Annotated in this window: 99 protein-coding genes and 6 pseudogenes (2 of these 105 only partly in view); 52 read left to right on the top strand and 53 right to left on the bottom strand. The window is 71.3% G+C overall.

The features are described 5' to 3' along the window. The 6 genes from ACFZDK_RS12750 to ACFZDK_RS12725 form a co-directional block, all read right to left on the bottom strand. Positions 1 to 766, bottom strand: the 5' portion of a protein-coding gene (locus ACFZDK_RS12750) for an ATP-grasp domain-containing protein (protein ID WP_390972020.1). The gene continues 491 nt to the left of window position 1, outside the view; 766 of the gene's 1257 nt are visible here — the first part of the coding sequence; the start codon lies at positions 764 to 766; the stop codon falls past the left edge of the window. Between the two features lie 35 nt (positions 767 to 801). Further along, a complete protein-coding gene (locus tag ACFZDK_RS12745; RefSeq protein ID WP_390972019.1) occupies positions 802 to 1923 on the bottom strand; it encodes an FAD-dependent oxidoreductase in 1122 nt (373 codons plus the stop codon). 53 nt (positions 1924 to 1976) lie between these two features. Next, entirely contained in the window at positions 1977 to 3608 is a 1632-nt protein-coding gene (locus ACFZDK_RS12740) for a class I tRNA ligase family protein (protein ID WP_390972018.1), read from the bottom strand. Between the two features lie 3 nt (positions 3609 to 3611). Further along, positions 3612 to 3977, bottom strand: coding sequence for a cupin domain-containing protein (locus ACFZDK_RS12735; RefSeq protein WP_355725321.1), 366 nt, complete (start codon positions 3975 to 3977; stop codon positions 3612 to 3614). Positions 3978 to 4037: 60 nt separating this feature from the next. Then, a complete protein-coding gene (locus ACFZDK_RS12730; RefSeq protein WP_390972017.1) occupies positions 4038 to 5339 on the bottom strand; it encodes a SidA/IucD/PvdA family monooxygenase in 1302 nt (433 codons plus the stop codon). A 189-nt stretch (positions 5340 to 5528) separates the two neighbouring features. Further along, the gene (locus ACFZDK_RS12725) at positions 5529 to 6788 is read right to left on the bottom strand and encodes an ATP-grasp domain-containing protein (protein WP_390972016.1); all 1260 of its coding nucleotides are present in this window, start codon (positions 6786 to 6788) and stop codon (positions 5529 to 5531) included. A gap of 176 nt (positions 6789 to 6964) precedes the next feature. Between ACFZDK_RS12725 and ACFZDK_RS12720 the strand changes: the two genes are divergently transcribed. The 6 genes from ACFZDK_RS12720 to ACFZDK_RS12695 all read left to right on the top strand — a co-directional run bounded on the left by ACFZDK_RS12720 (position 6965) and on the right by ACFZDK_RS12695 (position 14409). After that, a complete protein-coding gene (locus tag ACFZDK_RS12720) occupies positions 6965 to 7297 on the top strand; it encodes a hypothetical protein (protein WP_355710403.1) in 333 nt (110 codons plus the stop codon). A gap of 1 nt (position 7298) precedes the next feature. Beyond that, positions 7299 to 8684, top strand: a complete 1386-nt coding sequence (locus ACFZDK_RS12715) for an FAD-binding protein (RefSeq protein WP_390972015.1) — start codon at positions 7299 to 7301, stop codon at positions 8682 to 8684. Positions 8685 to 8710: 26 nt separating this feature from the next. After that, positions 8711 to 10039, top strand: coding sequence for an MFS transporter (locus tag ACFZDK_RS12710; RefSeq protein ID WP_390972014.1), 1329 nt, complete (start codon positions 8711 to 8713; stop codon positions 10037 to 10039). A gap of 144 nt (positions 10040 to 10183) precedes the next feature. Continuing rightward, a complete protein-coding gene (gene ddaH, locus ACFZDK_RS12705) occupies positions 10184 to 11050 on the top strand; it encodes a dimethylargininase (protein WP_390972013.1) in 867 nt (288 codons plus the stop codon). A gap of 62 nt (positions 11051 to 11112) precedes the next feature. Then, the gene (locus tag ACFZDK_RS12700; RefSeq protein WP_390972012.1) at positions 11113 to 11619 is read left to right on the top strand and encodes a YbaK/EbsC family protein; all 507 of its coding nucleotides are present in this window, start codon (positions 11113 to 11115) and stop codon (positions 11617 to 11619) included. A 114-nt stretch (positions 11620 to 11733) separates the two neighbouring features. Continuing rightward, positions 11734 to 14409, top strand: a complete 2676-nt coding sequence (locus tag ACFZDK_RS12695; RefSeq protein ID WP_390972011.1) for a glycosyl hydrolase — start codon at positions 11734 to 11736, stop codon at positions 14407 to 14409. Positions 14410 to 14437: 28 nt separating this feature from the next. Here ACFZDK_RS12695 and ACFZDK_RS12690 read toward each other — a convergent pair whose 3' ends face one another. Beyond that, entirely contained in the window at positions 14438 to 14989 is a 552-nt protein-coding gene (locus ACFZDK_RS12690) for a hypothetical protein (RefSeq protein WP_390972010.1), read from the bottom strand. A gap of 210 nt (positions 14990 to 15199) precedes the next feature. On the opposite strand from ACFZDK_RS12690, the gene ACFZDK_RS12685 reads away from it, so the two are divergent. The 9 genes and pseudogenes from ACFZDK_RS12685 to ACFZDK_RS12645 all read left to right on the top strand — a co-directional run bounded on the left by ACFZDK_RS12685 (position 15200) and on the right by ACFZDK_RS12645 (position 23476). After that, positions 15200 to 15931 carry a helix-turn-helix domain-containing protein gene (locus ACFZDK_RS12685; protein ID WP_390972009.1) on the top strand — a complete coding sequence of 244 codons (732 nt, stop codon included), beginning with the start codon at positions 15200 to 15202 and terminating at the stop codon, positions 15929 to 15931. A 51-nt stretch (positions 15932 to 15982) separates the two neighbouring features. Beyond that, a complete protein-coding gene (gene map / locus ACFZDK_RS12680) occupies positions 15983 to 16750 on the top strand; it encodes a type I methionyl aminopeptidase (RefSeq protein ID WP_390972008.1) in 768 nt (255 codons plus the stop codon). Between the two features lie 181 nt (positions 16751 to 16931). After that, positions 16932 to 17555 carry a DUF6230 family protein gene (locus ACFZDK_RS12675; protein ID WP_390972007.1) on the top strand — a complete coding sequence of 208 codons (624 nt, stop codon included), beginning with the start codon at positions 16932 to 16934 and terminating at the stop codon, positions 17553 to 17555. Between the two features lie 29 nt (positions 17556 to 17584). After that, entirely contained in the window at positions 17585 to 18112 is a 528-nt protein-coding gene (locus ACFZDK_RS12670; RefSeq protein ID WP_390972006.1) for a DUF6114 domain-containing protein, read from the top strand. Then, the gene (locus tag ACFZDK_RS12665) at positions 18102 to 18725 is read left to right on the top strand and encodes a hypothetical protein (RefSeq protein ID WP_390972005.1); all 624 of its coding nucleotides are present in this window, start codon (positions 18102 to 18104) and stop codon (positions 18723 to 18725) included. The genes ACFZDK_RS12670 and ACFZDK_RS12665 overlap by 11 nt, the downstream gene beginning before the upstream one ends. A 194-nt stretch (positions 18726 to 18919) precedes the next feature. Then, positions 18920 to 20095, top strand: coding sequence for an MFS transporter (locus tag ACFZDK_RS12660; protein WP_390972004.1), 1176 nt, complete (start codon positions 18920 to 18922; stop codon positions 20093 to 20095). A gap of 35 nt (positions 20096 to 20130) precedes the next feature. Next, entirely contained in the window at positions 20131 to 20820 is a 690-nt protein-coding gene (locus tag ACFZDK_RS12655) for a VTT domain-containing protein (protein WP_390972003.1), read from the top strand. 78 nt (positions 20821 to 20898) lie between these two features. Next, entirely contained in the window at positions 20899 to 21915 is a 1017-nt protein-coding gene (locus ACFZDK_RS12650; protein ID WP_390972002.1) for an FUSC family protein, read from the top strand. Between the two features lie 310 nt (positions 21916 to 22225). Beyond that, positions 22226 to 23476, top strand: a pseudogene (locus ACFZDK_RS12645) (RNA-guided endonuclease InsQ/TnpB family protein). A 91-nt stretch (positions 23477 to 23567) separates the two neighbouring features. On the opposite strand, the gene ACFZDK_RS12640 reads toward ACFZDK_RS12645, so the two are convergent. After that, complete coding sequence (locus ACFZDK_RS12640) at positions 23568 to 24350, bottom strand: DUF427 domain-containing protein (RefSeq protein WP_390972001.1); 783 nt, start codon at positions 24348 to 24350, stop codon at positions 23568 to 23570. A 106-nt stretch (positions 24351 to 24456) separates the two neighbouring features. Here ACFZDK_RS12640 and ACFZDK_RS12635 point away from each other — a divergent pair, with 106 nt between their 5' ends. Continuing rightward, positions 24457 to 25134, top strand: a complete 678-nt coding sequence (locus ACFZDK_RS12635; protein WP_390972000.1) for a GAP family protein — start codon at positions 24457 to 24459, stop codon at positions 25132 to 25134. Positions 25135 to 25144: 10 nt separating this feature from the next. Here the strand turns inward: ACFZDK_RS12635 and ACFZDK_RS12630 are convergent, their stop codons facing one another. From ACFZDK_RS12630 to ACFZDK_RS12620, 3 genes are read right to left on the bottom strand one after another with little or no spacing between them, the layout of a single operon-like run. Continuing rightward, positions 25145 to 26365, bottom strand: a complete 1221-nt coding sequence (locus ACFZDK_RS12630; RefSeq protein ID WP_390971999.1) for a cytochrome P450 — start codon at positions 26363 to 26365, stop codon at positions 25145 to 25147. A 13-nt stretch (positions 26366 to 26378) separates the two neighbouring features. Further along, positions 26379 to 27773 (bottom strand): FAD-dependent oxidoreductase, encoded by a 1395-nt coding sequence (locus ACFZDK_RS12625; RefSeq protein WP_390971998.1) that lies wholly within the window; start codon positions 27771 to 27773, stop codon positions 26379 to 26381. After that, positions 27770 to 28009, bottom strand: a complete 240-nt coding sequence (locus ACFZDK_RS12620; RefSeq protein WP_390971997.1) for a 4Fe-4S domain-containing protein — start codon at positions 28007 to 28009, stop codon at positions 27770 to 27772. Before ACFZDK_RS12620 ends, ACFZDK_RS12625 begins: the two co-directional genes overlap by 4 nt. A 263-nt stretch (positions 28010 to 28272) precedes the next feature. Between ACFZDK_RS12620 and ACFZDK_RS12615 the strand changes: the two genes are divergently transcribed. The 5 genes from ACFZDK_RS12615 (at position 28273) to ACFZDK_RS12595 (ending at position 34372) form a co-directional block, all read left to right on the top strand. Then, positions 28273 to 29187: a cyclase family protein gene (locus ACFZDK_RS12615; protein WP_390971996.1), complete on the top strand. Its 915-nt coding sequence runs from the start codon at positions 28273 to 28275 to the stop codon at positions 29185 to 29187. An 88-nt stretch (positions 29188 to 29275) separates the two neighbouring features. Beyond that, positions 29276 to 30856, top strand: a complete 1581-nt coding sequence (locus tag ACFZDK_RS12610) for a GMC oxidoreductase (RefSeq protein WP_390971995.1) — start codon at positions 29276 to 29278, stop codon at positions 30854 to 30856. 211 nt (positions 30857 to 31067) lie between these two features. Continuing rightward, the gene (locus ACFZDK_RS12605) at positions 31068 to 31862 is read left to right on the top strand and encodes a glucose 1-dehydrogenase (protein ID WP_390972513.1); all 795 of its coding nucleotides are present in this window, start codon (positions 31068 to 31070) and stop codon (positions 31860 to 31862) included. Between the two features lie 84 nt (positions 31863 to 31946). Then, positions 31947 to 33341 (top strand): cytochrome ubiquinol oxidase subunit I, encoded by a 1395-nt coding sequence (locus tag ACFZDK_RS12600; protein WP_390972512.1) that lies wholly within the window; start codon positions 31947 to 31949, stop codon positions 33339 to 33341. Continuing rightward, positions 33338 to 34372, top strand: coding sequence for a cytochrome d ubiquinol oxidase subunit II (locus ACFZDK_RS12595; RefSeq protein ID WP_390971994.1), 1035 nt, complete (start codon positions 33338 to 33340; stop codon positions 34370 to 34372). The genes ACFZDK_RS12600 and ACFZDK_RS12595 overlap by 4 nt, the downstream gene beginning before the upstream one ends. Positions 34373 to 34403: 31 nt before the next feature. Here the strand turns inward: ACFZDK_RS12595 and ACFZDK_RS12590 are convergent, their stop codons facing one another. From ACFZDK_RS12590 to ACFZDK_RS12570, 5 genes are all read right to left on the bottom strand, one after another. Beyond that, a complete protein-coding gene (locus ACFZDK_RS12590; protein ID WP_390971993.1) occupies positions 34404 to 36242 on the bottom strand; it encodes a glycoside hydrolase family 15 protein in 1839 nt (612 codons plus the stop codon). Between the two features lie 92 nt (positions 36243 to 36334). After that, positions 36335 to 36883: a gluconokinase, GntK/IdnK-type gene (locus tag ACFZDK_RS12585; RefSeq protein ID WP_390971992.1), complete on the bottom strand. Its 549-nt coding sequence runs from the start codon at positions 36881 to 36883 to the stop codon at positions 36335 to 36337. 33 nt (positions 36884 to 36916) lie between these two features. Beyond that, on the bottom strand, positions 36917 to 37708 hold the full coding sequence (locus tag ACFZDK_RS12580) for a DUF4239 domain-containing protein (protein WP_390972511.1): 792 nt from the start codon (positions 37706 to 37708) through the stop codon (positions 36917 to 36919). A 129-nt stretch (positions 37709 to 37837) separates the two neighbouring features. Then, positions 37838 to 39469: a hypothetical protein gene (locus ACFZDK_RS12575; RefSeq protein WP_390971991.1), complete on the bottom strand. Its 1632-nt coding sequence runs from the start codon at positions 39467 to 39469 to the stop codon at positions 37838 to 37840. Between the two features lie 101 nt (positions 39470 to 39570). Further along, a complete protein-coding gene (locus tag ACFZDK_RS12570) occupies positions 39571 to 40311 on the bottom strand; it encodes a TIM barrel protein (protein WP_390971990.1) in 741 nt (246 codons plus the stop codon). Positions 40312 to 40522: 211 nt separating this feature from the next. On the opposite strand from ACFZDK_RS12570, the gene ACFZDK_RS12565 reads away from it, so the two are divergent. Beyond that, a complete protein-coding gene (locus ACFZDK_RS12565) occupies positions 40523 to 41581 on the top strand; it encodes a zinc-binding dehydrogenase (protein WP_390971989.1) in 1059 nt (352 codons plus the stop codon). Between the two features lie 67 nt (positions 41582 to 41648). Here ACFZDK_RS12565 and ACFZDK_RS12560 read toward each other — a convergent pair whose 3' ends face one another. Together ACFZDK_RS12560 and ACFZDK_RS12555 are read right to left on the bottom strand one after the other, a co-directional pair. Beyond that, positions 41649 to 42011, bottom strand: coding sequence for a carboxymuconolactone decarboxylase (locus ACFZDK_RS12560; RefSeq protein WP_365679357.1), 363 nt, complete (start codon positions 42009 to 42011; stop codon positions 41649 to 41651). Positions 42012 to 42190: 179 nt separating this feature from the next. Continuing rightward, positions 42191 to 44860 (bottom strand): SpoIIE family protein phosphatase, encoded by a 2670-nt coding sequence (locus ACFZDK_RS12555; RefSeq protein WP_390971988.1) that lies wholly within the window; start codon positions 44858 to 44860, stop codon positions 42191 to 42193. Between the two features lie 220 nt (positions 44861 to 45080). Here ACFZDK_RS12555 and ACFZDK_RS12550 point away from each other — a divergent pair, with 220 nt between their 5' ends. Then, entirely contained in the window at positions 45081 to 45743 is a 663-nt protein-coding gene (locus ACFZDK_RS12550; protein WP_390971987.1) for a hypothetical protein, read from the top strand. 32 nt (positions 45744 to 45775) lie between these two features. Here ACFZDK_RS12550 and ACFZDK_RS12545 read toward each other — a convergent pair whose 3' ends face one another. Then, a complete protein-coding gene (locus ACFZDK_RS12545; protein WP_390971986.1) occupies positions 45776 to 47935 on the bottom strand; it encodes a PQQ-binding-like beta-propeller repeat protein in 2160 nt (719 codons plus the stop codon). 321 nt (positions 47936 to 48256) lie between these two features. On the opposite strand from ACFZDK_RS12545, the gene ACFZDK_RS12540 reads away from it, so the two are divergent. After that, on the top strand, positions 48257 to 48805 hold the full coding sequence (locus ACFZDK_RS12540) for a DUF4232 domain-containing protein (RefSeq protein ID WP_390971985.1): 549 nt from the start codon (positions 48257 to 48259) through the stop codon (positions 48803 to 48805). A gap of 40 nt (positions 48806 to 48845) precedes the next feature. Here ACFZDK_RS12540 and ACFZDK_RS12535 read toward each other — a convergent pair whose 3' ends face one another. Beyond that, positions 48846 to 49442, bottom strand: coding sequence for a hypothetical protein (locus tag ACFZDK_RS12535; RefSeq protein ID WP_390971984.1), 597 nt, complete (start codon positions 49440 to 49442; stop codon positions 48846 to 48848). 320 nt (positions 49443 to 49762) lie between these two features. On the opposite strand from ACFZDK_RS12535, the gene ACFZDK_RS12530 reads away from it, so the two are divergent. Beyond that, positions 49763 to 50389 carry an FCD domain-containing protein gene (locus ACFZDK_RS12530; RefSeq protein ID WP_390971983.1) on the top strand — a complete coding sequence of 209 codons (627 nt, stop codon included), beginning with the start codon at positions 49763 to 49765 and terminating at the stop codon, positions 50387 to 50389. Here the strand turns inward: ACFZDK_RS12530 and ACFZDK_RS12525 are convergent. Further along, positions 50386 to 50733, bottom strand: coding sequence for a cupin domain-containing protein (locus tag ACFZDK_RS12525; RefSeq protein ID WP_390971982.1), 348 nt, complete (start codon positions 50731 to 50733; stop codon positions 50386 to 50388). The two genes, ACFZDK_RS12530 and ACFZDK_RS12525, sit on opposite strands and share 4 nt — an antisense overlap. A gap of 188 nt (positions 50734 to 50921) precedes the next feature. Here ACFZDK_RS12525 and ACFZDK_RS12520 point away from each other — a divergent pair, with 188 nt between their 5' ends. Together ACFZDK_RS12520 and ACFZDK_RS12515 are read left to right on the top strand one after the other, a co-directional pair. Next, on the top strand, positions 50922 to 51608 hold the full coding sequence (locus tag ACFZDK_RS12520; protein WP_390972509.1) for a DUF2848 family protein: 687 nt from the start codon (positions 50922 to 50924) through the stop codon (positions 51606 to 51608). 208 nt (positions 51609 to 51816) lie between these two features. Further along, the gene (locus ACFZDK_RS12515; RefSeq protein ID WP_390971981.1) at positions 51817 to 54495 is read left to right on the top strand and encodes an Ig-like domain-containing protein; all 2679 of its coding nucleotides are present in this window, start codon (positions 51817 to 51819) and stop codon (positions 54493 to 54495) included. Positions 54496 to 54596: 101 nt separating this feature from the next. Here the strand turns inward: ACFZDK_RS12515 and ACFZDK_RS12510 are convergent, their stop codons facing one another. Next, positions 54597 to 55124: an FG-GAP-like repeat-containing protein gene (locus ACFZDK_RS12510; protein ID WP_390971980.1), complete on the bottom strand. Its 528-nt coding sequence runs from the start codon at positions 55122 to 55124 to the stop codon at positions 54597 to 54599. Between ACFZDK_RS12510 and ACFZDK_RS12505 the strand changes: the two genes are divergently transcribed. The 3 genes and pseudogenes from ACFZDK_RS12505 (at position 55093) to ACFZDK_RS12495 (ending at position 57378) form a co-directional block, all read left to right on the top strand. Next, complete coding sequence (locus ACFZDK_RS12505; protein ID WP_390971979.1) at positions 55093 to 55281, top strand: helix-turn-helix domain-containing protein; 189 nt, start codon at positions 55093 to 55095, stop codon at positions 55279 to 55281. The two genes, ACFZDK_RS12510 and ACFZDK_RS12505, sit on opposite strands and share 32 nt — an antisense overlap. A gap of 420 nt (positions 55282 to 55701) precedes the next feature. Beyond that, a pseudogene (snpA, locus tag ACFZDK_RS12500) lies at positions 55702 to 56370 on the top strand (snapalysin); the annotation flags it as partial. 261 nt (positions 56371 to 56631) lie between these two features. Further along, positions 56632 to 57378: a ferritin-like domain-containing protein gene (locus tag ACFZDK_RS12495; protein ID WP_390971978.1), complete on the top strand. Its 747-nt coding sequence runs from the start codon at positions 56632 to 56634 to the stop codon at positions 57376 to 57378. A gap of 104 nt (positions 57379 to 57482) precedes the next feature. Here the strand turns inward: ACFZDK_RS12495 and ACFZDK_RS12490 are convergent. The 3 genes and pseudogenes from ACFZDK_RS12490 to ACFZDK_RS12480 form a co-directional block, all read right to left on the bottom strand. Continuing rightward, positions 57483 to 57934: pseudogene (locus ACFZDK_RS12490) on the bottom strand (substrate-binding domain-containing protein). A gap of 261 nt (positions 57935 to 58195) precedes the next feature. Continuing rightward, a complete protein-coding gene (locus tag ACFZDK_RS12485) occupies positions 58196 to 58963 on the bottom strand; it encodes an SDR family oxidoreductase (protein WP_390971977.1) in 768 nt (255 codons plus the stop codon). A 90-nt stretch (positions 58964 to 59053) separates the two neighbouring features. Further along, positions 59054 to 60418, bottom strand: a complete 1365-nt coding sequence (locus ACFZDK_RS12480; RefSeq protein ID WP_390971976.1) for an RNA polymerase subunit sigma-70 — start codon at positions 60416 to 60418, stop codon at positions 59054 to 59056. Between the two features lie 119 nt (positions 60419 to 60537). Between ACFZDK_RS12480 and ACFZDK_RS12475 the strand changes: the two are divergent. The 4 genes and pseudogenes from ACFZDK_RS12475 to ACFZDK_RS12460 form a co-directional block, all read left to right on the top strand. Next, a pseudogene (locus ACFZDK_RS12475) lies at positions 60538 to 60855 on the top strand (RNA polymerase sigma factor); the annotation flags it as partial. Positions 60856 to 60883: 28 nt separating this feature from the next. Further along, positions 60884 to 61168 carry a hypothetical protein gene (locus ACFZDK_RS12470; protein WP_390971975.1) on the top strand — a complete coding sequence of 95 codons (285 nt, stop codon included), beginning with the start codon at positions 60884 to 60886 and terminating at the stop codon, positions 61166 to 61168. A 391-nt stretch (positions 61169 to 61559) separates the two neighbouring features. Beyond that, on the top strand, positions 61560 to 62828 hold the full coding sequence (locus ACFZDK_RS12465) for a glycosyltransferase (protein WP_390971974.1): 1269 nt from the start codon (positions 61560 to 61562) through the stop codon (positions 62826 to 62828). Further along, positions 62825 to 63631 carry a hypothetical protein gene (locus tag ACFZDK_RS12460; RefSeq protein ID WP_390971973.1) on the top strand — a complete coding sequence of 269 codons (807 nt, stop codon included), beginning with the start codon at positions 62825 to 62827 and terminating at the stop codon, positions 63629 to 63631. The genes ACFZDK_RS12465 and ACFZDK_RS12460 overlap by 4 nt, the downstream gene beginning before the upstream one ends. A gap of 183 nt (positions 63632 to 63814) precedes the next feature. Here ACFZDK_RS12460 and ACFZDK_RS12455 read toward each other — a convergent pair whose 3' ends face one another. From ACFZDK_RS12455 to arsM, 5 genes are all read right to left on the bottom strand, one after another. Continuing rightward, positions 63815 to 64072 carry a hypothetical protein gene (locus ACFZDK_RS12455; protein ID WP_390971972.1) on the bottom strand — a complete coding sequence of 86 codons (258 nt, stop codon included), beginning with the start codon at positions 64070 to 64072 and terminating at the stop codon, positions 63815 to 63817. Positions 64073 to 64251: 179 nt separating this feature from the next. Next, positions 64252 to 64920, bottom strand: coding sequence for a response regulator (locus tag ACFZDK_RS12450; protein ID WP_390971971.1), 669 nt, complete (start codon positions 64918 to 64920; stop codon positions 64252 to 64254). Next, a complete protein-coding gene (locus ACFZDK_RS12445) occupies positions 64917 to 66116 on the bottom strand; it encodes a histidine kinase (protein WP_390971970.1) in 1200 nt (399 codons plus the stop codon). The genes ACFZDK_RS12450 and ACFZDK_RS12445 overlap by 4 nt, the downstream gene beginning before the upstream one ends. A gap of 5 nt (positions 66117 to 66121) precedes the next feature. Continuing rightward, positions 66122 to 68326, bottom strand: a complete 2205-nt coding sequence (locus tag ACFZDK_RS12440; RefSeq protein ID WP_390971969.1) for an MMPL family transporter — start codon at positions 68324 to 68326, stop codon at positions 66122 to 66124. 210 nt (positions 68327 to 68536) lie between these two features. Continuing rightward, positions 68537 to 69316, bottom strand: coding sequence for an arsenite methyltransferase (arsM, locus tag ACFZDK_RS12435; protein ID WP_390971968.1), 780 nt, complete (start codon positions 69314 to 69316; stop codon positions 68537 to 68539). A 108-nt stretch (positions 69317 to 69424) separates the two neighbouring features. Here arsM and ACFZDK_RS12430 point away from each other — a divergent pair, with 108 nt between their 5' ends. Genes ACFZDK_RS12430 through ACFZDK_RS12420 form a run of 3 tightly spaced genes read left to right on the top strand, consistent with a single transcriptional unit; the run spans position 69425 to position 70999 of the window. After that, on the top strand, positions 69425 to 69799 hold the full coding sequence (locus ACFZDK_RS12430) for a metalloregulator ArsR/SmtB family transcription factor (protein WP_390971967.1): 375 nt from the start codon (positions 69425 to 69427) through the stop codon (positions 69797 to 69799). Then, entirely contained in the window at positions 69796 to 70530 is a 735-nt protein-coding gene (locus tag ACFZDK_RS12425; protein WP_390971966.1) for an aquaporin, read from the top strand. The genes ACFZDK_RS12430 and ACFZDK_RS12425 overlap by 4 nt, the downstream gene beginning before the upstream one ends. A gap of 31 nt (positions 70531 to 70561) precedes the next feature. After that, entirely contained in the window at positions 70562 to 70999 is a 438-nt protein-coding gene (locus tag ACFZDK_RS12420) for an arsenate reductase ArsC (RefSeq protein ID WP_390971965.1), read from the top strand. Positions 71000 to 71577: 578 nt separating this feature from the next. Here the strand turns inward: ACFZDK_RS12420 and ACFZDK_RS12415 are convergent. From ACFZDK_RS12415 to ACFZDK_RS12395, 5 genes and pseudogenes are all read right to left on the bottom strand, one after another. Then, entirely contained in the window at positions 71578 to 71865 is a 288-nt protein-coding gene (locus ACFZDK_RS12415; RefSeq protein ID WP_390971964.1) for an SCO5918 family protein, read from the bottom strand. Positions 71866 to 71925: 60 nt separating this feature from the next. Continuing rightward, positions 71926 to 72264 carry a hypothetical protein gene (locus tag ACFZDK_RS12410; protein ID WP_390971963.1) on the bottom strand — a complete coding sequence of 113 codons (339 nt, stop codon included), beginning with the start codon at positions 72262 to 72264 and terminating at the stop codon, positions 71926 to 71928. A gap of 175 nt (positions 72265 to 72439) precedes the next feature. Then, positions 72440 to 73023 (bottom strand): annotated as a pseudogene (locus tag ACFZDK_RS12405) (DEAD/DEAH box helicase); the annotation flags it as partial. Positions 73024 to 73344: 321 nt separating this feature from the next. Further along, on the bottom strand, positions 73345 to 73551 hold the full coding sequence (locus ACFZDK_RS12400) for a cold-shock protein (RefSeq protein WP_181807290.1): 207 nt from the start codon (positions 73549 to 73551) through the stop codon (positions 73345 to 73347). 230 nt (positions 73552 to 73781) lie between these two features. Continuing rightward, a complete protein-coding gene (locus ACFZDK_RS12395; protein ID WP_390971962.1) occupies positions 73782 to 74120 on the bottom strand; it encodes a MerR family transcriptional regulator in 339 nt (112 codons plus the stop codon). A gap of 532 nt (positions 74121 to 74652) precedes the next feature. Between ACFZDK_RS12395 and ACFZDK_RS12390 the strand changes: the two genes are divergently transcribed. Next, positions 74653 to 74814 (top strand): hypothetical protein, encoded by a 162-nt coding sequence (locus ACFZDK_RS12390; RefSeq protein WP_390971961.1) that lies wholly within the window; start codon positions 74653 to 74655, stop codon positions 74812 to 74814. A 333-nt stretch (positions 74815 to 75147) separates the two neighbouring features. Here the strand turns inward: ACFZDK_RS12390 and ACFZDK_RS12385 are convergent, their stop codons facing one another. Next, positions 75148 to 75465, bottom strand: a complete 318-nt coding sequence (locus ACFZDK_RS12385) for a hypothetical protein (RefSeq protein WP_390971960.1) — start codon at positions 75463 to 75465, stop codon at positions 75148 to 75150. A gap of 350 nt (positions 75466 to 75815) precedes the next feature. Between ACFZDK_RS12385 and ACFZDK_RS12380 the strand changes: the two genes are divergently transcribed. Continuing rightward, a complete protein-coding gene (locus ACFZDK_RS12380; RefSeq protein WP_390971959.1) occupies positions 75816 to 76064 on the top strand; it encodes a hypothetical protein in 249 nt (82 codons plus the stop codon). Between the two features lie 8 nt (positions 76065 to 76072). Here the strand turns inward: ACFZDK_RS12380 and ACFZDK_RS12375 are convergent, their stop codons facing one another. Beyond that, positions 76073 to 76672 carry a TetR family transcriptional regulator gene (locus ACFZDK_RS12375; RefSeq protein ID WP_390971958.1) on the bottom strand — a complete coding sequence of 200 codons (600 nt, stop codon included), beginning with the start codon at positions 76670 to 76672 and terminating at the stop codon, positions 76073 to 76075. A 184-nt stretch (positions 76673 to 76856) separates the two neighbouring features. Between ACFZDK_RS12375 and ACFZDK_RS12370 the strand changes: the two genes are divergently transcribed. Next, positions 76857 to 77411 (top strand): ATP-binding protein, encoded by a 555-nt coding sequence (locus tag ACFZDK_RS12370; RefSeq protein ID WP_390971957.1) that lies wholly within the window; start codon positions 76857 to 76859, stop codon positions 77409 to 77411. A gap of 252 nt (positions 77412 to 77663) precedes the next feature. Here ACFZDK_RS12370 and ACFZDK_RS12365 read toward each other — a convergent pair whose 3' ends face one another. The 5 genes from ACFZDK_RS12365 to ACFZDK_RS12345 form a co-directional block, all read right to left on the bottom strand. Further along, on the bottom strand, positions 77664 to 79235 hold the full coding sequence (locus ACFZDK_RS12365) for a hypothetical protein (RefSeq protein ID WP_390971956.1): 1572 nt from the start codon (positions 79233 to 79235) through the stop codon (positions 77664 to 77666). Positions 79236 to 80010: 775 nt separating this feature from the next. Further along, positions 80011 to 80136: a hypothetical protein gene (locus ACFZDK_RS12360; protein WP_390971955.1), complete on the bottom strand. Its 126-nt coding sequence runs from the start codon at positions 80134 to 80136 to the stop codon at positions 80011 to 80013. Continuing rightward, positions 80133 to 80561 (bottom strand): DUF5994 family protein, encoded by a 429-nt coding sequence (locus ACFZDK_RS12355; protein ID WP_390971954.1) that lies wholly within the window; start codon positions 80559 to 80561, stop codon positions 80133 to 80135. Before ACFZDK_RS12355 ends, ACFZDK_RS12360 begins: the two co-directional genes overlap by 4 nt. A 171-nt stretch (positions 80562 to 80732) precedes the next feature. Beyond that, the gene (locus ACFZDK_RS12350) at positions 80733 to 81059 is read right to left on the bottom strand and encodes a hypothetical protein (RefSeq protein ID WP_390971953.1); all 327 of its coding nucleotides are present in this window, start codon (positions 81057 to 81059) and stop codon (positions 80733 to 80735) included. Positions 81060 to 81146: 87 nt separating this feature from the next. Then, entirely contained in the window at positions 81147 to 81407 is a 261-nt protein-coding gene (locus ACFZDK_RS12345; RefSeq protein WP_390971952.1) for a hypothetical protein, read from the bottom strand. Positions 81408 to 81763: 356 nt separating this feature from the next. On the opposite strand from ACFZDK_RS12345, the gene ACFZDK_RS12340 reads away from it, so the two are divergent. Further along, positions 81764 to 82444 (top strand): hypothetical protein, encoded by a 681-nt coding sequence (locus ACFZDK_RS12340; RefSeq protein ID WP_390971951.1) that lies wholly within the window; start codon positions 81764 to 81766, stop codon positions 82442 to 82444. Positions 82445 to 82480: 36 nt separating this feature from the next. Here ACFZDK_RS12340 and ACFZDK_RS12335 read toward each other — a convergent pair whose 3' ends face one another. Next, a complete protein-coding gene (locus ACFZDK_RS12335; protein WP_390971950.1) occupies positions 82481 to 84208 on the bottom strand; it encodes a SpoIIE family protein phosphatase in 1728 nt (575 codons plus the stop codon). Positions 84209 to 85495: 1287 nt separating this feature from the next. Here ACFZDK_RS12335 and ACFZDK_RS12330 point away from each other — a divergent pair. After that, complete coding sequence (locus ACFZDK_RS12330) at positions 85496 to 87460, top strand: protein kinase (RefSeq protein WP_390971949.1); 1965 nt, start codon at positions 85496 to 85498, stop codon at positions 87458 to 87460. Positions 87461 to 87638: 178 nt separating this feature from the next. Here ACFZDK_RS12330 and ACFZDK_RS12325 read toward each other — a convergent pair whose 3' ends face one another. Beyond that, entirely contained in the window at positions 87639 to 88442 is an 804-nt protein-coding gene (locus ACFZDK_RS12325) for an SDR family NAD(P)-dependent oxidoreductase (RefSeq protein WP_390972507.1), read from the bottom strand. Positions 88443 to 88567: 125 nt separating this feature from the next. Here ACFZDK_RS12325 and ACFZDK_RS12320 point away from each other — a divergent pair, with 125 nt between their 5' ends. Then, positions 88568 to 89488, top strand: a complete 921-nt coding sequence (locus tag ACFZDK_RS12320; RefSeq protein ID WP_390971948.1) for a LysR substrate-binding domain-containing protein — start codon at positions 88568 to 88570, stop codon at positions 89486 to 89488. Between the two features lie 105 nt (positions 89489 to 89593). On the opposite strand, the gene ACFZDK_RS12315 is transcribed toward ACFZDK_RS12320, so the two are convergent. Further along, a complete protein-coding gene (locus tag ACFZDK_RS12315) occupies positions 89594 to 90193 on the bottom strand; it encodes a TetR family transcriptional regulator (RefSeq protein WP_390971947.1) in 600 nt (199 codons plus the stop codon). A 139-nt stretch (positions 90194 to 90332) separates the two neighbouring features. Between ACFZDK_RS12315 and ACFZDK_RS12310 the strand changes: the two genes are divergently transcribed. From ACFZDK_RS12310 to ACFZDK_RS12295, 4 genes are all read left to right on the top strand, one after another. Further along, on the top strand, positions 90333 to 91475 hold the full coding sequence (locus ACFZDK_RS12310; RefSeq protein ID WP_390971946.1) for an FAD-dependent monooxygenase: 1143 nt from the start codon (positions 90333 to 90335) through the stop codon (positions 91473 to 91475). A 207-nt stretch (positions 91476 to 91682) separates the two neighbouring features. Then, positions 91683 to 92255, top strand: coding sequence for a SigE family RNA polymerase sigma factor (locus ACFZDK_RS12305; RefSeq protein WP_390971945.1), 573 nt, complete (start codon positions 91683 to 91685; stop codon positions 92253 to 92255). Positions 92256 to 92323: 68 nt separating this feature from the next. Then, the gene (locus ACFZDK_RS12300) at positions 92324 to 92761 is read left to right on the top strand and encodes a hypothetical protein (protein WP_390971944.1); all 438 of its coding nucleotides are present in this window, start codon (positions 92324 to 92326) and stop codon (positions 92759 to 92761) included. Positions 92762 to 93392: 631 nt separating this feature from the next. Then, positions 93393 to 95396, top strand: a complete 2004-nt coding sequence (locus ACFZDK_RS12295; RefSeq protein ID WP_390971943.1) for a YncE family protein — start codon at positions 93393 to 93395, stop codon at positions 95394 to 95396. 180 nt (positions 95397 to 95576) lie between these two features. On the opposite strand, the gene ACFZDK_RS12290 is transcribed toward ACFZDK_RS12295, so the two are convergent. Together ACFZDK_RS12290 and ACFZDK_RS12285 are read right to left on the bottom strand one after the other, a co-directional pair. Beyond that, positions 95577 to 97364, bottom strand: a complete 1788-nt coding sequence (locus ACFZDK_RS12290; protein WP_390971942.1) for a sigma-70 family RNA polymerase sigma factor — start codon at positions 97362 to 97364, stop codon at positions 95577 to 95579. 190 nt (positions 97365 to 97554) lie between these two features. Continuing rightward, entirely contained in the window at positions 97555 to 99492 is a 1938-nt protein-coding gene (locus ACFZDK_RS12285) for an autotransporter (RefSeq protein ID WP_390971941.1), read from the bottom strand. Positions 99493 to 99903: 411 nt separating this feature from the next. Between ACFZDK_RS12285 and ACFZDK_RS12280 the strand changes: the two genes are divergently transcribed. From ACFZDK_RS12280 to ACFZDK_RS12270, 3 genes are all read left to right on the top strand, one after another. After that, positions 99904 to 100434, top strand: a complete 531-nt coding sequence (locus tag ACFZDK_RS12280) for a SigE family RNA polymerase sigma factor (RefSeq protein WP_390971940.1) — start codon at positions 99904 to 99906, stop codon at positions 100432 to 100434. Beyond that, positions 100431 to 101216, top strand: coding sequence for a hypothetical protein (locus ACFZDK_RS12275; protein WP_390971939.1), 786 nt, complete (start codon positions 100431 to 100433; stop codon positions 101214 to 101216). The genes ACFZDK_RS12280 and ACFZDK_RS12275 overlap by 4 nt, the downstream gene beginning before the upstream one ends. Before the next feature lie 311 nt (positions 101217 to 101527). Beyond that, the gene (locus tag ACFZDK_RS12270; RefSeq protein WP_390972506.1) at positions 101528 to 103948 is read left to right on the top strand and encodes a non-reducing end alpha-L-arabinofuranosidase family hydrolase; all 2421 of its coding nucleotides are present in this window, start codon (positions 101528 to 101530) and stop codon (positions 103946 to 103948) included. A 334-nt stretch (positions 103949 to 104282) separates the two neighbouring features. On the opposite strand, the gene ACFZDK_RS12265 is transcribed toward ACFZDK_RS12270, so the two are convergent. After that, a complete protein-coding gene (locus ACFZDK_RS12265; RefSeq protein ID WP_390971938.1) occupies positions 104283 to 106028 on the bottom strand; it encodes an RICIN domain-containing protein in 1746 nt (581 codons plus the stop codon). 239 nt (positions 106029 to 106267) lie between these two features. Further along, on the bottom strand, positions 106268 to 106438 hold the full coding sequence (locus tag ACFZDK_RS12260) for a hypothetical protein (protein ID WP_390971937.1): 171 nt from the start codon (positions 106436 to 106438) through the stop codon (positions 106268 to 106270). Between the two features lie 240 nt (positions 106439 to 106678). Here ACFZDK_RS12260 and ACFZDK_RS12255 point away from each other — a divergent pair, with 240 nt between their 5' ends. Beyond that, on the top strand, positions 106679 to 107434 hold the full coding sequence (locus ACFZDK_RS12255; protein WP_390971936.1) for a PrpF domain-containing protein: 756 nt from the start codon (positions 106679 to 106681) through the stop codon (positions 107432 to 107434). Between the two features lie 153 nt (positions 107435 to 107587). Here ACFZDK_RS12255 and ACFZDK_RS12250 read toward each other — a convergent pair whose 3' ends face one another. Next, positions 107588 to 110239, bottom strand: a complete 2652-nt coding sequence (locus ACFZDK_RS12250) for an RICIN domain-containing protein (RefSeq protein WP_390971935.1) — start codon at positions 110237 to 110239, stop codon at positions 107588 to 107590. 308 nt (positions 110240 to 110547) lie between these two features. On the opposite strand from ACFZDK_RS12250, the pseudogene ACFZDK_RS12245 reads away from it, so the two are divergent. After that, positions 110548 to 110888, top strand: a pseudogene (locus ACFZDK_RS12245) (site-specific integrase); the annotation flags it as partial. A gap of 802 nt (positions 110889 to 111690) precedes the next feature. On the opposite strand, the gene ACFZDK_RS12240 reads toward ACFZDK_RS12245, so the two are convergent. The 3 genes from ACFZDK_RS12240 to ACFZDK_RS12230 all read right to left on the bottom strand — a co-directional run. Then, positions 111691 to 112521, bottom strand: coding sequence for an oxidoreductase (locus ACFZDK_RS12240; protein WP_390971934.1), 831 nt, complete (start codon positions 112519 to 112521; stop codon positions 111691 to 111693). A gap of 15 nt (positions 112522 to 112536) precedes the next feature. Next, positions 112537 to 113415, bottom strand: a complete 879-nt coding sequence (locus ACFZDK_RS12235) for an NmrA family NAD(P)-binding protein (protein ID WP_390971933.1) — start codon at positions 113413 to 113415, stop codon at positions 112537 to 112539. Between the two features lie 137 nt (positions 113416 to 113552). Then, a protein-coding gene (locus ACFZDK_RS12230; protein ID WP_390971932.1) for an MFS transporter crosses the window boundary here: on the bottom strand, positions 113553 to 113672 show its 3' end. Its footprint extends 1305 nt past the window's final position; only the last 120 of its 1425 coding nucleotides appear in the window; its start codon lies beyond the right edge, outside the window; its stop codon occupies positions 113553 to 113555.

Below are 113672 nucleotides of genomic sequence, written 5' to 3'. Positions count from 1 at the left end.
CGTGGACGGCCTCGACCTGGGCGGGGGTGAGGGCGGTCGGGGCGTGGTGGACGTCGTCGTCGAAGGTGTCGCCCTCGGCGGTGACCCGGTCCACGATCGAACCGAGGTAGACCTCGTCGTCCCAGGCCAGGGCCTCGACCAGGAACTCGTCGCCGTCCAGGAAGGACTCCACGAGCAGCCCGTGCGGGCCCAGGTCCAGGCCGTCGGCCTCCATCGCGTACCAGGACAGCTCGGTCAGGCCCTGGGCGGCCTGGGCGTAGCGCTCGCGCAGTTCGGCGGCGTCGTCGGCGCGGAAGACGTAGTTGGAGGCGGCCCCCAGGGTCGGCTTGACGATCACCGGGTAGCCGAAGTCCGCGGCGGCGCCGAGCGCCTCGGCCTCGCTGGTGACGAAGCGGAAGGACGGGTGGGCGGCGCCCTCGCGCTCGTGGGCCTGGCGCATCAGCAGCTTGTTCCGGCTGGCCCGGGCGGCCTCCACGCCGATGCCGGGCAGGCCGAGGGCCTCGGCGACCGCCGCGACCGCCAGCACCCCGGACTCGGAGAAGGTGAACACGCCCTCGAACTGCTCCTCCGCGTGCCACTCCTTGGCCGCGGCGATCAGCGCGTCGACGGACCGCGAGCCGGCGATTCGGTAGCGGTCGGCGCGCCAGAAGTCCTCGGTGCCCTCGCCGTTGAGGACGTACACGTCCGCGCCCAGGGCGACGACCTGCTCGTAGCGGGAGATGTAGTAGGTGGCGTTCTGCCGGGCTTCGAGAGCCAGGAGTTTCATGGCGGTTCCTCTCGGGTGGAACGCGGGTGGAAGGGTCAGGGCGTGGCGTCGAGGGGTGCGGCGTCCAGCGCCGCCAGACCCGTGGGGTCGGGGACCCGGCCGAGGACCCGGTCGGCGAGGGTGCGGGCGATCAGCGGCGCGAACTTGAACGACGAACCGCCGCAGGCCGCGTACGCGTGGGCCGGGCCGCCGAGGGAGACCACGAGGGGGCCGCCGGTCTCGGCGTACGACAGGTAGTAGCAGTCCTTGCTGCCGAGCACCCAGGCCGGTCCGAAACCCGGCAGCAGGTCGCCGAACTCGGCCGCCAGCTCCCGCTGCCGGTGCTCGGGCGTGACGTGGTCGGTGAGGTCGTCGGTCCGGTGGCAGACGGCGGCCGAGGTGAGCTTGAGCGCCGTACCGGCCACCGGCGGGATCAGCCAGGCGCCGCGCCGGGTGCCGAGGGCGGGGACGGCCGGGGTGGCGGCCCACGCCTCGGCCGCCGCCGCGGGCACCCGGCAGTACAGCAGCGACTGCCGGTGCAGGACCAGCGACTTGGCGATCCGCTCGGGCAGCAGCCGCCGGGACCAGGGTCCTACGGCGACCACCACGCCGTCGCCGTCCAGCACCTGCCCGTCGGCGAGGCTGACCCGGCCGCGCTCCCCGTCCACCGCGACCACCGGCCGGTGCTCGATCAGGCTGACGCCGGGCTGCCACCGCAGCCAGCCGGCACAGGCGGCGAGCACCCGCTCGGCGAGCAGCACTCCGGCGTCGTCCTCCAGGACCGCGCCGAATCCGCTGTCCAGGGCGAGATGCGGGTAGCGGTCGGCGAGTTCGGCCGCCGTGAGCGTCCGGGCCCGGCCGCCGGCGCCGGTCAGGAGCAGGACGCCCGCCTCGGCCGCCACGGGCGGCAGCACGGTGAGCGCGCCGACCCGCTCGTAGAAGCGGGTGGCGAACAGGTCCTCCAGTTCGAGCCAGCGGCGGTGGGCGCGCAGCGCGGCCGCGGTGGCGGGCGGATCGTCCGGGTGCAGGGCCCGGATGATCCGGTGCTGGTCGAAAGAGGTGGCCCGGCTGTACGGAATGGGCCCCTGGTCGACGACCGTGACCCGGTGTCCGTCCAGGGTGAATTCCACAGCGGTCAGCAGGGCGATCACCCCGCCGCCCACCACGGTGACACGCATCGGGCACCTCCCTTCCTCCTCTTGGGACTTCTCTTGGGACGCAGGTCGTCGGTTCAGCTCGGGCAGGCGGTGCCGCCGAGCGCCGGGACGGTGAACGCCGTGGTCGTCCGCTCTGCGGGCGCGAGGGCGAAGGTGCCGTCGAAACCGCCCTCGGCCCGGGCCAGTTCGGCGAGGTCGATGAGGATCGGGGAGGCTGCGGCGATCAGGGTGCGCAACTCCGCGAAGAGGTCGCCCAGTTCGGCGGCGCCCGCGGCCCGGTCGGGGGCGGCCGCCCCGTCGAGCAGGGCCTCGGCCCGGCGGAGGAGCCGCTCGGTGTGCAGCGGGATCAGGTCGGCGGTGCGGCTGAGGCTGTAGCCGGTGAGCCGGTAGCCGGACGCGAACCGTTCGGCCGTCGCCGCCCGGCGGGCGTTCGCCGCCGCCGACACCGGCAGTTCCTGCCCCTCCAGGCCGAGTTCGGCGACCGCCTTGCCGAGCAGGGCGCCCAGCCGGTTCCACGGCTCGACCAGCCGCTCGCCGGTGATCTTCTCCAGGGCGGCCCGGGAGAAGTTGGTGCGGGCGTGCTCGGGGGCGGTGAGGGCGAGATGGAAGCGGACCAGGTCGCGGGGGACCTCGCGCACCAGGTCGCGCGTCCACACCACATGGCCCTTGCTGGTGGAGAACTTCTCGTTCTCCAGCTCGTAGAACTCGTTGCTGACGATCGCGTCCGGGACGACGTAGCGGCCCTCGTGGGCGAGCAGCAGCGACAGGTGGGTCAGGCCCCAGAAGTAGGCGTTGTCGAAGCCGAGGAAGTAGACCAGCCGGATGTCGTGCTCGGCGCGCCACAACTCGTCGTCGGCCGCGGGCTGTTCGCCGTGCGCGCGCTGGGCGACGGCCGTGCAGTACATCGAGGCCGGCATGCCCTCGGCCCAGGCGTTGAGGACCTGGCCCGGGGTCTCCGGGAACGGCGCGGGGATCCCCCAGCCGGTGGGGTAGGTGATCGGGAAGTCCGGCAGCGGGCGGGCCAGCAGTTCGCGCATCAGCTGCACGATGTGCGGGCGCCAGGTGGACTCCTTCTCCCGGTGGTAGGCGGTCAGCTGCTCCCGGTACTCCTCCAGCGGCAGCACCAGGATCTGCGCCTCGCGGTGGGTCACCTCGGCCGTGGGGTCGACGGTGGAGCGCGGGTCGGTCAGCTCGGCGAAGTTGTTGGGGTGGCCGCAGCTCTCGCACAGCCCGCCCCGGCTGACCGCCAGGCAGACCGGGCAGCCGCCGCTGACCAGGCCCTCCATCAGGAACTCGCCGGTCGCCTCGACGTACGGCAGCCGCACGGTGCGCAGCCGGAACTTGCCGGCCTCGTGCAGCCGGGTGAGGAAGTCCAGCGTCATCGCCCGGTAGCCGTCGTCGAAGGGCGCGAACCCGTCGACGGCGATGCCCATCAGCTCCAGCGTCTCCCGGATCTCCCGCCAGCTCTTCTGGGCCAGCGCCTCGGGGGTGGTGCCCAGCTTGGCGGCGCTGGAGACGACGTAGGTCTGGCTGTCGTCGGTGCCGGTGGTGTAGAGCACCGGCTGCCCGGTGGCCCGCAGATAGCGGGCGTGCACGTCGGCCGCCATGTAGGGGCCCGCGATGTGGCCCACGTGCAGGTCGCCGTTGGGGGTGGGCGGCGGGCCGATGATGACGGTGCGCCGCTGCCCCGTCTGCTGCTGGTCCATGGCTCAGGCCTCCTCGGTGTGCCGGGCGGCGAAGCGGCCGGCCATCTCGGCGTCCCACCAGACGCTGTACATCTCGAAGTCGGCGTCGGAGTCGTTGACGACCCGGTGCTCGTGGTGCGGCGGGAAGTGGACGATGTCGCCGGCGGTGAACGGGACCCGCTCGCCGTCGGACTCCAGGAACGCCTCGCCGCGCAGGGCGACGAAGATCTCGTACTCGTGGTGGGCGTGCGCGGTGGACGCGGTGCCGGGCCGGATGACGCACCAGGAGCCCTCGAAGGGGGCGTTCAACTGGGGCCAGGGGAGCAGACGCTGGGCGTCGAGGCCGTTCTCGTGGGTGAGGCCTGCGCGGTCGAGGTGCTTGATCAGCATGTCGTCTCTCTGCGGGGTTCGGCTGGGACCGGGGTGGGTGGTCGGCGGGAACGGCGGTGGTCAGGCCGCGGCGAGGGCGGGCTCGCGGTCTCCGGCCCTCCGGCGGCCGGCGCGGTGCGCGAGGATGTCCTCGGTGATCTCCGCGGAGCGTGCGGCGAGGACGCTGAGCAGCGAGTCGGCGATGCCGTGGGTGGCCTCGTTGACGCCTTGCAGGTAGCAGGCGGCGCTGTCCCGGCGGCCGGTGTCCAGGCGGTAGTTGCGGGTGACGTCGATCCGGCCGAGGCCCAGCGCGTCGCCGAGCGAACGCACCATGCGGGGCATCTCGCGGACGAACCCGGTGCCGAGCAGCAGCAGGTCGCAGCGGAGCTCGCGGACCTCGGCGGTACGGCGGTCGGTGAGCGTCAGGACGAGGTCGTCGCCGTCGGCCGTGGCGCCGGTGATGTCGGTCATGGTGACCATGCCCAGGCGGTCCGTGCCGGTGCGCCGGTCCTGGTAGAACTGCCGGTACAGCGAGTCGAGGGTGGCCGGGGCCAGACCGCCGTAGTTGGAGCGGTGCATCTCGGACAGCAGCTGGCGGCGGGCCTCGGGGTCGGCGGCGTGGAACTCGTCGACGAACGAGGAGTAGAAGAGCTCGTTGGTGAACTTGCTGCTCTCGTAGCCGTTCAGACCGATCGAGCGCATGATCATCGTCGGCCGGCAGTCGGGCAGGTCCCGCAGGGCCGCGCCGAACAGCTCGGCCGCGCTCTGCGCGCCGCCGACCACGGCGACCCGCAGCGGCCGGTCCGCCGGCACCTCGGCGATCCGCTGGCTGTACTGGGTGGAGTGGATGACCCGCTCGGCCGGCAGCCCCTCGAACACGGCGGGCACATGGGCGTCGCGTCCGGCGCCGATCACCAGGTAGCGGCAGCCGATGGTGTCGCCGTCCGACATCGCCACGGTCCAGCCGGTGACCTCGCCGTCCGTGCCGTGCACGGGGGTGACCGAGGTGACGCCCCGGCCGTACTCCACCCGCACCTGCTCCAGCGAGTCCGCCACCCACTGGAGGTACTCGGATATCTCGCTGCGGTACGGCACGAAGCTGCCGAGGTTGACGAACGCGTCGAGCCGGCCGCGGTCGTGCAGGAAGCTGAGGAACGAGAACTCACTGCGCGGATTGCGCATCGTGACCAGGTCCTTGAGGAAGGAGACCTGGCTCAGGGCGTCCGGGAGCAGCATGCCCCGCTGCCATACGACGTTCTCCTCGCGTTCGACGACGAGGGCGCGGTCCGCGAGATCGGGGGCCAGTTCCTCGAGCGCGACCGCGAGCGCGAGGTTCGCCGGGCCGGCGCCGACGGCGAGCAGTTCGACTGTGCGGTGTGCCATGTGGATCTCCTCAGAAGGGGTCGGCGGTCTGGTTCCGGGGACGGGTGGGCCGGTCGGACCTCGACGAGCCGGGCGGTCGGCCCGGGTGGGTACCGCGCGGCTCTCTGCGGGTGGGCCCGCCGGCGTCCGGGCGGCGCTGGGGCCGGTGGGTCCGACCGCGCCCGGCGGTCGTCGGCCGCTGGGCCCGGGTCACGCCGGGACGGGCACGTGCAGCGGCTCGTGGTCGAGGGTGACCAGGGCCGCCGCCGTGTCCAGGCGGGCGGTGGTCCGGGCGGGGTCCGCGCCGGTGACGATGACGTAGGAGTGGCGGGCGATGTAGCCGTTCGGGGGCAGCCGGAGTTCGGTGCCGGGGTCGGCCATCGCCTCGGCGGCCAGCAGGCCCTCGGCCGCGGCGGGCAGGGTGACGGAGCGGACCACGCAGTCCTCGGGCGGGTAGCCGAAGCGGATGCCGACCGTGCGGTGCTCGGTGTCGGTGAGGTCGGGGCGCTGTCCCAGCGCCGCGCGCACGGCGGCGCGGGCCGGGTCGATGCCGGTGGCGAGCTGCCCGAGACGCGGGATGAGGTCGCCGCCGAGCCGCCCGTTGATCTCGACGATGACCGGGCCGCGGGCGGTCAGCTTGACCTCGGTGTGGGTGATGCCGAAGCCGTAGCCGATGGCGCGGTGCGCGGCCCGCAGCATCGCCAGCAGCGCGGGGTCGGTGCGCAGCGGGTCGTCGGCGGCGACGTGGTGGCCGATCTCCTCGAAGTAGGGGAAGAGGCCGACCTGTTTGCGGGCCACGAACATCGGGTGGTAGTCGCCGTCGACGACGGCCGCGTCGATGCTGATCTCGGGTCCTTCGAGGTACTCCTCGACCAGCGCGCCGCCGCGGTAGGAGACCGCGCCGATCCGGCTCGCCTCGTCGGCGGTCCGGAAGGCGTCGACGACCTCGCCGGCGTCCGCGGCGAGCACCACCCCGATGCTGGCGCCCATCCCGCGCGGCTTGACGACGACCGGGTAGCCGATCCGCTCCGCCGCCGCGAGCGCCTCCTCGGCGGTGTCCACCCAGGCGTACCCGGGCTGGTCGAGGCCGGCCGCGGTGAGCAGCCGCCGGCTGCGGTACTTGTCCCGGCAGCCCTCCACGCCGTCCACGCCCGCACCGGGCAGGCCCAGTTCGTCGGCCACCCGCGCGGTCGTCACGATCAGGGTCTCGTCCCAGCTGAGCACACCGCGCACCGGGATCCGCGCCGCCAGCTCCCGGGCCGCCGCGAGCACGGCGTCCCGGTCGGTGACGTCCACGACCGTGTGGCCGGTGAGGTAGGGGGTCTGCCAGTCGGGCTCCTCTCCTGTGAACAGCCAGACCGGGTGCGTCGCCGCCGCTCCGGCCAGCAGGTACTCGCGGTACTTGCGCATCCCGCACCCGATGAGCAGGATCACGCCCTCCACGCCCTTGTCGGCACCGTTGTCGTCCACGCGCTGATCGCCTCCTGAATCCGAGTGACAGAGCGATTCCACGGGGTGCGCCGGTTGCCCGGAAGCCATGTCCGGAAGGGACAATCAACCCGGACGGGGACCGGGTTCATGTCCGGTTGATTGGCCGTCGGGCGGGGCCCTTCCGGGCAATCGCGCCCGCCGGTTCCATGGCTGACGTGATCAATTACGACGGCAAGCGATTCCGGAAGGTCCTGGCCGACCCGGCCGACGACGCGCCCATCGCGCTGTACCGGCAACGGGGCGATCTGGTCTGGGCCGAGTTCACCGGCGGTGACGTACGGCGCGGTTCCCTGGCGGGGACCCGCGACACCGACGGTGTGATCAGCTTCTCGTACAGCATGGTCCTCGACGACGGCCGGGTGATCTCCGGCCACAGCGTCAACACCCCCGAGTTGCTGGCCGACGGCCGGATACGGCTGCACGAGCGGTGGGAGCGCTACGGCGCCCACGCGGCGAGCGGCCTGTCGGCCATCGAGGAGGTGCGCTGACATGGCCGGCGTCGACTACTCCCGGCTGGCCGGCGAGGTGGCGGGGCGGGTCTTCCTGCCGGGCAGCGCGGGCTTCCGCGTCGGCTCCCACCTCTTCAACACCCGCTACAGGCACCGCGCCCCCGCGGCCGTGCTCACCGCGGCCCACGCGTCGGACGTGCAGCGGGCCCTGGTCTGGGCCCGCGAGCAGGGCGTCCCGGTCGTCGCCCGCAGCGGCGGCCACAGCTTCGCCGGTTACTCCGTCAACGACGGCCTGGTCATCGACCTCAGCCGGCTCACCGAGACCCGCGCGGACGGCTCCACCGGCCTGGTCGTCGCGGGCGGCGGGGCCAGGATCAGCCATGTCTACGACGCGATGCAGCCGTACGAGATGGTCTTCTCCACCGGCACCAGCCCGACCGTCGGCGTGGCCGGCCTGGCGCTCGGCGGCGGCGCCGCGTTCGCCGCCCGCCGCTACGGCCTGACCGCCGACGCCCTGGTGGAGACCACCGTGGTCCTCGCCGACGGCTCCCTGGCGGTGGCCAACGAGCGGGAGAACCCCGACCTGTTCTGGGCCTGCAAGGGCGGGGGCGGCGGCAACTTCGGCATCAACGTCTCCCTCACCTTCCAGGCCCGGCCGGTCCCCGACGTCACCACCTTCTTCCTCACCTTCAAGTGGGCGGACGCCGCCGCCGTCCTGGAGGCCGGCCAGCGCATGGTGCAGCAGGCACCGGACGACTTCGCGGCCCGGCTCGGGGTGTGGACGTACGGCAGCGGGCCCGGCGCGGTCCGGGACAACGCCGAAGTCACCCTGCAGGGCCAGTACTTCGGTCCGGCCGCCACGTGCCTGGAGATCCTGGACCCGGTCCTGGCGGTGGCCGCCCCGGTGTCCCGGGAGGTCACCGAGCGGACCTTCTGGGAGGCCAACAAGTACATGGTGCACGCCACTTCGGGGGACCAGTTCGCGCTCCGCTCCAACTACATCCGCGAGCCGCTGGCCGCCGACGGCGTCGAGACCATGCTGTCCTGGGTCGAGCGCTGGCCCGGCAGCCACAACGCCGACGGCGGCGGGGTCGGCCTGTTCTCCTGGGGCGGCGCCATCAACCGGGTGGCCCCGGACGCCACCGCCTTCGTCCACCGGGACACCCTGTTCCTGGTCTCCATGGACACCTCCTGGTCGGACGACGACGAGCCCGGCCGGGTCGCCGCCGGCCTCGACTGGCTGGGCGGCCTGCACGCCGCCATGGCCCCGCACGTCACCGGGTCCGCCTACCAGAACTTCGTCGACCCGGAACTGACCGACTGGCGCGAGGCCTACTACGGCGCCAACTACGCGCGCCTGGTCCAGGTGAAACAGAAGTACGACCCCGAGGGGGTCTTCTCCTTCGACCAGGCCGTCGGTTCCTGACACCCCCTCTCTACGAAGGTGAAGCGATGAGTGTGTCCAAGTCCAAGGAGAACGCCGCACCCGGCGTCCTCGACGCCCTGCGGGCCACGCCCCGCTCGGTCCGCTACCTCCTCGGCGGTGTGCTGCTCAACCAGCTCGGCGCCTTCGTACAGACCTTCCTGGTGCTGTATCTGACCCACCGCGGCTACGGCGTCGACAAGGCGAGCTTCCTGCTCGGCGCCTACGGCGTGGGCGCCGTCGCGGGCACCCTCCTGGGCGGCGAACTGACCTCGCGGCTCGGCAGCCGCAACACCATCGCCACGGCGATGAGCTGCTCGGCGGTGCTGGTCTTCGTCATCCCCTGGCTGGCCGGCCCCGGCCACTACCCGGTCCTGCTCGGCATCGTCGTCGTCCTCGGCATGATGACCCAGTCGTACCGTCCGGCCGCCTCCGCGCTGCTGAGCGACCTGATGCCGGACGAGTTCCGGGTCATGGGCTTCTCCATGCTGCGCATCGCCATGAACGTCGGCGCCGCCGCCGGCCCGCTGCTCGCCGCGGGCCTCATCGAGATCGACTGGAACCTGCTGTTCTGGGTGGACGGTTCGAGCGCGCTGGCCTACGCCCTGCTCGCCGCGTTCCTGCTGCCCCGCCCGGCACCGGCCGCCGACGAGCCGGAGCCCGGCACCGCCGCCGCGGCCCAGCGTTCGGCGTACGGGGCCATGGCCCGCGACGGCCGCTTCCTGCTCTACCTGACCTCGATGCTGCTCAGCGCCCTGGTGTACGCCCAGTTCTTCGCGGTGCTGCCGGTCGACCTGGACGAGGCGGGCCACTCCACCGCCCTGTACAGCGGGGTGCTGACCCTGTCCTCGGCGCTGCTGATCAGCTTCGAACTGGCGGTGACGGCCCGCATCCGCCGCTGGCGGGCCAGCACGGCCGCCACGGTGGGCACCTTCGTCTACTGCCTCGGCATCGCCGGGTTCGGCCTGCCCGGCAGCGTGCCCGCCCTGGTCCTGCTCACCACCGCCGTCAGCGTGGGCGGCCTCATGGTCAGCGGGCCGACCCTGTGGGCGCACCCCGCGAAGGCCGGCGAGAAGGTCCGCGGCCGCTACATCGCCGCCTCCCAGACCGTGTTCGGTCTCGGCTCGGCGGTCGGCCCGGCCCTCGGCATGCTCATGTGGACCCACTACGGCGACGGCGTCTGGGCCACCTGCGCGGTCCTCGGCACCCTGGCGGCGGCCCTGGCCTTCTTCGGCCTGCGCCCCTCGGACGAACAGCCGGACGCCAAGGCCGAGCGGACGGAGCAGGCCGAGGAGACGACCGCCGCGGCCGAGGAGACCACCGCCGCGGCCGGGAACGCCGTCCCCAGCGGAGCCTGAGAGCAACTCCCCCTCCCCTCCCCTCCCCTCCCCTCCCCGGCCCGCCCACCACCACCGCGCGCGGGCCGGGCACCCCTCACCACCCCTGAGTCCTGTCTCTTCCTCATCACCTCATCACCCATGAGCCCAGCAGAAGGAGCACCCGTGCCGGTCACCGACACCATCGCGCCCAGCGTCTCGACGCACCCGGCGGACCAGCCCACCCGGACCGCCACCCGTCGGCGGCTGCTGATGTGCCGGCCCCGGCACTACGACGTCACGTACTCGATCAACCCGTGGATGAACCCCGACCGGGGCACCGACAACCTCCTCGCGGTGCGCCAGTGGGAGCAGTTGCGCGACCTCTACCGCGAACTCGGCCACAGCGTCGAGGAGATCAAGCCGGTCGAGGGGCTGCCCGACATGGTGTTCGCGGCCAACGGCGCCACCGTCGTGGACGGCAAGGTCTTCGGCGCCCGCTTCCGGCACGCCGAACGCACCGCCGAGGGGCCCGCCTACCTGCGCTGGTTCGAGGAGCAGGGCTACCGGGACGTGCTGTGGCCCGAGCACATCAACGAGGGCGAGGGCGACCTCCTCACCGTCGGCCGGCGGATCCTGGCCGGGACCGGCTTCCGTACCGACATCCGCGCGCACACCGAGGCACAGGAGTTCTTCGGGCTGCCGGTCACCTCGCTGACGCTGGTCAACCCGCGCCACTACCACCTGGACACCGCCCTCGCGGTGCTCTCCGACGACGAGATCATGTACTACCCCGAGGCGTTCACCCCGGGCAGCCGGGCCGTGCTGCGGGCACTGTTCCCGCACGCCGTGATCGCCACCGCCGAGGACGCCGCCGTCTTCGGGCTCAACGCCTTCTCCGACGGCCGCCATGTGCTGCTGCCGACCGCGGCCCGGGGACTGCAGGCCCAGTTGCGGGCCCGCGGCTTCGAGCCGATCGGGGTCGAGCTCAGCGAACTGCTCAAGGCGGGCGGCAGCGTCAAGTGCTGCACGTTGGAGCTGCGCGACCGCTGAGCCACCCGAGTCCTCCTCAGGGAAGCCCCCTCAAGGAACTCCTCCTCAGGGAAAGGATCACCATGTCCTCCGCGCTCACGACTGCGGACAGCCGTAACCGCCTGCTCGACCTGCTCGCCAGGGGCGGCGCCCGCTACCGCCTCCTGCACCACGCGCCGCAGGGCCGCACCGACCTCGCCAGCACCCTGCGCGGCCACAGCCTGGACCAGGCCGCGAAGAGCCTGGTCATCAGGGTGGCGCTGAGCAGCAAGCGGCGCCGGTACGTGATCGCGGTGGTCCCCGGGGACCGCAGGGTCGACCTGCCCGCGGTCAACGCGCTGTACGCCGGCCGGGAGGCGTCCTTCGCGGCCCGGGACGTCGCCGAGCGGCTGACGGGCTGCGTCAGCGGTTCCATCATGCCGCTCAGCTTCGACCCGGACCTGGACGTGATCGCCGACCCTGACCTCCTCGCCCACGAGGAGATCTTCTTCAACACGGGCCGCCTCGACGAGTCGGTGGCCCTGCGCACGGAGTGCTACCGCACGCTGGTGGCCCCGCGCGTGGAGGCCATCGCGGGCCGGGGCGCCTGACCGGTTTACATATGACAGGTTCTGGTCAAGGGCGTCCCAAACGTCGGACATCCTCGCGGGCGCGTGGTCGGGTCTCCTCCGACGGCTGAATCAAGGCCCGTTCGGGAGGATCCGGTGCCAGCATCACCCCGCAAGAGATCGACCCTCAGAAACACCCTTCGAAACAGAAGACGATGGCTCACGATCTGCGCCATCACCGCAGCGGCCGGGCTCGTCGCGGTACCCGCGGGTGCCGCGTCGGGCTCGAGTCCGTTCGGAGCCCGCGCCCTCGCCCGGCTCGCCGCCGAACGCACGCAGTCGGTGGGTACCGTCTCCCCCAAGGTGACCGCCGAGGACGATGACGACGGCAACGAGGCGGACGAGATCGCCGAGGGCGCGGACCAGTACGCCGAGGCCCGCACCTCGCCCGGCATCGTCGCCCCGGGCGCGTACGGCGCCGCCTGGGACGACCTGAGCAACCTTCCCTCCACCGGCGGCAGTTGGCGCAACATCACCGACCTGCCGTACAACTCCGACGACTCCCGCTACCGCGACATCGACTCCAACTCCAGCGGCGGCTCGGGCAACGTCACCGGCCGGATGGCGGCGATGGCCGCCGACGACGACGGATACGTGTACGCGGGCAGCGCGGGCGGCGGAGTGTGGCGCTCGCGGAGCGGCGGCGGGCACTGGCAGCCGATCAGCGACGGGCTCTCCTCCCAGTCCACCGGCGCGCTCGCGCTCGACGGAACCGGCCGGCTGTGGCTGGGCACCGGCGAGGCCACCACCAACGCGGACGCCTACCTCGGCAGCGGCGTCTACGTCCTGTCCGACCCGCACCACGGCACCTTCTCCGCCCGGGGCCGGGTCGGCGGCGACGAACTGGAGTCCACCACCATCCACGAGCTGCGCTTCGGCGGCGGCAAGGTGTGGGCGGCCACCAGCGAGGGCGTGTGGAGCCACTCCACGAAGACCCTCAAGGGCGCCTGGAAGCTGGAGTTCGCGCCCAACCCCGCCTACCTGCCCGGCGGTTCCCTCGCGAGCGACCCGTCCGCCGCGTACAAGAACATCGCCAACGACATCGCGATCGACCCCAAGGACCCGAGCAGGATGATCCTGGCGGTCGGCTGGCGCAGCGGCGACGACTACAACGGCTTCTACGCCAAGGACTCCGGCGGCACCTGGACCCGCGTCAGCAGCGGCTTCGGCGACCTGCCGACCGACCCGGACGACGTCGGCAACGTCACCTTCGCCCGCTCCGCCGACGGCTCCCGCTACTACGCCATCGACCAGTCGCCGGAGCAGCTGAACACCAACCCGGACAGCGGTCTGGAGGGCATCTACCGCGCCGCCTCCCCGTTCGGCCCCTGGACGAAGATCGCCGACTACACGCAACTGGCCGCCGACGGCTCGGCGTTGACCTCCAGCGGCTACATGCCGGGCGTCCAGGCCTGGTACAACCAGTTCCTCACCGTCGACCCGAGCGACCCGAACCACGTGTACGCGGGCCTGGAGGAGGTCTACGAGTCCAAGGACGGCGGCGGCACCTGGTCGACCGTCGGCCCGTACTGGAACTTCAGCTTCCCCTGCTGGAGCATCGACCCGGCGAAGCAGACCGGCGACTGCAGCCAGACCACCCACTCCGACCAGCACGGCGTCGCCATCGGCCGCTACCACGGCAAGAGCTTCGTGTACGTCGGCAACGACGGTGGCGTCTACAAGCGCCCGGTCCACGGCTCCCAGGACGCCTCCGGGCACGCCACGGACTGGACCTCCCTCAACGACGGCACGATCGACACGCTCCAGTACTACTCGGTGGGCGTCGGCAAGGACCTCGACCACGGCGGCGTCTCCGTCACCGGTGGGCTGCAGGACAACGGCCAGTCCGTGCTGCGCAGCAATGACACCGTGATGGGCTCCAACTTCGGCGGCGACGGCGGCGACACGCTCACCGATCCGGCCAACGGCTGCAACATCGCCGAGGAGTACGTCTACCTCTCCGTCCAGGTGACCCAGAACTGTGCGGTAAACGACGGCAGTTGGGTCACGGACGCGAGCAAGGCCACCTCGTACAACGTCGCCCCGGCCGACAACGCCACCAGCGAGGCCCGCTTCATCGCCCCGCTCGCCACCGACGCCAAGGACAGCAACACCTGGGTCGCCGGCGGACGCCACATCTGGGTGCAGACCCACGGCTACGCCATCCGCAGCGGCTCGGAGTGGAAGAGCGTCTACGACCTCGGCGCCGGCCGCGCCGCGACCGCCGTCGCGGCCTCCGGCGGCAAGGTCTACGCGGCCTGGTGCGGCCCCTGCAACAACCAGGGCTTCGCCCGCGGCATCTCCGTCGGCAACGCGGACGGCACCGGCTGGCACGACATCACCCTGCCCACGACGGGCGCGGACGGCACCGTACCGAACCGCTACCTGAGCGGCTTCGCCGTCGACCCGAAGAACGCCGACCACGTCTTCCTCGCCGTCAACGGCTTCTCCCGGCACTGGACCGAGGGCCCCGGCGCGGGCGTCGGCCATGTCTTCGAGTCGACGGACGGCGGCACCACCTGGAAGGACATCTCCGCCAACCTTCCCGACGTGCCCACCAACTCCGCGGTCGTCACCCCGAACGGCGGCCTCGCCGTCGCCACCGACCTCGGCGTCGTCTACCGCGCCCCGGGCCACACCCGGTGGGAGCGCGTCGGCTCGCTCCCGGCGGTCGCCGTGCTCCAGCTGAAGCTGGGCCCCGACGGCAGCACGCTGTACGCGGCGACCCACGGCCGCGGCATCTACGCGATCAAGGTGCGCGACTGCCGCTGACGCAAACGCGAGGGGTGACCCCCCGGGGTCACCCCTCCCGTCCGTACGGCACCACACTCACGTCCAGCGTGAAGGCCACACCCGCCGCACCCGCCACGTCCGGCGCCTTCGCCGACACGGTGACCCGAGCGGCACCGCCCCGGGCCCCCGCGCACCGCAGCGTGGCGTGCCCGGTGCCGTCCCCGCCCACCCTCCACCCGGACACCACGACAAAAACCGGGGCTGAACTCCGTACCGCCGTCCACCGCCTGTCGTCACTCCGGGCCGCGAGGACCAGCGACACCACGGCCCCGGGCCGCACACACAACCGCCGCCCGGCCCCGTCCCCGGGCCGCACCACGACCTCCACCCGCCCGGCGAGACAGCCGCCGGAGGCGGACGGCCCGGGCCCGGCCGAGGAGGGAGCCGCCGACGGCTGCGGGGACGTACCGCTGGTTCGCGAAGGGGTACCGGCGGTTCGGGGTGCCGTACCGCCCGACGGCGTCGCCGACCGGCCGGCGGCCGGTGCGCCCGCCGAACCACCGCACGCCGCCAGCACGAACACGCCCGCGACGATCCATCCTCCGGCCGCCCACCGCATACCGGCACCTCCCGCGTCGTTTCCTGCCCGCATGCTCCACCGCCCCCGCCGCGGCCGCCAGTACCCATCGCCGTCGACCGCGGTGAGGCGGCCGGCGGGGATGTCCGGGACGGCGGAGATCGGGGCGGGGAGGAAACGCTACGTTGCTTTCCATATTCCGAAACAACTGGCCGGGACGGCCGGCCACGAAGGAACCCCGAGGAGATCGCGATGCCGGGAGGCAGGCTCACCCAGCAGGAGCGCCAGCAGATCGCACTGGGGCTGGCCGACAGCCTCCCGTACGCCGAGATCGCCCGCCGCCTGGACCGGCCGACCTCGACGGTCACACGCGAGGTGATGCGCAACGGCGGCCCCACCGCCTACCGCGCCGACCTGGCCCACCGCGCCACCGAACGCCGCGCCCACCGGCGCAGACCCGCCGCCCCCAGGGGAACGCGGTCGGCCCCTCAGCCGCACGGGCGGGACGCCGAGGCCCTGGCCGAGTACGAGGAGTCGCTCACCACGGTCCTCATGGCCTCCGGCCTCCCCAGGATGGGGGCCCGGGTGCTGACCTGCCTGTTCACCACCGACGCGGGCAGCCTCACCGCGTCTCAGCTCGCCCAGCGCCTCCAGGTCAGCCCGGCGTCGGTCTCCAAGGCGATCGCGTTCCTGGAGAGCCAGAGCCTGGTCCGCCGGGAACGCGACGAGCGCCGCCGGGACCGCTACATCGTCGACGACGACCTCTTCTACCAGGCGACGATCGCCAGCGCCCGGGCCAACGACCGGCTCGTCGAGACCGCACGCCAGGGCGTCGCCGCCCTCGGCGCCCACACCCCCGCCGCCGCCCGCCTGGAAAACGTCGCCCGCTTCCTCGACTTCATCAGCGAAAGCATCGTCCGCGCCGCCGAGCAGGCTCGCGAGGTCCTGCGCACCGCACCCGGAACACCCTCGAACGAACCGTGATACTAATACCGGTATAAGAATTGGGTCGATGTGCCGCGGGGAGTCACACGCATGGTGGAGATCAAGACCGATGCCGCATTGGACGCGATGCGGGAGGCCGGGCGCGTGGTGGCCCGCGCCCTGGCCGCGGTCCGGGCGGCGGCCGGGGTGGGGGTGTCCCTGCGGGAGCTGGACGAGGCGGCCCGGGCGGTGCTGGCCGAGGCCGGTGCCGGCTCCCCGTTCCTCGGGTACCGGCCGTCCTTCGCCCCGGTCCCGTTCCCGGCCGTGATCTGCACGTCCGTCAACGACGCCGTGTCGCACGGCATCCCCACCGGCTACCGGCTGCGCGACGGCGACCTGGTGAGCATCGACTGCGGCGCCGAACTCGACGGCTGGACCGGCGACGCGGCCGTCACCTTCCCCGTCGGGACGCCGCGCCCCGGCGACCTCGACCTGATCGACGCCACCCGTCGGGCCCTCGACGCCGGCATCGCCGCCGCCCGGGTGGGCAGCCGCGTCGGCGACATCGCCCACGCCGTCGACACCGTCGCCCGCGCGGCGCGCTGCGGCATGCCCGCCGACTTCGGCGGCCACGGCATCGGCCGCCGTATGCACGAGGACCCCCACGTCCCCAACCGGGGCCGCCCCGGCCGCGGCTTCCCGCTCCGCCACGGCCTGGTCCTCGCCATCGAGCCCATGTTCATGGCCGGCGGCCACAACACCTACCGCACCGACCTGGACGGCTGGACCCTCCGCACCACCGACGGCAGCCGCGCCGCCCACATCGAACACACCGTCGCCATCACCGACCAGGGCCCCCGCATCCTGACCCTGCCCTGACGCCCCTTCGGGCGCGGCCGGGTCACCCGAAGGGGCCAGTGGAGTGCGTGTCACCCGAACGGTGGGCCTGGGGTGCAGCCGGTGGGTGGGGGCGGAAGCCTAGGATCCATCACCGAACAAATGGGGCATATTTCACTCTGTCTGGCACGGGCGGGTTCACCTCGCCACCGAAGGAGACGGGATGTCGCACCGCGCCGGGAGAACGCGCTGGAGGCGTTTCGCGGTGGTCCTGGTGCCCGGCGTCGCGGCTTGCGCGAGCGTCGGCATCGCCATGGCGCAGGGCGCGCTCGCCGCGTCCTTCTTCATCTCCGGCCAGAAGTTCCAGGTCACCGCCGACTCGTTGACCGCCCGCGGGTTCAGCCTGTACGGCACCATCGACGTGACCAGGAAGCACGAGCTCGTCCCCGTCGTGGTCAGCGGCTTCCGGCATGCGACGGTCCGCGGGCTCTGCCAGTCCGTGGTCGTCGACATCCCGGTGGTGGGCACCCGGACCCTGCGGCTCACCGGCGGTGACGGCCGGCCGGCCGAGGCGTCGAACCTGTTCATCGACGCGACGACCGAGACGGTCGCCGACGCGACCTTCGGCAACCTGGACATCGGTGTCGCCCAGGGCGCCCTCACCAAGGGCCCGGTCAGGTCCACGGACCGGAACTCGCGGTTCTTCGATCCCGACGCCGTCGCACAGCAGGCCACGTCCGCCACGCTGACCGACGTACGGGTGAACGCGGTCGCGGTGTCCGCCGGCACGTTCAACATTCCGGGCCTGGCCCTGCGGCTCGTGCGCGGCGACCAGGCATGCCCCTGACCCGGGCACCGAGGATCAGGACAGGACGCGTGATCACCAACCCCTTCGGCAGACGACGTCGGCCGATCGCCACGGCAGCGGAGTTCCGGCGCGGGTTCCGGTCCTGGCGCGGTGAACGCCCCTTCTGGGCCGGGCTGTTCACCTTCGCGGCCGGTCTGCCCATCCTCTACTGGCCCTACGCGAACCTGGACCTGGGCGGGGTTCCGCTCGCCCTGTCGACCACCTCCGGGGCGGGGTCCCTGCTGATCGGAACCCTGCTCCTGACCCTGGGCGTCACACTCTGCCACCGCCCCCACCTCCGGGTGTTCGCCGGGATCGCCGCCCTCCTCCTCACTCTGATCTCCCTGCCCGTCGCGAACTTCGGCGGTCTCTTCCTCGGCGCGTTCTGCGGCCTGGTCGGCGGCTCCCTGGCCTTGGCCTGGATGCCGCCGACGGCTCCCGAACCGCCGGCGGCCACGGAAGCTCCGACGGCCACGGAAGCTCCGACGGCTCCGACGGCCACAACGGCTCCGGCGGCCTCGGCAACTCCCCAAGGAGAGAGGCCCAGTGGCGTCTGACCGCCGTGCCGGGCGTGTCCCCCGTCCTGTCGTCTGCGCGCTGGCCGTGGCCTGCGGCCCCTGGGCAGCCCTGCACCCCGTGCCATCGTGGGGGGCCGGTGCGGCGGCGCCCGGCGCCGCCGCACGGCTCGACCCGCTCCCGGCCCGCGCGGCGAAGGGCTCCTGGGTGCTGCGCGCCGACCGGCTCCGGCTGCGCGGCGCGCGGTTCCGCGGGGTGGTCACCGTGCGGACCGCGGGCGGAAAGGTCCGGGCGATGAAGCTCACCGTGCGGTCGCTGGAGGCCGTCGACCTGGATCTGACCGCGGGCCGGGGCCGGGCGGCGATCCGCCTGCGGACCGGGTCGACGACGTCCACCTTCAAGGGCGCGGGCACCAAGGGCGTGGTGACCCTCTACGTGCGCAGGCTGTCCGGCACGGTCACGGGCCTCGGCGGCCGCGCGCTCCCGGCGGACCGTACCGTCACCGTCACCCCCGACGCGGTACCCGACTGGCTCTCGCGGCCGGCCGCCGCCGTCCGCACGATCACGCTCACCACGGCGACCGCCACCCAGGTCGCCCAGTTCGGCGCCCGCCTCTCCGTCAGAGGCTCACGGCTGCGGGCCGCGACCGGGTGACCGCCCCGGCGAGGGAGTCGGCGTCGTGCGGGGTACCGGCAGGGCGCCTGCCCCCTCACCGCGGCTGCCTACCCTGTCCCCATGGACGCCCCGGACCCAGTCAGCGCCTCCCTCCGTTCCCGACGCGACCGGACCGCCCCCGGGCAGGCGGACGGCTTGCCGGCGTACGGTCGGCGCGGCGGCCGGGAAGCCCCATGACCGCGGCCCCGAACCGGCCGGCGCAGGCCCGGCAGATGTGGCCCCTGTACGCGGCGGGGTTCACCACCGCCTTCGGCGCGCACGGCATCGCCGCGAACCTCGGCGGGCACGCCCGGGGCGCGGTCACCTCGCTGCTGGTGCTGGGCGGGCTGCTCGCCCTGTACGACGGCGCCGAGGTGCTGCTGAAGCCGGTGTTCGGCACCCTCGCCGACCGGATCGGCGCCCGTCCGGTCCTGCTCGGCGGGCTGGTGGCCTTCGCCGCCGCGTCCGGGCTGTACGTGCTCGCCGACAGCCCCGGCTGGCTCTGGGCCGCCCGCCTCGGCCAGGGCGCCGCCGCCTCCGCGTTCTCGCCGTCGGCCTCCGCGCTGGTCGCCCGCCTCAACCCGGCCGCCAAGCACGGCCGCGCGTTCGGCAGTTACGGCTTCTACAAGTCGGTCGGCTACACCCTCGGCCCGCTGCTCGGCGGGGTCCTGGTGTGGGCCGGCGGACTGCGGCTGCTGTTCACGGTGCTGGCGGTGCTCGGCGTCGCGGTCGCGGTGTGGGCGGCGGTCGCCGTGCCCGTCGTACCGCCGCTGCCCAAGGCCCGGCAGACGGTCCTCGGTCTCGCCCGCCGGCTGGCCGACCCAGCCTTCCTCACCCCGACGGCCGCTCTGGCCGCCGCCACCGCCGCGCTCTCCGTCGGGGTCGGCTTCCTGCCCGTCTCCGGCCGGGTGGCGGGACTCGGCACGGTCGCCACGGGTGCCGCCGTGTCGGTGCTCGCCGCCTGTGCCGCCGTCGTCCAGCCGAGGGCCGGACGCGCCCTGGACGAGGGACGCCTGGCCACCCGTACCGGCCTCACCGCCGGCCTGCTGCTCACCGCGGCGGGCCTGGCCTGCGCCATGCTGCCCGGCCTCGCCGGCGTCCTGTCCGCGGCCGTCCTCATCGGCGTCGGGACGGGGCTGATCACCCCGCTCGGCTTCGCCGCCCTCGCCGCGAACACCCCCGCCGAACGCCTGGGCCAGACCATGGGCGCCGCCGAACTCGGCCGTGAACTCGGCGACGCGGGCGGGCCGCTGCTGGTCGCCGCCGTCGCCTCCGTCACGACCCTCACCCACGGCTACGGCGCCCTCGGCACGCTGCTGCTCCTGGGCCTGCTGCTCACCGGCGTACGGCGCCGCGCCACCGGCGGGTGAGCGCCGGGTAACCTCGGTCCCAGAGGTGATCCGCGATGACCGCGCCTCCGTTGCCCGGAGTCTTCGCCGACCTGGCCCCGCTCCTGAACCACTGGGGCTACGCGGCGGTCGGCGGGCTGCTCTTCCTGGAGGACTTCGGCGTGCCGCTCCCCGGGGAGACGATGCTGATCGCCGCCGCCGTGTACGCGGGCGCGGGGCAGCTGAACGTCGTCGCCGTCGCGGTGATCGCGGTGCTCGCCGCCGTCTGCGGCGACAACATCGGTTACGCCATCGGCCGCTACGGCGGCCACCGCCTCGTGACCCGCTACGGCCACTACGTGCTGCTCACCCCGGTGCGCGTGGCCCGGGCCGAGGCGTTCTTCACCCGTCACGGCGGCAAGGTCGTCACCGTCGCCCGCTTCGTCGAGGGCCTGCGCCAGGCCAACGGCATCGTCGCCGGGCTCAGCGAGATGCGCTGGCGCCGGTTCCTCGCCTTCAACGCCCTGGGAGCGGTGTTGTGGGTGGGCGTCTGGGTGACCCTGGGCACCCTCGCCGGCAGCCACATCGGCACGCTGTATCCGGCCATCCAGCGCTACGAGTCGTACGTGCTCGGCGCGGCGGCCGTCGCCCTCGCCGCCGTCGTCGTACGCCACCTGCTGCACCGCCGCGCCGACCACGCACCCCACCCCAGCCCCGAGTCCTCCGCCGCCCCCGCCCCGGACGACCAGGACACCCCGGCCCCCTGACACTCGGCCCCCTGACACCCCGCTCCGTACGCACCGCTCCGTGAGCGGTGGGACACGGTGTGTGCCTATGGTGAGCGGGTGACGGGCGTTTCCCCGTGGCCGCAGGTGCGTCGCAGGCTCCGGGTGCAGGGGCCGGCGGCGGCCCGGATCCTGGTGGTCGCGGTGTCCTGCTGGCAGGTGGCGCTGTGGGCCGGTGCCGATCAGCCGCCGGTGTTCGCCGCCATCGTTCCGCTGCTGTGCCTGCGCGGCGACTCCGCCTCCTCCCTGGCCGCGCTGCTGCTGAGGATCCTCGGGGTGATGGCCGGGGTGGCCCTGGGCGTCACCGTGGTCAGCCTCTTCCGGCCGAGCACGGTCGTCCTCGCCGTCGTGCTGGGGCTGGCGCTGCTGTGCGGGGCCGTGGTCAGTTCCGGGACGACGCTGAACGTGCAGGTCGCGGTGACCTCGCTGCTGGTCTTCGCCAACCCGTCCCCGGAGTCGTACGGTTTCGCCCGGTTGTGGGAGAACGCGCTGGGCGGCGCGGTCACCGCCGTCCTCGCCCCGCTGCTGTGGCCGCGCGACCCCCGCCGGGAGACGGCCGCGCTGGCGCGGGAGTGCGCGGTCGGTCTCGCGGACGGCCTGGTGCGCAGCGCGCGGGCGATCGGGTCGGCGGACGCGGCGTCCGCGAACCGGGCGTCGGTGCAGGCGGAGGCGGACCGGCTGCGGGGTTACGGGGCCGAGGCGCGGGAGGCGGAGAAGGCCCTGCGGTTCAATCCGCTGCGGCGGCGCCACCGGGCCGAGGTGGCCGCACTGGGCGACCGGATCGACCACGCCGTCCGGGCGGCACCGCATCTGCTGACCCTGGCCGCCGAGGTCGAGTTCGCCACCGCGCGGCACGGGCCCACCCCGGCGCTCGCCCGCGCCCGGACCTGCCTGCTCCCGGTCGCCGAGGCCACCGGGCGCGCCCTGGAGGCGCTGCTCGCGGGGCGGGATCCGCGGACCGACACGGATACCGCCCGCGCCGCGCTGGCCCGGTACGCCGAGGACGACACGGCGCCGGTGGCCGTGATGCTCCGCAGGCCGTTCACCAGGATCCTCGACCTCTGCGACGGTGCGTAGAGCCGAGGTACGCGGAACTGAGGCCGAGCGGGCCGCAGGGGCACCCCCGTGCCGCTGGTACGCCGGTGACGCCACGCACACCGCGCCGACCGCCTCGGGCACCGTCACCGTCTCGCCCGCCCCGCCCGCCAGCTACCGGGATTCATTCGCAGTTCTCTCGCCATCAGGCCGGGGGTGAAGCGGATCTCGTGGTGGCGGCGCGGAGCGTTGTGGTGTTGTTCCGGCGAAGCCGGGCAGTGCGCGAGTCGGTGACACCTCGTGCACATGTTCCCGACGACAGCCGGTGTTCGAGCTTTCTAGAGTGATCGTCATGCAGCTCCGGTACGCCTTCAGGTTTTACCCGGACACCGGCCAGCAGACCGCGTTGGCGAAGGCGTTCGGGTGCGCCCGCTTGGTGTTCAACGACGCAATCCGCGCCCGCGAGGACGCCCGCACGGCGGGGCAGCCATTACCGACGGCCGGTCAGCTGTCCACCCGTCTGATCACGGAGGCGAAACGGACGCCGGAGCGGTCCTGGCTGGGCGAGGTCTCCGCGGTGGTGCTCCAGCAGTCCCTGCGCGACGTCGAGAGGGCATACCGCAACTTCTTCGCGTCCCTCAAGGGCACCCGAAAGGGCCCCAGGACAGGTCCGCCCCGCTTCAAGTCCCGCAAGGAAGCCCGGCAGTCGGTCCGGTTCACCGCCAACGCCCGCTGGAGCATCACCGACAGCGGCCGTCTGAACCTGCCGAAGATCGGCGCAATGAGGGTGAAGTGGTCCCGCAGGCTGCCCGCCACCCCCACTTCCGTCACCGTCGTCAAGGACGCGGCCGGCAGGTATTTCGCCTCCTTCGTCATCGACACCGACCCCGCCGCCGACGCGGCCCGGATGCCCGAGACCGACCAGACCGTCGGTATCGATCTCGGCCTCACCCTCCCCCAGACTCCGTCCGGGGGGACCCCCATCGCGGTCCTCTCCGACGGCACGAAGATCGACTCCCCGCGCTTCCTGCGGCGCGCGGAGAAGAAACTGAAGAAGGCCCAGAAGGAGCTGTCCCGCAAGCAGAAGGGATCAAAAAACCGGGCCAAGGCCCGCCTCAAGGTCGCCCGCGCCCACGCCAAAGTCGCCGACGCGCGCCGTGAGTTCCACCACCAGCTCTCCACGAAGCTGATCTCCTAGAACCAAGGGATCGCCGTGGAGGACCTGTCGGTGGCGGGACTGGCCCGCACGAAGCTGGCCAAATCCGTGCACGACGCGGGCTGGGCATCGTTCATCGGCATGCTGGAATACAAAGCGGAACGGTACGGCCGTGTCCTGGTCAAGATCGGCCGGTTCGAGCCGACCTCCCAGACCTGCTCCACCTGCGGCGCCAAGGACGGACCCAAACCCCTGAAAGTGAGGGAATGGACCTGCAGCGCCTGCGGCACCGTCCACGACCGGGACCACAACGCCGCGATCAACGTCAAGACGGCCGCCGGACTGGCGGTATCGGCCTGCGGAGCGCCGGTAAGACCAGGAGAAATCCCGGCACAGCGCGAAGAAACAGGAAGCCACGGACTCCCGACCGAACCCCGCGCCGCGTAGCGGCACAGCAACACGTCGAGAAGGCCAGAATCCTCGGGCTTCAGCCCGAGGAGCAAGTCAACGCTTCCGGGTCCGCAACTAACTACGACAACTACTCCCTGGACAGGGCGGTGGGCCGCGGCAGCGGCACGCCGTCCACGGAAAGGTCGACGCGCTCGTTGTAGAAGGCGACCATCCCGGCGACGGCGGCGCACGCCGCCGTCGGGAAGTCGTACGCCCAGGCGAGGTCGTCGTGGACGGCCGTCCCGTGCGCGAACGACCAGTACCCGCTGGTCCGGCCCTTGTACGGGCACTGCGTCACGGTGTCCGAGGGGCGCAGCAGGGTCCAGTCGACGTAGGCGCGCTCCAGGTAGTAGCGGGTGGGCAGGCCGGTCTCGAAGAGCTTCACCGAGGACGGCGCGTCCGCCAGGACCACGCCGTCCACCTCGACGCGGACGCTGCTGGACGAGCGCAGCGCGTCCACGCGGGTGTACGGGCTCCGCGGGTGCACGAAGACCTGTTCCTCCTCCTCGTACCACGCGTCGAGCGCGTCCCACCGGAACCGGGCGGTGCCGACGAGCTGCTCCGGGGCCCCCTCGGCCCAGACCCAGGCCGCACCGGCACGGACCTCGGAGCCGACCCGCAGCGAGTGCCGCCGGGCGGGGCCGGGGGCCGGCCGTCCGGTGCGGCCGTCGTCGGTCAGCAGGACGCCCTCGGCGAGGTCCCGCAGCGGAATGCCGTACTGCGGATAACCGGGCCACTCCCACACGTACCAGGCCCGCCGGGTGTCGAACACCCACCGGCCGCCGACCTGCGCACGGATCCGCCGCGGCACCGGTTCGACATGCCCGGCCGGGACGACGAGACCCGGGTAGTGCATGCTCTCGTCCGCCATACGTCCTCCTGCTCAGGGACACCGAGGCCCGGTCACCCGTTCGGCGACGGCCGATGGCCGGTGGCCCCGGAGACCCCCACGATGGCGGAGAGGACGGGAGGCCACCGTGGGACACGCTGTCGGTGACGTGCTGGGCCTGGCCGCGGGTGTCGCGGTCAGCCCCCTGCCGATCGTGGCGATCATCCTCATTCTCGCCACCCCGCGGGGGCGCCTCAACGGAACGCTGTTCGCCCTCGGCTGGGTGCTGGGGCTCGCGGCGCTCGGCGCGATCATGCTGGCCGTGGGCGGCTCGGGCGGGGCCTCGGACCACAAGCACCCCGCCACCTGGGTCGGCGCCCTCAAACTCGCCCTGGGCGCACTCCTCGCTCTCTTCGGCGCCGTCCAGTGGCGGCGCCGCCCCCGGGACCCCTCCCAGGCACAGCTCCCGAAGTGGATGGCGGCGATCGACCACTTCACCCCGGCCAAGATCCTCGGGCTGGGGCTGCTGCTGTCGGCGGGCAACCTCAAGAACGCGCCCCTGACCATCGCCGCGGCCGCCTCGATCAGCTCCGCCGGGATCCCCGTGCCGCAGCAGATCGGCACCCTCGCGATCTTCGTGGTCATCGCGTCCCTCGGCGTGCTCGCCCCGCTCGCCGTCTACCTGGTCATGGGCGACCGCGCCCAGGGCATCCTCGCCAACTGGCGGGAGTGGGCCGCCCGGCACAACGTCGCCGTCCTGGCCGTCCTGTTCTTCGTGCTCGGCCTCAAGCTCCTCGGCGACGGCATCAGCATCCTCGCCGGCTGAGCAGGCCCCGCTAACCACCGTTCTGATCGACCTGCAGATGGATCGGCCCGCGCAGCACGGGACTGCGCCGGTACGGTGGCGGGTCGGCGACCAGGCTGGGGTGGTCGAGGCGGCGGGCCAGCTCCGTCAGCGCGATCTGGGCCTCCCGGCGGGCCAGCGGGCCGCCGAAGCAGAGGTGGATGCCGCTGCCGAAGCCGAGGTGCTGGTTGTCGGTCCGGTCGGGGTCGAAGCGGTCGGGATCGTGGAAGCGGTCCGGGTCGCGGCTGCCGGAGGCCAGCATCAGCATGATCTGCGAGCCCTTGGGGATGACGGTCTCGCCGACGGTGATGTCGCTGTACGCGGCCCGCCAGGGAATGATGTGCACCGGCGGTTCGTAGCGCAGCAGTTCCTCGACCAGCGGGACGACCAGGTCCGGTTCGTCGCGCAGCCGGCGCAGCACGTCCGGGTGGCGCAGCAGCGTCAGCATCCCGTTGGTGATGAGGTTGACGGTGGTCTCGTGGCCGGCGATCAGCAGCAGGTTGGCGGTGCTGATGATCTCCTCGTCGGTCATCCGCCCGTCCGGCCCGTCGTCGTTGGCCAGCCGTGACAGCAGGTCCTCGCTCGGGTGGCCGTGGCGCTGTTCCACCAGCCCGCCGAGGTACTCGCGCAGGCCCTGGCGGGCCCGTACGCCGGCCTCGAGTTTCTCCTTCGGGTCGGTCCTCGGGTCGTAGTCGATCGAGTTGATGATGTCGTTGACCCAGACACGGAACCGCGGTTCGTCCTCGCGCGGCACGCCGAGCAGGTGGCAGATCACCGTGACGGGGAACGGGTAGGCGAGGTCGTCGACGATGTCGACGCGGTCCTTGCCCGCGAAGTCGTCGATCAGGCCGCCGACCGTGGCCGCCAGGTCGGGTTCCAGGCCGGTCACCAGCCCCGGGGTGTGCGGGGGCCCGAAGTGACGCATCGTCATCCGCCGCAGCCGGTCGTGCTCGGGCGGGTCCATGTTGATGAACGCCGGGGTGGCCCCGCCCGGGGCCGCGGGCATCGGATGCGCCAGGTTGCGGACGTCGGAGCTGAGGTGCGGGTTGTGCAGGATGTCGGCGAGCTCGCGGTACGTGCTGATGACGTAACTGCCGTCGTCCTGCCGGGCCACCGGGGTCCGGCGCAGCTCGGCGTAGAGCGGGTACGGGTCGGGGCGGGCGGAGTAGTCGAGGATCCGGTGCAGCGTGTCGGGTGTCTCGGTGGTGGTCATCTCGCGCTCCCTCCTACCGGTGGTGCTGGTACGCGGCCGTGACGCGTCGCTCGCTCGGGTCGTGTCCGGTGACGACCACCGTGGCGCCCTGCGCGAGCAGGGTGGGGCCGGGGAAGTCGACGGGGACCGGTTTCATGTCGAGGGGCTGGTCGGGTGCGGGGCAGGGCGGCGGGAACGGCGCGGCCGTCTCGATGAGACGCCGGTAGTGGTCCAGCCACTTGGCGTTGTTGAAGCTCACCGCCGCGGTGACCCGGCCCCGGTAGCCGTACGCGGCGACGAAGCGGTGGTCGGGCACCGAGCCCTGGGTGACGACCACCTCGTCGGCGAAGGTCGGCACACCCACGGACTTGATGTTGACGCCGAACTGGATCGACCAGAACAGCGGGACGGACAGGTGGGGCCAGCGGTCCGCCTGGCCGTGGACCATGTTGTGGGCCGCGACCTCGGCCTGCTCCACGGCGTTGGCCCAGTGCTCCAGCGAGATGAGCCGGTACTCGTAGACCGGGTTGGGGCAGCGTGCCACGTCCCCGGCGACGAAGATGTCGTCGGTGATGGTGCCGTTGAGGTCCATGGCGCGGCAGCCCGTGTCGCAGGCGATGCCCCAGACGCCCGCCGCGAGGCCCGAGCCCCGCAGCCACTCGGTGTTGCGGATGCCGCCGAGCGCGACCACGGCCACGTCGGTGTCGAGGGTGCTGCCGTCGTCGAAGTGGGCCCGGCGCAGCCGCCCTTGGCCGTCGCCCTCCAGCCGGGTGACCTTGACCCGGCAGCGCAGGTCGACCCCGTGGGCGCGCTGCAGGTCCGAGGCCACGTCGCCGATCATGGCGCCGAGCGCCCCGACCAGCGGGGCCGGCGCGAGTTCGGCGACGGTCACCGGGATGTCCCGCTCGCGGCAGATGGAGGCGATCTCGGAGCCGGTGAACCCCGCGCCGATGACCAGCACCCGGGAGGGTCCGGCGGCGAGGGCCCGCTGCAGGCCCTCGGCGTGCTCGCGGGTGCGGACGACGAACACGCCGTCCAGCGCCGCCTCGCTCTCCACGAACCAGGGCCTGGCCCGTACGCCGGTGCAGATCAGCAGCCGGTCGAAGGGGATCTCGCGGCCGTCGGCGAGCCGCACGTGGTTGGTGGCCAGGTCCAGGCCGCTGGCGGGCACGCCCAGCAGCCACTCCGCGTCGATCTCACGGCGCCGCGGCAGCAGGGTGCCGTCGGCGGGCACCCAGCCCGTCAGCACCTGCTTGGACAAGGGGGGACGGTCGTAGGGCTCGCCTAGTTCGTCGCCGATCATCGTCAGCGACCCGGTGAAGCCCTCGTCGCGCAGCGCTTCCGCGGCCCGCAGCCCCGCCAGTGACGCCCCGACGATGACGATCCGGCCGTCGCGCTTGAACGCTCGCAGGTTGTCGGCGCTGGTCATGACCTCGACGCCTCCACCGGTACGTCCCGCCCCTGTGGCCGCCCCTCCAGCCGGTCGACCAGGATCGCCTGGACCGGGCAGGCCGCCGCGGCCCGCAGCACCCGGTCGCGCTGGGCGTCGTCGGGGTTCGGGTCGTACATCAGCGCTTCCTCGCCATGCATCCGGAACGCGTCCGGAGCGAGGAACGCGCACTGTGCGTACCCTTCACATCGGGAAAGATCAACGACGACTCGCATCCCGGCCTCCACAGGGATCGCAAACTGCGGACCTCGAAGCCGGCGCCCACCGGGAGAAGGGGGCACGCCGCGGGTCTCCGCAGAGAGAATGGGGCATCACGTCCCGGGCCGGCTCCTGGCCGGCCCGAGGCGATCGGCGGCGGTGCGGAACCGCCCACAGATCCTGGCATTCCTGCAGTTGAGCCTATTCCGCGCGCACACCGCCCGCACCCCGGGAGACCATGAGCCGACAGGGGTGGGCCAACTGCGGCAGGAGGTTCCCCATGACCTCGGACCAGCCCCTCACGGAAACCGCCTTCCGCGAGCTGTACCGACGGCTGCGCGGCCGGGCGCCGCGTGGGGCGTTGGACCGGCTGACGCCGGAGCGGGTCGTGGCGGCCGCCGCCGGGGTCCGGTACGGGCGCACCGTGTCGCTGGCCGCGACCGTCGAGACCCGGCCCGCGACGGACTGCCCGGAGCCCGCGACCCACCGGATGACGGCTCCCGCGCCCGGCGAGAGCGCCGCGCCCGGGCTGGTGTTCGCCCGCGACCGGTTCGCCATGAACGTGCACGGTGACGTCGACAGCCACCTCGACGCGCTGTGCCATGTGATCTTCGACGGCGAGCTGTACGGCGGTGTCCCGGCGAGCACCGTGACACCGGACGGTGCCGGGGCGCTCACGCTCGGCCTGGTGCGGGACGGCATCGTCGGCCGCGGTGTCCTGCTGGACGTCCCGCGGCTGCGCGGGGTGCGGTGGCTGGAGCCCGGCGACCAGGTGACCGCCGAGGACCTGGCCGCGGCCGAGGCCGCCCAGGGGATCACGGTCGGACCGGGCGACCTGCTGTTCGTGCGGCTGGGGCACCGCCTGCGGCGCCGCACCCTCGGCCCCTGGGACGTGACATCGGCCCGGGCGGGCCTGCATCCGACGGCGATGGACTTCCCGGCCGAGCGGGGCGTGTCGGTCCTGGGCTCGGACGGCAACAGCGACGCGGCCCCCAGCGCGGTCGCCGGGATCGGGTTCCCCGTGCACGTGCTGGCCGTCAACGCCCTGGGGCTGCACCTGCTGGACTGGCTGGACTTCGAGGAGTTGGCGGCGGTCTGCGAGCAGCAGGGGCGCTGGCACTTCCTGTGCGTCGTCGCCCCACTGCGCCTGCCGGCGGCGACCGGCTCCCCGGTGAACCCGATCGCCGTCATGTGACGGCACGCAGGCGGCGTCCGCTCCGCGTGCCGCACCCCCGTACGACGCGTACGTTCGAAGGAGGGACGCAACAAGGACGGTGGTTGCCATGGACGCCCTGCCCCCGTACGACGTCATCGTCATCGGCACCGGTGCCGGCGGCGGCACGCTCGCCCACCGCCTCGCACCGTCCGGGAAACGCGTACTGATCCTCGAACGCGGCGACTACCTGCCCCGCGAACGCGACAACTGGGACTCCACCGCCGTGTTCGTCAAGGCCAAGTACCGGGCCCCGGAGTTCTGGCTGGACCGGCACGGCAAGGAGTTCCCGCCCGAGGTGAACTACTACGTCGGCGGGAACACCAAGTTCTACGGCGCGGCCCTGTTCCGGCTGCGCCCCGAGGACTTCGGCGAACTCCGCCACCACGACGGCATCTCCCCGGCCTGGCCGATCGGTTACGACGACCTGGAGCCGTACTACACCCAGGCCGAGCACCTCTACCTGGTGCACGGCCGGCACGGCGAGGACCCCTGGGAAGGGCCGTGCAGCGCCCAGTACGCGTACCCACCGGTCGAACACGAGCCGCGCATCGAGCGGTTGAGCATGGACCTGGAGAAGCAGGGCCTGCACCCCTTCCACCTGCCGATCGGCGTCAACCTCACCCAGGACGAGGACGGCCGGGCCACCCACTCCAGCGTCTGCATCCGCTGCGACCGCGTGGACGGCTTCCCCTGCCTGCTGCGCGCCAAGTCCGACGCCCAGGTGATCTGCGTGGAACCGGCGCTGGAGCACCCGAACGTGGAACTGGTCACCAACGCCCGGGTGACCCGGCTGGAGACCGACCCCACCGGACGCACTGTCACCTCGGTCGTCGCCGAACTCCCCGGCGAGCGGGAGGCCCGGTTCTCGGCCGACGTCGTGGTCGTGGCCTGCGGGGCCGTCAACTCGGCGGCGCTGCTGCTGGCGTCCGCGAACGACCGGCACCCGCACGGCCTCGCGAACAGTTCCGACGTGGTCGGCCGGCACTACATGCGCCACAACAACCTGGCGCTGATGGCCGTATCGGAGGAACCCAACGACACCCGGTTCCAGAAGACCCTCGCCCTGCACGACTGGTACCTGGGCGCGGACGACTGGGAGTACCCGCTGGGCGGCATCCAGATGCTGGGCAAGTCGGACGCCGAGCAGATCCACGGCGAGGCCCCGCGCTGGGCCGGGGCGGTCCTGCCGGACATGCCGTTCGAGGTGCTGGCCCATCACGCCGTCGACTTCTGGCTGTGCGGGGAGGACCTGCCGCAGCCGGACAACCGGGTGACCCTGGAGGACGACGGGCAGATCCGCCTCACCCTCGACGAGGGCAACAACATCGAGGGGCTGAACCGCCTGCGGCACAAACTGCAGCACCTGCTCGGCCATCTGGGCATGCGCGAGCACCATCTGCTGTCCCACAGCATCTACCTGCACAAGGGCATGCCGATCGGCGCCACCGCGCACCAGGCCGGCACGGTGCGGTTCGGCACCGACCCGGCGGCCTCGGCCCTGGACGTGCACTGCAAGGCGCACGACCTCGACAACCTCTACGTCGTCGACACCAGCTTCTTCCCGAGCATCGGCGCGGTGAACCCGTCCCTGACGGCCATCGCGAACGCCCTCCGGGTCGGCGACCACCTGCTGGAGCGGCTCGGCTGAGCCGCCGTCACCGCCCGGACCCCGACCGGGCGAAGATCCTGCGCCGGGCAGCGCAACGCGGTCCGCCACGGCGTGCCGACACCCCGCACCGGTGTTTGTCTGACGACCGGACCTCCGGGCGTCGGACCCGGCGGAGGCGGGCACGGCAGTGGAGGAGCGGGACAGCGTGAGTTCCACCGAGGGGATTTCCCGGGGCGTGATCCCGGCGCATCTGCTGAAGGGCCAGAAGGCCCTGGTCACCGGCGCGAACTCCGGGATCGGCAAGGCGACGGCCATCGCCCTGGGCCGGGCCGGGGCCGATGTCGTGGTCAACTACGTGGCCGGCGGCGAGGAGGCCGAGAAGGTGGTCGAGGAGATCACCGCCCTCGGCGTCCGGGCGGCCGCCTACGAGGCGGACGTCTCCGACGAGCAGCAGGTCATCGCCATGACGGAGCGGATGGTCGAGGAGTTCGGCACCATCGACATCCTGGTCGCCAACGCCGGACTCCAGCGGGACGCCCGGTTCACCGACATGACCCTCGCCCAGTGGCAGAAGGTCCTGGACGTCAACCTCACCGGGCAGTTCCTGTGCGCCCGGGAGGCGACCAAGGAGTTCCTGCGCCGCGGTGTCGTGCCCGAGGTGTCCCGCGCGGCCGGGAAGATCATCTGCATGAGCTCGGTGCACCAGATCATCCCCTGGGCCGGGCACGTCAACTACGCCTCCTCCAAGGGCGGTGTGCAGATGATGATGGAGACGCTGGCCCAGGAACTCGCCCCGAAGAAGATCCGCGTCAACGCGATCGCCCCCGGCGCCATCAGGACCCCCATCAACCGCAGCGCCTGGGACACCCCCCAGGCCGAGCAGGACCTGCTGAAGCTGATCCCCTACGACCGGGTCGGCGACCCCGAGGACATCGGCTACGCGGCCGTCGGCCTCGCCTCCGACCTCATGGACTACGTCGTCGGCGCCACCCTCTACGTCGACGGCGGGATGACCCTCTTCCCGGGCTTCGCCACCGGCGGCTGACCCGTGCACCCGGTCCTGTTCCTCACCAACTCCCTCACCGGCGCCGTCGCCGACGTACCACCACAGACGCTGCCGGCCCGGTCGATGATGGCCTTCACCCTGGCCTCCCACATCATCCTGGTGCCCCTGGGAGTGGCGCTGCCGCTGATCACGCTCGTCATGCACGGCTACGGCCTGCGCCGCGGCGACGCCACCGCCCTGCTGCTGGCCCGGCGGTGGTCGGCCGTCATGGCGGTGCAGTTCGCGATCGGCGTGGTCACCGGCACGGTGCTGTCCTTCGAGTTCGGGCTGCTGTGGCCGGGCATGATGGGCCGCTGGGGCGACGTCTTCGGCATCGGCTTCGGTGTCGAGGCGTGGGCGTTCTTCCTGGAGGCCGTCCTCATCGCCATCTACCTCTACGGCTGGCGCCGGCTCCCCTCCCGCACCCACTTCCTGCTGGGGCTTCCCCTGCCGCTGGTGGCGCTGCTCGGCGCCTTCGGCATCCTCGCCGCCAACTCGTGGATGAACACCCCGCGCGGCTTCACCCTCGACTCCGCCGGCAACCCGGTCGACGTGAAGATCTGGAAGGCGGTCTTCACCCCCATGTTCGGCCCGGAGTACTGGCACTTCGTCTTCGCGATGTTCGTGACGGCGGGCTATGTCGTCGCCGGTGTCTACGCCGTCGGGTGGCTGCGCGGCCGCCGGGACCGCTACCACCGGCTCGGTTTCACGATCCCCTTCACGATCGCCGCCGTCTGCACGCCCGTGCAGTTCATGCTCGGCGACTCCATCGCCCGGCAGGTCTTCCACAAGCAGCCGGTGAAGTTCGCCGCCATGGAGATCGTCTGGAAGACCGCCACCCACCAGCCGGAGTACCTGTACGGCCGGATCCACCCGGACGGCACCGTCTCCGGCGGCATCAGGATCCCGCAGCTCGACTCCGTCCTGGCCGGCTTCCGCCCGGACACCAAGGTCACCGGGCTCACCTCGGTCCCCGCCGACGACCGGCCGACGGCCGCCCAGGCCACCATCGCCCACTTCGCCTTCGACACCATGGTCGGCATCGGCTCCCTGCTGCTCCTGCTCGCCCTCTGGTACGCCGTGCTGTGGCTGTGGCGCCGCCGACTGCCCGCCTCCCCGTGGTTCTTCCGGGGCGCGGCCTGCGCGGGCGCGGCCTCCGTCGTCGCCGTCGAGTGCGGCTGGATCACCACCGAGGTGGGCCGCCAGCCCTGGATCGTGTACCAGAACATGCGGGTAGCCGAGGCGGTGACGGCGACCCGCTCCGCCGGCCTGTGGACCATGTTCGCGCTGGTCGTCGTCGTATACGTGTTCGTCTTCGGGTCGTTCCTCGCGGTGCTGCTGAAGATGCGCACTCGCTGGCGGCTCGCCGACGAGCAGGGCGGGCCGGGCGGACCCCGGCCGCCGAAGGAGACACCGGAGCCCGACACCCCCGAGACGGACACCCCGTACGGTCCGCGCTCCGCCGGGAGCCGGCTGTGATCGCCGGGGTCATCGCCGTCGTCCTGCTGCTCGCGATCGCCGCCTACGCCTGCGGCGGGGGCACCGACTACGGCGCCGGCTTCTGGGACCTGACCGCGGGCGGCGCCGAGCGCGGCAAGCGTCCGCGGTGGCTGATCGACCACGCGATGGAGCCGGTCTGGGAGGTCAACAACGTCTGGCTGATCTTCGTGCTGGTGATCATGTGGACGGGTTTCCCGGTCTTCTTCCAGCAGGTGTTCACCACGATGTGGCTGCCCCTGGCGCTGGCCGCCGTCGGCATCGTGCTGCGCGGCGCCGGCTTCGCCCTGCGCAAGCCCGCCCGGCGGCTGGCCGGACGGCGCCTGTACGGGGCGGTCTTCGCCGTCTCCTCGCTGCTGACGCCGTTCTTCCTCGGCGCCGCGGCCGGCGGGGTGGCCTCGGGCCGGGTCACCGCCACGACGACGGCGTCCACGGACGTCTGGGCCAACCCCACCTCCCTGCTGTTCGGCCTGCTCGCCGTCGCGGCCACCGCCACCCTCGGCGCCGTCTTCCTCGCCGCGGACGCCCGCCGCTTCGACGCGCCGGACCTCGACCGCTACTTCCGGCGGCGGGCCCTCGCCGCCCTCGCCGCCGTAGCCGTGCTCGCCGTCATCACCCTCTTCGTCACCCACGGCGACGCGCCCCACGTCTGGCACGGCCTCACCCACGGCGTCGGCCTCGTCTTCGTCGTCATCGCGGTACTGGCCACCGCGGCCACCGCCTGGCTGCTGACCCGGCCCTCCGGAGCCTGGTCCCGGGTCACCGCGGTCGGCGTGGTCGCCTCGGCCGTCATCGCCTGGGGCATGGCCCAGCGCCCCTACCTCGTCCCCACCTCCCTGACCGTCGCCGACGGCGCGGGCGCCCACACCACCCTGCGCTGGCTGGGACTCGTCACCCTCGTCGCCCTCGTCCTCGTCGTCCCCGCGGTCGTCTTCCTCTACTGGCTGGACACCCACGGCGAACTGGAGGGCCTCACCGACGCCGACCTGCGGCGCCCTGAAGCGCCCCGATAGGGGCGCGGGGCTGTGTCGACGACCCAACTGCTCAGCGCTTGTCGAGGGCGTCGTTCAAGGTGATCGCCGAGTCGACGAGCGCAAGGTGCGTGAACGCCTGCGGGAAGTTGCCGAGTTGACGCCCCGTCGGGTCGATCTCCTCGGAGTACAGGCCCAGATGGTTGGCGTACCCCATCATCTTCTCGAAGGTCAGCCGAGCCCGGTCCGTCCGGCCGGCGCGAGCCAACGCGTCGACGTACATGAACGTGCACAGCGAGAACGTGCCCTCCGAGCCGCGCAGGCCGTCGGGCGAGGCATCGGGGTTGTACCGGTAGACCAGGCTGTCGCTGACCAGTTCCTCCTCCATGGCGTCCAGGGTCGCCGACCACATCGGATCACCGGGGGTGATGAAGCCGACCGTCGCCATCCGCAGCAGCGAGGAGTCCAGGACCTCGCTGCCGTAGTGCTGGACGAAGGCCTGCCGCCGCTGACTCCAGCCCTTGTCCATGACCTGCTCGTAGACGGCGTCCCGTTCGGCCTTCCAGCGCTCGGCCGCGGACGGCCGCCCGTTCGCCTCGGCGAGCCGCAGCGCGCGGTCGAACGCCACCCACGACATCACCCGGCCGTAGGTGAAGTCCTGGCGGCCGCCGCGGGTCTCCCAGATGCCCTCCTCCGCCTGGTCCCAGTGGTCGGCCAGCCACTCCAGGTCCGTCCGCAGCGAGGTCCAGCCCCCGTGCCCGACGGAGAAGCCGTGCTGGTGCGCGAAGTAGATGCTGTCCAGCGCCTCGCCGTAGATGTCCAGCTGGAGCTGGGTGGCGGCGCCGTTGCCGATCCGGACGGGGGCGGAACCCGCGTAGCCCTCCCAGTGGTCGAGGATCTGCTCGTCCAGGTCGGAGGAGCCGTCGACCTTGTACATGATGTTCAGCGGGCCCGTGTTCCCGTGCCGGCCGGCCCGCTCCTTGACCCGGTCGCCCAGCCAGATGATGAACGCCCGGGCCTCCTCGGTGAAGCCCAGTCCCAGCAGGGCGTACACGGAGAAGGAGGCGTCCCGGATCCAGGTGAAGCGGTAGTCCCAGTTGCGTTCGCCGCCCAGCTGCTCCGGGAGGGCCGCCGTCGGGGCGGCCACCAGGGCGCCGCTGGGGGCGAAGGTCATCAGCTTCAGCGTGATCGCGGACCGCTCCACCACCTCGCGCCAGCGCCCGGTGTACGTCGACTGCGTCAGCCAGGAGCGCCAGAACCCGACCGTCTCGTTGAAGAGCCGTTCGTGTTCTTCTCGGCGGATCTCCCGGGGCGGGCCCTCGGCCCCCATCTCCAGGATCAGTCCGCGCTGCTGGCCGGCCTCCAGGGTCAGCGTGACCTGCAGGTCGGCGTCCCGGTGTGTCAGGAGGTCCGAGAGGCGCTCGTCGTCCGGCTCCCGGATGGGGTGCACGGTGAGTTCCGTGCCGTCCTCCGCGGCGAAGACCGCGCCGTGCGGGGTGATGTGCACCTCGTGTTTCATCAGCCCGTAGTCGAACCGCGGGGCGACCTCCACGTCGAAGGTCATGGTGCCGCGGACACAGCGGACCAGGCGGACCAGCCGGTGCCGGCGGGTGACCGTCGTACCGGTCACCGGCATGAAGTCGATCACCTCGCCGGCGCCCGCCTCGGTCATGAACCGGGTGACCAGGATCGCCGTGTCGGGCAGGTACAACTGCTTGGTCGAATGCGTCGGGTGGGCCGGGCGGACCGTGCAGTGGCCGCCGTTCTCCTTGTCCAGCAGCGCCCCGAACACACTCGGCGAGTCGAACCGCGGGGAGCAGAACCAGTCGACCGCCCCCTCGGTGGTCACCAGTGCCGCGGTCTGCAGGTCGCCGACCAGTCCGTGGTTCTCGATCAGCGGGTAGTCGTCCACGGGGCGCCCCTTCCGGTGTGCGATTCACCCGAATGACCCCCTCGATCAGGGTATGCCGCGGCCTCTGCTCCGGCTCGTCGGGCGAGGCCCGGTCACCGGTCCGGCGCGGTGCCGCCCGGCATGGCCCGTACCGCCCGCACCGCGTCCGCCAGCACCTCCGCCGGGCTCTCCGAGTCGTTGACGTCGAGGGTGACGCCCGGTTCGTCGGTGTGAAGCGGGTCCAGGGTCGCGTACTGGGAGTCGAGCAGCGCCGGCGGCATGAAGTGGCCCGTGCGCCGGGCCAGCCGCCGCTCGGCCACGTCGTGGTCGAGGGCCAGGTACAGGAACCACACGTCCGCGCCGGTGCTCCGGAACCGGTCGCGGTAGGCGCGCTTGAGCGCGGAACAGGCGGCGACGCCTCCGGAACCACTCGACGCGGTGGTCCGGATCCACTCCGTGACCGCCTCCAGCCAGGGCCGCCGGTCGGCGTCGTCCAGCGGGTGCCCGGACGCCATCTTGGCGCGGTTCGCCGCGGAGTGGAGGCTGTCCCCCTCCAGGAACGGCACCCCGAGCAGCCGCGCGAGCCCGGCTCCCACGGTGGACTTGCCGGACCCGGACACCCCCATCACGATCACCACGCGCGGGCCGGCGGCGGATTGCATGTCTCCACTATCACCCGGCACCCCGCTCGGGGCTCACCGCGGCCAGAACTGGGCGAGGGCCCCTTCCCGGTACGGGGCCGGGCTGACGCTGAGGTCGCCGGCGAAGGGGCGGTCCAGGACGAAGACCAGGAGCAGGCTGAAGCCGACGAGCCCGGCGACCGAGGCGACGAACAGCATCTGGACCCGCAGTTTGCGCATGCCGTAGAGGAACGTGAGCGGGACGAGCACGAGGGCGCCGCCGATGGCCAGCACCTGGAGCAGCACGGGAAGTTCCTGGCGCGCCATGGTGATGCGGGCGCGGCGCTGGGAGGCGACGTCGTCGAGATGGCCGACGGCCTGCTCGTAGAAGACCTGCTCCCGCTCGGTCCTCGGGTCGTACGTCTGGAGCACGTGGAAGGCATCCTGGAGGTGGGACTCCGTGGCCCCGTAGCTGGGGTGGCCCGCGCGCATCCGGGGCCACTGGTCCTCGACGACGGCGTGGACGTAGCCGCTGAGAGTGGAGTCGAGCCGGGCCCGCACCGCCGCCGGGAACGCGGCGGCGTCCCGGGCGATGAGCGCCGTGTCGGTGGCCTCGGAGGAGACGATGGTCTGGGTGTCCTCCAGCTGCGTCCACAGGGTGACGATCACGAAGGCGAGGATGATGCCGTAGATCGCGCCGAACATCCCGAGCGTCACCCCGACCAAGTCGTTGTGCTCGCCCCGGGCCGGCGACGGGTACCTGCGGCGCATCAGCACACTGCCGCCGACGGCCAGGACGACGGTCCCGCCGACGGTGAGGACGGCCAGCGTGAAGGTGCTGAAGTGGTTGAGCAGCCAGAGCGACATGTGCGCGGAGTCCAGGCCGGACACACCCCGCCGAAATCTCCGTTTCCCGGGCAACTGCGGTGCGGTGGAAAGCCGTTCACACCATCGGGTGAGAGCCCGATGGTGACGGCGGCCCGGCGGCGCGTGCGGTCAGCGGACGTCGACGTAGTCGCCGGCGGAGGTCGAGTCGAGGTACGCGCCGGTCGCGGTGTACGCGGCGCTCCAGGTGCCGTCCTTCTTGGCGGTGAAGGTGAGGGTGAACCTGCCGTCCTTGCCGGTGGTCACGGTCGCCATGCGGGTGACGGCCGTGGCTCCGGCGGCACGGAACCGGATGCTGACCTTCTGCCCGGAGACGCCGGTCCAGGTGGTGCCCTTCTGGCGCTGCAGGATCCCGGTCACGGTGAGGGTGCGGCCCTTGCGCACCGGCTCGGGCGAGGCGTTGAAGCCGGTGACGCGGGTGACCGCCCGGGTCAGGTGCAGGACGCCGTTGGTGGCCGGGGTGGCGTCCGCGCTCCCCGGGTAGTACAGGCGCAGGTAGCCGGTGGGCTTGCGCAGGGTGTGCCAGGTGTCGAAGGCGCCCGTGGCGTCGGGGGTCACCGTCGCGACCGTCGTCCAGCCGGTGCGGCCGTCGGACGACTGCTGGAGCCTGACGCTCCCGGTGGGCTGCGATCCCGCCGAGGCGCTGAGGCGGCCCTTGACCCGGACGGCCCCGGCGCCGGTGAAGGTGTGGTCGCTCCAGGAGAGGACGGAGCGCGAGAGGGCGTGCAGGCTTGCCTGTGCGCTGCCCTGCTGGAGGAAGCCGAAGCCGCCGACGGTCGCCGTCCAGGCGGTGTCCCCGGTGACCGTGGCAAGCGTCTCGCCGAACCGGCCGCCGTCGGTGAGTTCGTAGGCGTGGGAGCCGTTCGGGCCCGACAGCAGCACCTCGGTGTCCGGGTCCCCCGCCGTCAGCGGTGTCCAGGTGTTCGTCGTGGGGCTCAGGTACTGCGCGGTGCCGGCGACCGCGTAGGAGGCGCCGTACGCGGCGGTGCCTGCGGCCTTGTCGAAGACGACCCGGGTCGGGCTGATCGTCCTGGCCACCGTCACCGGGTCCGTGCCGACGGTCTGGTCGTCCTGCTGCACCGCGTACACGTACACGGAGTTACGGACGGGGGCGGTGACCTGGTAGCTGCCGTCGGCCTGGACGGCGGCGCCGACCTCCCAGGTTCCCGATCCCGAGGACCGGGTCCCGGTGAGGAAGACCTCGCTCCCGGTCCAGCCGGGGGTGGTGGCCCCGGTGGCCGGGTCGAACGTCGACACCTTGCCCGTGGCGGTGACCGTCGGGTGCTCGAAGTCCACCGTGGTCCGGTCCAGGGCGGTGTCGCTGAAGACGGGCAGGTCCTCGTAGCGGACGACGCCCTGGCCGAGGAAGGCGGGGTGGTCGCCGTCGGCGTCCGCGAGGTCGACGGTCGTGTCGTACACGCCGTGGGTGCCCAGGGCCACCCGGTCGGAGCTGCGCCAGGTGCCGTCCTCCGCGGTGCCGGAGACGAGGGTGAACCCGGTGACGGCCGTCACCGGCCGGTCCCCGGAGACGCGCAGGGTGAGCCGCGCGGTGACCGAGGACGCGTCGATCGCGGTGTCGGACGCGGCGTGGAACTCCAGGTAGCCGGCGTCGTCCGGGTCGCCGCCGACCGCCGACACGACGGGCAGCACGGTGTCCGTGGTGTCGGCGAGCGCCGGGGTGACGGTCGCGATGCTCACCAGGCCGGCGAAGAGCGTGAGCGGTGCGATGAGAGGCCGGCGCACGAGGGCTCCAGGGGAATCGGTGAGGCACGCGGGGCGAACAGGTGCACGATCATCGCACGGGCTCCGCGCGCTCCCAAGGCGGGCCCCGGCGTCAGCCCCGGTCAGACGGCCAGGTACTCGCCGATCTTCTCCCGCATGAACCGGGAGGACTCCTCGGCCTTCTCCTCCCAGGCGAAGACGCAGGCGGTGAGGGTGCCGTCGAAGCCGTTCGCCCGCAGGGCGCGGAAGAGCTCGTCGAAGTCGACCTCACCCTCCCCCATGTCCAGGTGCTGGTGGATGCGGGCGGCGGTGCCGGGCGGGTTGAGGATGTAGCGGTTGCCGGAGGACGCGGTGTGGTCGAAGGCGTCGGCCAGGTGGACGTGGGTGAGGAGGTCCCCCGCGCAGTAGAGGAAGCCGACGCCGGGGTGGTTGATGCCCCGGATGAGGCTGACCGCGTCGTAGCCCTTCTCGACGAAGTCGTCGGGGTGCGGTTCCAGGGCCAGCTTGATGCCCTCCCGTTCGAACAGCGGCAGCAGTTCGTCCATCGACCTCCAGAACTGGGCCTCGCTGCGGTCGGCCTCCTCCGGCCGCCCGTTGAACTCGGAGATCATGCTGGTGACTCCGAGATCCGCCGCGATCTGGATCGACCGCTTCCAGTACCGCACGGCGGCCTGCCGGGCATCCTCGTCCGGCCCGGACCAGCGGAACAGCGGGAGGATCGACGAGATACCCACGCCCGCGGCATCCAGCGCCTTGCGGAACTTCGCGACGGTCGCGTCGTCGACGCGCGGATGGCGGAAGAAGGGGATGAAGTCCTCACGTGGCGACAACTCGATCCACCCATAGCCCAGTTCGGCCACCACGCCGGGCAGTTCGAGCAGCGGGACATTCTGGCGACGGGAATTCAGAGCGCTTTAAAAACGTCTCTGGACCGAGAACCATGCCGCCCGGCAAATGGCGTGTCAATAGGTTCGCCGCGGCGGGATCCGGCCGCCCACGACAGGACAGTGCTCGCGAAGGAGCGCACGCTGGGAGGGGTGCGGGGGAGACGGAAGGTCACTCATGCCGCGATCCATGCGCGCGCTCGTAGCCGGCGAGGTCGGTGAGCCGAACGATGTCCTGCGGCTGGAATCCCGGCCCGTTCCCACGCCGGAAGCCGGTCAGGCGTTGATCCGTGTGCGGGCGACCCCGATTCACGCCAGCGATCTGCACGTGCTGCGTGGCCGCTACGGTTTCGCCCCCGAGTTTCCGGCCGTCGGCGGGCACATGGAATGCGTGGGCCGTATCGAGGCCCTGGGTCCGGACAGCGGGAACCTGCGGATCGGCGAGCGGGTGGTGGCCGTCGCCGTGCCGGCCGTGCCGGGGCCGCGGGTGTCCGGCACCTGGCAGGAGTACCTGGTCGCCGACGCGCACCGGCTGCTGCCGGTCCCGGACCGGCTGAGCGACTCCAGCGCCTGCCAGCTCGCCGTCAACCCGCTGACCGCGCTGCTCCTGGTGGCCCGGGAACTCGGCGTACAGCCGGGAGAATGGCTGTTGCAGACGGCGGCGGGCTCCACCGTCGGCCGGCTCGTCATCCAACTGGCCAGGCACCTGGGCATTCCCACGATCAATGTGGTGCGGCGGCGGGCCGCCGTCGAGGAGATCAAGGCGCTCGGCGGCGACGAGGTCGTCTGCACCGAGGACGAGAACCTGGTGCGGCGGGTGAGCGAGATCGCCGGACTGGACGGGGTGCGCAAGGCCGTCGACTGTGTCGCGGGCGAGATCGGCGCCCAGGTGTCCCGGGCCCTGGCTCCGGGAGGAGAGGTCGTGGTCTACGGCGCGCTCTCCACCCATCGGCAGACCGACCCGGCGGCGCTGACGATTCCGCTGTCGGCGCGCTCGCTCATCTACGAGACCAAAGTGGTCCGTGGCTTCTGGCTGAACCGCTGGTTCGGCACCGCCGCACCCGCGGATGCGCTGAGCGCGCTGGCCGAGGTGCGCACCCTCGTCGCCGACGGCGTGCTGACCATCCCCGAGGGCCGCCCGTTCCCCCTCGAACGCTTCGCCGAGGCCGTCGCGTTCGCCGAGGAGCCCGCCCATGGCGCCAAACCGCTCTTCGTCTTCGACGACGGCCGGGGCGAGGACAACGCGTAGTCGCTGAAAGCGAGTAGGGGCGGCCCGGCCGGCAACACAGCGCGGCCGGGCGGGCCGCCCCGGCGGCTCAGATGCCGGTGCGGCTGTCGGCCTCGGCGCGGGCGATGGCTTCGGCCTCGCTGGTGGCGAGGTCGAGGGCGACGCCGAAGGCCTGGGCGATGTGGCCGGCCGCGGACATGACGCGTGCCGTGCCCACGACGGGGGCGATGGCGACAAGGAGGTCCTGCAACTGCTCGACGGTGAACTGGGCCTTGATCGCGGGGTTCACGTGGGCCAGGTAGGAGATCGCGGGTGCGTCCATGGCCACGAGCGCGGCGATCCGGCTGAGGATGAGCGTCCGCTCGTCCATGTGGCAATGCTCGACGGAGTCGATCGTCATCGCGGCGATCGTGTCGAGGACGGGAGTGTCGAACTCAGGTGCAGTAGCCATGACGAGACTGCCTTCCGGTCTTCCGGTGCCGCAGGGAGCCGGACCGCCACCCGCCTCACGCGGGGCCCCTCCATGCCCGGCGGTGATGAGTCAAGCGTAGGCATCGTCAAGCGGTGACGCGCGGCGAGAGGGGGAGCAGTGGGCCCAGCGGCCGCCGGGTGTCTCACCACGCGGCGACCCTACGGGGACGCGTGGCCGAGCCGCTGTTCGGTCCAGATGACCTTGCCCGTGGAGGTGTAGCGGGTCCCCCAGCTGTCGGCGAACTGGGCCACCAGGAAGAGGCCGCGGCCGCCCTCCTCCATGGTGGTGGCCCGGCGCAGGTGCGGGGAGACGCTGCTGCCGTCGGAGACCTCGCAGATCAGGCTGCGGTCGTGGATCAGGCGTACCCCGATGGGGCCGGTGGCGTGCCGGATGGCGTTGGTGACCAGCTCGCTGAGGGTCAGCTCCAGGGTGAACGCCTCCTCCTCCAGGCCCCAGTCCCGCAGCTGCTCGGCGGCGGCGGCCCGTACTCCGGCCACGGCCGCGGGGTCGGACGGCACCTCCCAGGACGCGGTGTGCTTGTCGTCGAGCATCCGGGTCCGGGCCACGACCAGGGCCACGTCGTCGCGTGGCGGCCCGGGCACCATGGCGTCCATCGCCGCCCGGCACATCTGGTCCGGGGTGCGCCCCGCCGGCTCGACGGCCCGGCGCAGCCGTTCGATGCGCTCGTCGATGTCGTGATGCCGGTCCTCGACCAGACCGTCGGTGTAGACGACGATGCTGGCGCCTTCGGGCAGGAGCACCTCGGTCTTCTCGTACGGCAGCCCGCCCAGCCCCAGCGGCGGCCCGGCCGGTACTCCGGGCAGCCGGGCACGGCCGTCGGGGTGCGCGAGGATGGGTTCCAGATGGCCCGCGCTGGCCATCGTGCACCGGCCCGAGACCGGGTCGTAGATCGCGTACAGGCAGGTGGCACCCGTGAGCGTCGGGGTCTCCGGGTCGCCGTCCCGGTCCTGGTCGATGCGGGTGACCAGCTCGTCCAGGTGCCAGAGCAGTTCGTCGGGCGGCAGGTCGAGCGTGGAGAGGTTGTGGACGGCGGTGCGCAGCTGCCCCATGGTGGCGGCGGCGTGCAGCCCGTGTCCCACGACGTCGCCGACCACGATCGCGACCCGCGCCCCGGGCAGGGGGATGACGTCGAACCAGTCGCCGCCGACCCCGCCGAGCCCGGCCTCGGCCGGCAGGTAGCGGTGCGCCACGTCGACCGCGTTCTGCTCCGGCAGGGCGTGCGGCAGCAGGCTGCGCTGCAGCGTGACGGCCATGGTGTGCTCCCGCGTGAAGCGGCGCGCGTTGTCGATGCTCGCCGCGGCGCGGGCGACCAGCTCCTCCGCGAGGGAGAGGTCCTCGTGGGTGAAGGGGCTCGGCTCCGTCGAACGCCAGAAGGTCACCACGCCGAGGACGGCCCCGCGGGCCCGAAGCGGAGCGGTGATCATCGAGTGGACGCCGTGTGCCACGAGCCGGCGCGCGCGGTCCGGGTCCTGTGCCTGCCAGCCGGTGAACGCCGCCAGGTCGGCCTCAAGCACCATCTGCCCGGAACCGAAACCCGACGCCTGCGGGGTCGCGGGGTCGAAGTGGATGAGCGCACCGGGCGGGCAGAGCGGGACGTCCGGCCGGATGCCGCGCAGGGCGACCCGGCGCAGTTCGGCGGCGTGCGGCGGGTTCGGTTCCTCGCCGCGCAGCACGGCGTCGGCCAGGTCGACGGTGGCGTAGTCGGCGAACCCGGGCACGGAGAACTCCGCCAGTTCCTCGGCGGTGCGGGTCACGTCGAGGGTGGTGCCGATGCGTATTCCGGCGTCGTACAGCAGCTTGAGCCGTTCCTGGACCACTTCCACGCGGCCCATCAGCGCACTGAGTTCGGTCGTGTCGCGGAGCGTGGCGACCCAGCCTCCGGGGCCGTGCGGCTGGTCCATGGGGCGCTGGCTGATGGCCAGCAGCCGGTCGCCGACCTCGATCACCTCGTCGGTGGTCGTCCGGCCCGACAGGAGGAGCTGTTCGGCCCCCGGGTCGAGTCCCAGCTCCGTGACGGGCCGGCCCTCCAGGTCGGCCGCGAACCCCAGCAGGCGTCTCGCCTCGTCGTTGGCCAGGAGCAGGCGGCCCCGCGGATCGACGATGAGGACACCTTCGCGCACCGAGTGCAGAACGGCGTCGTGATGCTCGTACATGCGCGTCATCTGCACCGGTCCGAGACCGTGCGTCTGGCGGCTCAGCCGCCGGCCGATGAGGGCGCTTCCGCCGGTGGCCGCCGTGAGCACCAGTCCCGCGGCCGCCAGGACGAGCGGCACCTCCCGGCCGGCCGCCACACTCACCTGGTGGATGGTGATCCCCGCGGACACCAGCCCGATGACCTTCCCCTTCGCGTCGGTCACGGGGACCACGGTCCGGACGGAGGGGCCCAGCGTGCCGACGGTCGTCTCGGTGACGATGCCGCCGTGCCGGGCCGCCGCGATGCTGCCGATGTAGTGCTGCCCGATCTGGTCCGGGTTCGGGTGGGTGTAGCGGATGCCCGTGGGGCTCATCACGACGACGAAGTCCACGTGGGAGCGTTTACGGGTCTCCTCGGCCTGCTGCTGGAGCGCGGCGCTCGGACGACCGTCCGCCAGCGCCTGCCGCACCGTGGGGGACGACGCGACGGAGGCCGCCACGGCGAGCGAGCGGTTCTGCGCCTCGCGCTCGGCGTCACCGCGCGACTGCAGCAGCAGGGCGAGGACTACCGCCGCAACGAGAACCAGGACGACCGCGACCTGCAGAACGAACATCTGGCCCGCAACGCTGCGTATCCCGCGCCGGGACCACATCCGCAGGAGCAGTTGGTGCATACGGCTCATATAACACCAAAGGGGTAAGGAGACATCACCCCCAGGACAGCACACCTTCCTCGACGAACGCGCCACGTGGTGACTCGCGCGCTTTCAGTCACCACCACCGCGCGTGCGCGCGGTACGACGTGTGCGCCTTTCACACCGTGCCCCGCACGATAGGGCCGAACCGGGGCAGGGGAGTATCTGCTCAGTCGTCGCCTGTCTCTGAGGGGTCGTTATGCGCTCTGCCCGCCGTCTCGTGCCGCCCATCGTGTTCGCCTGTCTGTTGCTGACGGGGTGTAAGTCCACTTCGCTGGGCACGTCCACGCCGTCCGGGAGCGGCAGCCCCTCAGCGGCGGTGCCGGGCAACGGCGGCTCGGGGCGGGCGATCGCGACCGGGGCCGGCCCGCAGAAGCACTACACCGTGCAGCAGCAGCCGGCGGCCGGCTCGTGCCACTACCGCTACGAGCACGGGGAGCCGCTGGAGGACCCGAAGTGCACGCCCGGCGCGATCTCCCCGGCCGTCACCCAGGCCAACCTCAACTCGACGATATGCCGCAAGGGCGGCTACACCTCCGGCGTGCGCCCCTCCGCGTACATCACCGGCAAGGAGAAGAAGCTCAACGCCGTCTCCTACGGCTACACGGGCAGCGCCTCGGAGGCCGAGTACGACCACCTCATAAGCCTCCAGCTCGGCGGCGACCCCAACGACTACCGGAACCTGTGGGTCGAACCCGCCGACCCCGGCCACAGGAGCAGCCAGGGGGTCAACAACAAGAAGGACCCGGTGGAGACCAAGCTGCACACCGCCGTCTGCGCCGGCCGGGTCTCTCTCGCCGCCGCACAGCAGGCCATCGTCACCGACTGGACCACCGCTCTCACCCGCCTCCACCTGCAGTGAGACCGGTCGGGCCCGCCTGACGCCCGCACCCGTCAGGCGGGCCCGTCCGGGCTCCGGGAGAAGGCCGTGTCGCCGGCGGTCGCCACGATCGCGTCCTTGACGAGCAGCACGCCCGGCGGATAGGCCTGCGTCTTGTCCCCGGGATCGGCCAGCGCGGGGGTGCGCCAGACCTCCGCCCCGGTACGGCTGTCCAGTGCCAGCAGCCGGCCGAAGCGGTTGGAGAAGTAGACCCGCTGGTAGGTCGCCGACACCGCGGGCGCGGACAGGCTCTCCACGTCCGTCACCTTCCGCCACAGCCGCTTGCCGCTGTCCGCCGACACCGCGGTGACCGACCCGTCGGACCGCACGAAGTAGACGACGCCGTCCACCAGCGTCGCCGCGCCGGTCAGCGGCTGTGCCAGCGGTATCCGGCTGACCTGCCCGGTCTCCGTGGCCACCCGCAGCAGTGCGTTGTACGGCCGTTCGTACCCGGCCTCGTACACGTCCTTCGCGGTCTGCGGGGCGAGGAACAGCGGCTGCCCGCCGACGGCGCCGAGCGCCTGCGCCTTCCTGGGCAGGGTGGCGATCTCGCTCAGACTGCCGGGTCCGAGCTTCATCAGCTCGACGGGGGCCTGGCCGGCCTCGGTGCCCTTGGAGCACAGGGCGTAGGGGACGCCTCCCAGCGCCGACGGGATGCAGTACTCGTCCAGCGAGGGCGCCCGCCACAGTTCCCGGCCGGTCGGCCCGTAGGCCACGAACTCCGCGCGGTCGGGAGACAGGGTCAGCAGTCCGCCGTCGTACAGGACCGCGTCGTCGGACGCGTTGACGTCGCGCTGCCACCGCCGGTGCCCGGTTGCGGCGTCGAGGGCCACCACGCGCCGGTTGCTGTCGTCCGGTTCCTCGTAGATGTAGACCAGCCCGTCGCGCGCGCCGATCGGCCGCACTCCCTCGGGGCGGGTGCCGGCCCGCCACAGGGTGCGGCCGGAGGCCGGGTCGATCCTGGCGGCCGTGAAGCCCGTACCGCCGCAGAAGAGGCCGCCGTCCTCCGTCACGCATCCGGAGGTGTTGTAGTCGAGGGGGATGCCCTTCACGGCGTACCGCAGCTGCTTCTGCCACGGCCGCCAGCCGTCGGGCAGTGACGCGGCGCGGGCGGTGGGCGTGGCGGTGGCGGTCCCGGAGGCGGCCGTGGTGTCCGGGGCGGCCACGAGGGCCGTCACCCCGACGCCCAGCCCCGAGACGGCCAGCACCGCGGCGAGGCCGGTGAGCAGCATCCGGGTTCGGCGCCGTTTTCCGGCACCGGTGCCGGTGGTGGTGGCGTCCGCGGGGGTGGTGGCCGTGCCGCGGGACGTGGGGCGGCCGTGCGGTTGCGCGGACCGGCCGGTCCTCGGGGACGCGGTGGCGTCGGACTCCGGCAGCTCCTGGAGCAGGCGGTGGATGTCCGCCAGTTCCGGCCGGGCGTCCGGTTCCTTGTCCAGACAGCGCTCGACGATGTCCAGGAGCGCCGCGGGCACCCCGCCGAGATCCGGGGTCCCGTACACCACCTGATAGCCGGTGATGTACGGGCTGTCGGCGTCGAACGGCCCCGTGCCGACGGCCGCGAACACCAGCAGCGAGCCCAGCGAGAACACGTCCGAGGCCGGGGTGACGTCCCGGGGAGAGGCCAGTTGTTCCGGCGACATGAAGGGCGGGGTGCCGATCATCCGCCCGGTCGTGGTGAGGCGCTGGTTGTCGGCGGCGCGCGATATGCCGAAGTCGATGACGCGCGGACCGTCCTCGGTCATCAGGACGTTGCCCGGTTTGAGGTCCCGGTGCACCAGACCGGCCCGGTGGATGTCGCGCAGCGCCTCGGTGAGCCCCAGCCCCAGCGCGCGCAGCCGGCGCAGGCTCAACGGGCCGTCCTTCGCGACGACTTCGGCGAGGTTGAGCCCCGGCACGTAGAGCGTCGCCATCCACGGCCGCTCGGCGTCCGGGTCGGCGTCCACGACCGGCGCGGTGAAGGCGCCGCTCACTCTGCGCGCTGCCGCGATCTCCTGCCGGAAGCGCGTCCGGAACTCCTCCTCCTGGGCATACGGCCCGTGCACGAGCTTGACCGCGACCTGCCGTCCGGAGGCGGAGACACCCAGATAGACGACTCCCATGCCGCCCGCCCCGAGCCGGCCGAGAAGGGTGTACCCGCCTATGGACTCCGGATCCCCGGTGTTCAGGGGCGTCATCGCCGAACATCCTTCCCAACGCCTGCCTGCCTCACGGGGATCACAGTAGGCCCTGGCGCCCCGGAAGCGGAGCCGTACCCGCCGCACCGCGGCCGGTGGTCCCGTTCCGTCCGGCGTTCCAGGCAGGCCACGTTTCCGCAGGTCAGAGCCGGTTCGATCATTCCAGCGTCCCGAAACTCCCGGGAGGAATAGCGGGCGGAACGGAGCAGGCCGCAATCTTCGGTCATCCGAACGCGGCGCCTCGCCGGACACGGCCGGTGCCCGTACTTCCGCACTTCCGTACTTCCGCACTTCCGCACTTCCAGAGAAAGCAGTCAACTCATGCGTATCGCCACCCGTTTCGCCTCCCGCGCCGCCGCCTCCTCCATGGTCGTCGCCGCCGCCCTCGCGCTCGTCGGCCTCCAGGCCACCGAACAGACCGCCTCCGCCGCCACCGCGAAGGCCTCCTCGGTCGTCACCTGCACCACGGCGAACACCAAGCTGACCGTCACCAAGGTGTCCCGCCCGATCAACCACCTGCTGCTGAAGGCCACCAACACCGGCACCAAGCCCTGCTACGCCTACATCGCCCCCTTCCTCCGCGCCGGCGCCGACGCCCAGGCCCCGCTGGCGTGGGCCGAGGAGACCACGCCGCAGTCCGTGGTGACGCTCAAGCCCGGCAAGTCCGCGTACGCGGGCATCACCACGTCCACCCCCGAGGGCGAGGGCGGCGCCAAGGAGAAGACCCTGGGCGTCTTCTTCGCCGACCGGAAGGGCAACGCGGTCAACAAGGAGAAGACGCTGAAGCTCCCGAAGGGCGGCGTCTTCTTCAACAGCGCCGCCACCGTCACCTACTGGCAGGACAACGCCCAGGACGCCCTCGCCTGGTAGGCCGCCCGCTTCGTCGTCGCCCCGGCCATCGCCCAGGTCCTCACGGACAGCTCGTGGCGGGCTTCACGGTCACCACATCCGTCCACGGCACGGTGAGTTCGAAGCCCGTCTCAGAGGTGATCTTCACCTGTCGCCGGTCGGCCACACCCAACTGGCCGCAGATCACCGCAGTGTGCGTCCGCACCACGACCGGACGCGTGGCGGCGTCCTGTGTCGTGGTCCACGCGACGACGAGCGCCCCGACCACCAGGGCCACTCCGACGACGTAGGTCAGGGAGGCCCAGGCCAGTGCCCTGGTCACCCGTGCCACTTCCTGCTCGGTCCAGAGGCGTAGCGCCTGCCCGCCCAGGAGGATCTCGTGCTCCGGGGCGCCGTGGGCCGCCCGCACCGCCAGGAAAGACCCCACGGTCAACAGGGCGAAGGCGGTGAGAAGCAGTCCGGTGGCGGTGGCACGGGCCGCTTCGGGCAGGTCGGCGAGGCTGTCGCGGCCCTTCAGGAGCACGAGGACCGCGAGCAGGGCCGTCAGTCCGGTGGGGCCGGTCCGCCATCCCTCCGCCTGTCTGCGCGGTTCCGGAAGTCTGGTGAACTCCAGTTCCCGGGCGAGTTCGGCCCAGCGGCGGTCGGACCGGGCACTCATGGCCGAATCCGCCGGCTGGCGCCGCAGCCGACGTACGACGTGTCCGGCGGACCGTCCGGGTGGGCGTGGCCGCACTCGCACGGATGGACCTCCGCCAGGAGCGGTTCCGGCGCTCCGTCCGTCCGCTGTGTCGTGCCGCGCCCGCCCCCTCCGACTCGCCCATGTTTCCACCCCGTCGACCGCGGCGGGGGAAGACCGGCGAGTCGGAGAGGGGACGAAGGCGCCCGGCGGCGGCCACGAGGTCGGCCCGAGCCGCCGTCGGCGAGGTGCGTGGTAGCGTCCGTCCGTATACAAGCTGTATGCGATCGCTGGGGGTTGCCGTGACGTCCGGTCGGGAGAAGGCGTACGCGTATCTCAAGGACACCGTGCTGACGGATCCCGGGATGCAGGGCGCCTTCCTGTCGGAGCAGGAGCTCGCGGACCGTGTCGGCGTCTCCCGCACGCCCGTCCGGGAGGCGTTGCTGCAGCTCGCGGCCGAGGACCTGGTCGAGCTGGTGCCCAAACGGGGCGCCCGGGTGTCCCCCCTGACGGGGCGGGAGATCCGCGAGCTGATGGAGTTGCGGGGCATTGTCGAGCGGTACGCCGCCCAGCAGCTGGTCTCCGGGAGCGGGGCACCGGTGGCGGAGCTGCGGTCCCTGGTGGCACGGCAGCGCGAGCTGACCGGCGCCGACCAGGCCCGGGAGTTCGTCGCCGTGGACCACCGCTTCCACGCGGCCCTGGTGTCCGCCGTGGGCAACACCCTCCTCGACCGGCACTACGACGGCCTGCGCAGCCGCCAGGTCCGGGCCGGCGTGGTCGCCCTCTTCAACCAGCAGGGACGCCAGGAGGCGGTGCTGGCGGAACACGAGGCCATCCTGGACGCCCTCGCGTCCGGTGACGCGCAGGCCGCGTGTGCCGCCATCGACCACCACCTGGAGTCGACCCTCAAGGTGCTGCTCGCGGGCTAGGGGGTGTCGGGGTAGGTGATCACCAGCATGGTGACGCCGTCCTGGGAGGTCCAGGGGCCGTGGGGCATCCCGGGTGGACGGCAGGCGTACATGCCCGCGGTGAAGGTGCGCCCGAGCGTCAGGTCGTGCAGGGTGCCCTCGACGAGGTAGACCTCCTCCCAGAAGTCGTGGCGGGTCACGCCGTCCGCCGAGGTGTCGGTGCCGGGCGCCCAGCGGACGAGCGCCGTACGGGATCCGCGCCCGGGGTCGTCGGCCAGGACGCGTTCCTCGACGCCCGGCCCGGCGCCGGCCGGGGTCCGCCACGGTCCGTCGGGGAAATGGAACTCCAGCTCGGGCTTGCTCACGGCCACACCTCCGGGCGTCGGTCGGCCGGCACGGAGGACCGACGCCGGACTGCGGCGACCTCGTCGACCTCTACGCATACTTCTTGTATACAGGTCGTATGCGCAAGCCCCTGCGCAACAACCCGCACAACACCGCGCAACCCCCTGCGCGAGACCTCACCGCGGATCCGAGCTCCGGGAGCGCCCTCATGGCCGTGCTGACCTTCGAACTGCCCGACGGCTCGACCCGCGAGGTCGACGTCGTCCAGGTCCTCAACGCCGGGTACGCCGGTCGGCGCCAGGAGGACGTCGCCGCGCATGTCGCGGAGCTCGCCGAACTGGGCGTGCCCGGCCCGTCCGTGACGCCCGCCCTGTACCCCGTCTCCCCCTACCTCGCCCAGCAGACCGACCCGGTCGACGCGCAGCACGGGCGCACCTCCGGCGAGGCGGAGTGGGCGCTGGTCGTGGCGGACGGCGGGGAGCTGCTGCTGACCGCCGCCTGCGACCACACCGACCGCGACCTGGAGGCGCACGGCGTGGCCTGGAGCAAGAACGCCGGCCCCGACGTCCTCGCCCGCCGCGCCTGGCGCCTGTCCGACGTGGAGTCCCGCCTCGACGACCTCGTCCTGCGCGCCTGGGTCACCCACGGCGACACGTCGACGGAGATCCAGCACGGCACCCTCGCCGAACTCCTCGCCCCCGCCTACTGGATCGACGTCCTGTGCTCCCGCGGCACGCTCATGCCCGGCCTCGTCCTCCTCTCCGGCACCCTCCCGATGGCCCCCGGCGTCGACCAGTTCGCCGACGGCTGGAGCGTGGCGCTGACCGACCCCGCCACCGGGGACACGATCCGCCTCCACTACGACGTCCGGCCCCTGCCGGCACCGATCGGCTGACGCGGCGGCCCGGCACGGGGGAACTGCTCCGTACGGCTGGTTCCGGTGGGGGCCTTGGTGCATTCGGTGTGTCCCGGTCGGGGGCTCTCGGGCTGAGCGGTAACGCGGTGTAACAGTCGTCTGGCCCGATCAGCGGGTTGTCAGGCTGCCCGCATGCCGACCGGACCAGAAGGAGTGGGATGAGCGAAACCCTAGAGGGAGACCCCTGTTGAACAGACGCGTTCAACGGCGGGTCCTCACCGTCGTCGGCAGCATGCTGCTCATGCTGCAGTCGCTCGTGGTCGTCGGACCCGCCGCCCCCGCGTGGGCGGGTACCGACCGGAGTCTCGCCACCAACGGCAACGAGCCGCACAACGCCACCGTCAATCCCCGCAGGCCGAGCCAGGTCGCCGTGATGCAGGGATGCACCGTCCGTATCGACAACCACTTCGGCAAGGACGGCTTCCCGATCACGCGGACGTCGACCCTCCCCTGCTCGGGCGACCCGTCCCTCGCCTTCGACTCGCGGGGGCGGCTGTTCGTCGCCCATCTCTCCACGAGTTTCAACACCGCCCCCAGCTTCGGGGTGGGCGTCGCCCGGATCAACGATCTGACGACCCCGGGGACCCAGACGTACACGGCGACCCAGGTGAGCGCGAACAGCGCCGTCAACGACGACAAGCCCTGGCTGGTGGCCGACAGCAACCCCAGCAGCCCGTACCGGGACAACCTCTACGTCGTCTGGTCGCACCTCGGCACCCCGTGGCAGATCCAGTTCTCCCGCCTCGTGAGCGGGACCACGGTGTGGTCGGCGCCGAGGGTCCTCTCCGCCGCCGGGGAGGGGAACGTATGGCCCTCCCACGCGGCCGTCGGCCCGAACGGCGACCTCTACGTCGCCTACCACGCCAACGGGTGCATCGAGGGGAACGACGGACTGCCCGGCCAGGGCACCACACAGCTCCTCCGCGACGGCTCCGGCGGCGCCGACTTCGCCGCCGGCACGGTAGAGCAGCGGACGACGGCGTTCGGCGCGGGACAGGCCACCATCACCTGCAACGTGGTGAGCGACCCGGGCGGTGACATCCCGGGGACCGACTTCTGGCTCCAGGGCAGCATGCAGCCGTGGGTCCTGGCCGACCCGGCCCGGCCGGGGAACGTCTACGTCGTCGCCAACGACGACCCGAACAACGTCTTCGCGGGCGGCGACGACGCCGACGTCGTCATCGCCCGCTCCACGGACAACGGGCAGACCTTCACCCGGGGCCGGGTGGACCACGGGCCGGGCCAGACCTTCGCCGTGATGCCCACCGCCCACATCGACCAGGACGGCAACGCGGTCGTCACCTGGTACGACAACCGCAGCGGCCGGCGCAATTTCGGCACCGGGCCGAACGGCACCAACAACTTCCTGCTGGAGCTCTACGGCACCACGAGCCGCGACGGCGGCCAGACCTGGGTGCGGGACTTCCGGGTCAGCGACGCCCTCTTCGACCCCGACCGCAACGCCCCCTGCCGCTTTGCCTGCGGCGCCGGCTCCACTCGGCAGACCCTGCGCATCGGCGAGTACAACGGGTTGTGGGCGACCGACGGAATCGGCTACGCGAGCTGGACGGGCAACAGCACCCCGCCGACGGCCACCACCCCGGCCCAGGGCAACCAGACCACCTACTTCGACGTCTTCTCGCTGCTCGGGGCCTTTCCCGACCGCTTCGAACCGAACGACTCGATCGACACCGCCGTCGCCACCGCGCTCGGCACGCGGAACAGGGTCACCAAGCCGCGCCTGACCCTGCACAACGCGACCGACGTCGACTTCTTCCGGATCGAACCCCGCCGCACCGGGCACCTGCGGGCCGGGATCGCCTTCAACGAGGTGATCTCCCGGCTCCAGATCCGCGCGTACGACAAGTTCGGCACCAAGGTGGCCACCGGTACCGTCGCCACCACCAGACCGGGCAGTTCGACCAGCGGGCTCAGCATCCCGGTCGTCAAGGACCAGCCGTACTTCCTCGCGGTCAGCGACGCCGGTGTCGCCGACCCGACGAGGCCGGGTGACGCCTCGCCGACCGACCCGCCGCAGGCCACCTACGACCTCACCGTCGTCGATCACGCGGCCCCCGAGCCCTTCGGCCTCGACCTCGCCCGCAGGTCCGACTCGGGCCGGTACGACAACGACGACGTCACCAGGTTCGCCGGACCGGAGATCTTCCTCCGGGTCGACGACTCGGAGCTGCGGGCCGCGGGCATCCCGCTGTCGCCGCAGAACGCCACGGCCACCCTCGCCGACGACACCCCCGGCTACAAGGTGGCCGTGGAACGCGACGGACGGCTCGTCGGCTTCGCCCGGCCGGTGGACCCGGTGACCAGACCGGGGCTGTACCGGATCCGCCTGCGCCCTGTCCTGGCGAAGGGCGAGAACCAGATCACCGCGGAGGTGGTGATCGTCGACCGCTCCGACGACCCGGGTGTCCCCGGGGTCTCCCACGTCGTCGGTTCCGGGGCGGAGAGCGCACACCCGCTGCTGATCACACTCGACACCACCGCACCGAGGCGTCCGCACGCCCCTGATCTGCTGGCGTCCAGCGACACCGGCGACCACCGGGACAACATCACGTCGATGGGCAAGCCCGCTTTCCAGGGCTGGCGGGCCGAGCGCAACACCCTGGTCCGGCTGATCGCCGATCCGGCGGGCCGCGACCGCCCGGCGGTGGTCGGAACGGACACCGTCACCTCACTCGGCGGGTACGAGGTCGTCAGCGCCCCGCTCGATCTGGGCAGGTACGGCTTCGCCGTACGGCTCGAAGACCTCGCGGGCAATGTCAGCCCGGTGTCCCCGCCCCTCAGGGTGACCATCACCAAGCGCCCGCCCCCAGGCGGCGCACACCACCCGAAACCCCACCACCGATGAGCGCAAGGCGCCCGGGGACACCGAGTCCCCGGGCGCCTTCGGCGGAACCGACTCACCGGCCGCGAAAGGGCCTTGACGAGAGGGCCTTGACGAGAGGGCCCTTACGAAAGGGCCTTGTAGCCGCTCCAGCCGCTCGCGATCTGCACCCGCGCCCCGAACGAGCCCTTTCCGTCGCCGGTGATGTCGCCGACGCCGACGACCGCGTTGTACGAGCCGCCCCAGTGCGAGAACACCTTGACGCGGGCGGCGAAGGTGCCGTCGCCCTTGCCGTCGTAGCGGTAGAGGTTGTCGGACGTGTCCTGGGCCAGGAGGTCGGCCTTGCCGTCGCCGGTGATGTCGCCGGTGATGTCGCCGGTGCCGACGATCTTCCTGTAGCCCTTCCAGTTGTCGTAGAGCTTGACGCGGGCGGCGAGCTTGCCGGCGCTCGTCCCCTTGTAGAGGTAGACCGCTCCGGTGGACGCGTTCCGCGCGATCAGGTCCGGGTGTCCGTCCCCGCTCACGTCGCCCCGCGAGGTGAGCGCGTTGTACTGCGTCCAGCCGCTGGTCCCGAGGGTGGTGTACGACGTCGACGGCTTGACCGCCTTCGCGCAGCCCGGCTTGTACAGCCGCAGCGCCCCGCTGGACCGCACCGCGGCGGTCCTGGGGGTCCACCGCAACACCGTCCGCCACCGCCTGGCGTGGGTGGCGGACCTCCTGGACCTCGACCTCCAGGACCCCGGAACCCGCATGGAACTCTGGTTCGCCCTGCAATGGCCGCCGGGCGAGGCACCGCACCAGCACTCCTGAAGAACACCGTGTTCTATGACGTCGGTCACGGCGCTTCGCCAACTCACCGGCGCGCTTAGTAGACACAACGAAGCGGACATTTGGTCATTTGTCCGTCTTGATTGGGGTGTGGCTCCCGGCATGCGTCCCGGGAATTCCGCGCGCCCGGCCCGCACGCCCGATTCCGGCTGACGCAAGGCATCTGACGCCGCGACAGCTTCTCTCTCCCGCCGCCCCGCGCGGACCGGAGACCCGCGCACCGCCCCGGCGAGGTTCCGGGACCTACGAGGGGACGTAGTGGAAGGGACCCTTTGCGCTCCCTGTGGAGCCGTTCTAAGAATGTCGACCCACAGGACGTCGCCGCAGTTCGAAACCGGTTTTCACGCAGGGTCTGCCCCCGCACCGGCGCTCGGCGTCACCGAGTGAGGAGGAGCCCCCCACATGAACTCGTCCCGAACGTCCCCGAGACTCTTGGCTCTCGGCCTGGGCCTGGCCTCCAGCGTGCTGGGCGCGGCGGTACCGGCGAGCGCCCAGACGGCCGCCGCCGCCCCGCCCGCCGCCGCCATCCCGTCCGCTGCCACCGCCACCTCCGTGGCGCGGTACGACGGGTCGGCCGAGGAGGCCTCGGACAACAAGGCGTTCTTCCAGGCCGTGCTCAAGTCGGTCGCCGATCGGCGTGCCGCCCAGCCGAGCACACAGACGGTGACCGTCTACTACAACGTCTCCCACGCCCCGAGCTTCCGCTCGCAGATAGCGAGCGCGGCCTCGATATGGAACAGCTCCGAGTCCAACGTCAAGCTGCAGGAGTCGTCGAGCGGCGGCGACTTCTCCTACTACGAGGGCAACGACTCCCGCGGCTCCTACGCCTCCACCGACGGCCACGGAAGCGGCTACGTCTTCATCGACTACACCCAGAGCCGGCAGTACGACTCGATCCGCGTCGCCAGCCACGAGACCGGACACGTGCTGGGCCTGTCGGACGACTACGGCGGGCCGTGCAGCGAGCTGATGTCGGGCGGCAGCGCCGGTACGTCCTGCACCAACCGCTACCCGAACGCCGCCGAGCGCGCACGGGTCGACCAGCTGTGGGCCACCGGACTCGCCCAGGCGCCGAGCACGGGCACGGCGAACCAGCCCACCGGCCAAACCGCAGGTCAGTCCGCGGGCCAGTCCGCGGGCCAGTCCGCGGGCCAGTCCGCAGGCCAGCCGGGCACCGCACCGCAGGTACCGACGCTGATACCGGGCAGCGTTCCGTGGGGTCTCCTCATCGGCACGCCCTGGGGCTGACCGGGATCCGCGGAACGGTTCGGTGTCCGCCCGCGTCGTCCCTCTCCGGAGCACGGTGGCCGTGTTCCGGAGAGGGGAGACCGGGTGCATACGGACGGCTTCGCCGAGTGGACCAGGCGGTTCGAGGCAGAGCGCGAGCGCAGGCGTGCCCAGGGTGATCCGGACTGGGGCCGGAACGCGACGCTGCATCCGGCGGTGTGGGCCAGCATCCAGCGGTTCCAGGTCGGCGAGGACGGTGACGGCGCCAGCCTCGTCGGCAAGGCGGACCAGGCCGGCGACCCCGACTACGGACAGGCGGTCCGGCTCTTCGTCGCCGAGGAACAGAACCACGCCCGGTTGCTGGCCCGGCTGCTGGCCGCGGGGGGCGTGCCGACGCTGAGCGGGCACTGGAGCGACACGGTCTTCGTCCGGCTGCGGCGTCTCATGGGCCTGCGCATGGAGCTGCTGGTGCTGATGATCGCGGAAGTGGTGGCGCTGCGTTACTACCGGGCACTGCGCGACGGCACCGACGACGCGCTCACCGCGGACGTGGCGGAGCGGATCCTGTCCGACGAGCAGCGCCACGTCCCGTTCCACTGCGAGCGGCTGCACGCCTCGCTCGCGGAGCTGCCCCGCGCCGTGCGGCGCCCGGTGATGGCCCTGTGGCGCCTCCTGCTGCTCGCGGTCTGCCTCGTCGTCGCCGCCGACCACGGTCCGGCACTGCGCGGCCTCGGCCTCGGACGCCTGCGCTTCGTGAACGACGTCATGGCCTCGTCCCGCACGGTGGTCTCCGCGGTGCTGCTGCCCCACCCGGACGGGCACCCGGATGCGCACCCGGCCCGGTCCGGGTGAGCCGGCCCCGGTCGGTCTCCAGCGCCGGTCCTGCCCGCCGATCGCTGGGCACCGGCCGGCGGGCCTGCCCCCCTGCCGGGGCGCTCTCGGCCGGACCGGGTGCGTCAGGTCGCCGGGCCGGTGGTCGTGCCGCGGACCACCAGTCGCGGGGCGAGGCTGAACTCGCGTGCCTCGCGGCCGGGGCCGGGGCCGTCGTCGAGGCGTTCGACGGCGGCCTGGACGGCGAGGCGGGCGGAGCGGATGTCGTCGTAGCCGACGATCGAGACCCGGCCGGGGACGTCGACGCCCGCGCGCCGCAGCTCGATGAGGAGGCCGATGGCGCACTGGTCGCTGCCGGCCACGACGGCGGCTGACAGGTGCCGGCGGCCAGGAGCGCGTGGGCGGCCTCGGAACCGGACTCCTCCGTGTAGTCGCCGGGCACCACCCGCGCCCGGCCGCCCAGCCCGTGCTGACGCATCGCGTCCAGGTAGTCCGCCCGGCGTTCGGCGGCTCCGGGACGTTCACCGCCGTCGACGTGGACGATGTCGCGGTGCCCCAGGGAGACGAGATGGTCCACGGCCAGGCGGGCGCCCTCGTCGTCGGCGGTGTGCACCGCGTCGAACCGAAGAACGCGCCTGGGCCTTCCGCACGGTCGGCCACGGCCATGGCACCGAGTTCTGGGCCCCCTTCATCGACGCCCTGGCCGAGCTCGGCTACGACGACGTCGTCAGCATCGAGAACGAGGACCCCGTCCAGGACGCCGTCGAGGGCGTCACCGACGCGGCCCGGTTCATCGCACCGCTGCTGCACTGACCGCCACGCGCCCGCCGGGGGCTGGTCAGCTGGGAAACATGCCGGCGGTCGCGTTGATCCAGGTGCCCGTGATGGTGGCACCGGCATCGGAGGCGAGGAACGTGGCCAGTGCGGCGATGTCGGCGATCCGCGGCGAGCGCTTCGTCATCCGCAGACTGTCCAGGTGGGAGCGGATGCCCTGGACCGCGGCCTCGTCCATGCCCGGGGCACCGGCGGCGGCCAGCTTCTCGGGGGTGAGGCTGTCGGTGACACCGGCGGTCCAGATCCCGCAGACGCGCACGCCCGCCGGGCCGACCTCCTGGGCGAACTGGCGGATCAGCGCGTCGATCGCGCCGTCGGCCGCGGCGGTGCCGCCCATCATCGGGCTGCCGTTGCCGGACGCGCTGTCCAGGGAGAGGATCACGCCCGAGCCCTGTGCGGTCATCCGGCGCGCCGCTGCCCGGGCGGTGATGAACTGGCAGGCGATGCCCCGCACGACCGGCCGCGTGTAGTCCTCGACCGACATCTCGGTCAGCGGTACGCCCTGGAAGTCCCCTCGCGGCACGAGGTTGAGCGAGACGTCGATCCGGCCCGCCCGCTCGACGACCGACGTCGCGTGGGCCTCGACGGCATCCTCGGCCCGGGCGTCGAGCACGTCGTACTCGGCACCGGTCTCCTCGGCGACCTTCCGCAGCGTGGCCTCCGTACGGCCGACGAGGAACACCCGCGCCCCCGCCTGCGTGTACGCCCTCGCGACTCCCGCACCGAGGGAACCCGCTCCGCCGTAGACGATCGCGACCTTGTCCTTCAGCATGGCTCTTCGACTCCTTGGGTCGAGGGCGCCGTGTGCGCCCGTCACCCATGAGACGTGCCTGCCGGGCAGACTCATCGCTCCCCGGCGGACTCAGAGCGTCATCGGCAGTCCGAACGCGGCGAACAGGTGGGGTTCGAAGGTGGTGATCTCGGCGATCCGGCCCTCCTCCACCCGCAGTACGTCGATGAGCTGGGCCCTGAAGACGCTGGTCCCCGGCCGCCGCAGGTAGCCGGCGACCGCCAACTGGCCGTTGGCGTGCACGGGCAGGTGCCGCCAGTGGCCGGCGAACATCGGCGACGCCGGATCGAGGTTCGGCCGTACGAAGCCGAAGAGCGCGTCGCGCGTGGTGAACCAGAACGGGTTCGGCGGCATGGTGAGCACCGCGTCCTCCCGTACCAGCTCGATCATGGCGTCGATGTCGGCCCGGGCGGCCGCGTCCAGGTAACGCCGCAGCAGCGCCAGGTCCTCGGCGCCGGGCGGGTCGGCCGACCAGTCCTCGCGCCGGCCCGGCAGCGCCTGCCTGAGCCCCGACCTCCCGCGCTGGACGGCGCTGTTGGCCGAGGCCAGGCTGCAGTCCAGCAGGTCGGCGGTCTCCTGGGCCGACCACCCCGCGACATCGCGAAGGATCACCGCGGCCCGCTGGCGGGGCGGGAGATGCTGGATGGCGGTCAGGAAGACCAGCTCCAGCGTCTCGCCCGCCACGGCCCGTTCGTCGGGCTCGTGCTGAACGGCGGGCATCTCCGGCAACTGGTCGTCGGGAAACGGCTGCAGCCACGGCAGACGCGGGGGCGGCGGCCCGCTTCCGGAGTCCATGCCCGGCACCGGGTCGTAGGGGGCCGGCCGCCGGTTGTGCCTGCGCAGGAAGTCCAGGCACAGATTGGTGGCGATCTTGTAGAGCCAGGCGCGTGCGTTGTCGACGCCCTCCATCGTCTCCCGGGCCCGCCAGGCGCGCAGGAACGCCTCCTGGGTGAGGTCCTCGGCCTCGTCGTACGAGCCGAGCAGCCGATAGCAGTGCACCCGCAGCTCCCGCCGGTGCCCTTCGACGAGAGCGGTGAAGGCGTCCTCACCGGAATTCGTCACACCGGACGACGTGACGAAATCCGTGTCCTCTTCCGTGGCCTCTTCCGTGGCCTCGGCGACAGCCTCCGTGGCGGCCACCGGCCGAGCCGGGTCCTGCTGCTCCTGGCGTGCCTGCCGGGCGAGACGCCGTAGCTGCGCGAATCGTGCCGAGAGGGCCTCGACATCGGCGTGGAAGACGAGCCCGGGTTCCAGTCGCAGCCGCCCCAGGCGTTCCCCGATGTCGGAGACCAGCTCCCTGGCGGGCGCGCCGACCGGCCGCCGCCGCTCCCGATAGGCGCGCTGACGGCACGCCTGCGAGCAGTACGACGCCACCCGGCCCGGCCCGCCACCACCACTCTCGATCGGGCCCCCGCAGGCTTGGCACCTCGCTGTCATGCCTCACACGCTAGAGCCAACGGGGTCTGGGCGGCCAACACTCCGAGGGCGCCGGCCTGAGGGTTCGTAATGTGATCGTCGCCGCAGAGATGACGGGTGCCGAGCGGACAGGGCTGGTTGTGGAACTTTCCCTGCGTGAGCGGATACGCGCCGGCGATCCGGAGGCCTTCGCCGAACTGTTCGGCGCGCACGCCCGGGCCGTCTACGGTCATGCCGCCCGGCTGTCGGCGGACCGGAGCACCGCGGAGGACGTGGTGTCCCTGACCTTCCTGGAGGCCTGGCGGCTCAGGGAGAAGCTGAGACCCGAGGCCGCGCCCCCGGACGAGGACACCGGAAGGCCCGAAGGCGACGGACTGCGCCCCTGGTTGTACGGCATCGCCACCAACGTGCTGCGCAACACGCGCCGCGCTGCTGGCGAAGATCTACGCCGGCACGAAGGGGGACGAACGGACCAGGCAGAGCGCGGTGCTGGAGAAGATCGGTGACATGCTGCCCGACGCCACGCTCCTGCCCGCACTGGACGCCGCGCTCTACCGCGCCGCCGCGAAGGTCCCGGGCGTCTCGGTCGTGGTCCACGCCAAGGACTACACCGGCCGCACCGGCATCGGCCTGAGTTTCAAGGAGAAGGAGAACGACGGCCGCACGGTCTGGGTCTTCGACACCGACTCCCTCGACTTCCTGGGCTCGACGGACGAGGCCCTGCTGGACGTCGGGGTCACGGACAAGGCGGGCGAGACGCCGGCCGGATGAACGGCTGTTCCTGTCGAACTCCGTTTGGCGCCTGCCGCGTTGACACCACGTGACGCGGGAGACGCAGCGCGTCCGGACCTCGGTGTCAGTGGCGGTCGTTGGCGTGGCCGCGTGATTCCGGCGCCTTCCTGTGGCTGCTCGCCGGGGGATACGGCCCGTGGGAAGCGGCCACCTCGTACGAACCCGACTGGACCCCGCGCCACCACCGGTTCTGCAGATCCGGGGTACCGCTCTCATCGGCTTGCCTCCCCCTGGAGCGTGCGCTGATCGTGCGTGAACGTCAGCATGTGGCCCGGTGCTCCCCCGCCGAGAGGTGCCGGAAAGTTACGAAGACCCATACGAAGTGGTAACAGGAGGCAACCGTGCGGGTGTTGCCGCAGTCCAGTCCATCATGAAGATCTCATTCCTGCTGCACAACGCCTACGGAATCGGAGGGACCATCACCACCACCTTCAACCTGGCCCAGGCACTGGCCGAACGGCACGAGGTGGAGATCGTCTCGGTACTGCGTCACCGGGAGCGCCCGAACCTCGACCTGGACCCGCGGGTGCGACTGCGGCCGTTGGTCGACCTCCGGCACGAGAACGAGCACGCGTCACATCTCAGACCGGCCCAGGTGTTCCCACGCGCCGAGTACCGGTACAGGCAGTACAGCGAGTTGACCGACCGGCGCATCGGCGAGTGCCTGGCCGGCATCGACGCCGACGCGGTGATCGGGACCCGGCCCGGACTGAACGTGCACCTCGCACTCCAGGCTCCGCGGCACGTCGCCCGTATCGGGCAGGAGCACCTCACCCTGGACAACCACCCGCCCCAGCTGCGGACGGCGCTGCGCCGCGCCTACCGCGGGCTCGACGTGGTCACCACGGTGACGGAGGCGGACGCCGCCGCCTACCGGCGCAAGATGCGGCTGCCCGGCATACGGGTACGGGCCCTCCCGAACAGCGTGCCGGATCCCGCGCTGCCCGCCGCGGACGGTACGTCGAAGGTGGTCGTCGCGGCGGGCCGGCTGGTCCCGATCAAGCGCTACGACCTGCTCATCGAGGCGTTCGCCGCCGTCGCCGCCGAGCACCCCGACTGGCGGCTGCGCATCTACGGCAAGGGCGAGGAGCGCGACCGGCTACGGCGGCTCATCTCGGAACTCGGCCTGTGGGACAACGTTTTCCTGATGGGTGCGGCGACACCGATGGAGGCGGAGTGGGTCAAGGGGTCGATCGGTGCGGCATCGTCCGACTTCGAGCCGTTCGGCATGACGATCGTCGAGGCGATGCGCTGCGGACTGCCGGTGGTGAGCACGGACTGCCCGTACGGCCCCGGCGAGATCATCGCGGACGGCGTCGACGGCCGGCTTGTGCCCGTCGGGGACCGAAAGGCCCTGGGTGCGGCCCTGCTGGAACTCGTCCGTGACGACGAGCGGCGCCACCGCGCGGGCCGGGCGGCCCTGGAGAACGCGCGCCGGTTCGCTCCCGGGCCGGTTGTCGCGCAGGCCGAGCAACTGATCTCCGAGGCGGTCTCGGCGCGCAGGGCCGGCCACCGGGTCGTACGAGAACGCACCCGCGTGCACCGTGTCCTGTCCGGCCACGGCTTCGCCGCCCGCGACGCCGCGTACTCCGCGGCCGACGACATGCGGCGACGTGCCCTGCGAAGGGGGCAGCGGTGAGTACCGAACCACGCGTGGACTGCACGGTCGACGCCGCAGGCCGGATCACCTTCGACCTGCCGCCAGGACCGACCGAGGGCGAGCAGGTGCTGTTGCGGCTGCGTCCGAAGAAGGGGCAGCCCGAGAAGGTCCTGCACGTCCTCGATCTGGAGTCGGCCGCGGACGGTCGCCGACGCGCCGTCCTGGGCCCGGAACCCGTCCTCGCGGAAGGCCGCTGGGATGTCTATCTGCTCGGCGAACCAGGGGCGCGGCGCGCGCGGCTGCGCCCGGGGCTGCGCGATCTGCGGGCCCTCGTCGACGGACACCTCCGCGACCGGCCCTCCCCGCTGGCCGTGCGCGTCCCCTACGTCACCAAGGACGGCCATCTCACGGTCCGGGCCTGGCTGCGCCCCGCCCACGCGGAGGCCGCTGGTATCGACGTCACGGACCGCTCGACGACGGTGACCGCACGCCTGCACGGCGCGTCCCTCCGGAGCGGAGCCACGGTGCAGCTGCGCCTGCGCGGGAGCGGCGGCACGGTACGGACACTGCGGCCACGGCCCGGACACGAGGACCGCGCCTTCTCCTTCACGATCACCCACGAGGAGTTGGCCGAGGCCACGGGCTCCCGGGGCGGCGTCTGGGACGTCTTCGTCCGGCCCGCCCCCGAGACTCCGTTCATCCGCGTCGCCCGCCTCCTCGACGACGTGGCGGACCGCAAGGAGGTCTTCGTCTACCCGTCGGTCGATGTCGGGGGCGCCGTGGTGCGGCCGTACTACACGGTGGACAACGACCTCTCGGTCGAGGTGACGCAGGCCGACTGAGCTCTTCCGACCTGGGCGCGTGTGCTCCGAAATGCCGCCCTCAGGGGCAGGTTCGCGCCGCTGTCAACCGTGGTTGGCCGGCCGGAAAGGGGGGTCGGCCGACGAGACGGCCTTGCAGCCGAGTTCGTCAGTCGGGCGCGGCCCGGAGGTGGGATTCCTCCGGGCCGTCGGGCCATCCAGCCACTAAGGGGCCACGGTCGCCTGCCAGGCCGATCCGGAGTGCTTGACGGTCGCCGCCGTCACCTTGGTGAGCTTCGTGTCGGGACCCTGGGAGCCACGCCCGGCACTCACGTCGACCGTCGTGGTGCTGCTCGCAGCGGCCCGGTTGTGGCTGTTCAGCCCGGTGGGCAGGAAGCGGGTCAGGAAGACGGGCGCGACGATCGCCTTGGCCGGGTCGGCCACCTTGAAGTGCCAGTCGAGGGTGGCCCGCGGCGACAGCATGCCGGCGGGGAAGGTGATGCCCGGACGGTAACGGTGGCGCGTGCCCGATCTTCGCGCGCCTGAGGGGCTGAAAGCGGCCGGAGAACCCCGGCAATACACCTGCCGCCCCCGGCACTTCGCGGATGCTCAGGCATACCGGCCATGGGCGGTCGCTCCGTGAACCGCCGGCGGCGTCGCCCTCAATCGAACGTCCGCCTCGGAGATCGGGACTCAGGCCGTGGCAGGAGCCCTCTTTCCATCGCCACCACGACCGCCCTCGTACGGTCGTTCACGTCGAGCTTGGCGAACAGGCGCAGCAGATGCGTCTTCACCGTGGCCTCGGCGATGACCAGGCGTCTGCCGATCTCGGCATTGGTGAGGCCGTCGGCCACCGCGTCGAGGACATCGGTCTCGCGATCGGTCAGCGGTTCCTGGGCCGGCCGGCGCATACGCGCCACCAGCTTCTCGGCGACCCGGGGAGCGAGCACCGTCTCACCGCGCGCCGCCGCGCGGATCGCGTCGACCAGCTGCTCTCGCGTGGTGTCCTTGAGCAGATAGCCGATGGCTCCGGCCTCCACCCCGCGTTCGATCTCCGCGTCCGTGTCGTACGTCGTCAGGATCAGGACCCGGGTGCGCGGATACCGGGCGACGATCTCGGTCGTCGTCGCCACCCCGTCCAGAACGGGCATCCGCAGATCGACCAGCGCGACATCGGGGTCGAACCGTTCCACCAGTTCGAGCGCCGCACGCCCGTCACCCGCCTCACCGACGATCTCGATACTGTTCTCGCCGGCGAGCAGAGCGACGACTCCGGCGCGCATCACGGCGTGATCGTCCACCACGACGATGCGCAAGGCCCCCTCGCTCATGCCTCCACCTCGTCCGTCGTGGGGATCGTCGCCAGAATCCGCGTCCCGTCGCCCACCGAACTCGTCACCGTGAGCCTCCCGCCCAGTTCCGCCAGTCGTTTGCGCATGCCGTCGAGCCCGAAGCCTGTTGATTCCGCCGTCACGAACCCGGTTCCGTCGTCGGTGATCTCCAGCTCCACTCCGTACGGACGCCGGACCAGCACCACGCCGACCGTGGACGCGCGCGCGTGTTTGCGCACGTTGGCCAGGGACTCCTGAGTGCAGCGCAGCAGTGCGATCCGGGTCTGCTGGTCGCACTCGAGGTCTGCCAGGTCGGCGTCCACGGCAAGCCCGGTGTCCTCCGCGAAGCGGTCCAGCGTACGGCGCAGAGTCTGCGCCACCGAACCGGCCGCCACCCGGCCGGGACCCGGCTGGCTCGCCGAACCGACCAGCTCCCGGGCCTCGGTGAGGTTCTCGCGAGCGGTGAACTCGATCGACCGGAGCTGCTGGGCACTGCGTGCCGGATCTTCGGACATGCCCGCCCGTGCCGCCTCGGCGAGCACGATGATCGAGGCGAAGCCCTGCGCGAGCGTGTCGTGGATGTCGCGTGCGATGCGTTCCCGTTCGTCCGCCGCGCCCTGTCGCTGGTGAGCCTCGGACAATCGTGCCTGCGTCTGCTCCAACTCCTCGATCAGGCGCGCCCGTTCGTTGCTCTGTGCGACGACCGAGTGCGCCCACAGGCCGATCAGCACGCCCACGGCGACCACGATCAGGGTGGACACCAGCGTCTCGCCGAAGAACTCCGCCGACCAGCCCTGCCGGACCAGACTGCCGGCCAGCGTGGCACCGGTGGCGAACCCGAGGAACCCCATCGAGGTCCTCGGGCTTCGCCCGAACATCCAGTAGTGCGGCAGCGTCACCATGAACAGCGCCGCATAACTGCTCCCGAGATACGCCAGCCCGCCGAGTGCGAGCACGAGCACCGAGAGGTAGACGTGCGGGCGTACGACAGGATTCCCCGGGAACCGGTCGAGGACCGCGTAGCACAGCACCACGCAGCCGAGCAGCGCCAGCGCCTTGTACTTGCTCCCGCCGGCCGGAGCCGTCGTCACCAGCCCGACGGCCATCGCACCGAACAGCGCCCAGCACACCGTGTTCCACCGGCGCAGCGACGTGGCCCAGAAGGCGTCGGCCAAGGGGTCGGCGAGAGCGGTCATGCCCATCAACGTACGTCGACCACCGATCGGCCGTCGGCGATTTCAGCCGAGGCCGCCGCTGTCCGCCCCGCCGCCCGCGAGGGCCACCAGCTCACGTCCCCGAGCAGCAGCATCACCGACGGCAGGACCATGATCCGGACGATGAAGGCGTCGAGCAGCACGGCCGCCGCGAGGACGAAGCCGATCTGCTTCATCTCGATGATGTGCAGGAAGACGAAGCTCACGAAGACGGTCGTCATGACCACCGCCGCACTCGTCACCACGCTCGCCGACCGGCGGATCCCGTCGAGCACGGCCTGCCGCGTCGGCACGCCCGCGAGCACGGCCTCCCGGATCCTGCTCACCACGAACACCTGGTAGTCCATCGAGAGCCCGAAGAGGATCACGAAGAGGAACAGCGGTACGCGCGATCCGATCGAGCCGGTGGAGTGGAAGTCCAACAGCCGCTCGGCCCATGATCCCTGGAAGACCAGGACGAGCAGTCCGAGCGCCGCCGCCGCGGACAGCAGGTTCAGCACGACACCGATCAGTCCCAGCACCACCGAGCGGAAGGCGTACGCGGTCATCACGAAGGTCACGAGCAGCAACGCCCCGAGAACCAGCGGGAGTTTGCTGTTCTGGTGCGCGGGATAGTCGGTGTACCGGGCGACGTCACCGCTCACTCCGAACTCCGCCCCGGCGACCCGGCCCACGGTCGCGGGCAGGTAGTCCCGACGCAGGTGGTCGAGGGAGTCGTACGCCTGCTCGGAATTGCCCAGGTACGGCACCTTCAGTTCGAGCGTGCTGATCCGGTGGTCGGTGGAGGTCCGGATGCGTGAGGCACCGGCGAACAGCGGGTCGGCGTCGGCGCGCCCAGTCAGTTCGCGCAGAGCGGCGGCGACCTGTCCGGAGCGCGCGGCGTCTGCTCGTACGACGACCTGGTGCGTGACGCGTTGGTCCGGGAACGCCGCGTTGAGCCGGTCGTACACGCGCATCGCGGGGATGTCCCGGGAGTGCGTGTCCCGGCTCATCTCCGTGATCTTCAGTCCGGCCAGCGGGGTGACGAGTGCGAGCAGGGCGAGAACGGAGACGCACAGGGTGGCCAGGGGGTGCCTGCTCGCCGGCCGCAACAGCGCGGCCCACACGCGGCCACCGTCGCCGTCCCGCGTCCGGCGAGCAAGCTTTCCCCTTTCGCTGCGGCGCCGCGCCCTGCGCTCCTCCCGCTTCCCGAGCTTGACCAGCAGCGCGGGCAGCGCCGTCAGTGAACTGGCCACCGCGACCAGAACGACCACGATCGTCCCGGTGGCCAGCGAGGAGAAGATGACGTCGGCGGCGAGATACAGCGTGGCGGTGGAGGCCACGACCGCGAGTCCGGACATCACCACCGCCCGGCCGGAGGTCGCCGCGGCCAGCTCCACCAGCGCCTCGGAACTCAGCCGGCCGCCCGCGCGGGCACGCTCCTCCCGCTCCCGCTTGAGGTAGAAGAGGGTGTAGTCGACGCCGACCGCGAGGCCGATCATCAGGATGACGTTCGTGCCGACCCCCGCGTCCGGGGAGAGGTGTGACGCCACCATCGACAGCCCGACGGCCGCCGCGATCGACGACAGCGCGAGCAGCAGCGGCACTCCCGCCATGGTCACGGACCCGAAGACGACCAACAGGGTGATCAGGGTGATGGGGAGCGTGATCTTCTCCGAGAGCGCCAGGTCGTCGCCGCGCTGCTGATCGACTCCCTTGCTGATGGAGGGACTCCCGGTCTCCTCCAGCAGCAGCCCCGGATACGACTTCCCCACGGCCTCGGTCTGCTCCACCAGCGCGTCGACCTTGTCCTTCGCGTCCCGCTCCTCGCCCTTCAGGGCCACCTCGACCATGAGGATCCGGCGATCCTGGGAGAGCTGCGGGTGGGCCACGCCCGCGACCTCGGGCAGCCGCCGCATCCGGGTGGTCAGGTCTCTCGCGGCGGCTCCGGCCGCGGCCCGGTCGACAGGCCCCGACCGTGTCCGAGCGGAGATCAGCACCTGCTCGGTGGACCTCCGCTCCAGGTGCCCCTCTGCGGCCATCGCCTCCGCCCGGCCGGCCTCGCCGACCCGGTAGTCGGCCGTCGTCGCGCTGTGTGTGCCGACGGCACTGCCGATCCCCAGGCACAGCACCACGAACACGAGCCAGCCGACGATGGCCCGCCAGGGGTGCCGAGCACTCCAACGCGCCATGCGCACAGTGATTGAATTCATGCCCAACAGCCTTGCTGGCCAGCACAGTTGGCTGACAGAGGTATCAAGTTGAACTTCACGTCCACCGATCGGTGGACACGAACCCCACCAGGCTCCCGCGGGCTGCCCTGCGCGAATCACACGGTGCTGGGCGCCAGGGCCGGAGGAGCCACTGTTGACCGTGGTTGTCCGCTCCGTGCCCGCCGAAACTGCAAGGGGGTGACAAGGCGGTTACCGCGTCGAGGTGCTCGCCCAGGCGACGCCGGAGGGCTTGGCCGCGCGGACGATGGCGGAGTGCATGCCGTCGGCGACCGGGTGCGTCGGGGTGATCTCGATGTCCGTGAAGCCGGCGGCCGTCAGGCCCTCGCGGTACTCGGCGAAGGACAGGGCGCCGGCGATGCAGCCGACGTAGTCCCCGCGCTCGGCCCGCTGTCCGGCGGTGAGGGTGTCGTCGGCGACGACGTCCGAGACGCCGACGCGGCCGCCGGGCCTCAGCACGCGGAAGATCTCGGCGAAGACGGCGGGCTTGTCGACGGACAGGTTGATCACGCAATTCGAGATGACCACGTCGATCGTGTTCGCGGGGAGCGGGATCGCCTCGATGGTGCCCTTGAGGAACTCGACGTTGGTCGCGCCCGCCTTCTTCGCGTTGGCGACGGCCAGGGCGAGCATCTCCTCGGTCATGTCCAGCCCGTACGCCCTGCCCGTGGGACCGACGCGGCGGGCGGAGAGCAGGACGTCGATGCCGCCACCGGATCCGAGGTCCAGGACCCGTTCGCCCTCGCGGAGTTCGGCCACGGCAGTGGGGTTTCCGCAGCCGAGGGAGGCGGCGACCGCTTCGGCGGGCAGAACAGCGCGCTCGTCATCGGCGTAGAGCGTGGAGCCGAAGTTCTCGTCTACCTCGACCGGCTGCGGCCCGCAACAGGCGGTGCCGCCCTCGGTCACCTGCACGGCGGCTGCGGCATACCGCTGCCGGACTGTTTCGCGCAGCTCGGTGGACTGCTCGCTCATGACGTCACTCCTGGGTGAGACGGGGAATCACAGCGCCCCGGAACGGCTTGTATTGACGTTCATTGATGCAACCTTGCGCCCTGGATCGAAGAACGTCAACATAGAAGCATGTCGAAACAAGAGCTTGAGGTGCTGGACCAGGACCCGGCCTGCTGCCCGGGACTGACGACCTCGCCGCTGGACGAGGACCTGGCAGCCGACCTGGCGAAGGTCTTCAAGGCGCTGGGCGATCCGGTGCGGCTGCGGCTGATGTCGATGATCGCCTCGCGCGGGGAGGGAGGCGAGGTCTGCGTGTGCGAGCTGACCCCCGCTTTCGACCTGTCCCAGCCGACGATCTCCCACCACCTCAAGCTGCTGCGGCAGGCCGGGCTCATCGACTGCGAGCGGCGCGGGACCTGGGTGTACTACTGGGTGCTGCCCGGCGTCCTGGAAAGGCTCGCAGCGTTCCTGACTGCGACGCGGACCGCAGGAGCCGACGCGTGAACGCGCCGCTCGGCCGCCGAATCGCTGCCGAGGCGATCGGGACCGGACTGCTGGTGACCGTGGTGGTGGGCTCGGGCATACAGGCGACGGAGCTCTCCCACGACATCGGCGTACAACTGCTCGCCAACTCGCTGGCCACCGTCTTCGGCCTGGGCGTGCTGATCACCCTGCTCGGGCCCGTCTCCGGCGCGCACTTCAACCCCGCCGTCACCCTCACAACATGGTTCAACGGCCGCCGTGATCCGCACGGTCTCACCCTGCGGGACGTCATCGCGTACGTGCCCGCCCAGATCGCCGGTGCCGTCACCGGCGCGCTCCTGGCCAACGCCATGTTCGCCGAACCTCTGGTCGAGTTCTCCACCCACGACCGTTCCTCCGGCCACCTGTTGCTGGGCGAGGTCGTCGCCACGGCCGGACTGATCCTGCTGATCCTCGGCCTGAACCGGATCGGCCGTGCCACGCTCGCCCCGGCTGCCGTGGCCTCCTACATCGGGGCCGCCTACTGGTTCACCTCGTCCACCTCGTTCGCGAACCCGGCGGTGACCGTCGGCCGCGCCTTCACGGACGCCTTCGCCGGGATCGCCCCCGCCTCCGTCGCCCCCTTCGTTGGCGCCCAGGCGCTCGGAGCCGTGCTGGGCCTGGGGGCCGTCGCAGCGGTCCACGGCCGCCCCGCCCCCGCACCGGACCCGGTCGCCGTCCCGCACGGCGAACCGGCAGCCACCACCTCCTGACCAGCCCGTTCCCCCGAGAAAGCCCCTGCCCATGAGTTCTGCCGTCCAGCGCCCGTCCGTACTGTTCGTCTGCGTCCACAACGCCGGCCGCTCCCAGATGGCCGCCGCCTTCCTGACTCATCTCGCGGGCGACCGCGTCGAGGTCCGCTCCGCCGGATCCGCCCCCGCCGACACCGTCAACCCCGCCGTCGCGCAGGCGATGAACGAGGTCGGCATCGACATCTCCGCCGAGACCCCCAAGATCCTGACCACCGAGGCGGTCCTGGCATCGGACGTCGTCATCACCATGGGCTGCGGCGACACCTGCCCGGTCTTCCCCGGCAAGCGGTACCTCGACTGGAAGCTCGACGACCCGGCCGGCCAGGGAGTCGAGGCAGTGCGCCCGATCCGGGACGAGATCAGGGCCCTGGTCGAGGGCCTGATCACCGAAATCGCGCCGACCCGAAGGGGGCTGCGGCAGCGCCGGTGAGACCTTGGCCTTCGAGTCGGGTGGAAGATTCACCCTCGACGTCGTGACGACCTGCCGCGCCTCGCAGCCGCCCCCGGCGGCTCGCCCTGCGGCATGCGGCGAGCCGGCGTGGCGGGCGCTCCGGCGACGAGCGGCAGGAGGAGGCCGCCGCCGGGCTGGACGCCACCGTCCGCAAGGCTCGGGCCGCTGCCGCGCGGAGAGCGCCCGACTTCTGGTGGAGCGGGTGACGAGAATCGAACTCGCGCTCTCAGCTTGGGAAGCGACGGCGCTTGGCCCGGCATATAGGAGCTGACCTGCAGAGATACTCTCCTTCCTGGAGGGCACGGCGGCATCGGTGAGCGTGGTGCGGCGGCGCGCGCGGGCCCTGCCGCGTGGTTGTCGGCGGTTCTGGAGCCGTGCGGCCACGCGCGGTCGCGTTCGCACACGTGCGGGACTGCCGGGTGCGGCTCACGGCTCATTGCCGAACCATCGGCCCTACAGGACGCGGACAGCGCGTGCGGCCCACCACGATCCGGGTGCCAGATCCTTCGCTGTTCCAACCCACAAAGGACGCGTCATCTGCTGCACCCTCGAGTGCCTCACCAGCCGAGCGCGTCCTCGTCGTCCTGCGCGTACCGGGGCGGCGCGACCGGGGGCGCATCGTGGCAGGTGAAGCCGAGCCGGGTCAGTGCCCGGCGCATCTCGGCCACCGTGAAGTCCCGGCGGTTCTGCCTGGTGATCACTTCTCCGACCTGCATCACGGGGTAGGGGCGACGGTCGATGGTCACGGACACGCCGGTGACGGGTTCGGGCGTGATGCCGCTCATGGACTGTTCGACCTCCCCTTTGGTCAGGTCGAAGGGGAAGCGGGCGATGACACAGCGCATGGATGCCTCCACAGGGGTGGGGAAGAAGAAGGCCGGAGAAGTCCGACCGCGCGACGGCGATCAGGGGGTGAGCGCGAGCACGCCCAGGGCGTAGCCGTGCTCGTCGACCACGGGGGACACGTCCAGGGTCCGGCCCCGCATGGCGGCTTGCGCCTTGCCGAGTTCGGCCATGGACGGGGTGAACGGTCCACGGTCGAGCGGGATGTCCCGCAGCCGCGTCCGGTCGCTGAACCACGAGCCGCCGCGGTGCGCGGCGAGCTGGGCCCGGGTGACCAGCCCCGTGCACCGCCCGTCCTCGTCCTGGAGGAGGAGGTGCGGGACACGAGCTCCGATGAGCACGGACAGGGCCACGTCGACCGCCATGTGGTCGTCGACCTGCGGTCCCGGAGCGTGCAGCATGGCGTCACGGGCGGTCAGACCGGTGCCGTGGGTGTTGTCGGCCTGCTGCGTTCGGGGCGGAAACGGCGTCAAGGGCTTCTCCTCGTCGTCGGGGCGGGCAGGACGGACGACAGCCCGTTCCGGCCGCAGGGAGCGCATCCCCGGATTCGGGCCATGGATGGTTCTCCCGAGCAGGCCGACGGCCCCGGGCGGCCACGCTGCCCCGGCGATGCCGTCCTGCGGATCCTTTGCCCTCGCGTCGTCCGTCGACGGATGCGGCGAGGGCCACGGGCACGCCGGAGGGGGCCGGGCGCCGGTGATGCGCTGCAGTTCGGCCTCGCCCGGGCGGATCCGGACGGTACGCGGAGCGATGCCGGCATCGGCCATCAAGCGGTCGACCGCGCGACGCTGGTGCGGGAGGACGAGGGTGACGACCGTGCCGGACTCGCCGGCGCGTGCCGTACGGCCGCCGCGGTGGAGGTAGTCCTTGTGGTCGCCGGGAGGGTCGACGTTCACGACGAGGTCGAGGCCGGCGACGTGGGTCGCGTCCCGGCGTGGCGACGACGACCTCCGCGCCGCCGCGCAGCGCGCTCGCCTGACGGCCGATCGACACGCCGCCCACCACGGTGGCGAGCCGCCGGCGCAGGGCACGCGCGTACGGCGCGAGCGCGTCCATGACCTGCTGGGCCAGTTCACGGGCGGCACGAGGACCGGGGCGAGCGGCTGCCGGCGCGGGATGGGGCGGGCGCCCGGGCCGGCCGTTCGTCCGGTGCCCGGACGGGGGCCCTGGAGGCTTGCCCCCTGCGTGCGGAAGCGGCTGCCGGAAACGTCGCCGGTACGACGGGGCGGTTCATGGCGGAACCTTCCTCGATGCGGCGTATCGAGGAATTCCGTTCGGCAGCAATGGCCGCACAAGGATTCGCAAGAATGCCGAAGAAAAAAGCGCGAAGAGCCGGTCTTTCCTGTGCTGAAGCCGGAGTTTCCCACGGTCCGGAAACTTCGAAAAGCAGGCAGAATACACGGACTGGGGCCCGCACCCCAAGAGTGCGGTCCCCAGTCCGTGATGCGCGAACCACTGGCTCGCGACGATTCGCGTCAGTGTCAGGCGGCGACGATGTTCTCGGCCTGCGGGCCCTTCTGGCCCTGCGTGACGTCGAAGCTGACCTTCTGGCCTTCCCGAAGCTCGCGGAAACCGCCGTTGCTGATGATGTTCGAGTAGTGGGCGAAGACGTCAGCGCCGCCGCCGTCCTGCTCGATGAAGCCGAAGCCCTTTTCCGCGTTGAACCACTTCACGGTGCCAGATGCCATATTGAATCTCCCTTGGAGCAGTGCCGGACCCCGCACTTTGCGGAGTCGAGTCGCCGCGATGATCACCTCTCCGGAAAGATACCGGAGAGCTCTGCAAAGAGAAATCCCTGGCAACCAAAACTGCAACTGCTATCACGTTAACACAGGCCGGAGGGAAAAGGTCAGGCGCCTTTTGGGGGGCGTCCGATAATTCTCATCCCGCTCCGGTGCGTATTTCTGTGGTGGCGAGACTAGGTATCTGCGCCGCGCTCGTCCAGCTGCCGACGTATTTCCCGGTTCAGCCGGAGGGCGTCGTCGAGCTGGTTCTCGAGAGAGACGATGCGGCACGCGGCCTCGATGGGAGTGCCCTGGTCGACCAGCTCACGGGCGCGGACGGCGACACGCGACTGGCGGCGGGAGTAACGGCGGTGCCCGCCGTCCGAGCACAGGGGGGTGATCAGCGCGGCCTCGCCGACGGCCCGGAGGAAGGCGGGGTTGGCGCCAAGAACGTCGGCGGCCCGCCCCATGGTGTGAGCGGGACAGTCGTCGTCGTCGAGGTTGCCGGAGGCAGGGGCGTTCTCAGCGGGCATGGCACCTTCGTTTTCGGAGACGCGGCGAGGGACCCCGGTGAGCCAGGCACCGGTCTCCGAAGGATCCGGCACCGTCCTCGTCGTGCGGCAACCCTAACTCCGGCATGCATGGAGATGTGGGCTCGCCATGACAGACTTCCTCTCCGCCCTCGGGCCGCACTCGGCTCGCGGAGTGGCACGGTTCCGGTGTCGGACCGGCGGCGGCGACGAGCAATGCGACGGCCCGCCCGGTCGCCTGCGGTGGCAGGACCAGCAGGTACCTGCGCCCATGGCCGTCCTCCACGACGTCTCCCGAGGCGCTTTGTCACCCGGCGGGTTACCGATCTCGAAGTCGATGCCGCCCATGGCGTGTTGCTCCTCGGCGTGACGGACGGGTGTGACGGTCACTGTCACCGGGCGAACGACGCCTTTCGACCGACACCCCGGCTGCCCTCCCGGCCCGAGGTCCCGGCGATGGTCGTGGCGGTCGTTGTGGCGGTCGTCCTGGCGGGAGTCGTGGCGAACGCCCTGACAGTGGGCGTGGCTGCGCGCGGTGGCGCGGCTCCAGGCGGTCGTGGTGCTGCTTCTGTCCGGGCTGGTCGACTACGTCGGCGGCGCGTTCGCCGCCACCACGGCCGGTCCGGTCCTGATCGGATCCGCCCTACCGGCGTGCGCCGCCGTCCTGTGCGGGCGCCGGCCCGGTACGGGGGCCTGACGGCGGTGAGCGGTGTTGTGGCGGCGGTGTCGCCGGCGGTCACGGCCGCCCTGCCGATGGCACTCGATGCGGGCCGACCACCGGGTGACGGAAGCGAACATCGACACGAGGTCGATGACCTGGTGCGACTCCTTGTGGATGCGACGCGGGGACCCCTGGGCGGCCAGGGCCACCATCGGCGCGCTGTTGGTCATGACCGTCCGCGGCGCCGAGAAGCGGATTGATCGCGCCGGGCCCCGCGGGCGCCGGAGTGGCCGTCGATACACCACTCCCGCGGACGCTCACGGACGGGGGCGGGACCGCTGGTGCCGGAGCATGACGACCGGCGACGGTTCAGTGCTGGGTGCCGGCGGACCAGAGGGTGGTGCCCTGGTAGACCACGCTGACGTCGCCGTCGGTACCGAAGTACAGATAGGCGCCGTCGTGCCCGGAAGTCACGGAGCTCCAGACACCCCAGGTGTCTTTGTCGTAGACGACGAGGTTGCCGTCGGCCTGCATGATGGCGCGGTATCCGGTGCCCGAGGTGCCCGAGGACCAGCGCCGGTGGTGGTCCTCGTCGTAGACGACGAGGTTGCCGTCGGTCTGCATCGTCATGGTCGTCCGGTTGGTCTGCCAGGACTCGCCCGGCATCAGCTGCTGGTCATGTCGCACGGTCAACGTCGTCCATTCGGGCGAGGTCGAGGCCGTCTCGCCCGGGTCCGGGGCCGCCGCCTTGCCCGTAGGGGCCGTCGTCTTCGTCGTCTCGGCGCCGAGCCCGGCCGAGGGGCTTGGTGACGGCGGCGCGGCGGTCCGTGTGGGTGAAGGCGAAGAAGCCGCCGCGGCGGGTGCTCGGTGCGGGGGCGGTGATGTCGAGGCGGCGGAGGACGCGTACGGCTCGGCGATCGCTGTGCTGCCTGCCCCGGCGCGGGGCTTCGTGTCGACGGCGGGGGCGCCGGCCGCGGTTTCACTCCGTTCGGAATCTCCTGCAACCCGGTCACCCGACCACGGTCGCCACCCTGTGGTTGCCACAGCGGGACATCTCCGGCCCGGAGAATCTGGCGGAGGTGGACGCCCTGTCCTTCACACCCTGGCGGGTCACCGCCGAACACGCCCCCTTGGGCAACATCATGCGGGCTCACAAAGAGGTCTACCGGCGCTCCTCGACCGAACGCCACAAGCTCGGCCAGCAGCCGCGCACCGAGCCGCGCAGTATGGACGACGCGATCAAGGACGCGGGACCTGCGCCTGCTTCGAGCGGTCACGCGCGCTGAGGCTTTCCTCAGGCCGTGGTGTGCCATCCGGGTTCCAGGCTGTCGAGGAGGGTACGAAAGGCCTCCTGGGTCTCGTCCCACCGGCCGTTGGCCAGCGGGGTGATCACGAGGCCGAGGGTGGCGCCGGTCAGGAGGGTGGCCTGTGCCCGCGCGTGGTCCTGTGTCATGCCGAGGTCATGGAAGACCGAGGTGAGCAGGGCCGTCCAGTCCGTGACGACGTCGTGCATGACGGGCCCGTAGCGGTCCGGGTGCAGCACGCTGGCGCTCATGATTTCGAGGTAGAGGGGGAGCGCGGCGCGTACCCCGGGGTCGCTGAACTGTTGCCACACCTCCTCCATGAGGCGGCGCAGGCCCGCGGGGTCCGTGGGCGGGCCCACGGTCTTCAGCAGCTCGCGGGTGCGCAGGAAGGGCCGACGCTCGTAGACGCCGAGGGCCTCGGCGACCATGCGTTCCTTGGTGCCGAAGTAGTACAGGAGCATGCGGTCGCTGGTGCCCAGGGCCTTGGCCAGCGGGCGCAGCGACAGGTCCGCGAGGCCGTTGCGCATGACGTACTCGCGGACCCGCTCCAGAAGGTCGCGTCGCTTGGCCGGATCGGGTCGACGGGGCATGGGGGCTCTCAGGGGGGTACGGGCCGGCGTCTCACGCATCCGAATTGCGGCTTTTATCGTGTTTTTACTGTAGCAGTGGTTACGTATATGGGTGAGATGTAGCGACTGCTACGCGCAAAGCCCGGCGCATGCCCGGCGCGTTCAGCGGCGGACCGTCCGGCCGCCAGAGAAGGGACTGATCGTCATGGCCACCCGGGCCATCGGCTACCGCATCGTCTTTCCGTGGGGAGCTGGGTCTTCCGAGGCCGACACCCCCTCGCGGCTCGCCCGGCAGTGGGCTCTGTGGTCCCGGATGCTCGCGCCGCTGCGACCGCTGGACGCGCCGCGCGGCCGGGCCACGGCCTGGGACGCCTCCTGGCCCCTGCGGCGGGAACCGACCTCCGTGCGCCAGGCCCGACGACTGGTGACCGCGCAACTGGACGACTGGGCCGTCGGCGATCTCGCCGACACGGCTGAGCTGCTGGTCAGCGAACTGGTCACCAACGCCCTGCGGCACACGCGCGGATCGCTCAGGCTCAACCTGCAGCTGCGTCACGCCCGCCTGCTGTGCGAGGTCGAGGACACCGAGACCGCCTGCCCCGTACGCACCGCGGCCGACCCGGACGCGGAGGGCGGCCGGGGCATCGAAATCCTCGACCTGCTCGCGGACGCCTGGGGCAGCGTTCGCACCGCAACCGGCAAGACCATGTGGTTCGAGTTGAAAGCCGACGACCCTCGTCACGGTACGCAGGAACCGTGACGCCGGTGGCGGCCTTGCCCTTGCGCTCCGAGTGCGGCACACCCGCGCCGCCGGATGGCGCGGATTCCTGGCGACACGGGGCACACGGGAAAACAGGGAACACGTGGACGGCGGGGCGACGCGCGGACGAGACGAGCGGTGAGCAGGGCGCCGACGCGATCACCCGGGAGGCGAGGACATGCCGGAAAGGAGTCGGGCGCGGCCGGGAGGTGGGATCCCTCCGACCCGTCGGATCTTCAGGGGGCAACGGCCTCAGCCGATGGCGTACGCCCGGTACACCGTCTCCACCGAGCGGTCCCCGGCGGAGTCCGTCACCTCCGAGCGCAGGGCGACGGCGCCGGATGCCGGGTTGTGGACGGTCGCCTGCCAGGCCGATCCGGAGTGCCTGACGGTCGCCGCCTTCCAGGTCTTGCCGCCGTCGGCGGACGACCAGACCCGGACGGACTTGGCGGTCACCTTGGTGAGCTTGATGTCGGGGCCCTGGGAGGCGCGCCCGGCCGTCACGTCGACCGTCGTGGTGCTGTTCGACGCGGCCTGGTTGTGGCTGTTCAGCCCGGTGGGCAGGAAGCGGGTCAGGAAGACGGGCGCGACGATCGCCTTGGCCGGGTCGGCCACCTTGAAGTGCCAGTCGAGGGTGGCCCGCGGCGACAGCATGCCGGCGGGGAAGGTGATGCCCGGACGGTAACGGTGGGCGTCGACGGTCAGCCGGTACCAGCCGGCGGAGCGGATGCGGGCGTCGAACTCGGCCGGCCCGATGCGCCAGTCGGTCAGGGTCTGCTTCTTGACGGTGGTGCTGCCCTTGGACAGGACCACCGTCTCCTTCGTTGTGTCCCCCCAGTCGCCGCCGATGTCGAGGTCGCCGATCAGGGCGTCCGCAGAGAGGGTCACGGACTTCTGCCCGAGCAACGGCAGATTGTGCATCGGGCCCCATGCGGCCCGGCCGAAGGACTGGGTGAGGCTCTGCCCCGCCTTCACCGTCCTGAGTTTCGGGAAGCCGCCGCTGACGTCGTCGCCGTTGCTGCCGACGATGTCGTCACGTGGCTGCCAGGTCCCGGGAGTCAGATGGACGGTGGCGCTGTAAGGGGCGTTGTCGTCGCGCACCTGGGCCATCAGGTCGGTCGTGCAGTCGTCGGTCTTCGGCGCCGCCTGGAGCGCGGTGTCGACCTGAGTGCCCATCTCCGTTCCGCTGCGCACCGAGAAGCGCATCGTCGCGAGCCCCGACCGCTTGAACGACCCGCCGGGCGCCGCCGGGATGCCCGTGGTCTTCTTCACGGCGACATAGCTGTCGTCGCCCGACCACTGCGCGAGGTACCCGAACTGAAGCAGCTTGGAGGAGTTCGGGATGGCGTAGAGGGATCCCTCGTCGTTCCAGCCGCCCGCACTGAAGGCGGAGGGCATGTCCATGCTGGCGGCGCACACCTGCGCGCTGATCCGCGGCGGGCCGGTCACGTCGGCGGGCGTGTCGAGTGACACCTTGACGGCCTTGCCCTTGCGCGCGTCGAGCGTCACCGACTTGCTGCCCGACACCTTCACGACCTGCGCGCCGATGGTGTCGGTGCCCAGACCGTCGGTGGCGCTCTCGTAGATGTCGGTCATCGCGAGGTAGCGCCCCGCCGGCAGGCTGATCCGCTTGCCGGACTTGACGCTGTACGTCTGACCGGACGGCACGGCGACGACGGTGACCGTCGTCGCGACCTTGCCGCCGTGCCGCCCCAGCGTGGTGACGGTCAGCGAGCCCGACGCCGCCTGCGCGGAGGCGGCCGAAGCGACCAGCGGTACCAGCGCGGCCACGCCGACGAAAGCGAGCGATCTCCGTCGCACCATCAACAACTCCCCCTCGAATCCCCCACGTTCACCCATCATAGGCGCGCCACGCACAGAGCAGTTCAAGCCAGGAGATACACCCGATCAAGGTGTGACAAAGAAAGATCACGTGGTCTTGGCACCGGGGTATGGCCGTTATCCATGAGCAGCAACGAGACCGGCTCACCGCCCGGACACGACGGCGTGCGGCGGAACCGGTGAAAGGCCGCCGATGGTGGTCAGCAGTCCTCGCGGCCATTGTGGAGGGCGGCTTCGGCACCCGTGGCTGCTTGGTCTGAAGCACCCTCGCCACCTACGAACGGGACTGCCGCACCCACCTTCGGCCCGGTCGCCGTAGAACCCGCGACCGGCCGGGCCAGGTACGGTGGCCGAGGGGGTGCGTGGCCCGCAAGCTCTACCGCCGCTTCAGGGCCCGCTGACTCCCGTCGCGACGCGCGGCCTGGCATACCAAAACCGCTGTTGACCGTGGGAGTCCGCTCTTACGGGCACGCCGTGGGCTGGTTCTGGCAGTGCGCAGCCCCATGAACGGTTGCGCTCGCACATGTGGAGCGCTATGGGTACGGCTCGGCCGGCCCACACCGGTTGTCGCCGGTCACCTCGCGGCGACAACCGGGCGGAGCGGGCCGTACCGGTCCCGTGGGGCTCACGGCTTCTTGCCGAACCGGCAGCCTCTACGGGAGCGGGTTCACGTGTCCGGCCCGCTCACAGACCGAGTGCCAGATCCTCGGCTTTCCAACCGTGGGCGGCGCATGAATCGCGGTGGCTCCCGAAACCGTCACCAGCCGAACGTGTCCTCGTCGTCTCGCGTCTCCCGGAGCGGCGCAACCGGGCGCGCTTCGTGGCAGGTGAGGCCGAGCCGGGTCGGCGCCCGGCGCATCTCCACCGGGGCCGCGAACCTCATTCCTTCTCCCCTGCCGTGCCCCCGAGACGACCGGTGCGGGCGAGCGCCAGCATCCGCGTGGCGGTCAGCCGGTTCTCGGGGTCGTCGACCGCGGCCAGCAGCTCGGTGGCCGTTCCGGCGGACTCCTCGGGCGGGACCACCAGCAGCACCCAGCGTCCCACGGTGCCGCAGTCCAGGGTGATGACGTGTGCCTCGCCTCCGGGACCAGTCGGCTCCACGGGGATCGCCCGGCCGGGCGCCATGACCGTGTGCGGGGCGCCGGGCCATTCGGCGGGATCTACGGTGACCCATACCTCGGCGTCCGGGTCCGGTTCCAACGTGCCGACGAGCGAGGGCAGTTCAAGTTCCAGGGCGTCGCTGCGCGGCCACCATGCCCCGTCCAGCGGGCCGTGGCTGACATCCCGGGTGAGGGTCAGGCGGGGCATGGGCATGCGATACGTGTGCGCGTCGGCAGCGGACGCGCCTGCGCCCGGCGTTCTGCTGGTTCCCATCGTGCGGTCCCGTCCCGGGCGCCATGGGAACGGCCACCCGTTGCGTCACTCGCCGGGAACGGCACCGCCGACCACGCTGCGCGAAAAGCTCTCGGTGTGGTCAGGCTACTCCTGGTCGTGGAGGTGCGGACGGGGCCGATCCTCCTGCTCCTGTGTCTCTCGCTCCTCTCGCTCCTCCTCCCGTTCCTCCATCAGGCGAATGCCCTCGTGTGTCAGCGAGACGGCGGCCGGGGTCCGGTGCGAGGTCCAGTCCACGTTGATCAGGCCCTCGTCGGCCAGGTAGACGCAGGCGGCGGAGAGATCCTCGTCGGGCAGGCCCAGCTCGGCGCGGAGCGCCGATCCGCTGACCTCGGGTCGGTTGTGTTCCACGGCCCCGTACAGGGATCGCAGGACCGCCTTCCGGTTGTTCTTGCGTTCGCGGAGTTTCGTCATGTCTGTCGTTCTCCGAGGTGTTGCTCCGAGGTGTGGGCGGCCGTGTGGGGACGGCCGGGACGACCTTCCTGGACTCACGGACCCGGGTCACACCTCATCGGTGTGTGCCGGCGCGTGCCCCGTCGACTCACTGGTCGCGAGCCACGACCGTGCGGGTTCCGCGGTGCGGGCGGTGTCGAGGGTGAGATGGAGCCTGGTCCCTCCTCCACGTCCGGCGGGGTAGCTGCGCTGCTCGGTCGAGGCGAAGCAGCGACGGAGGACGTCGGCCACACGTCGGGCGACCTCCGGGGTCGAGGCGACGATGCGTACCTCGGCGTGGCTCTCGGAGGGCACGGGCTCGTAGTTCATGCGGACCTCCTGGCGGGCGACGGGCAGGACCGGGGCGCGTCGCTGCCCGACCCCACCGGGAGACGGTGCGGAGGCTGCCGCGGCGCGTTTCCGCGCGGGCCCATCCGAGTTTCCGGACGCCCCCCCTTTCTGAAGGGTATGCCGGGGAAGACCGCCCGCGCGTGCCACGGCCGCACAGCGGTCCACCCCTTCACGGGTTGGCCGCCCCGGTGACCGCCGGGCCGCCGGGGCGGCCCCGGCCGGGAGTACGGTGGAGACACCGAGAGCATGCCGTGCACCGCCTCCGACACCGGTGCCGTTCTCGGGGATCGACGACGCCGGGTCGGCCTTCGCCCGGACCCGGGGCAGGGTTGCTCATGCCCGCGCACGCGTTCCTCCCGACGACCTTGGCCCTTCCCGCCCTCCAACCCGCACGGGGAAGGCCGCGCACGCTCCGGCCGGACTCGGCGAAGGCGGAGCGCCGCTCCTCGCCCGAGGTGGCGGAACGCGTCCGCCCGCTGACCCGTGGTCAGGTCGCGGACCGTCTGCAGGAGCTGGGTGACCTGTACGCGGAGACCTCCGGTGGCGACGCGTGGGCGTGGAACCAGGCGCGGGCGACTTTCCTACGGCGTCTCGCGGCCGACGCACGACGACCGGGGTTCTCGCTGCTGATCGCGGAGACCACGGCCCTGGCCGGATACGCCTACGGGTTCCCCGCGGCCGACGCAGGTCCGTGGTGGGCCGGGTTCGGCGGACCCCTCAGAGGGAGCCTGCTTCGCCGCGCCGCCTCCGGTGGGCTCTTCGTCGTCTCCGGAATCGTGGTGCCGCCTCGCGTGCGCCGGGAGTACAGGGACCAGGTCTGGAACCTCGCCCGGCGCCTGCAGCGGCGACTGCTCGCCGACCACGGTGCCGCGCTCGGCGTCGCGCTGGTGGACGCCCGGGATGCCAGGACGGTCGAAACCATGCGGTCCTGGGGCTGGCGGAACGCAGGAGACGACACCCTCCCGGCCGTACCGCCCGGCCCCTTCCGCGTTCTGGTACTGGCTCCGGGGACTTGAGCAGCCACCCCGTCGTGGATCACGCCTGGGCCCCGGTCAGGGCAGGCGCAGGGCGAGAAGGGCGATGTCGTCGGTGCTGCCGGGCGGCATCCGGGCCGCCAGTTGATCACACAGCGTGTCCAGCGGCTCGTGGGCGAGCGTGAGGGCGTGGCGGCGCAGTCGGCCGAGCCCGGTGTCCAAGTCGCTGCCGGGGGACTCGATCAGGCCGTCGGTGTAGAGCAGGAGTGTGGACCCCGGCGGCAGGGCGTGGGCGGCGCTCGGCCGACGGCTGCTGCCGCCCAGGTCGGTCCCGAGGATCAGTCCCTGCCCGGCTTCGAGGTACTGCGCGTTCCCGTCGGGGGTCAGCAGCAGGGGCGGCGGGTGCCCGGCACTGGTCCAACGCAGTGTCCAGGGGCCGGTGTCCGGGCCCTCCACCCGGGCGAGGACGAGGGTGGCCATCGGCACGGTCGTGATGGCGTGCATGGCGTCATCGAGGCGGTCCACGACCGCACCGGTCGGCCCGGTATGGTCCCAGGCGAGGGAGCGCAGGATGCCGTGCAACTGCGCCATGCCGGCCGCGGCGGTCAGATCGTGGCCGACCACGTCGCCGATGACCAGGGCGAGCGTGGCGTCCCTCAGCGTGAACGCGTCGTACCAGTCGCCGCCGACCTGCGAGCCGGCCGGAGCGGGCTGGTACCGGGCCGCCAGCTGGATCCGACCGTGCTCGGGCAACGGGGGGAGGAGGTTGCGTTGCATGGCCTCGGCGACCGCGCGCTGCTGGCCGAACCGGCGGGCGTTGTCGATGACCAGGCCGACCCGGCGGCCGATGTCGCTCACCACCTCCAGATCGCCGGTGTCGAAGGGCCGTGCCGCGTCGACGCGCACCAGGGTCAGGGCACCGGTGACCTGCAGTCCGCTCCCCAGCGGCACCGTGATGACGGAGGCCGCGCCGGTTGCTCTGAGGAAGGCGCCGTGGACGGCGGCCAGCGGGGAGTCGGACGGTGCGTCCGGGTCCGCCCGGTCCTGCAGGACGGGACCGCCTCCGTTCAGCACCTGGACCAGGGGTGGGCACGCCTCCCCGGCCGGGGGCAGATGACCTCGCCAGTCCTCCTGCCGGGCATCACGGCCCTCGGGGCCGGTCACCGCCACTCGGTGGACCTGACGGGATCCGACCCGCAGGTCCACCGCGGCCCAGTCGGCGAGGCGGGGAACCAGGAGCCGGCTCAACCGGGCGAGAGCCTCGTCGACTTCCAGGGTCTGACCGAGCACGTCGGTGATCTCCGCGACGAGCGTCAACCGCTCGGCGAGGTTCTCCAGAGCGCTCGTACGAGCGGCTCGTTCCGCCTGTTCCCCCCGCTCCGACCGCTCCAGACGTTCCGCCCGCTCCGCGAGTTCCGCACGAGCACGGTGGTCCGCCGCGGTCTCGACGATCAGCACGACCATGCCGGGGGAGACGCCGGAGACGTCGTCGTCCGTCAGAGGCGTGGCCGACCAGGAGATCGGGATCAGCCGCCCGTCACCCCGCAGGCACCTGTCGTCGTCCCCGCGTGCCGAACGCCCCTCGGCCAGTGCCCGCAGCAGCGGGCAGTGCTCTCGCGGGACGAGGGCGCCTCCCGGGTCCCGATGGCACAGGTCATGCAGGTCCTGCCCGTACACCACCGCTGCCGGGCGGCCCAGCAGCCGCTCGGCGGCCGGGTTGACCGCGACGATCCGCCCAGCCGGGTCGATCACGGCAACGGCCGTGCCCAGCTGCTCCACCACCTGCTGCCACAGACCTGGCGCCACCGCCGACAGCCGCCTCTCGTGCTCTCCGCCGGACCTCAAGCCCTCGACCGCGCCGCCGTCCTTGCCGCACGAACCGCACCGCGGCCCGGGGCCCCAGGCCACCGGGCCGCAGAGACGTCGGTGCCCCGATGGTCCCTCGCCGAGTACCCGGCCGCACGGCCGACACGACAGCGCCTCCGAGGCAACGCGGTACGACCACTCCGGCCGGGCCTGTCACTGCCGGTACGGATCGCACCGGCCGTCGCGGTCCGCGCTGCGCCATAGGCGTGTCCGCCACAGCTTCCCATGGCGGAAGGCCAGATGGCCCTCGGTGGCCGACCACCGGACCCGACACCAAGGCCCATGGCTCCGACCTTGGCCTACGACGCGGGTCTGCGCCACTCAGTCGATCCAAGCCCTTCCCCAACGTCTCGGCTGCGCTTGGGCAGGGCAGACCCCCCTGTCGGTGTGCTCGACCTGGACCTCGCCGCCACAGTGACCATCTCGCCGCCGCCGACCACGACACCGCCGCGTCCACTCCCCTTCGACCAACGCGAAGTCCCGGCTGCTGCAGGGGACGCACTCGTCACGCGTGGGGAGGGGCCGGCCGTCGGACGGTTCGGCGGTCCGTTGATGCTGCCCGCCGATGTCCCCGACCCCTGGTACCCCCTGCTCGCCACCCTCGACTGCGCAGCCCTGCCCGAGGAGGTGACGGGCCTTCCCCTGCCGATCGACGGTCACGGTGGTGTACGTCCCTGCCGGGAGGCCCGTCGAGGAGCGGACGACGAAGTACCCCTGCGTCTACGGCGAGGAGGGGGACCAATCCGCCGATGCCGACATGCTCCGCGTCTACGAGCAGTTCCCCCAGGGTGATCTGCGTCTGTCGGCCGACGTCTCCCTGCCGCACCACTTCCTGGTCTCGTCCTGGGAGCCCGGCCGGGAGGACGTTTCGCTCCCCGGTCATCCCCGAGCCCGGGAACTGACCGAGGCATGGGCGGGCACGTGCGGTGGCATCGTCGTGGACGGCCCGCTGCACATCGGCGAGTACGCCTTCCACGGCGCACGAGTGAGCCGACGCCGTGGAACTGCCCGCTCCCGGGGACTGGACGTTGCTCGCCCAGTGGGACATCGGTCTCACCGGGCGGGAGCCGATGCGTCGTCCGCCTCGCCAAGGCGCTGCCGGGCGACGCGGCACGCGGTTGACTCGAACGCCAACTCGCCTTTATCGAAAGAATGTTGCGATAGTCTCCACGCTGACCGACGTCAGTCGCGCACATCGCACATGTCACGCGAGAGACCGGGATTCCCATGTCTGTCCCTCACCACAGCCGGTCCAGCGCGCTCGCCTACGCGGCGGCCGGCATGGAGCCCCCGCCTCCGGTCCCACTCAAGAAGACCGACCCCACCCGGGTCGGCCCGTATGCCCTGATGTCGGTGCTCGGCAGCGGGGGGATGGGCCGGGTCTATCTGGGCCGGGACACCACCGGCGGGTCGGGCCTTGCGGCGGTCAAGGTGATCCGGCCCGAATACGTGGAGGACCCCCAGTTCCGGAAGCGTTTCGAGCGGGAGGTCGGCGCACTGGACCGCGTCCAGGGGGCGCACGTCGTGCGGCTGCTGGCCAGCGGCTGCGACGAGGACCTGGCGTGGGTGGCCACCGAGTACGTCCCCGGGCCCACCCTCGCCGAAGTCGTCGACGCGCGGGGGCCGATCGACGCGCCGGCCGCCTGGCGGCTGCTGGCCGACATGGGGCGTGCGGTCGAGGCCATCTGGCGCGCGGGGATCGTCCACCGCGACCTCAAGCCGTCCAATGTGATCCTGGCGTCCGACGGCGCCCGCGTCATCGACTTCGGTGTCGTCCAGGCCACCGACGGCACCTCGATCACCGTCACCGGCCAGAACGTGGGAACGCCCGCCTTCATGTCCCCGGAGCAGGTCAGGGGCAAGGAGGTGACCGCGGCTTCCGACATCTTCGCGCTGGCCTCCGCCCTCGCCTACGCCGTCACGGGGCAGGCGCCGTTCGGCGAGGGCACCGGTGTCGACGTCCTGCACCGGGTCGCCTTCGAACCGCCGAAGGAAGAGGTCCTCGACAAGGTCAGGGCCGTCGACACGGAACTGGCCGCGTTCATCCGCATCTGCCTGGACAAGGAACCCGAATCGCGCCCTTCACCGGACACGGTGTTCCGGACCGCCATCGGGCACCAGTTCCCCGCGCCGACCGAGCGGCCGTCACGTGCCGCGCCGGAAAAGGCCCCCCTCTTCGACGGACGACCCGCCGCCGCCCCCGCGCCACCCTCGGACCCTCCCGTCGGCTCCGCCGCCTCCGACTCCCCTGCCACCCCAGCTCCCGGGCGCCGCAGGAAGCTGGTCGTGGGCGCAGCCGCCACGGTGGGTGTCGCGGTCGCCGCGGCCGTCACCGTGGCACTGCTGCCACAGAGCCACTCCTCCACGACGGCCGCTCCCCGGCCGGATACGTCGGCGACCGGGGCCGTCAACCGCGCCTCCACGCCCGGCAGCTCACCGAAGGCGCCGACATCCTCCCCGTCGCAGGCGGACCAGGCGGCGAAACAGTCGCCGAGTGCGGCGGCAACGAAGGCCCCCACCACGCAGAGTTCCGGGACACCGGACCTCCGCACCGCCGCGTGCCGCGCCGAGCTCGCGTCGGGAGCGACCGGCGCCTGCGTCAAGGCCCTGCAACTCCTCCTCGACGACCATGGCCTCTACGTTCCGGTCAGCGGGGACTTCGACGCCGCGACCGTCGCCTCGGTCAGGGCCTTCCAGACCGAGGCCGGCCTCACCGTCGACGGCAAGGTCGACGCGCAGACCAAAAAGCTCCTGTACGCCCTGCCCCGCGGAACCGTCCGGGCCGGCTCGGTCACCGTGACCGAGAGCGTCAACGCCGCCTCGGTCGCCCGGTGTCTCGACAACCGCGGCTCGGACGTCCAGGTGTGGGGGTGCAACGGCACGGACGCCCAGAAGTGGGCCCTGTACCGCGTGGCCGGCCAGGGCTCCCAGTACCGCGTCGTCAATCGGGGCAGCCATCTCTGCCTGGACGCCGACGCCGGCACGACCGGCCGGAACGGCCAGGAGATACAGGCCACGAGCTGCGACGGGCTGAGCGCCCAGACGTGGCAGCTGGGCGGCGGCGGAACGCTGGTCAGCGTCCCGGACGGCTTCTGTCTGGACGCCGACGCCCCCACCTCCGGACAGGACGGTCAGCCGGTACAGGGCTGGGCATGCGCGGGCAGCGTCAACCAGGTGTGGCACTGGTCCTGACGGCTCTGCCGAGGGGTGGACACGACGTCTCCCCACAGTGCTGACCACCCTGCCCCGCGGTTCACCACGTGTGCCTTCGGGGCCCGGCAGCCGGCCGTCGACTGCGCCTTCGCCCCCGGCGGCGCCGAGCAGGCCCTCGCCCGCATGACCGCCCACCACCGGCACCCGGCGTTGCCGCTCAACCGAACGCGGCCAGGGAGACCGGCTGCCACTGGCGCCAGGTGCTCAAGCGCTCCTCGTAGAGAGCGGCGACGTCGGTGAAGGACTTGCCGAGGAAGACCCTCAGTGGGGGCCGCTCCGCATCGACGATCCGAAGAATCGCTTCGCGGGTCGCGCGCGGGTCGCCCACCTCGAAATCCGGTGCGGTGGCCGCGCGGACTTCGGTGTAGTCCTGGAATGGCTCACTGTGCCGTGCCCCGCGGGCCAGCCAGTCGGTGGCATAGGGGCCGGGCTCGACGTTGGTGATGTGGATGCCGAAGGCCGCCACTTCCTGCGCCAGGGACTCCGACAGCCCCTCAAGAGCCCATTTGGAGGCGTGGTAGGCGCCGATGCCGGGAAATGCGCGTACGCCTCCCTCGCTGGTCACCTGCAGAATCCTTCCCGAGCGTTGCGACCGCATAAGGGGCAGCACAGCCTGTGTGACCCACACCGCGCCGAAGAAGTTGGTCTCCAGCTGAGCCCGGAGGTCCTCCTCGTGCACCTCCTCGACCATGCCGAAATGCCCGTAGCCGGCGTTGTTGACCGCGATGTCCAGCGAACCGAAACGCGAGTGGGCGAGCCGCACTGCCTCATGCACCGCGGCGCGGTCGGTGACGTCGAGCCGGACCGGCAGTACCGCATCCCCGTACCGCTCGACCAGAGGGGTCAGCCGGCTGACGTCCCGAGCCGTCGCCGCGACGTGATCGCCGCGTTCGAGCGCCGCTTCCGTCCACTCGCGGCCGAACCCCCTCGAACTGCCCGTGATGAACCACGTCTTCGCCATGACCGGTACTCCCTGCGTGTGGCTTGCCTGCTGTTGCCACTCCATCGTGTTGCCGATACAGGTATTCCACCAGCGAAGGTCTGCCATAGAAGACATGCGATGTCGGAATGTGTCAGGGTGACGGCATGGCCGACTTCACCCTCACCGGTCTCCGTGTCATCCAGGCAGTGGTCGACACCGGATCGTTCACCGCCGCGGCCGACGCACTCGGATACACGCAGTCAGCGGTGTCCCGTCAGGTGGCGGCGATGGAAGCCGCCGCGGGCGCGGCGCTGTTCGTCCGGGGCGCCCGCGGGGTGGCTCCGTCTCCCGCGGGCATGATCCTCGCCCGCCGAGCCGCGACGGCCCTCAACGAGATCGACGCCGTCGGCACGGACCTCGCCGGGCTGCAGGACCACGTCACCGGACGAGTCTCCCTCGCGGCGTTCCCCTCGGCCGCCGCCGTGCTCGTCCCCAGGACACTGGCCCGCCTCGGCAACGACCACCCGGGGCTGATCGTCGAGTTCGGCGAGGCGTCCTCGCCCACGCAGCTTCGCCAACTCCGCGCCCACCGCATCGACATCGCGGTGATCGGCATGGGACCGGACCTGCCCGCCTACGATGTCGAGGGCCTGCGCCGCGACCTGCTCCTCGACGGCGGCCTTCTCCTCGCCGTCCCCGCCGACCACCGGTTCGCCGGGCGCGGAACCATCCCGGTGACCGAGCTGAGGGACGAACCCTGGATCGTCGGCAAGGGCCTGCGGGACGATCCCCAGTTCGGCGCCTGGCCGACCCTCGACCACCCGCGGATCGCCTACGCCGCCCGCGAATGGCCCACTCGACTCGGCCTTGTCGCCGCCGGTCTCGGCATCGCCGTACTCCCCGAAGTGGCCGCGGCCGCGGTCCCCACCGCAGTCCGCACCGTCCAGGTCGACGACCCCGCCTGGCTCGGCCGGGCCGTCGTCGCCGTCACGGTCCGCGACCGGTCCCCCGAGGTGACGGCCACCGTGGGGGCACTGCGCCACGAGGCCGCACAGCTTCGTGCGCGCCATGACGCTCACTCCTGAGAGGAGTGAGCGGTCTTGTGCAGCAGGTGCCTGTCCAGGGCGGTAAGCGCCCTCTTATAGCGGCCTCGACCGCTCGTCCGCACCGTCTGGCAGTTGGGCCCCAGGTCAGTCGCGGCCGTCGCCGGATTGCGGGGCCGGGGCGCTCCATCCGTTTTCGAGGAGGTCGAACGCCGCGTCGACGGCTCGTTCGGGGTCGTCGGCGCGCTGGGCGAGTGCGGAGGTCTCCAGAGCGAAGCGGGCCAGGGCGGCGCTGCGCAGATCGTCGGGTGCGACGCCGAGGTCTTGGGCGATGGCGCGGGCGAGGGCGTCCTGGTGGCGCATCCACATGCGGTGGGCGTAGTCGCTGAGGGCCGGGGTGGTCTTCACCAGGTTGAGGAAGTCGGCGTAACGGGCGTCGGAGCCGGCCCTGATACGGACGCGCTTGACGTGCGCACACAGGGCCTGGGGGACGGTCGTGCCGGGCGCGCGTTCGCCGACGGCGGCGACGAGGCCGGCTTCCTGGTCGGCCTCCTCGTCGAAGACGAGCGCCTCCTTGCCGGGGAAGTGCTTGAGCAGCGTGGTGGTGGACACGTCGGCGGCCTCGGCGATCTCGTGCAGGGTCACCGCGTCGTAGCCGCGTTCGATGAAGAGATTCAGGGCGGCGTCGGCGAGCGCCTGGCGTGTGGCGGCCTTCTTGCGCTCGCGCCGTCCTACCGGTGTCGTCATGCTCCCATCGTACATAAAGGTGTCTCGCTAAAAAAGTTGTACCGTTGCACTTATTTGGTGGTCGTGCTTTTGTGGAGCAGTCGGACCGGGACCCGCCCGTGCCGACTCCTGCCCGCACACTCCGAGTTGGAGAACGACCATGAACCGCTCCACGACCCGCATCGCCGTCATCGGCGCCGGACCCGGCGGCCTGACCTGCGCCCGCATCCTCCAGCACCACGGCATCGACGTCGCGGTCCACGACTCGGACGCCTCCGCGACCGCCCGCGACCAGGGCGGCACCCTCGACATGCACCCCGACACCGGACAGCACGCCCTGCGCGCCGGCGGCCTGTGGCCCGGCTTCACCGCCCTGGCCCGCCCCGAGGGCGAGCGGATGCGCCTGGTCACCCGCGACGGCCGCGTCCTGTTCGACGCCGCCCCGCCCCAGGACGGCCAGGGCAATCCCGAGATCGACCGCGGTCAGCTCCGCGACCTCCTGCTCGGCTCCCTCACCCCCGGCACCGTCCGCTGGGGCCACAAACTGGAGCGCGCCGAACCGCTCGGCGACGGCCGCCACCGTCTGCACTTCGCCCACGGCCACAGCACCGAGACCGACCTCGTCGTCGGTGCCGACGGCGCCTGGTCCCGCGTACGGCGCATGCTGACGGACGCGGTCCCGCTCTACACCGGCGTCACCTTCGTCGAGACCGGCCTGAACGACGTCGACAGCCGCCACCCGGCACTGGCCGCGCTGACCGGCAACGGCACCATGATGGCCCTCGACGACAACCTCGGCTTCATAGCCCAGCGCAACAGCGGCGGCCACATCCGCGTCTACGTCGGCATGCGCACCCCCCAGGACTGGCACCGGCAGGCCGGCGTCGACCTCACCGACCCCGCCGCCGTGCGCGACGGCCTCCTGCACCGGTTCGCCGGCTGGAGCCCCGCCCTGCGCGGCTTCATCACCGACACCGACACCGGCTACACCAACCGCCCCCTGTTCGCCCTGCCCGTCCCCCACACCTGGGAACCCAGCCCCGGCGTCACCCTGCTGGGCGACGCCGCCCACCTGATGTCCCCCTTCTCCGGCATGGGCGCCAACCTCGCCATGCGCGACGGCGCCGACCTCGCCCAGGCCCTCACCGAACACGCCACCATCGATGACGCCGTCACCGCCTACGAGAAGATCCTCATCCCCCGCTCCGTCGAAGCGGCCGAGGGCGCCGCCGAAGGCATCGACGGCGCCTTCGCCCCCGACAGCGCCGAGCAGACCCTCGCCCACCTGACCGCCCGCCGATGAGGCTCACTGAAACCGGGTCCGGTCGGCATTTCGTGACGGTCACGGTCTGCGGCGTTGGTCAGGGTGCTTGTTGGTGCCCGGGTTGGCAGGGGGCGCGCTGCGGCGCTTGCAACCCGCCCCGCTCGCTGTGACCCAGCTCTCATTTTCTCCGTGCAGCAGATGAAGAGGCTTCCCCGTTGAGGAGGGGTGACAGGAAGGGAGGAGCGTGTGGATCTGGCAACCGAATGGAAGCTGGGCGCCGAGCGCGGCGGGACCGAGTCGCTGGACATGGACTTTCCCGCTTTCGTCGCCGCCCGGTCCGCCGCCCTGTTCCGTGGCGCCCTCGTCTTGACGGGAAACCGCGAAGCCGCGGAAGACCTGCTCCAGGAAACCCTGGAACGGACCTGCCGCAAGTGGCGCACGATCGCCGCCAAGGACGCCCCCGACGCCTATGTGCGGCGGATCATGGTGAATCTGGCGAACGACCGCTGGCGAAGATTCCGCCGCACGACCCCGCACCCCGACAGCGGCGGCGACCGCGCTGCTCCGGGGGACGAGTACGGGCAGATAGACAGCAGGGACCAGCTCGTTCGCGCTCTTCAGCAGTTGCCGATGCGTATGCGCACGGTCGTGGTCCTGCGGTACTTCCACGATCTGTCGGATGCGGAGATCGCGGCCGATCTGAAGATCTCGGCGAGTACCGTACGGTCCCAGCTCGCTCGTGGGATCGAGAAGCTGAGAAGCCAGTTCCCCGCGCTCTCCGGCCCTTCACCGCAGCGGCCCACGGAAGGAAACCGATGACTTCACACGATGCACGGCCTTCCGGCCGTACCGGTTACACATCCTTCGAAGAGGAACTGGTGAACGCCATGAACGAATTCGCTAACTCCGCCGACGCGCCGTCCGTCGACACCGTCGGCATCGTGCGCAAGACCCGTCGCAAGCGCGTCACGGCCATAGCGGGTCTCGCCGCCGCCCTGATCGTCGCTGGTGGCGGCACCGCCCTGGCCACCGCCGCCGCCAACGGCTCCCACGCCGCGAAGCCCGCCGCCGCGACCACCACCAGCACCGGCAACGACGCCACCAACGTGCTGTTGAAGGGCAGCAAGTTCCCGCTGGAGTTCGCGGGCCTCGACCTGGACTTCGCCAAGCAACTGCTGCTGAAGGGCCAGCTCAAGCTCGGCACGGTCAGCAAGGTGGACTGCGGCAAGAACGGCAAGCCGGGCTCGGTCCACTCGGTCGACCCGCACAGCCCGAAGACCGTGTCCATCGGCGCCACCATCAACCTGACCCTCTGCGCAGGCTGATCCAAGACACCCGTCCGTTCTCGCTCTGATCGTGGGAGATCTCCGGAGATCTCCCACCGCTTGGCAGGTCCTTGCCCAGCTCGTACGCGGCGAACAGATGCCCCGCGCGGGTTCCTGGTCCGCGTCACTTCGGTGGCCGCCACGGTCCGTAAGGCACGGGCCGCTGCCGCGCATAGGGCGCCCGACAGGCCTTCTGGCACGAATCCGGCACGCAACAACTGATCCCCATGGACAGCAAAAAGGCCCGGGTCACTGACCTGAGCCTTCTCCATGGAGCGGGTGACGAGGTGGTTGCTGTACGGCCCTGCTGTACAGCGGCCGGGGCCCGAGGCACTCTCTCCTGCCATACTGCTGGGCGCTGCTGCAATTCGGCAGCCGTTGAGTGCCGTCCCTGGACATCGTGGGCCGCATTACGAGTGCTTCGGACACGCACGGCCGGCCGCGATCCACGACTCGCTCGATCTCGATCGCAGCGACCCGAGTGCGCGCCAGCCATAAAAAATGCCCGGCTTCTGGGCGGCATCCAGTGGGACCTGCGGAAACTTGCGCAGGTGTGCCGTACAACCCTGAAGGGGCCCCAGGGGTCTTGTGGGCATCCTGTCTTCCTAGTGGGGGTTGCATCACTGTGCGTGTGCGCAGCATTTCGGCCGTAACAGCGCTCGCGGTCACTCTCGGTTCTGTCGCCCTGATCGGGTCGGCGGCGGGCTCTGCTGTCGCCGACAGCAGTGCCGCGCTGCCCATCACGTCCAGCGGCGACATCATCGTGGACGGCGTCCACCAGCGGGTCTTCATCAGTGACCCGTCGGGAGGCAAGGTCGTCGCCACCGACTACGACGGCACCGTCATCGGGACGATCACCTCGCTGCCGCAGGCCGACGGCCTGGAGCTCTCCGCCGACTCGGCAACGGTCTACGTCGCCGTGCCGGGAGCCGATGAGATCGTGGCCATCGACACGGCGACGCTCACCGAGGCCGGGCGGTACGCGACGGGTGACGGCACAGATCCGCAGCACCTGGCGCTCGCCGGCGGCAAGCTCTGGTTCGGCTATGGCAGCGTCGGCCACGGCAACATCGGCTCTCTCGACCTGTCCGGCGGGCAGCCGCAGGTTTCCCTCGCCCAGGAGGCCGAGGGGACGTGGAAGGACGCCCCCCTGCTGGACTCGGCACCCGGCGCTCCCGACACCCTGGCGGCCGGCTCGCGCCAGTACTACTTCACCCTCGGCATCTACGACGTGTCGTCCGGCACGGCCGACCGGACCGCGTTCCTCGGCGGGCAGGACGCCGCCATCGGCAACACCGCGGAGGACCTGGCGCTCACCCCGGACGGCACGGAACTCGTGGTGGCCACCTCGGCAGGCGACTTCCAGCCGGTCTTCCGGACCTCGGACCTGTCGCAGACCATCAGGTATCCGAGCGGCTACTCGGCACAACGGTCGGTGGATGTCGCGCCGGACGGTCTCGTCGCGGTGGGCACGGACACCTACGCCAACTTCACCCCCCAGGTATCCATCTACAAGCCGGGCGGCACGACCCCGAGGCGGACCGCCGACTTCACCGACGAACAGGGTGGAGTCGCCCAAGAGGCCCTGCTCGACCACGGCGACCTCGCCTTCGCACCCGACAGCAGCCGGCTCTTCGCGGTCACACACGGTCTCTCCAACAAGTACCGCCTGCGCGTCGTCACCGACCCCGCCAAGGCCGTCACCACCGTCACGGTGAACGCCCCGGAGACCGCCGCCCGAGCCAAGTCGCTGACCGTCTCCGGCCAGGTCACGAACACGCTCGGGCTGCCCACGGGTGCCACTGTCGCGGTGATCCGGACGGACCTGGAGTCACCGAACGGCAAGGCACTCCCCGCCGCGACGGTGAAGGCGGACGGGACCTTCTCCTTCACCGACATCCCGCCCGCGGGCAGCAAGGTCACGTACAAGGTCTCCTATGCCGGCGACGCCGATCGCACGGCTGCCTCCGCCTCCGACACTGTCGAGGTCTCCCGGAACGCGGCGACCCTGACCGTGAACAAGAACGGCGCCGTCTACGACTACGCCAGTAACGTGACGTTCACCGCCCACCTCGGCACGACGTACAAGAACCGGACGCTCTCGCTCTACGCGGACACCGCGGGCGACGGCAAGGGCAAGTACCTGGTCAAGACCGGCACGGTCAACAGCGGTGGCAACCTGTCGGTGACCTTGTCCCTGAAGCGCGACACCACGGTGAGCGCGTCCTTCTCCGGCGACGCGCGGACCGCCCCGAAGACGGCCACGAGCCGGGTGGGCGCGAAGGTCAAGGTGTCGCTGAGCCTGAGCCGCTACTACAAGACGGCCAAGGTCAACGGGCACACCAAGTACTACTTCCGGAAGAAGACCGACCCGCTTCTCACGACCACGATGACGGCCTACCCCGGCCGCGCGCAGAAGCTGGAGTTCCAGATCTACTCCGCCGGGGCCTGGCGGTCGGCGGGGTACGACTACTTCAAGCTCGGCTCCACGGGCAAGTCAGTGGTGGAACTGCGTGGCACGCACCAGACCGGCTACTCGATGCGCGTCCGGTCGTCCTACATCGACAACTCCTCGAACGACACCGTGAACTCGACCACGCACGGCTCCTGGAAGTACTTCACCTTCACCAACTGAGGCCGCTCAAGGACACGATGGCGCGAGCCGGCTACTCCTTGGAGCGGGCCGCGCTGAATCCTCGGTTCAAGGTCGGCTCGTCTCGTCAGCCCCGACGGGCAGCGGTGCCGGCACGCGTTCGTGACGCCGAAACAGGCCAGTCGCAGCAGGGCACCGCCCCGCCTGGGCAACCGCCCATGGTCAGGACACGACGGAGCGCTGGGGCACGGTGCCCGCCTCGGTCGGCGTGGAGCGGGTGGTGTACTGCGGTACGGGGGCGTCGTCGCGGCCGGTGTCGCGCACCAGTCCGTACCGTTCGCGGTCGGCGGAGTGCGGGGCCGGGGGACTGGCGATGTCGTCGGCTGTCTCCTGCCAGGAGGAGGGCAGGACGTCGAGGTTGTAGTCGGCCTGGGTTTCGTTGAGGTGGAGTGTGACGCTGCCGTCGAGGTAGTAGTACTCGTTCTGCCACATCTGCTGGGCTCCCGGCGGCAGGACGATCAGTCCTTGCTGCCGGTTGCCCATCCAGGTGCCGCCGGCGGTCGCGCCCGGCTGACGGTCGTCCATGCGGTGGCCGCCGCCCGAGGCCACGTGGAACAGCCTTCCCCGCAGTCCGGTCCACGAGGGCATGGTCAGCAGCCCGGGGCGCAGCCCGTACATCACGTCCCAGTGGACGGTGAAGTAGCCCTTCCCGCGCAGTACCACCGTGTCCCCGCGGTGGACGAGCTGGTAGCCGTCCAGGTGTCTCTTCAGCCCCGTCATCGTCACCGTGGTCTGCGGGCGGTGGGGCAGTGCGGCGGGCGGCCGGTCCGGCGGTGGCGCGCTGTCCACGGTGTCGACCACGGACCCGTACCGCGGCCGGGGCGAGGGATGCGGGACGGCCGAGCCCAGTACCGGTGCCGGCCGTGACGGTGATGCGGATGCGGATGCGGATGCGGATGCGGTGGGCGAGGGCGCGGGTGCCGGGCGGCCGGAAGCCGTCGGGGCGGTGGCCGGACGCGCCGACGGGCTGGGCCATGGGGCCGCGTACACGAGCACGCCACCGCCCACGGCGAGCAGCGCACTCGCCGCCACCACGGCCTTCGCGGTGAGGCTGGTCCCTGCGGTCCCCGCGGTCCCCGCAGCCGCGGAACCCGCGCTGCCTGAAGTGGCCGTGGTGCCGGCATGGCCGGTCGCCGCCGCGTGCGTTCCCGCGGACAGCCACGGGCGCCAGGCCAGCAGTGCCGCCGGCACGGGCAGGAGGGCCAGGGGTGCCAGCAGTCCTTCCGGGGCCAGCATGCCTTCCTCGTGGCGCACGCACCGCGGGCACTGCCGCACATGGCGGCCGAGGCGTTTGCGCCACAGGCCGCTGGGGGCCCCGTCCCAGTCCAGGGTCAGCCCGGTCAGTTCCCCGCAGACGGGCCTGGCCGCGAGGGCTCGGACGATGACGCGGGAGGTGTGCAGGCGCTCCTTCATGCGTTGCACCCGTACAGCCGCTTGATGGCCGGTCATGTCCAGAGCGGAGGCGAGCTCGGCCCGGGCGAGCCGGCCGGCCGTCTCCAGCCACCACAGTGACAGCAGTTCCCGGTCGTCCTCGTCGAGCCAACGGGTCGCGCGCACGGACTCCTCGCGTTGCCCGGACAGCCGCAGGTTGAGGATGACCTCCTCGGCGAAGTCGGCGGCCGGGTCGGGCCGGTGCTCAGCCGCGTCGAACGCCGCTCCCGTCGTCTCCCTCCTGCCGCGCCTGCGGATGTGGTCGCGGACCTCGTTCACGGTGATGGTGATCACCCAGGACCGGAACGCCTCCGGGCGCTCCAGTCCCCCGACGCCGCGCAGGATGCGCATCATCGTCTCCTGGACGATGTCGTCGACGTCGTCGCGGTACGGGTGCGCACGCGCCGCGACGCTGTAGACCAGCGGAAGCGTCCGGGAGCTGAGCTCTTCCAGGGCGCCGCGATCGCCGGCCCGAGCCGCGGTTATCACGTCGGCCGCGGGCGCGGCATGCCTTGGCATCGGGTCTCCCTTCGACCTGACGCGGGTACGAGGCCCCGCTCGCGCCGACCGAGCCGGGTTGCGGAGGTCCTCGGGCACATCGCTCGGCCAGATCGCCGTCGGTATCACACACACCGTGGCAGCGAAGTCATCGTAAGGGGTGAGCGCCGACGGCCATGGGCGGGCCGGTGGAATCCGTGGCGGCCGGGGATCAGCGGGAGTGACGCGGGGACGTACGCGGACGCGAGCGGACGCGCACGAAGACGAAGACCGCGGCGACGCCTGCGAGAACGACGCCCGCCAGTCCTGTGACGCCCCACAGAGAGCCCAAGTTGTTGCCGGTATCTGCCATGGTGCCGGTGGAGGCGCCCAGGGGGGTGGCCGCTCGGCCGGTCCGGGCGGGGGAGGGTGCCGGTGCGCTCGCGGCGGAGGACGGGTGTGCGGTCTTGGTGGACGGGAGAGCGGTCAGCACGGTGTGGGCGCCGGCCCGGCTGACGGAGAAGCGCATCCCGCCGACGGCGAGACCCTTACCGGAGACTGTTGCGGTCGTCGAACCGACGGTCATCTCAGGGGAGTTCCGGGGAAGAAGGATCTTCGCGCCCGCGACGACCCGCAGCCTGCGCAGGGTCGTGTCGCGTGCCTTGCTGAGATCCAGGACGGCCGAGGAACTGGTCAGAGCGACCGCGCTGGATGTCCGCAGAGAGGTCCCGGAGACGATCAGGCTGCCTTTGGCCACGGTGGTGGCGCCGGTGTAGGCGGCGCTGGTGACGGTGGTGGCGGCGGCTCCGTTCTGCGTCACCGATCCGGCACCGGTCACCGCCGGGAGGGAGACGGGTGTCCTGGTGTTGCGGATCACGAGTGAACCGTTGTCGATCACTTTGTCGAGGGCTCCGCCGGTGTGGAGGCGCCCGTCGCCGCCCGTGGTCCCGGAGCCGAGACGGAGGGTCGCCTTCCTGTCGATGGTGGTGGATCCGTCGTAGTACTGCGCTGCTGCGAAGGTCACGTCGTTGCCGCTGGTGCCGGCGATGACGACGTCCCCGGCGCCGGGAGCGCCGAGGGTGTCGTGATACATGCCGCCGCCGATGGGCGCGCCCAGGGTCACCGGTCCGTTGTAGTCGAAGGTGAGCCGGGAGCGCTGCCGTCTGGCGTGCAGGTTGATGTAGACCGTCTGCGCCGTGCCGGGCATGAAGATCCGGTGCGTGGTCCCGTCGCCCCACTGGACGTCGGCGCCCTCGATGTTGGTGCCGCGCTTGTTCAGGTTGTGGGCCACGGGCCGCCAGTTCAGTCCGGGGTCGCTCAGCGACGGCGCCGCCCCGTCGCCGCTGTCACTCCAGCTGTAGACGCCGGTGAGGATCACCTTGCTGCCCGGGCGGGAGTGCACATTGACGTCGTTGCCGTACTCGTGGCTGTAGAAGTTCTGCCGCTCTACGACAGTGTGGTAGAGCGGGGTGTCGATGATCCATGAGCCGCGGTTGACGACGGAGCGGGCGTTGGGCAGGTCGGCGGCACAGGTGGTGCTCGCGAAGTTGACGCCCGTGCCGTTGTCGAAGATGCCCGAGAACGGGTTGGTGCCGCAGATCTGGAGCGTTCCCCACATGTTCCGGGGCTGGGTGACCAGGCCGGAGCCGCTGATGACACCCAGGTTGAACAGCCGGGTCAGCGACAGACGCAGTGTGCCGTCCACCCGGATGTTGTCCTGGTTCTGCTGGTAACCGGGCGTGTTGTACGGGAAGGACCCGATCAGACCGGTCGTACCGCCGGTGCCGTACTGGAGGGTCGCCCCAGCGTCCACGGTGACCGCGGGCTCGTCGGGACTGCCGACCACGACGTACGGGTGGTTGCCGCCCGGGATCTGGACCCTCTGATGCTGCCGGGAGTGCGGCAGGGTGAAGGTGCTGTCCTTGGCGAGGACCAGCGTGCCGGTGCCGGACACGCGAAGGGCTCCTTCACCGCTGATCACACCGGTGTACGTGTGGGTTCCCTGCGGGACGCGCACGACCGCGTCACCGGTCAGGACGACATCACGGTTCGCCAGGACGGCCGAGGTGATGTCGCCGTCCGCGGCGACCGCGCTGCCCACCGCAACCACCGGTGTGACGGCTCCCGCGAGGAGAGCCGACGCCAGGACAAGGTGCCAAGATCGATTCATCGAGTCAGGGTGCTTCCTGAAGTGCTGGTGATCCTTACGGACGTGTAGACCGGTGGCCGGCCACCGGGATCTCAGAAACCCGGAGAAGTTCCCCGATCCGGTGCCGTGCACCGGTCGCCGAGAAAACAGCGTCGGGGCGGCAACCTTCTCGTCCTCTGCGGCAACTGGAAGTCGGAAGCCGAGTCGAACTACCGGATGGACGGGCATGAGGGCAACGAAACACACCGCGCCGCGGCCGTGGCGCAGCCGCGGACTGGTCCGGCAGTGACCAGCCCGCCGGTCAGCCTTCACCGCCCCGCAACCGAGCACGACCGCCGTTCGAATCCCGGGCTGGGCCCTGTTAAGCTGCGCCCCCGTTGTTTGAATGAGCAACCAACGCACACCTCATTGCCAGGAGAGGGCGACCTGGGGATGGTCCTCGATGACGCGTCCGCGGAGTTCCACGAATTCTTCGAACGCCACTATGCCGAACTCGCCCGTCTGGCACACCTGCTGACGGGCGAGAGTGACGCGGCGGACGACCTCGCGGCGGATGCCCTGGTCGCCCTGTGGCAGCGCTGGGACCGGTTGCGGCAGGCCGACCACCCGCTCGCCTACGCCCGCGGTGTGGTGGCCAACCTGGCGCGTGGACGGATCCGCAGCGCGGTGCGCGAGCGACGCCGGATCGCGCTGTTCTGGTCCCGCAGCCCCGAGAAGGTGGAGGGGCCGGACATGGCGGCCGTGCTGGACGTCCGCGCGGCGCTCGCCCGGCTGCCGTTCCGCAAGCGGGCCTGCGTGGTGCTGCGGCACGCCTTCGACCTGTCGGAGAAGGACACGGCGGTGGCGCTGGGCATATCGGTCGGCACGGTGAAGAGCCAGACCTCGAAGGGAATGGCCGAGCTGGAAAGGATACTGGGCGCACGAGCGGCCGGGGACCTGGTAGCAGGGAGGAGGAACCGGTGAACGAGGAGATCGCCCGTCAGCTGCGCGAGGCCGCCGAGGCCCACCGGCCCGACCACGCGAGGATGCTGGCCCGGGTGCAACGCGGCATGGCCGGTCCCGCCGTCCGTCACCGCGCGCGGCCGTTCGCGAGGTCCGGGACCAGGGTCGCGCTCGCCGGACTCGCCGCCACCGGCATTCTGGCGACCGGCAGCCTCGCCGTGGCCGCCATCGTCGTGCACTCGTCGCCGTCGGCCACCGTGACCACGCCTGCCACCCCGTCCCCGACCGTCAGTTCCCCGCACCCGACATCGGCCCGCCCCACCCCCGTCGCGCCGGTCCCGGCCACCACCCCGGGCAGCTCGCGCCCGACTCCGCCGACCGCCAGTCCATCACCATCCGCCGGCGAGAGCCAGAACGGACCGTTGTGGTCGGCCGGCTCGGTGGATCCGCAGAGCACCGTCTACTGGACGCAGAGCAACCTCGTCCTCAAGACGACCCAGCCGCTCACCTCGCTCACGGTCGAGATCCGGATCGTGCAGACCGGCGGGGTGAAGAACACCGGCACCTGGCAGACCCTGCCGAGTGATGACTTCACCGTCACCACCCAGGAGGCCGGCGGCACGCTGGTCTACCGCTGGGTCCTCAAGCCGGGCCTGACGGTGCCGGCCGGGAGTCATGAGTTCGCCGCCCAGTTCAACAACGGCACCGGTGTGCGCAGTGCCGCGGGCGACGGCTACCGCGTCGACGCGCGGGGTTCTGGCGGCTCCGCGTCGGTCCGGGGAGGGTTCGTCCCGGCCCGGTGAACGCCGCTGTGCGGCAAGGCGACGAGCCTCCTTGCCGTACAGCTCGATGGTCGAGCAGACCTCGGTGAGGCGCTCCCGGTCGCCCCGGGTGCCCAGGCGCACCGGTGCACCGGTGCACCCGTGCGGACCGGCAGGTCGTTGGGGAAGGTGACGGCGGCCGTGAAAACTCTTCCCTCGATCGCGGCAACCTTTCTGTGATTGGCGGCGACTGCCAGGAAACAGGGGGCCGAGACCAAGGTCCACTTCGCCAGAAGGACAAGCCGTTGCCAGAGCAGAACCCCTCTCATCGCCGCCGTCCGGCAACCCGCCGCCTGATCGTCGCCGCCGTGGTGCTCGCCGCCGTGGGTGCTGCCGTACCGCTGGTCGCCCAGGCCGCATTGACGCCGAACGCCGGCACGCCGACCGTGCTCGCTGATGCGGCGGCCGGCAGCGGCCGCTACTTCGGCACGGCCGTGTCCTCGGGCAGGCTGGGTGACTCGACGTACTCCACGATTCTCGACCGGGAGTTCAACATGATCACCCCGGAGAACGAGATGAAGTGGGACACCACCGAACCCTCGCGCGGCAGCTTCAACTTCGGGCCCGCCGACCAGATCGTCGGCCACGCCACCGCCCACGGCCAGCGCATGCGCGGCCACACCCTGGTGTGGCACTCCCAACTGCCCGGCTGGGTCAAGTCCATCACCGACGCCAACACCCTGCGCAGTGTGATGGACAACCACATCACCCAGGAGATGACCCACTACAAGGGCAAGATCTACTCCTGGGACGTGGTCAACGAGGCGTTCTCCGACGACGGCAGCGGCCGGCACCGCAGCTCGGTCTTCCAGGACGTGCTGGGCAACGGCTTCATCGAGGAAGCCTTCCGCACGGCCCGGGCCGCCGACCCCGCGGCCAAGCTCTGCTACAACGACTACAACATCGAGAACTGGTCCGACGCCAAGACCCAGGGCGTCTACAACATGGTCAAGGACTTCAAGTCGCGCGGCGTGCCCATCGACTGCGTCGGCTTCCAGAGCCACTTCGGCACCGGCGGCCCACCGGCCAGCTTCCAGACCACCCTGTCCAACTTCGCCGCGCTCGGCGTGGACGTCCAGATCACCGAGCTCGACATCGCCCAGGCGTCCGCCACCGCGTACGCCAACACCGTCCAGGACTGCCTCAACGTCGCCCGCTGCACCGGCATCACCGTGTGGGGCATCCGCGACAGCGACTCCTGGCGCACCGGCGAGAACCCGCTGCTGTTCGACAACAACGGCAACAAGAAGCCCGCCTACGACGCGGTACTCACCACCCTGGGCGGCGCCGGCCGCACCACGTCGGGCGGCGACATCGCCTCCGGCACTGTCTACACGCTCTCCGACGTGGCTGCCGGACGTGTTCTCGACGAGCCCGCCGGCCAGATCGGCAACGGCACCCCGCTCCAGGTGTGGGACGCAAGCGGCGCCGCCAACCAGCAGTGGCGGGCCACCAAGAACGGCGACGGCTCCTACACGCTGACCAACGTCGCCAGCGGCCGGGTCCTGGACGAGCCGGGCCACCAGACCGCCAACGGCACGAAGCTGCTGGTCTGGGACTCCAACGGCGGCGCCAACCAGCACTGGAAGGCCGCCCGGAACAGCGACGGCTCCTACACCCTGACCAACGTCGCCAGCGGCCGAGTCCTGGAGACCCCCGGCGGCCAGACCGCCAACGGCACCACCGTCCAGATCTGGGACTCCAACGGCGGCGCCAACCAGCACTGGAACTTCAGGTCGTCCACGTCCGCGTCCACGTCCGCGTCCACGCCGACGCCGGTATCGACATCGACGGGCGGCACCTGCGCTCTTCCGTCGACCTACCGGTGGTCCTCGACGGGTGCGCTGGCGCAGCCGGCGAACGGGTGGACGTCGGTGAAGGACTTCACCGACGTGGTGTACAACGGCAAGCACCTGGTCTACGCGTCGAACGTGTCGGGATCGTCGTACGGCTCGATGATGTTCAAGCCCTTCACGAACTGGTCGGACATGGCGTCGGCCGGCCAGACCGGGATGAGCCAGGCCGCGGTGGCGCCCACACTGTTCTACTTCGCGCCCAAGAACATCTGGGTGCTGGCCTCCCAGTGGGGCGCGTCGCCCTTCGTCTACCGCACGTCGACCGACCCCACCAACCCCAATGGCTGGTCCGCGCCGCAGCCGCTGTTCACCGGCAGCATCCCCCGCACCGAATCCGCCACCGGCCCGATCGACCAGACCCTGATCGCCGACGACAAGAACATGTACCTGTTCTTCGCCGGCGACAACGGCAAGATCTACCGGGCGAGCATGCCGATCGGGAACTTCCCGGGCAGCTTCGGCTCGTCGTACACGACGGTCATGAGCGACACGGTCAAGAACCTGTTCGAGGCACCGCAGGTCTACAAGGTCCAGGGCCAGAACCAGTACCTCATGATCGTCGAGGCGCGGGGTGCGAACGAGCAGCGCTACTTCCGCTCCTTCACGGCCTCCAGCCTGAGCGGTTCCTGGAGCCCGCAGGCCGCCACCGAAAGCAACCCCTTCGCCGGCAAGGCCAACAGCGGCGCCACCTGGACCAACGACATCAGCCACGGTGACCTGGTCCGCAACAACCCCGACCAGACCATGACCATCGACCCCTGCAACCTGCAGTTCCTCTACCAGGGCAAGTCCCCCACCGCGACCGGCCCCTACGACCAGCTGCCGTGGCGGCCGGGCGTCCTCACCCTGCAGCGCTGACCGCTGCTCACCGCCTCGTCGAGGAACCCCAGCCGTGCGCCGGCTGGGGTTCCCGTCGTTCGGGGACCAGACGGAGGCTCGGCGAGGCTTGTCGGGCTGATGGGTGTGCTCCTGGTCCTGCGCGGCGTGGGCGCCGGCGTCCGGGCCGCATTCATTCACCTTCCGCCACAGCGACGCCTTCCTCGACCGGCACGGCCCGCACTCCCCCGGCCTCGCGGTCGACCTCGGCTTCCCCGCCGTCACCTGTCAGCACGATCATCCCCTTCGCCGAGCCCGACCAAGACGACGAAATGCGCCCCCATCGAAGAGATGGGGGCGCATTCGCCAGCTTCGCCTACTTAAGTGCTGTACCGCCCGAGTTGTGGTACGCGATCGTCTTGTTGATCAGGTTTCCGCCGTCGGACTCGACCGTGGTCTGTTCCTGCTGCCCTGGACCGAAGAACAGCCCGGCGACATGGGCGTTCGCCACCTGGTCCATGTGCCCGAAGAACCAGTCCACCTTGTCGTCCTTGTAATGGTTGAGGGTGTTGTTCTGCGCCATGTTGCCCACGGGGATCTGCCACAGGACCACCGGCTTGCCCACGGACTCGGCCATCGTCTTGTAGAACTGCAGCGCGGCGGCGGCCTTCTGGTCGTTCCAGAAGTGGTCACTGCCGCCGTGGGCCGGCTGTGCGTACCAGCCTGCGTCGCGGTCCGACACGTCGGTGACCAGGAAGTCGGCGTTCTGTGCCCCGAGGCTCGCGTAGTCCTTGACGCATTTCTGGGTGTCGTTCTGCCAGTCCCAGCAGGTGAGGTGGAGCCCCGCGGCGGTGTTCGGCGCGTACTTGTGGGCCATCGAGATCAGGCAGCGGGAGAGTCCGGCGGCGCTGTTCTCCTGTGATCCGCAATCCTTCGGATTCGCGGCCGAGACCTGCGCGGCAACCTTGTGCGGATCGCCGAGCGACCGGACGTAGCCCCAGAAGTCGGGCTCGATGTCGATCGCGTCGTGCGACGTGCCGATCTTCTGGAGGAAGAAACGGTAGTCGTTCAGGTACCGGGTGAGCAGGTCGACCCGGTTGATGGCCTTGACCTCACCCGGACCGTCGCCCTCGCCCGCCGCATCGCCGAGGTCGCGCAACGAGTACCAGGTCCAGAGCATCTTCTGCGGACGCGCGCTGCCCTTGTACGTCGCCTGGGCCGCCACGCTGTCCCGCCAGGTCACGTAAGTGCCGGGCGCCGTGGTGCTGCCGTTCCAGCAGCCCCACCAGTTCGACCACCCGTCCTTGCACTTCGCTGCCGTGTAGTAGTCCGACGAGGGCGCGGGCTGGCTGTGCACATAGGCGTAGCGCGCGTCGAACGGCGCGGCGTTCGCCGAGGCGTCGGTCATCGAGCCGCCGATGATCACCTTGTCACTGCCCAGGAAACGCTTCGCCGAGCTGCCGCCACCGGCCACGGGAGACGGCGTTGACGACGGCGTCGACGACGGCGTGGACGACGAGTGAGAGCTGCTCGGAGCCGGGCTGGTGGGAACGCTGCTGCTCGGCGCGGAGGGCGTACCGGAGCTGCCGACACTCCCGGCCGGGACGAGTTGCCACTGCTGATCGGCGCCGCCCCGGTCGCGGTTCTGGACGACGCCGCTCCCGTCGGCCTTGGCGGCGTTGTGGACATCGACGGCCATGCCACTGAAGCGATTGACCAGACGCACGTAGCCGTCCGGCGACTTGGCCAGTTTGAACTGCTGGTTGGTGCCGTTCAGGTCTTTCCACTGCACGATGGCGGAGCCGGCAGTCTTCGACCAGCCGAGGTCGTCCAGCACCTTGCCGGAGTTCCGGTTCTGCAGCCGGTAGTACCCGTCACCCGCGTCGATGAACCGCCACTGCTGGTTGGCCCCGCCGTGACGGCTCCACTGCACCACCGCCGCGCCGTCGTTCTTGGCGAAGGCGCGGTCGTCCAGCACCTTGCCGCTGTTGCGGTTGACCAGCACGTACCACTTCTTCAGATCCAGGGTCTTTGGCTGCGCCGAAGCCTGGCTGACCACGACAGCCGAGCCGGCCACGACCACCGTGGCGAGACCCGCCCACAGACCCCGACGCGCGAGCAACCGACGGCCACGGTGCTTCGGGCGATCACCGCGCGCGCCGCCGTCGGCACGGTGGCCGCCGGCGCGGGACGCCACCGATGACGTGGGTGGGCCGGGGACATGTCTGTGCTCTCGTTCCAGGGACACGCCTGAGCTCTCTTTCAACCGTTGCATCTGACCGGACCACTTGGCCGGACAACATTCAGTGGTCCGAGAGGCCGAAAAGGTTGCCGCGAAGAGCCACAGAATTTTTTTCGCGATCAATGCTGCGCAGCGGTGAGGGTCAGCTCGTCCCGGATCGTCTTGCCGGCCCGGGTGTGACGGCTGCCCCACCGCTGGGCGAACTGGGCGACGATGAGGAGTCCCGGGCCGCGTTCGTCGGAGAGGCGGGCGCGTCGCAGAGACCGATCGTTGCCGGCGAACCTGGTCATCGTCCACAACACCCTCGACATCGCCGACGCGGTGCGTCAGATACAGGCCGAGGGCCCTCACGTACGGCCAGGTTGCTTGCCGCCGACGGTGGCCCACGTCCAACACCGAAGTGCGGGGGCCTGGATTCTCAGCGGTGAGTGCGACGGTTCCATGACCGGTGGGCGTGGTTCGGTGTCAGAGGGTTCGGGCCGCAACGGCGTCGCGGAGGAGCCCGGCGAAGGTCAGGGCGGCAGGGATGCGTGGCCCCGGAGGAGGGCACGGCCGTGGTCCCGGGTACCTCGGCGCCGGGCGTGCCGGTCCTGCTCGGGTTTCAGGACCCGGCGGGCTCGACGACCGGCCGCGCTCTGCCGACCGGCCGGGCACTGGACGAGCTGACCGGCCCGGACGGCCTTGTCGAGGCGTCCCTGGTGGACGCCGGCGCGCCGGCCGCGTTGTTCGAGGCCAAGGCGTTCGGCCTGGACGGCACGGAATCCCTCACCGCGTTCGCCACCGCAGTGCCCGCGCTGACCCTGCCGCGCCGCCAGGCGGCGCTGGCCATGGGCCTGGCCCGCGAGGGCGATCCGGTCAGCCACACGATACCGAAAGCGGGCATCGTCGCCCGACCCGCGCTCTGTCGCACCACGCAGGGCATCCTCGTCAACCAGGACGAGTACGACCTGGCCGTGCGCATGGTCTCCATGCACGCCTCGCACCCGGCGATCGGCCTGACCTCCGCCGTGGCCCTGGCCACGGCCGCCACCACCCCTGGCACCCTCGCCCACCGCGTAGCCCGGCAGACCGCCGACGGCACGCTGCGCCTGGGCACCCCCGCCGGCGTGATCACACCCAAGCCGTCCCCGCCCCGGACGGCGCGTCCCCCACGGTGCTGCTGCACCGCGCCGCCCGGCGTGCGGGCTTCCTGGAAGGCCGGATCGTTCGCCTTGACGACCTACTGCCACGCCCTTTGCAGGGAGTCGACCGACTCCAGCACGGGCAAGAGGTCACCGTTGACATGAGGCAACGGCTCTACCTCAACCCATTGAAGATCCGGCATCCTGTTCACGTCGGCAACTTAGTCGGATCAACGGCTGAAGGGCGCCGTCGCGAGTGCACAGCCGCACGGCGGGGCCGCAGGCCGTTGTGGCTGCGGCCCCGCTCGGGCGCCTGGGTCAGGACGGGTCTCCGTACTGGAGGCCCCGTCCGTTGGTGCCGATGTAGACGCGGCCGAAGGTGTCGGGGTCGCCGGTGATGATGCCGAGGCTGCCGATGGCGCCCCACTGGTGGGCGCTGTCGTTGACGCGGAGCCAGGTGGCGCCCTTGTCGGTGGAGCGGAAGACTCCGGTGACGTCGTTGACGGTGCCGATCAGGTACAGGGCCTGGTAGTTGGCGCCGGGTGCGGCCTTGCCGAAGCCGAGGGCGGAGGCGGACTGCACCGTCTTGAGTGTGGTGAAGGTGCGGCCGCCGTCTGTGGAGTGCAGCAACCCGTTGCCGCCGCCGGCGATCCACAGGTCCCCGTTGATGCCGGGGACGGCGGTGAGCCTGCCGGAGGGCAGGCCGGTGGCGCGGGGGGTGAAGGTCGCGCCGCCGTCGGTGCTGGCGTGGAGCGTGCCGCCCGTGAGCGAGTAGAAGGTGTTGGCCGAGGAGCGGTCGGCGACGACCACGGCGTCGGTGCCCAGGCCGCTGACCTTCGACCAGCTCGCTCCCTTGTCGGTCGAGCGGTACGGGGCCTGGCCTGCTTCGGCCCAGACGATGGTGGAGCCGTCCGCGGCGAGGGCGACATGGCCGCTGTTCGCGCTGGGGACCGGTTCTGCGGTGAAGCCGTTCCAGGTGCTGCCGCCGTCGGTGGAATAGGCGCCGTCCTGCGCGCCGCCAGTGCCGACGCGGACCATCACCGCGGGGGCCGACTGGGCGAAATCGATGTCGGTGCTGCTGCTCATCAGCGGGTTCTTCAGCCGTCCGGCGGGCACCTCGGTCAGGGAGTCGTGGCGGAAGCCGCCTTGGTCGCCCATGGAGGTGATGACGGTGGCGCCGCCGGGAGGAGCGATCGCGTCCGCCAGCGAGGTCTCCTCCAGCCCGCGGGCCCCGGAGGTCCAGTGGCTGGTACCGCCGCTGTCGGAGGCGTTGGCGTCCTGGCTGCGCCAGATGCCGTTGCCGGTGCCGTACAGCACGTGCCCGGAGTCGAAGGGATCGATGGCCAGCGCGGTCATCCAGTGCCCGATGCCGGTACCGACGTACGGAGCGCCGGAGGCGTCCCGCTGCGACTTGTCGGCCAGGGCCTTCCAGGTCGTGCCGCCGTCGGTGGTCCGGTAGACCTCGTCCTGGGGCCACCAGCGGTCCAGGGTGGTGACCATCACCGTGGACGGCTTCTGCGGGTCGACGGCCAGACCGGAGAACCCGTAACCGCCCTGGGAGGGGGAGATGTTCTTCCACGCGCCGCCGGCCGGGGTGTACTTCCACACCGAGCCCGCCGTCGCGTCCATGGGGCCGATGCTGTTGCTGTACGTCAGGTACAGCGAACCGTCACCGGAGACGACACCGTGCTGCGGCATCTCGCCGGTGGGCCGCCCTGAGACGGCCTGCCAGCTGTTGCCGCCGTCGGTGGAGCGGTACAGGGAGGTGTCCTTGTCGTTGACGCCGACGTAGACCGTGTTGCTGCCGGCCGGGCCGTACGTCACGAAGGAGATGCCCGCGCCGCTGCTCGCCCCGTCCTTGACGGGGAACGAGGAGACCTGACTCCATGTCGCGCCGTAGTCGGTGCTGCGCCACAGGCCGTTCTTGCGGGTGCCCAGCAGCAGGGTGCCGTGGTCCGCGGGGTCGATCACGAGCCGCTCGCCCGCCCCCCGGCCGGGTTCGTTGCCGCCCACCTTGAACGGCAGATCGGTCCGCTGGAAGGTACGGCCCCGGTCGGTGGAACGCAGGATCGCGCCGTTGCCGGCCCACTCGTTGGTGTAGGTGCCCGTCGCGAGGTAGAGCCGGTCGGGGTCGACGGGGTCGGTGGCCAGCGCGTCGATGCCCAGCAGGTTCCAGTCCTTCTCGCCGAGCCAGTCGGTCAGCGGGATCCACTGCTCGGCCGCGGTGTCCCAGCGGTAGGCGCCGCCCATGTCGGTGCGCGCGTACAGCAGACCCTTCTCCTTCTGGTTGAACACCAGCCCGGTGACGTAACCGCCGCCCACCACCTGGGCGTTCTTCCACACATACGGTCCGGCCGCGGCCGTGGTCTGAGTACTGCCGGTCCCGGACGCCTGGGTCTCGGCCGTTTGCACCAGCTTCCACTGCTGGTTGGTGCCGCCGTGGCCCGGATACTGGATGATCGGCGCGCCCTCGGCCGTGGAGCCTCCGGAGACGTCCAGGACCTGGCCGCTCCTGCGGGAGGTGAAAGTGACGGCGTCGGAGCCGCTCACATCGTCGATCCGCCACTCCTGGGAAGTGGCGGAGCTGTCGGTCTGCTGCTCAGCGGCGGCCGCCTGGGCGGTCGAACCGCCCGCTATGCCCAGCACCTTGCCGCTGTTGCGGTTCACCAGCTCGTAGTAGCCGTCCCCGGTGGGTCTCAGCTTCCACTGCTGGTTGGCGGTGTTCTGGTCGGTCCACTGCTGGATGCGGGTGCCGTCGGCGGTGGAGAAGGCGTTGACGTCCATCACCTTGCCACTGCGTACGGAAACCAGCCGGTAGTAGGCATTGCCGTCGATCGTCGCGGCCTGCGAGTCCTCCTGCGCGAACAGGAGGTACGGCACGACGATGGCGGGCACGCCGAGCAGCAGAGCGGTGGCGGTCCAGCGACGGCGGTGGCGCCCGCGGCGTCCGCCGGTCGTGGGGTTGTTCATGGGGAGGTGTTCTCCTTGCATGCCGTTCACCAGAAGAGGAGTGAATCCAGGCACGGGCGATGACCGGATCCGACTCCTGGTGGTCACAGACCCCGCACAGGGTTGCCGCGAGCCGGGAACTTTTTCCGTTCACCTCGTGGTGCGGTAGGCGTTGATCAGCGTCCAGGGTGGAGTTGGTGCCCTTGGCGTCGATGGCCTTGGCCCGGAAGGACACCGAGCCTGGCGTCCCGGGCTGGTCCAGCGTCACGGACCGCCTGGCGTCCTCAGGATCCGGGTTCGTCTCGCCGAATGGCGTGAATCTTCCCGCGAAGGGGGCGCCCTTCCGGCGCAGCACCTTCGGCCGGAAGTGGCGGAAGGCCGGTGAGATCGTCGGCATGCCTGAGGGTTTCCGGTTCTACGACCACCTCCGCCACACCGGACACACCCTGGCCACCCGATCCGGTGCCACCGTCAAGGCACGATGGCCCGCGCCGGCCAGTCCTCCGAGAAAGCCGCGCCGATCTAGCAGCACCCCCAGGACGACGGAGAGTAGGAAGTCGCAGCCGGCCTCGACGCCACAGTACGGAAGGCATGCCAGGATGCTGCGGCCGTGCCAGAACAGCAGACGGTCGTCCCCGACGATCACCTTTCTGGCACGAATCCGGCACGCGGCAATAGATCACCGCGCACAGCAAAGAGGCCCGGGTCGATGACCTGGGCCTTCTCCATGGAGCGGGTGACGAGAATCGAACTCGCGCTCTCAGCTTGGGAAGCGACGGCGCTTGGGGAGCCGGGTGGCTTCTGACCTGCACATACATGCTCTGATGTGGCGCCCGGGAGCGCAGAATCGCACCGTTGTTGACCACGGTTTACCGGTCTTATGGGCACGCTATGGGCACGCCGTCGACCGCTGGCGGGAGAGAGCGCTTCTCGGCGCCGACGGACTGCCGGCCTCGGGAGACGAGCCAAGGCCGGAGATGCGCCGTTGCATGAGCACACGGGCCGACTGCTGACCTGCGTCGTGCAGTCGGTGGCTGAAGTCCAACCGCTCGTGCAGCGATCGGAGCGGGGAGCGCCGACCCCTGCGAAGCCTTCCGCATGCGTGTCTCAGCTCTACACCAGATTGAGGGCGTCCAAGAAGGCTGCAGCGGCTTTCTGGTCACCGTTCACGGTCACGTGTTCACGCCAGTGGAGCCTTGTCGTTGCCCAGGCTGTGAACAGGTGGGTTGTAGATTCCACCTCTGCGACCACTGAGACCGCGGCGGCATTGGGTAAGCCAGTGCCTCCGATGTCTCGGACGTTCAGACGTCCGTACGGTGTTTCGACCAATCTGCTCGCATACTCGTCATCAGGTGCGGACATACCGTCCTCTCCGGCTTTGAGTGCCATCCCCAGCCATCTGGCATTTTGGGTACTTGCCGTCGGTCCGCTGTTCCCAACGACTCGTCCTCGGCGCCCTCTAGGGCACGGACTTACTCGTGGTCGGTGGAGAGGGCGATGTGCCGGGCGGCGTCCATGTCCTTGCGGAAGGTGTCCAGCTTGGCGTCGAAGGCTTGCAGGGTGTCGGCTCCGAGGGGGAGGCGCAGGGGCGGCTCGGGGGTGCCGGCCATCTCGACGATGGCGCGGGCGGCCTTGGCGGGGTCGCCGGGCTGGGCGTGGTTCAGGCTCGCGGCGGCTGTGCGCATCGCGCCGACGGTGGGCGCGTAGTCGTCGATGGGGTCGGGGCCGGTGTGCAGGCTGGCCGGGTCGAGGAAGTCGGTGCGGAAGAAGCCGGGTTCCACGAGCGTGACGTGGATGCCGAGGGGGGCCAGTTCGGTGTGGAGGGTCTCGGTGAAGCCTTCGACGGCGAACTTCGTGGAGGCGTAGATGCCCCAGCCCGGCGCGGTGGCGAAGCCGACGATGGAGCTGATGTTGATGACGTGGCCGGAGCGCTGACGGCGCAGGACCGGCAGTACGGCGCGTTGGACGGCGAGCGGGCCGAACACGTTGGTCTCGTACACCGCGCGGACGGCGGTGTCGTCGGACTCTTCGACGGCGGCGAGCAGTCCGGTGCCGGCGTTGTTGACCAGGACGTCGATCCGTCCGAACCGTTCGATGGCCGCGTCGACGGCCGCCTGGATGCTCTGCGGGTCGGTCACGTCCAGCGCCACGGTGAGCAGTCTGTCGTCGGCGTCGGGGAACTGCTCACGGACGGTGTCGGGCTTCCTGGCGGTGGCGACCACCTGGTGGCCGGCCGCGAGGGCGGCACGGGTGATCTCCAGGCCGAAGCCCCGGGACGATCCAGTGACGAACCAAATACTCATTGTATTCTCCGGTGTTCAGATGGTGGTGGGCAGGTCGAAGGCCGCGCGGTTCTGGGCGATGAAGGTCTCGACGTCGAGGGGGTCGCTGCCGCCGATGGTCTTCACGAGGTCGTTGGTGCCGGCGAAGACGCCGTTGCGGTAGTCGACGGCCACGGCGAGCAGGTGCTGGATGAGGTGGTCCGGCGCGCCGCGCCCGCGCAGGATGGCGGCGAACTCGTCGAGTTCGATGGGCACGTAGGTGACCTTCCGGTCCAGCGCGTGCGACATCTTCTCGGCGATCTCGTAGTGGTCGAGCTCCTCGGCTCCGTAGAGCGGGTAGATCTGGCCGGCGTGCGGGGCGGGGTCCTCCAGGATGGCCGCGATCACTTTCGCCTGGTCGCTCTCGGCGATGGGGGCGTGGCGTCCGTCGGCGAACGGCAGGCGCAGTTCGCCGGTTCCGTCGGCCCAGGTGTCGATCAGCCACTGGGCGAAGAAGGTCGGGCGGATGTGGGTGACGGGGACCGGGGCGTGGTCCAGGACGCGTTCGGCGACCCAGTGCTGGCGGGCCGCGTTGCTGGCGGTGTTGCGGCGGGCGGAGACCTGGGACATGTTCACGATCGCCTGGACCCCGTTCTCCTCCGCGGCCTGGGCCACGTTGGCGGTGGCGTCCATCAGGCCGGGACGGATCGGATAGGTGAAGTACAGGGCGTCGATCCCCTCGGTCGCCCGGGCCAGGGAGTCCAGGTCGAGGGCGTCGCCTTGAACGACGTCCGCCCCGAGGGCGGCGAGCCGCTCGGCGCGCCCGTCGAGGCCGCGGACGAGGGCGCGGACGTGGTGGCCGTGCTGGAGGAGGAGTTCGGTGGTGTTGCGGCCGGTCTTGCCGGTGGCCCCGATCACGAGGAGGTGGCGTTCCATAAGGGTGATCTCCGTTTCTTGAGAGTGCGCTGGTGGGAGCTCCAGCGTCAGTCCTGCGCACGGGTGCCGCAGAAGATGAGTGAGGCGGTGCGATGCCCGCCCGGCAGAGGACGGTGGTTGCGCGGCCGACCCTGTGGTCAGGGGGTGTGGCGGGGCCGGAGGGCGAGCAGCGCGGCAGCCGCGGCGAGTCCGGCGCCGGCCTGGACCCACCAGGCGTGGTCGAAGCCGGTGGTCGTGGCCTGGGGGGTGAGGGCGAC

Origin of the sequence: Streptomyces sp. NPDC007901 (assembly GCF_042959465.1) — a bacterium.
Taxonomy (GTDB): domain Bacteria; phylum Actinomycetota; class Actinomycetes; order Streptomycetales; family Streptomycetaceae; genus Streptomyces.
Note: the sequence above shows the minus strand (reverse complement) of the source record. Positions and strands in the feature narration are given on the sequence as shown.

Coding starts and splice junctions, on each gene's coding strand:
- ACFZDK_RS12240 (WP_390971934.1), bottom strand. CDS start 112,521: ATGAGTATTTGGTTCGTCACTGGATCGTCCCGGGGCTTCGGCCTGGAG.
- ACFZDK_RS12300 (WP_390971944.1), top strand. CDS start 92,324: ATGAACGAATTCGCTAACTCCGCCGACGCGCCGTCCGTCGACACCGTC.
- ACFZDK_RS12655 (WP_390972003.1), top strand. CDS start 20,131: ATGACCGCGCCTCCGTTGCCCGGAGTCTTCGCCGACCTGGCCCCGCTC.
- ACFZDK_RS12640 (WP_390972001.1), bottom strand. CDS start 24,350: ATGGCGGACGAGAGCATGCACTACCCGGGTCTCGTCGTCCCGGCCGGG.
- ACFZDK_RS12455 (WP_390971972.1), bottom strand. CDS start 64,072: ATGCTGTCGCCGCGGGCCACCCTCGACTGGCACTTCAAGGTGGCCGAC.
- ACFZDK_RS12540 (WP_390971985.1), top strand. CDS start 48,257: ATGCGTATCGCCACCCGTTTCGCCTCCCGCGCCGCCGCCTCCTCCATG.
- ACFZDK_RS12610 (WP_390971995.1), top strand. CDS start 29,276: ATGGACGCCCTGCCCCCGTACGACGTCATCGTCATCGGCACCGGTGCC.
- ACFZDK_RS12580 (WP_390972511.1), bottom strand. CDS start 37,708: ATGTCGCTCTGGCTGCTCAACCACTTCAGCACCTTCACGCTGGCCGTC.
- ACFZDK_RS12370 (WP_390971957.1), top strand. CDS start 76,857: ATGGCCACCCGGGCCATCGGCTACCGCATCGTCTTTCCGTGGGGAGCT.
- ACFZDK_RS12440 (WP_390971969.1), bottom strand. CDS start 68,326: ATGAATTCAATCACTGTGCGCATGGCGCGTTGGAGTGCTCGGCACCCC.
- ACFZDK_RS12395 (WP_390971962.1), bottom strand. CDS start 74,120: ATGCCCGCTGAGAACGCCCCTGCCTCCGGCAACCTCGACGACGACGAC.
- ACFZDK_RS12700 (WP_390972012.1), top strand. CDS start 11,113: ATGTCCTCCGCGCTCACGACTGCGGACAGCCGTAACCGCCTGCTCGAC.
- ACFZDK_RS12550 (WP_390971987.1), top strand. CDS start 45,081: ATGCGCTCTGCCCGCCGTCTCGTGCCGCCCATCGTGTTCGCCTGTCTG.
- ACFZDK_RS12555 (WP_390971988.1), bottom strand. CDS start 44,860: ATGCACCAACTGCTCCTGCGGATGTGGTCCCGGCGCGGGATACGCAGC.
- ACFZDK_RS12310 (WP_390971946.1), top strand. CDS start 90,333: ATGAACCGCTCCACGACCCGCATCGCCGTCATCGGCGCCGGACCCGGC.
- ACFZDK_RS12465 (WP_390971974.1), top strand. CDS start 61,560: ATGAAGATCTCATTCCTGCTGCACAACGCCTACGGAATCGGAGGGACC.
- ACFZDK_RS12420 (WP_390971965.1), top strand. CDS start 70,562: ATGAGTTCTGCCGTCCAGCGCCCGTCCGTACTGTTCGTCTGCGTCCAC.
- ACFZDK_RS12445 (WP_390971970.1), bottom strand. CDS start 66,116: ATGACCGCTCTCGCCGACCCCTTGGCCGACGCCTTCTGGGCCACGTCG.
- ACFZDK_RS12675 (WP_390972007.1), top strand. CDS start 16,932: ATGTCGCACCGCGCCGGGAGAACGCGCTGGAGGCGTTTCGCGGTGGTC.
- ACFZDK_RS12410 (WP_390971963.1), bottom strand. CDS start 72,264: ATGCTGCACGCTCCGGGACCGCAGGTCGACGACCACATGGCGGTCGAC.
- ACFZDK_RS12585 (WP_390971992.1), bottom strand. CDS start 36,883: ATGCAATCCGCCGCCGGCCCGCGCGTGGTGATCGTGATGGGGGTGTCC.
- ACFZDK_RS12710 (WP_390972014.1), top strand. CDS start 8,711: ATGAGTGTGTCCAAGTCCAAGGAGAACGCCGCACCCGGCGTCCTCGAC.
- ACFZDK_RS12735 (WP_355725321.1), bottom strand. CDS start 3,977: ATGCTGATCAAGCACCTCGACCGCGCAGGCCTCACCCACGAGAACGGC.
- ACFZDK_RS12745 (WP_390972019.1), bottom strand. CDS start 1,923: ATGCGTGTCACCGTGGTGGGCGGCGGGGTGATCGCCCTGCTGACCGCT.
- ACFZDK_RS12625 (WP_390971998.1), bottom strand. CDS start 27,773: ATGACCAGCGCCGACAACCTGCGAGCGTTCAAGCGCGACGGCCGGATC.
- ACFZDK_RS12545 (WP_390971986.1), bottom strand. CDS start 47,935: ATGACGCCCCTGAACACCGGGGATCCGGAGTCCATAGGCGGGTACACC.
- ACFZDK_RS12365 (WP_390971956.1), bottom strand. CDS start 79,235: ATGGTGCGACGGAGATCGCTCGCTTTCGTCGGCGTGGCCGCGCTGGTA.
- ACFZDK_RS12535 (WP_390971984.1), bottom strand. CDS start 49,442: ATGAGTGCCCGGTCCGACCGCCGCTGGGCCGAACTCGCCCGGGAACTG.
- ACFZDK_RS12330 (WP_390971949.1), top strand. CDS start 85,496: ATGTCTGTCCCTCACCACAGCCGGTCCAGCGCGCTCGCCTACGCGGCG.
- ACFZDK_RS12615 (WP_390971996.1), top strand. CDS start 28,273: ATGACCTCGGACCAGCCCCTCACGGAAACCGCCTTCCGCGAGCTGTAC.
- ACFZDK_RS12485 (WP_390971977.1), bottom strand. CDS start 58,963: ATGCTGAAGGACAAGGTCGCGATCGTCTACGGCGGAGCGGGTTCCCTC.
- ACFZDK_RS12690 (WP_390972010.1), bottom strand. CDS start 14,989: ATGCGGTGGGCGGCCGGAGGATGGATCGTCGCGGGCGTGTTCGTGCTG.
- ACFZDK_RS12350 (WP_390971953.1), bottom strand. CDS start 81,059: ATGACGAAACTCCGCGAACGCAAGAACAACCGGAAGGCGGTCCTGCGA.
- ACFZDK_RS12345 (WP_390971952.1), bottom strand. CDS start 81,407: ATGAACTACGAGCCCGTGCCCTCCGAGAGCCACGCCGAGGTACGCATC.
- ACFZDK_RS12520 (WP_390972509.1), top strand. CDS start 50,922: ATGGCCGTGCTGACCTTCGAACTGCCCGACGGCTCGACCCGCGAGGTC.
- ACFZDK_RS12355 (WP_390971954.1), bottom strand. CDS start 80,561: ATGCCCCGCCTGACCCTCACCCGGGATGTCAGCCACGGCCCGCTGGAC.
- ACFZDK_RS12415 (WP_390971964.1), bottom strand. CDS start 71,865: ATGCGCTGTGTCATCGCCCGCTTCCCCTTCGACCTGACCAAAGGGGAG.
- ACFZDK_RS12685 (WP_390972009.1), top strand. CDS start 15,200: ATGCCGGGAGGCAGGCTCACCCAGCAGGAGCGCCAGCAGATCGCACTG.
- ACFZDK_RS12740 (WP_390972018.1), bottom strand. CDS start 3,608: ATGGACCAGCAGCAGACGGGGCAGCGGCGCACCGTCATCATCGGCCCG.
- ACFZDK_RS12250 (WP_390971935.1), bottom strand. CDS start 110,239: ATGAACAACCCCACGACCGGCGGACGCCGCGGGCGCCACCGCCGTCGC.
- ACFZDK_RS12260 (WP_390971937.1), bottom strand. CDS start 106,438: ATGACCAGGTTCGCCGGCAACGATCGGTCTCTGCGACGCGCCCGCCTC.
- ACFZDK_RS12280 (WP_390971940.1), top strand. CDS start 99,904: ATGGTCCTCGATGACGCGTCCGCGGAGTTCCACGAATTCTTCGAACGC.
- ACFZDK_RS12360 (WP_390971955.1), bottom strand. CDS start 80,136: ATGAGGTTCGCGGCCCCGGTGGAGATGCGCCGGGCGCCGACCCGGCTC.
- arsM (WP_390971968.1), bottom strand. CDS start 69,316: ATGAGCGAGCAGTCCACCGAGCTGCGCGAAACAGTCCGGCAGCGGTAT.
- ACFZDK_RS12660 (WP_390972004.1), top strand. CDS start 18,920: ATGACCGCGGCCCCGAACCGGCCGGCGCAGGCCCGGCAGATGTGGCCC.
- ACFZDK_RS12315 (WP_390971947.1), bottom strand. CDS start 90,193: ATGACGACACCGGTAGGACGGCGCGAGCGCAAGAAGGCCGCCACACGC.
- ACFZDK_RS12600 (WP_390972512.1), top strand. CDS start 31,947: ATGATGGCCTTCACCCTGGCCTCCCACATCATCCTGGTGCCCCTGGGA.
- ACFZDK_RS12320 (WP_390971948.1), top strand. CDS start 88,568: ATGGCCGACTTCACCCTCACCGGTCTCCGTGTCATCCAGGCAGTGGTC.
- map (WP_390972008.1), top strand. CDS start 15,983: ATGGTGGAGATCAAGACCGATGCCGCATTGGACGCGATGCGGGAGGCC.
- ACFZDK_RS12290 (WP_390971942.1), bottom strand. CDS start 97,364: ATGCCAAGGCATGCCGCGCCCGCGGCCGACGTGATAACCGCGGCTCGG.
- ACFZDK_RS12400 (WP_181807290.1), bottom strand. CDS start 73,551: ATGGCATCTGGCACCGTGAAGTGGTTCAACGCGGAAAAGGGCTTCGGC.
- ACFZDK_RS12715 (WP_390972015.1), top strand. CDS start 7,299: ATGGCCGGCGTCGACTACTCCCGGCTGGCCGGCGAGGTGGCGGGGCGG.
- ACFZDK_RS12430 (WP_390971967.1), top strand. CDS start 69,425: ATGTCGAAACAAGAGCTTGAGGTGCTGGACCAGGACCCGGCCTGCTGC.
- ACFZDK_RS12630 (WP_390971999.1), bottom strand. CDS start 26,365: ATGACCACCACCGAGACACCCGACACGCTGCACCGGATCCTCGACTAC.
- ACFZDK_RS12565 (WP_390971989.1), top strand. CDS start 40,523: ATGCGCGCGCTCGTAGCCGGCGAGGTCGGTGAGCCGAACGATGTCCTG.
- ACFZDK_RS12730 (WP_390972017.1), bottom strand. CDS start 5,339: ATGGCACACCGCACAGTCGAACTGCTCGCCGTCGGCGCCGGCCCGGCG.
- ACFZDK_RS12375 (WP_390971958.1), bottom strand. CDS start 76,672: ATGCCCCGTCGACCCGATCCGGCCAAGCGACGCGACCTTCTGGAGCGG.
- ACFZDK_RS12285 (WP_390971941.1), bottom strand. CDS start 99,492: ATGAATCGATCTTGGCACCTTGTCCTGGCGTCGGCTCTCCTCGCGGGA.
- ACFZDK_RS12235 (WP_390971933.1), bottom strand. CDS start 113,415: ATGGAACGCCACCTCCTCGTGATCGGGGCCACCGGCAAGACCGGCCGC.
- ACFZDK_RS12620 (WP_390971997.1), bottom strand. CDS start 28,009: ATGCGAGTCGTCGTTGATCTTTCCCGATGTGAAGGGTACGCACAGTGC.
- ACFZDK_RS12340 (WP_390971951.1), top strand. CDS start 81,764: ATGCCCGCGCACGCGTTCCTCCCGACGACCTTGGCCCTTCCCGCCCTC.
- ACFZDK_RS12480 (WP_390971976.1), bottom strand. CDS start 60,418: ATGACAGCGAGGTGCCAAGCCTGCGGGGGCCCGATCGAGAGTGGTGGT.
- ACFZDK_RS12450 (WP_390971971.1), bottom strand. CDS start 64,920: ATGAGCGAGGGGGCCTTGCGCATCGTCGTGGTGGACGATCACGCCGTG.
- ACFZDK_RS12325 (WP_390972507.1), bottom strand. CDS start 88,442: ATGGCGAAGACGTGGTTCATCACGGGCAGTTCGAGGGGGTTCGGCCGC.
- ACFZDK_RS12560 (WP_365679357.1), bottom strand. CDS start 42,011: ATGGCTACTGCACCTGAGTTCGACACTCCCGTCCTCGACACGATCGCC.